The organism is Sphingobacterium sp. Ag1 (genome assembly GCF_000988325.1).
Taxonomy (GTDB): Bacteria; Bacteroidota; Bacteroidia; order Sphingobacteriales; family Sphingobacteriaceae; genus Sphingobacterium.
In genome coordinates this window covers 1-115,343 of the sequence record NZ_LBGU01000044.1, presented here as the reverse complement: position 1 = coordinate 115,343, position 115,343 = coordinate 1, and the positions used below count along the sequence as shown (strand labels likewise).

At 38.9% G+C, this 115,343-nt stretch carries 95 protein-coding genes, 1 tRNA gene, 1 other RNA gene and 1 pseudogene (1 of these 98 running past the window's edge); 43 read left to right on the top strand and 55 right to left on the bottom strand.

All coding sequences use genetic code 11. The features are described 5' to 3' along the window. The 3 genes from AAW12_RS21370 to AAW12_RS21360 form a co-directional block, all read right to left on the bottom strand. On the bottom strand, positions 1 to 1,007 hold the 5' portion of the coding sequence (locus AAW12_RS21370; protein ID WP_084823277.1) for a DUF1080 domain-containing protein. Its footprint begins 385 nt before the window's first position; only the first 1,007 of its 1,392 coding nucleotides appear in the window; it begins with the start codon at positions 1,005 to 1,007; the stop codon falls past the left edge of the window. A gap of 248 nt (positions 1,008 to 1,255) precedes the next feature. After that, positions 1,256 to 3,133, bottom strand: coding sequence for a RagB/SusD family nutrient uptake outer membrane protein (locus tag AAW12_RS21365; RefSeq protein WP_046675716.1), 1,878 nt, complete (start codon positions 3,131 to 3,133; stop codon positions 1,256 to 1,258). A 10-nt stretch (positions 3,134 to 3,143) separates the two neighbouring features. Beyond that, positions 3,144 to 6,284 (bottom strand): SusC/RagA family TonB-linked outer membrane protein, encoded by a 3,141-nt coding sequence (locus AAW12_RS21360; protein ID WP_046675715.1) that lies wholly within the window; start codon positions 6,282 to 6,284, stop codon positions 3,144 to 3,146. Positions 6,285 to 7,155: 871 nt separating this feature from the next. Between AAW12_RS21360 and AAW12_RS25805 the strand changes: the two genes are divergently transcribed. Continuing rightward, positions 7,156 to 7,641: a hypothetical protein gene (locus AAW12_RS25805; protein ID WP_053003912.1), complete on the top strand. Its 486-nt coding sequence runs from the start codon at positions 7,156 to 7,158 to the stop codon at positions 7,639 to 7,641. Between the two features lie 32 nt (positions 7,642 to 7,673). Here the strand turns inward: AAW12_RS25805 and AAW12_RS21350 are convergent, their stop codons facing one another. The 6 genes from AAW12_RS21350 to AAW12_RS21320 form a co-directional block, all read right to left on the bottom strand. Beyond that, entirely contained in the window at positions 7,674 to 8,246 is a 573-nt protein-coding gene (locus AAW12_RS21350) for a Crp/Fnr family transcriptional regulator (RefSeq protein ID WP_231585328.1), read from the bottom strand. A 397-nt stretch (positions 8,247 to 8,643) separates the two neighbouring features. Continuing rightward, on the bottom strand, positions 8,644 to 9,753 hold the full coding sequence (locus AAW12_RS21340; protein WP_046675712.1) for an AAA family ATPase: 1,110 nt from the start codon (positions 9,751 to 9,753) through the stop codon (positions 8,644 to 8,646). Next, positions 9,753 to 10,451, bottom strand: coding sequence for an RNA ligase family protein (locus tag AAW12_RS21335; RefSeq protein WP_046675711.1), 699 nt, complete (start codon positions 10,449 to 10,451; stop codon positions 9,753 to 9,755). The genes AAW12_RS21340 and AAW12_RS21335 overlap by 1 nt, the downstream gene beginning before the upstream one ends. Before the next feature lie 263 nt (positions 10,452 to 10,714). After that, positions 10,715 to 11,389: a LytR/AlgR family response regulator transcription factor gene (locus AAW12_RS21330; protein ID WP_046675710.1), complete on the bottom strand. Its 675-nt coding sequence runs from the start codon at positions 11,387 to 11,389 to the stop codon at positions 10,715 to 10,717. A 5-nt stretch (positions 11,390 to 11,394) separates the two neighbouring features. After that, a complete protein-coding gene (locus tag AAW12_RS21325) occupies positions 11,395 to 12,891 on the bottom strand; it encodes a TlpA family protein disulfide reductase (RefSeq protein WP_046675709.1) in 1,497 nt (498 codons plus the stop codon). Between the two features lie 87 nt (positions 12,892 to 12,978). Continuing rightward, complete coding sequence (locus AAW12_RS21320; protein WP_046675708.1) at positions 12,979 to 14,484, bottom strand: sensor histidine kinase; 1,506 nt, start codon at positions 14,482 to 14,484, stop codon at positions 12,979 to 12,981. Positions 14,485 to 14,830: 346 nt separating this feature from the next. On the opposite strand from AAW12_RS21320, the gene AAW12_RS21310 reads away from it, so the two are divergent. The 4 genes from AAW12_RS21310 (at position 14,831) to AAW12_RS21290 (ending at position 17,856) form a co-directional block, all read left to right on the top strand. Next, positions 14,831 to 15,481: a hypothetical protein gene (locus tag AAW12_RS21310; protein WP_046675706.1), complete on the top strand. Its 651-nt coding sequence runs from the start codon at positions 14,831 to 14,833 to the stop codon at positions 15,479 to 15,481. A 195-nt stretch (positions 15,482 to 15,676) separates the two neighbouring features. Further along, positions 15,677 to 16,075 carry a hypothetical protein gene (locus AAW12_RS21305; protein WP_046675705.1) on the top strand — a complete coding sequence of 133 codons (399 nt, stop codon included), beginning with the start codon at positions 15,677 to 15,679 and terminating at the stop codon, positions 16,073 to 16,075. Between the two features lie 155 nt (positions 16,076 to 16,230). Beyond that, a complete protein-coding gene (locus AAW12_RS21300; RefSeq protein WP_046675704.1) occupies positions 16,231 to 16,764 on the top strand; it encodes a GNAT family N-acetyltransferase in 534 nt (177 codons plus the stop codon). Positions 16,765 to 17,322: 558 nt separating this feature from the next. Further along, positions 17,323 to 17,856: an NADPH-dependent FMN reductase gene (locus tag AAW12_RS21290; protein WP_046675702.1), complete on the top strand. Its 534-nt coding sequence runs from the start codon at positions 17,323 to 17,325 to the stop codon at positions 17,854 to 17,856. A 111-nt stretch (positions 17,857 to 17,967) separates the two neighbouring features. Here the strand turns inward: AAW12_RS21290 and AAW12_RS21285 are convergent, their stop codons facing one another. The 7 genes from AAW12_RS21285 to AAW12_RS21255 form a co-directional block, all read right to left on the bottom strand. Then, positions 17,968 to 19,116, bottom strand: coding sequence for a peroxiredoxin family protein (locus AAW12_RS21285; RefSeq protein ID WP_046675701.1), 1,149 nt, complete (start codon positions 19,114 to 19,116; stop codon positions 17,968 to 17,970). Positions 19,117 to 19,124: 8 nt separating this feature from the next. Then, positions 19,125 to 20,315 (bottom strand): thioredoxin family protein, encoded by a 1,191-nt coding sequence (locus AAW12_RS25800; RefSeq protein WP_053003911.1) that lies wholly within the window; start codon positions 20,313 to 20,315, stop codon positions 19,125 to 19,127. A gap of 76 nt (positions 20,316 to 20,391) precedes the next feature. Next, a complete protein-coding gene (locus tag AAW12_RS21275; RefSeq protein ID WP_046675700.1) occupies positions 20,392 to 21,840 on the bottom strand; it encodes a RagB/SusD family nutrient uptake outer membrane protein in 1,449 nt (482 codons plus the stop codon). A 12-nt stretch (positions 21,841 to 21,852) separates the two neighbouring features. Continuing rightward, positions 21,853 to 25,461 carry a SusC/RagA family TonB-linked outer membrane protein gene (locus tag AAW12_RS21270; RefSeq protein WP_046675699.1) on the bottom strand — a complete coding sequence of 1,203 codons (3,609 nt, stop codon included), beginning with the start codon at positions 25,459 to 25,461 and terminating at the stop codon, positions 21,853 to 21,855. A 94-nt stretch (positions 25,462 to 25,555) separates the two neighbouring features. Further along, positions 25,556 to 26,695 (bottom strand): FecR family protein, encoded by a 1,140-nt coding sequence (locus tag AAW12_RS21265; protein ID WP_046675698.1) that lies wholly within the window; start codon positions 26,693 to 26,695, stop codon positions 25,556 to 25,558. Between the two features lie 96 nt (positions 26,696 to 26,791). Then, the gene (locus tag AAW12_RS25795) at positions 26,792 to 27,385 is read right to left on the bottom strand and encodes an RNA polymerase sigma factor (protein WP_053003909.1); all 594 of its coding nucleotides are present in this window, start codon (positions 27,383 to 27,385) and stop codon (positions 26,792 to 26,794) included. Positions 27,386 to 27,560: 175 nt separating this feature from the next. Continuing rightward, on the bottom strand, positions 27,561 to 27,908 hold the full coding sequence (locus AAW12_RS21255; protein WP_046675697.1) for a winged helix-turn-helix transcriptional regulator: 348 nt from the start codon (positions 27,906 to 27,908) through the stop codon (positions 27,561 to 27,563). Between the two features lie 112 nt (positions 27,909 to 28,020). On the opposite strand from AAW12_RS21255, the gene AAW12_RS21250 reads away from it, so the two are divergent. The 6 genes from AAW12_RS21250 (at position 28,021) to AAW12_RS21225 (ending at position 32,622) form a co-directional block, all read left to right on the top strand. Then, complete coding sequence (locus AAW12_RS21250; protein ID WP_046675696.1) at positions 28,021 to 29,085, top strand: NADH:flavin oxidoreductase; 1,065 nt, start codon at positions 28,021 to 28,023, stop codon at positions 29,083 to 29,085. 163 nt (positions 29,086 to 29,248) lie between these two features. Then, positions 29,249 to 29,902, top strand: coding sequence for an alpha/beta fold hydrolase (locus AAW12_RS21245; RefSeq protein ID WP_046675695.1), 654 nt, complete (start codon positions 29,249 to 29,251; stop codon positions 29,900 to 29,902). A 318-nt stretch (positions 29,903 to 30,220) separates the two neighbouring features. Then, positions 30,221 to 31,279, top strand: a complete 1,059-nt coding sequence (locus AAW12_RS21240; protein ID WP_046675694.1) for an L-dopachrome tautomerase-related protein — start codon at positions 30,221 to 30,223, stop codon at positions 31,277 to 31,279. Positions 31,280 to 31,610: 331 nt separating this feature from the next. After that, the gene (locus tag AAW12_RS21235; RefSeq protein ID WP_046675693.1) at positions 31,611 to 31,925 is read left to right on the top strand and encodes a hypothetical protein; all 315 of its coding nucleotides are present in this window, start codon (positions 31,611 to 31,613) and stop codon (positions 31,923 to 31,925) included. Positions 31,926 to 31,957: 32 nt separating this feature from the next. After that, positions 31,958 to 32,278 (top strand): hypothetical protein, encoded by a 321-nt coding sequence (locus AAW12_RS21230; RefSeq protein WP_046675692.1) that lies wholly within the window; start codon positions 31,958 to 31,960, stop codon positions 32,276 to 32,278. Between the two features lie 11 nt (positions 32,279 to 32,289). Next, positions 32,290 to 32,622: a hypothetical protein gene (locus tag AAW12_RS21225; RefSeq protein WP_046675691.1), complete on the top strand. Its 333-nt coding sequence runs from the start codon at positions 32,290 to 32,292 to the stop codon at positions 32,620 to 32,622. Between the two features lie 13 nt (positions 32,623 to 32,635). Here the strand turns inward: AAW12_RS21225 and AAW12_RS21220 are convergent, their stop codons facing one another. Next, complete coding sequence (locus tag AAW12_RS21220; protein ID WP_046676344.1) at positions 32,636 to 33,400, bottom strand: DUF72 domain-containing protein; 765 nt, start codon at positions 33,398 to 33,400, stop codon at positions 32,636 to 32,638. A 201-nt stretch (positions 33,401 to 33,601) separates the two neighbouring features. Here AAW12_RS21220 and AAW12_RS21215 point away from each other — a divergent pair, with 201 nt between their 5' ends. Further along, entirely contained in the window at positions 33,602 to 34,711 is a 1,110-nt protein-coding gene (locus AAW12_RS21215; protein ID WP_046675690.1) for a glutaminyl-peptide cyclotransferase, read from the top strand. A gap of 64 nt (positions 34,712 to 34,775) precedes the next feature. Here the strand turns inward: AAW12_RS21215 and AAW12_RS21210 are convergent, their stop codons facing one another. Together AAW12_RS21210 and AAW12_RS21205 are read right to left on the bottom strand one after the other, a co-directional pair. Then, positions 34,776 to 35,651, bottom strand: a complete 876-nt coding sequence (locus AAW12_RS21210) for a hypothetical protein (RefSeq protein ID WP_156167725.1) — start codon at positions 35,649 to 35,651, stop codon at positions 34,776 to 34,778. A 26-nt stretch (positions 35,652 to 35,677) separates the two neighbouring features. Continuing rightward, a complete protein-coding gene (locus AAW12_RS21205) occupies positions 35,678 to 36,178 on the bottom strand; it encodes a hypothetical protein (RefSeq protein WP_046675689.1) in 501 nt (166 codons plus the stop codon). 385 nt (positions 36,179 to 36,563) lie between these two features. Here AAW12_RS21205 and AAW12_RS21200 point away from each other — a divergent pair, with 385 nt between their 5' ends. The 3 genes from AAW12_RS21200 (at position 36,564) to AAW12_RS21195 (ending at position 37,725) form a co-directional block, all read left to right on the top strand. After that, the gene (locus AAW12_RS21200; RefSeq protein WP_046675688.1) at positions 36,564 to 36,812 is read left to right on the top strand and encodes a hypothetical protein; all 249 of its coding nucleotides are present in this window, start codon (positions 36,564 to 36,566) and stop codon (positions 36,810 to 36,812) included. 7 nt (positions 36,813 to 36,819) lie between these two features. Further along, on the top strand, positions 36,820 to 37,050 hold the full coding sequence (locus AAW12_RS26105) for a hypothetical protein (protein WP_197084131.1): 231 nt from the start codon (positions 36,820 to 36,822) through the stop codon (positions 37,048 to 37,050). A gap of 114 nt (positions 37,051 to 37,164) precedes the next feature. Then, entirely contained in the window at positions 37,165 to 37,725 is a 561-nt protein-coding gene (locus AAW12_RS21195) for a GNAT family N-acetyltransferase (protein WP_046675687.1), read from the top strand. Between the two features lie 87 nt (positions 37,726 to 37,812). Here the strand turns inward: AAW12_RS21195 and AAW12_RS21190 are convergent, their stop codons facing one another. From AAW12_RS21190 to AAW12_RS21180, 3 genes are all read right to left on the bottom strand, one after another. Then, positions 37,813 to 40,059, bottom strand: a complete 2,247-nt coding sequence (locus tag AAW12_RS21190) for a GH92 family glycosyl hydrolase (protein ID WP_084823275.1) — start codon at positions 40,057 to 40,059, stop codon at positions 37,813 to 37,815. A gap of 34 nt (positions 40,060 to 40,093) precedes the next feature. Continuing rightward, positions 40,094 to 42,343: a GH92 family glycosyl hydrolase gene (locus tag AAW12_RS21185; RefSeq protein WP_046675686.1), complete on the bottom strand. Its 2,250-nt coding sequence runs from the start codon at positions 42,341 to 42,343 to the stop codon at positions 40,094 to 40,096. Positions 42,344 to 42,736: 393 nt separating this feature from the next. Next, a complete protein-coding gene (locus tag AAW12_RS21180) occupies positions 42,737 to 45,874 on the bottom strand; it encodes a GH92 family glycosyl hydrolase (RefSeq protein ID WP_046675685.1) in 3,138 nt (1,045 codons plus the stop codon). A 940-nt stretch (positions 45,875 to 46,814) separates the two neighbouring features. On the opposite strand from AAW12_RS21180, the gene AAW12_RS21175 reads away from it, so the two are divergent. Then, a complete protein-coding gene (locus tag AAW12_RS21175) occupies positions 46,815 to 47,369 on the top strand; it encodes a response regulator transcription factor (protein ID WP_053003901.1) in 555 nt (184 codons plus the stop codon). On the opposite strand, the gene AAW12_RS21170 is transcribed toward AAW12_RS21175, so the two are convergent. After that, a complete protein-coding gene (locus AAW12_RS21170) occupies positions 47,366 to 48,076 on the bottom strand; it encodes a hypothetical protein (RefSeq protein ID WP_046675684.1) in 711 nt (236 codons plus the stop codon). The genes AAW12_RS21175 and AAW12_RS21170 overlap by 4 nt on opposite strands. A gap of 113 nt (positions 48,077 to 48,189) precedes the next feature. Beyond that, positions 48,190 to 48,939: a HesA/MoeB/ThiF family protein gene (locus AAW12_RS21165; RefSeq protein ID WP_046675683.1), complete on the bottom strand. Its 750-nt coding sequence runs from the start codon at positions 48,937 to 48,939 to the stop codon at positions 48,190 to 48,192. A 575-nt stretch (positions 48,940 to 49,514) separates the two neighbouring features. On the opposite strand from AAW12_RS21165, the gene AAW12_RS21155 reads away from it, so the two are divergent. Continuing rightward, on the top strand, positions 49,515 to 49,865 hold the full coding sequence (locus tag AAW12_RS21155) for a DUF2200 domain-containing protein (protein WP_046675681.1): 351 nt from the start codon (positions 49,515 to 49,517) through the stop codon (positions 49,863 to 49,865). A 32-nt stretch (positions 49,866 to 49,897) separates the two neighbouring features. Here AAW12_RS21155 and AAW12_RS21150 read toward each other — a convergent pair whose 3' ends face one another. After that, positions 49,898 to 51,151 (bottom strand): PQQ-binding-like beta-propeller repeat protein, encoded by a 1,254-nt coding sequence (locus AAW12_RS21150; protein ID WP_046675680.1) that lies wholly within the window; start codon positions 51,149 to 51,151, stop codon positions 49,898 to 49,900. Between the two features lie 94 nt (positions 51,152 to 51,245). Next, positions 51,246 to 52,454: an exo-beta-N-acetylmuramidase NamZ domain-containing protein gene (locus AAW12_RS21145; protein WP_046675679.1), complete on the bottom strand. Its 1,209-nt coding sequence runs from the start codon at positions 52,452 to 52,454 to the stop codon at positions 51,246 to 51,248. Between the two features lie 233 nt (positions 52,455 to 52,687). Here AAW12_RS21145 and AAW12_RS21140 point away from each other — a divergent pair, with 233 nt between their 5' ends. Both AAW12_RS21140 and AAW12_RS21135 read left to right on the top strand, forming a co-directional pair. Next, entirely contained in the window at positions 52,688 to 53,554 is an 867-nt protein-coding gene (locus tag AAW12_RS21140; RefSeq protein WP_197084130.1) for a helix-turn-helix domain-containing protein, read from the top strand. Positions 53,555 to 53,725: 171 nt separating this feature from the next. Beyond that, positions 53,726 to 55,246 carry an acyl-CoA dehydrogenase family protein gene (locus tag AAW12_RS21135; RefSeq protein ID WP_046675678.1) on the top strand — a complete coding sequence of 507 codons (1,521 nt, stop codon included), beginning with the start codon at positions 53,726 to 53,728 and terminating at the stop codon, positions 55,244 to 55,246. 84 nt (positions 55,247 to 55,330) lie between these two features. On the opposite strand, the gene AAW12_RS21130 is transcribed toward AAW12_RS21135, so the two are convergent. Beyond that, positions 55,331 to 57,244 carry an AAA domain-containing protein gene (locus AAW12_RS21130; RefSeq protein WP_046675677.1) on the bottom strand — a complete coding sequence of 638 codons (1,914 nt, stop codon included), beginning with the start codon at positions 57,242 to 57,244 and terminating at the stop codon, positions 55,331 to 55,333. Positions 57,245 to 57,459: 215 nt separating this feature from the next. On the opposite strand from AAW12_RS21130, the gene AAW12_RS21125 reads away from it, so the two are divergent. The 3 genes from AAW12_RS21125 to AAW12_RS21115 all read left to right on the top strand — a co-directional run bounded on the left by AAW12_RS21125 (position 57,460) and on the right by AAW12_RS21115 (position 58,918). Continuing rightward, positions 57,460 to 57,798, top strand: a complete 339-nt coding sequence (locus tag AAW12_RS21125) for a cupin domain-containing protein (RefSeq protein WP_046675676.1) — start codon at positions 57,460 to 57,462, stop codon at positions 57,796 to 57,798. Positions 57,799 to 57,895: 97 nt separating this feature from the next. Next, positions 57,896 to 58,624: a BlaB/IND/MUS family subclass B1 metallo-beta-lactamase gene (gene bla, locus AAW12_RS21120; protein ID WP_046675675.1), complete on the top strand. Its 729-nt coding sequence runs from the start codon at positions 57,896 to 57,898 to the stop codon at positions 58,622 to 58,624. A 220-nt stretch (positions 58,625 to 58,844) separates the two neighbouring features. Further along, positions 58,845 to 58,918: transfer RNA gene (locus tag AAW12_RS21115), tRNA-Ala, on the top strand. 63 nt (positions 58,919 to 58,981) lie between these two features. Here AAW12_RS21115 and AAW12_RS21110 read toward each other — a convergent pair. Then, positions 58,982 to 59,410, bottom strand: a complete 429-nt coding sequence (locus tag AAW12_RS21110) for a nuclear transport factor 2 family protein (RefSeq protein WP_083663549.1) — start codon at positions 59,408 to 59,410, stop codon at positions 58,982 to 58,984. Positions 59,411 to 59,753: 343 nt separating this feature from the next. Between AAW12_RS21110 and AAW12_RS21105 the strand changes: the two genes are divergently transcribed. Further along, positions 59,754 to 60,956 (top strand): hypothetical protein, encoded by a 1,203-nt coding sequence (locus AAW12_RS21105; protein ID WP_231585325.1) that lies wholly within the window; start codon positions 59,754 to 59,756, stop codon positions 60,954 to 60,956. Between the two features lie 3 nt (positions 60,957 to 60,959). Here the strand turns inward: AAW12_RS21105 and AAW12_RS21100 are convergent, their stop codons facing one another. Beyond that, the gene (locus AAW12_RS21100; protein ID WP_046675672.1) at positions 60,960 to 62,084 is read right to left on the bottom strand and encodes a lipid II:glycine glycyltransferase FemX; all 1,125 of its coding nucleotides are present in this window, start codon (positions 62,082 to 62,084) and stop codon (positions 60,960 to 60,962) included. A gap of 260 nt (positions 62,085 to 62,344) precedes the next feature. Here AAW12_RS21100 and AAW12_RS21095 point away from each other — a divergent pair, with 260 nt between their 5' ends. Together AAW12_RS21095 and ybaK are read left to right on the top strand one after the other, a co-directional pair. Then, the gene (locus AAW12_RS21095) at positions 62,345 to 64,021 is read left to right on the top strand and encodes a DNA polymerase/3'-5' exonuclease PolX (RefSeq protein WP_046675671.1); all 1,677 of its coding nucleotides are present in this window, start codon (positions 62,345 to 62,347) and stop codon (positions 64,019 to 64,021) included. Then, entirely contained in the window at positions 64,011 to 64,487 is a 477-nt protein-coding gene (gene ybaK, locus AAW12_RS21090) for a Cys-tRNA(Pro) deacylase (RefSeq protein WP_046675670.1), read from the top strand. The genes AAW12_RS21095 and ybaK overlap by 11 nt, the downstream gene beginning before the upstream one ends. 1 nt (position 64,488) lies before the next feature. Here the strand turns inward: ybaK and AAW12_RS21085 are convergent, their stop codons facing one another. The 9 genes from AAW12_RS21085 to AAW12_RS26340 form a co-directional block, all read right to left on the bottom strand. Beyond that, positions 64,489 to 65,256: a methyltransferase domain-containing protein gene (locus AAW12_RS21085; protein WP_046675669.1), complete on the bottom strand. Its 768-nt coding sequence runs from the start codon at positions 65,254 to 65,256 to the stop codon at positions 64,489 to 64,491. Between the two features lie 40 nt (positions 65,257 to 65,296). Beyond that, a complete protein-coding gene (locus tag AAW12_RS21080; RefSeq protein WP_046675668.1) occupies positions 65,297 to 66,280 on the bottom strand; it encodes a lipoate--protein ligase in 984 nt (327 codons plus the stop codon). Positions 66,281 to 66,409: 129 nt separating this feature from the next. After that, positions 66,410 to 67,414 (bottom strand): glutathione synthetase, encoded by a 1,005-nt coding sequence (locus AAW12_RS21075; protein ID WP_046675667.1) that lies wholly within the window; start codon positions 67,412 to 67,414, stop codon positions 66,410 to 66,412. A gap of 13 nt (positions 67,415 to 67,427) precedes the next feature. Continuing rightward, on the bottom strand, positions 67,428 to 69,260 hold the full coding sequence (locus AAW12_RS21070; RefSeq protein WP_053003900.1) for a flavohemoglobin expression-modulating QEGLA motif protein: 1,833 nt from the start codon (positions 69,258 to 69,260) through the stop codon (positions 67,428 to 67,430). Further along, positions 69,250 to 70,029 (bottom strand): N-formylglutamate amidohydrolase, encoded by a 780-nt coding sequence (locus tag AAW12_RS21065; RefSeq protein ID WP_046675666.1) that lies wholly within the window; start codon positions 70,027 to 70,029, stop codon positions 69,250 to 69,252. The genes AAW12_RS21070 and AAW12_RS21065 overlap by 11 nt, the downstream gene beginning before the upstream one ends. An 826-nt stretch (positions 70,030 to 70,855) precedes the next feature. Then, positions 70,856 to 72,136, bottom strand: coding sequence for a Glu/Leu/Phe/Val dehydrogenase dimerization domain-containing protein (locus AAW12_RS21060; RefSeq protein WP_231585324.1), 1,281 nt, complete (start codon positions 72,134 to 72,136; stop codon positions 70,856 to 70,858). Beyond that, positions 72,108 to 73,235 carry a 4-hydroxyphenylpyruvate dioxygenase gene (gene hppD / locus AAW12_RS21055; RefSeq protein ID WP_046675665.1) on the bottom strand — a complete coding sequence of 376 codons (1,128 nt, stop codon included), beginning with the start codon at positions 73,233 to 73,235 and terminating at the stop codon, positions 72,108 to 72,110. The genes AAW12_RS21060 and hppD overlap by 29 nt, the downstream gene beginning before the upstream one ends. A gap of 31 nt (positions 73,236 to 73,266) precedes the next feature. After that, positions 73,267 to 74,424 (bottom strand): homogentisate 1,2-dioxygenase, encoded by a 1,158-nt coding sequence (locus AAW12_RS21050; RefSeq protein ID WP_046675664.1) that lies wholly within the window; start codon positions 74,422 to 74,424, stop codon positions 73,267 to 73,269. Positions 74,425 to 74,506: 82 nt separating this feature from the next. Next, the gene (locus AAW12_RS26340) at positions 74,507 to 74,656 is read right to left on the bottom strand and encodes a hypothetical protein (RefSeq protein WP_156167724.1); all 150 of its coding nucleotides are present in this window, start codon (positions 74,654 to 74,656) and stop codon (positions 74,507 to 74,509) included. A gap of 86 nt (positions 74,657 to 74,742) precedes the next feature. Here AAW12_RS26340 and AAW12_RS21045 point away from each other — a divergent pair, with 86 nt between their 5' ends. Beyond that, positions 74,743 to 75,717, top strand: coding sequence for a fumarylacetoacetate hydrolase family protein (locus AAW12_RS21045; RefSeq protein WP_046675663.1), 975 nt, complete (start codon positions 74,743 to 74,745; stop codon positions 75,715 to 75,717). 10 nt (positions 75,718 to 75,727) lie between these two features. Further along, the gene (locus AAW12_RS21040; protein ID WP_046675662.1) at positions 75,728 to 76,627 is read left to right on the top strand and encodes a flavin reductase family protein; all 900 of its coding nucleotides are present in this window, start codon (positions 75,728 to 75,730) and stop codon (positions 76,625 to 76,627) included. Positions 76,628 to 76,732: 105 nt separating this feature from the next. Here AAW12_RS21040 and AAW12_RS21035 read toward each other — a convergent pair whose 3' ends face one another. From AAW12_RS21035 to AAW12_RS21015, 5 genes are all read right to left on the bottom strand, one after another. Then, on the bottom strand, positions 76,733 to 78,490 hold the full coding sequence (locus AAW12_RS21035) for an aromatic amino acid hydroxylase (protein WP_046675661.1): 1,758 nt from the start codon (positions 78,488 to 78,490) through the stop codon (positions 76,733 to 76,735). A 133-nt stretch (positions 78,491 to 78,623) separates the two neighbouring features. Then, positions 78,624 to 79,823, bottom strand: coding sequence for a tyrosine--tRNA ligase (gene tyrS, locus AAW12_RS21030; protein WP_046675660.1), 1,200 nt, complete (start codon positions 79,821 to 79,823; stop codon positions 78,624 to 78,626). A 238-nt stretch (positions 79,824 to 80,061) separates the two neighbouring features. After that, positions 80,062 to 80,901, bottom strand: a complete 840-nt coding sequence (locus tag AAW12_RS21025) for a hypothetical protein (protein WP_156167723.1) — start codon at positions 80,899 to 80,901, stop codon at positions 80,062 to 80,064. Positions 80,902 to 81,129: 228 nt separating this feature from the next. Beyond that, entirely contained in the window at positions 81,130 to 81,549 is a 420-nt protein-coding gene (locus AAW12_RS21020) for an SH3 domain-containing protein (RefSeq protein ID WP_046675658.1), read from the bottom strand. Between the two features lie 12 nt (positions 81,550 to 81,561). Continuing rightward, the gene (locus tag AAW12_RS21015) at positions 81,562 to 82,068 is read right to left on the bottom strand and encodes a BON domain-containing protein (RefSeq protein WP_046675657.1); all 507 of its coding nucleotides are present in this window, start codon (positions 82,066 to 82,068) and stop codon (positions 81,562 to 81,564) included. Positions 82,069 to 82,303: 235 nt separating this feature from the next. Between AAW12_RS21015 and AAW12_RS21010 the strand changes: the two genes are divergently transcribed. Beyond that, the gene (locus AAW12_RS21010; RefSeq protein WP_046675656.1) at positions 82,304 to 83,407 is read left to right on the top strand and encodes a DUF695 domain-containing protein; all 1,104 of its coding nucleotides are present in this window, start codon (positions 82,304 to 82,306) and stop codon (positions 83,405 to 83,407) included. 61 nt (positions 83,408 to 83,468) lie between these two features. Next, positions 83,469 to 84,092 carry a murein L,D-transpeptidase catalytic domain-containing protein gene (locus AAW12_RS21005; RefSeq protein ID WP_046675655.1) on the top strand — a complete coding sequence of 208 codons (624 nt, stop codon included), beginning with the start codon at positions 83,469 to 83,471 and terminating at the stop codon, positions 84,090 to 84,092. On the opposite strand, the gene AAW12_RS21000 is transcribed toward AAW12_RS21005, so the two are convergent. Continuing rightward, positions 84,089 to 85,597 (bottom strand): hypothetical protein, encoded by a 1,509-nt coding sequence (locus tag AAW12_RS21000; RefSeq protein ID WP_046675654.1) that lies wholly within the window; start codon positions 85,595 to 85,597, stop codon positions 84,089 to 84,091. The two genes, AAW12_RS21005 and AAW12_RS21000, sit on opposite strands and share 4 nt — an antisense overlap. A 138-nt stretch (positions 85,598 to 85,735) precedes the next feature. On the opposite strand from AAW12_RS21000, the gene yiaA reads away from it, so the two are divergent. Then, a complete protein-coding gene (yiaA, locus tag AAW12_RS20995; RefSeq protein WP_046675653.1) occupies positions 85,736 to 86,203 on the top strand; it encodes an inner membrane protein YiaA in 468 nt (155 codons plus the stop codon). Positions 86,204 to 86,300: 97 nt separating this feature from the next. Here yiaA and AAW12_RS20990 read toward each other — a convergent pair whose 3' ends face one another. Both AAW12_RS20990 and AAW12_RS20985 read right to left on the bottom strand, forming a co-directional pair. Next, positions 86,301 to 88,046 carry a sensor histidine kinase gene (locus AAW12_RS20990; RefSeq protein WP_046675652.1) on the bottom strand — a complete coding sequence of 582 codons (1,746 nt, stop codon included), beginning with the start codon at positions 88,044 to 88,046 and terminating at the stop codon, positions 86,301 to 86,303. Next, a complete protein-coding gene (locus tag AAW12_RS20985; protein WP_046676338.1) occupies positions 88,043 to 89,380 on the bottom strand; it encodes a sigma-54-dependent transcriptional regulator in 1,338 nt (445 codons plus the stop codon). The genes AAW12_RS20990 and AAW12_RS20985 overlap by 4 nt, the downstream gene beginning before the upstream one ends. Before the next feature lie 228 nt (positions 89,381 to 89,608). Between AAW12_RS20985 and AAW12_RS20980 the strand changes: the two genes are divergently transcribed. From AAW12_RS20980 to AAW12_RS20970, 3 genes are all read left to right on the top strand, one after another. Next, positions 89,609 to 91,204, top strand: a complete 1,596-nt coding sequence (locus AAW12_RS20980; RefSeq protein WP_046675651.1) for an ABC-F family ATP-binding cassette domain-containing protein — start codon at positions 89,609 to 89,611, stop codon at positions 91,202 to 91,204. 287 nt (positions 91,205 to 91,491) lie between these two features. Continuing rightward, on the top strand, positions 91,492 to 93,228 hold the full coding sequence (locus tag AAW12_RS20975; RefSeq protein WP_046675650.1) for a GMC family oxidoreductase: 1,737 nt from the start codon (positions 91,492 to 91,494) through the stop codon (positions 93,226 to 93,228). A gap of 4 nt (positions 93,229 to 93,232) precedes the next feature. Continuing rightward, entirely contained in the window at positions 93,233 to 93,865 is a 633-nt protein-coding gene (locus tag AAW12_RS20970) for a gluconate 2-dehydrogenase subunit 3 family protein (protein ID WP_046675649.1), read from the top strand. Positions 93,866 to 93,918: 53 nt separating this feature from the next. Here AAW12_RS20970 and AAW12_RS20965 read toward each other — a convergent pair whose 3' ends face one another. After that, positions 93,919 to 94,818, bottom strand: coding sequence for a flagellar motor protein MotB (locus AAW12_RS20965; RefSeq protein ID WP_046675648.1), 900 nt, complete (start codon positions 94,816 to 94,818; stop codon positions 93,919 to 93,921). Between the two features lie 103 nt (positions 94,819 to 94,921). Further along, positions 94,922 to 95,446: a hypothetical protein gene (locus tag AAW12_RS20960; RefSeq protein WP_053003898.1), complete on the bottom strand. Its 525-nt coding sequence runs from the start codon at positions 95,444 to 95,446 to the stop codon at positions 94,922 to 94,924. A gap of 477 nt (positions 95,447 to 95,923) precedes the next feature. Here AAW12_RS20960 and AAW12_RS20950 point away from each other — a divergent pair, with 477 nt between their 5' ends. From AAW12_RS20950 to AAW12_RS20935, 4 genes are all read left to right on the top strand, one after another. Beyond that, complete coding sequence (locus AAW12_RS20950) at positions 95,924 to 96,298, top strand: hypothetical protein (RefSeq protein WP_046675646.1); 375 nt, start codon at positions 95,924 to 95,926, stop codon at positions 96,296 to 96,298. Positions 96,299 to 96,363: 65 nt separating this feature from the next. After that, complete coding sequence (locus tag AAW12_RS20945; RefSeq protein WP_046675645.1) at positions 96,364 to 98,337, top strand: transglutaminase domain-containing protein; 1,974 nt, start codon at positions 96,364 to 96,366, stop codon at positions 98,335 to 98,337. Beyond that, positions 98,334 to 100,235, top strand: a complete 1,902-nt coding sequence (locus AAW12_RS20940) for a DUF3857 domain-containing protein (protein WP_046675644.1) — start codon at positions 98,334 to 98,336, stop codon at positions 100,233 to 100,235. Before AAW12_RS20945 ends, AAW12_RS20940 begins: the two co-directional genes overlap by 4 nt. A gap of 73 nt (positions 100,236 to 100,308) precedes the next feature. Continuing rightward, positions 100,309 to 100,980 (top strand): HAD family hydrolase, encoded by a 672-nt coding sequence (locus AAW12_RS20935; protein WP_046675643.1) that lies wholly within the window; start codon positions 100,309 to 100,311, stop codon positions 100,978 to 100,980. 154 nt (positions 100,981 to 101,134) lie between these two features. Here the strand turns inward: AAW12_RS20935 and AAW12_RS20930 are convergent, their stop codons facing one another. Both AAW12_RS20930 and rnpB read right to left on the bottom strand, forming a co-directional pair. Then, on the bottom strand, positions 101,135 to 102,526 hold the full coding sequence (locus AAW12_RS20930; protein WP_046675642.1) for a sigma-54-dependent transcriptional regulator: 1,392 nt from the start codon (positions 102,524 to 102,526) through the stop codon (positions 101,135 to 101,137). Positions 102,527 to 102,593: 67 nt separating this feature from the next. Then, an RNA gene (gene rnpB, locus AAW12_RS25965) (RNase P RNA component class A) lies at positions 102,594 to 102,973 on the bottom strand. 150 nt (positions 102,974 to 103,123) lie between these two features. On the opposite strand from rnpB, the gene AAW12_RS20925 reads away from it, so the two are divergent. Further along, entirely contained in the window at positions 103,124 to 104,176 is a 1,053-nt protein-coding gene (locus AAW12_RS20925; RefSeq protein ID WP_046675641.1) for a helix-turn-helix transcriptional regulator, read from the top strand. Between the two features lie 10 nt (positions 104,177 to 104,186). Here the strand turns inward: AAW12_RS20925 and AAW12_RS20920 are convergent, their stop codons facing one another. From AAW12_RS20920 to argS, 3 genes are read right to left on the bottom strand one after another with little or no spacing between them, the layout of a single operon-like run. After that, complete coding sequence (locus AAW12_RS20920) at positions 104,187 to 105,377, bottom strand: NAD(P)/FAD-dependent oxidoreductase (protein WP_046676336.1); 1,191 nt, start codon at positions 105,375 to 105,377, stop codon at positions 104,187 to 104,189. 15 nt (positions 105,378 to 105,392) lie between these two features. Continuing rightward, positions 105,393 to 106,472, bottom strand: a complete 1,080-nt coding sequence (locus tag AAW12_RS20915) for an oxidoreductase (protein ID WP_046675640.1) — start codon at positions 106,470 to 106,472, stop codon at positions 105,393 to 105,395. A 1-nt stretch (position 106,473) separates the two neighbouring features. Further along, a complete protein-coding gene (gene argS / locus AAW12_RS20910; RefSeq protein ID WP_046675639.1) occupies positions 106,474 to 108,258 on the bottom strand; it encodes an arginine--tRNA ligase in 1,785 nt (594 codons plus the stop codon). A gap of 108 nt (positions 108,259 to 108,366) precedes the next feature. On the opposite strand from argS, the gene AAW12_RS20905 reads away from it, so the two are divergent. After that, the gene (locus tag AAW12_RS20905) at positions 108,367 to 109,758 is read left to right on the top strand and encodes an arginine decarboxylase (RefSeq protein WP_046675638.1); all 1,392 of its coding nucleotides are present in this window, start codon (positions 108,367 to 108,369) and stop codon (positions 109,756 to 109,758) included. A 506-nt stretch (positions 109,759 to 110,264) separates the two neighbouring features. Here AAW12_RS20905 and AAW12_RS20900 read toward each other — a convergent pair. Next, the gene (locus AAW12_RS20900; RefSeq protein ID WP_231585321.1) at positions 110,265 to 110,771 is read right to left on the bottom strand and encodes a thioredoxin family protein; all 507 of its coding nucleotides are present in this window, start codon (positions 110,769 to 110,771) and stop codon (positions 110,265 to 110,267) included. 95 nt (positions 110,772 to 110,866) lie between these two features. Between AAW12_RS20900 and AAW12_RS26750 the strand changes: the two genes are divergently transcribed. The 4 genes from AAW12_RS26750 (at position 110,867) to AAW12_RS20885 (ending at position 115,083) form a co-directional block, all read left to right on the top strand. Then, positions 110,867 to 111,001 carry a hypothetical protein gene (locus tag AAW12_RS26750; RefSeq protein WP_262506886.1) on the top strand — a complete coding sequence of 45 codons (135 nt, stop codon included), beginning with the start codon at positions 110,867 to 110,869 and terminating at the stop codon, positions 110,999 to 111,001. A gap of 219 nt (positions 111,002 to 111,220) precedes the next feature. After that, positions 111,221 to 112,798 (top strand): glycerol-3-phosphate dehydrogenase/oxidase, encoded by a 1,578-nt coding sequence (locus tag AAW12_RS20895; protein ID WP_046675636.1) that lies wholly within the window; start codon positions 111,221 to 111,223, stop codon positions 112,796 to 112,798. A 35-nt stretch (positions 112,799 to 112,833) separates the two neighbouring features. Beyond that, the gene (gene glpK / locus AAW12_RS20890) at positions 112,834 to 114,333 is read left to right on the top strand and encodes a glycerol kinase GlpK (RefSeq protein ID WP_046675635.1); all 1,500 of its coding nucleotides are present in this window, start codon (positions 112,834 to 112,836) and stop codon (positions 114,331 to 114,333) included. A 9-nt stretch (positions 114,334 to 114,342) separates the two neighbouring features. After that, positions 114,343 to 115,083, top strand: coding sequence for an MIP/aquaporin family protein (locus tag AAW12_RS20885; protein ID WP_046675634.1), 741 nt, complete (start codon positions 114,343 to 114,345; stop codon positions 115,081 to 115,083). Positions 115,084 to 115,146: 63 nt separating this feature from the next. Here AAW12_RS20885 and AAW12_RS20880 read toward each other — a convergent pair. Beyond that, positions 115,147 to 115,343 (bottom strand): annotated as a pseudogene (locus tag AAW12_RS20880) (hemolysin); the annotation flags it as partial.

Genomic DNA, 115,343 nt, shown 5'->3' with positions numbered 1-115,343 from the left:
GATTTTTCTTTTAAAGTCACAAAATACTTAACACCACTATTGGCTCCCGGACTAAGCTTAAATTCAAATGACAGATCAAACACCGCGTATTTATCTTTTGTGACGATATCGCCACCATTGGTCGATTCACCACCGTCAGATTTTAGCACAGTCATTTGGCCATCCTTAACTTCCCAACCGCGTTCCGGAAATTTATCGCCATGTATACTCCGCCACCCCTTATTGGTTTTACCGTCAAACAAAAGCTTAACACCCTTCTTCTTTTCAGCGTCAGCCAAGTCGTTTGGCTTCAAGTTCACGATATAAAGATCTTTTGGAAAACCTTTTGATTTGAGGTCAGTTGTTTTTATTTTAATATTCTTAAAGTACACTTTCTTTCCATCCAGTTTAGGTGGAATACCATGCACCTGCAACCCGATAAAGCCAGATCTATCGATCGTATCAACGACATAAGCAACAGGAATATCATTGATCCAAGTGCGCAGCTCATCACCAATGGCTTCAATTCGAATATGATTGAATTCCTCTACTTTATAGGCTTTTTTAGCATTTTCATTTAAATCGAGTGGATAAATCCATCCACGACGCGCCTCATCATAGATTCCACCTGTCCATGCACGGGCAGAGGGGTCTATTTCTACTTGCCTTCCATATACACGTCCCCGTCCATCATTAGCCTTTGGATCAAGATGGCTCCGTGTCTGAATACCTGAGTTTGTTTCATTGCCTTCAAGTTTAACATCCAGCTCCAATATGAAATCACCATATTCTTTTTCAGTGATCAAAAAAGAATTGGGTGTACCTTTTGTCATTCGACCCACGATAGCATCCCCCTCTATAGAATAAGGAGCTTTTCCGCCGACAGATTTCCAGCCATTTAGCGTTTTTCCATCAAAAAGGTTCGTCCAACCTTTCTCATTACTCTTATCTGTCTGGGCATACGACATAACAGCATTGCCGACCATAGCAGCCATTAAAACAGATTTAAATAGTGTATTTCTTTTCATTTTAAAATTTAATCTTGGGTCTATCAACCCGGTTTATTTATCCATCATTGGTTTGTCAATCATAACAAGTTAGAGACTATACTAGCGAAAGCCAGGAGACGATGCTACACTTCACTTTCAAGCCAAACAGGCCCTCATTTAGTTATTGGCTATTGATTCAATTGACTTAATAAAACAAGATATTAATTAATATAAGTGAAATGAATCAAATGATCTGATTTATTTACGAAAACGTTTGAAAACACTTGTTACTTATCTTCAACCAATAACGGGGTTTTATTTTTCTCTGCACCTGGGTAACCTATATTTTGATTGATAACACCTTTAATATTGGTATTAATCGCATTAGCGGGCACAGGCCATAAGATATGGTGCACACTAATTTTATATTCGGCCCACTTGTGTTTTACCCCTTTATTATAGAAATTACTTTTAGCAACCACTCTATCGTACCAGAAATTAACTCCAGTTTGTTTAATGTTCGCATTCGTTCCGCCTGGGCCACTAATCTGTTTTAAATCATAGACACGACCACCAAAAATTTCGCATGGTTTTCTGGTCTTTGCATAGGTATAGGCAATCCTTACGAGCTCAATATGTCTGTTTTCTTCATAATACAACTCACGTGCACGCTCATCTAATATCTCACCGATATTGATTTCGTCTGCTGTTAGCTGTGCTGCACCTGCGCGTTGACGGACTTCATTAATAGCCATGGCGGCCTGACCAAGATCATTTTTCCAATAGTAACTTTCGGCCAACAATAAATAGACTTCCGCAGAACGATAAATATACCATGGGGTTTCCCCGCCCTCCCATTGTGTTTGCAATGGATCCGGCACAAATAATTTGTAATGCGGCCAAGAGAACCATAGGCGAATGGAATCCTCGACACTCATCCCCGCCGGTTTAACTAGATTTTTTCCATACCATGGATTGCCGGTCTTTTTTAAGTTGGGCTCATTATATTTCAAATCTTCCATCTTTCGCCAACTATCCCGGTTAAAGATCCCCCGAAAATCATTATCTTCTTTGCCAGGCCTCCAAATCTGATTTGTAAAATACCAGGTTGGACGCAATCGTCCTATACCACGACCATAGTTCTTATTTAAATCCAATGAAAGATCAGTTTCATCCGTTGCTAATGATAGGCCCGTCCCTGTTTTTCCATCTGGTGTTTTTATACCGCCGTTATTCCAGAAAGGAACACCATTACGCATTGTTCTGATACGATCAGAGCCATCAACTCCAGGATAAGAAACCACATACATCAAACCTTCGGTATTGGCCCCATCTAATTTTGCTTCAACACTATGAAGGTCAAACATCAGATTGGTGTTTGGTCTTGTCTTATTCACCGTAAATCGACTTTTCATAAGTGGATGAATGGCAACAATTTCCTTCCCGATAGCGATTGCCCGATCAAAATCTGCCAAAGCCATACAAACCTTCATCAACAATACACCGCAGGCAGATTTGGACGTACGTCCACGGTCTACTCTTTCGGGCACCCATTGATAGGCAAATTCCAGGTCTTTTCGTAATTTCTCGAGAATACTCCAACGATCATAGCTATAGAAATCATACTTCGGTTCGTTTATTTCTTTATCAATAAAAGGAACATCGCCAAACTGGTGCACCAATTTAAAATAACGATAGGCACGTTGAAAATAAGCCGCTCCTAAAATCGCGTTTTTTTCATTTTCGTCTTTAAAAGTTCCCGCATCTATTCTTGAAATAATAAGATTGGCATATTTTATTCCCTTAAATCCTTCGTACCAATACCACCCCACTTTAGTTCTATCGTTGTGATTGAGATCTGCATCGGGGAGCAGTGCAATATCCATATCCATTTGTGGACCAGCTTTATCTGTCGTACCTTCTACGGCCACTTCAGATTGAATGATCTCGGTCAAAATTGGGGCGGCATCGCCAAAAAATTCATGCCGCATATTTCTCTCACAGGCCGTTAAAGCGGAGTACATACCTTGCGCATCGGCAAGTGCAACATCAGGTTCATAGAAAGACAAGGGTTTCGGTTTAAGCCAATCCTTACTACACGAAAATGTAAAAACAGCCATTGAACCAATACATAAACTACATAGTATATTTTTTTTCAATTTCATGATTTAAAAATTAAAGGGTAAGGTTTAAACTTAGGTTATATGTGCGGGGGGTTGGGTCACCTGAAGCTTCAGGATCACCGAATCTCCAATCTTTTGTCCAATAGGCTACATTTCTCACAGATGCAGCAACACGTAACTGCTGTATTTTCAACGAATTCAAGAGTATTTTGGGAATGGAATACGATAATACAATATTTTCCAATCTAATATAAGACTTGTTGATGTAGTTGGTCCCGTTATTTTTTGAACCAATTCGGGCATAATCATTGATCGGATTTTCGGGGGTCCAGCGAGGTAACGCGTAATCCGTACTTCGATCGGCAAAATTACTATTGTTTGCGGCCCTATTGAATTCTGCGAAATGCCCCCAATTGGAGTACATAAAGAAAGAGAAGCTCAAATCTTTATAGCGCAATTCATTTCGTAGCGACCATCTAAAACGTGGCGTAGTATACCCTTGAAAGATGCGATCAGCATCCGTTAAGACCCCGTCTCCGTTTTGATCTATGTATTTAAAATCGCCGGGTTGGTTACCATATTTTGCAGCCATTTCTTCTTCCCCTAATTGCCAGATTCCATTTCGTTTGTAAGCCCATATCCGGTCGGGATCCTGTCCAATAAACCATCTATTTTTAACATCATCGGCTTCCTTTTGGCCGACGATATTTCCTTCACTATCTTTTACATCCACCATATCTCCATACAACTTCACAATTTTTCTCCGATTCAACATAAAGATCGCCGTCGCATTCCAACTAAAATCGCCCTTATTCATGATGTTACTATTCAAGGTAATATCAAAACCTTTATTGGAGAGCTCACCAAGATTGGCCGCAACACTGTTAAATCCTATAATTTCCGGCAACGCGCGATCCACCAGTAAATCCTGCGTCGTCGCCGTATAAAAATCCAGCGCGCCACTCAGACGACCCTTGAAGATCGAAAAGTCCAAACCGGCATTATACGAACTTTTATTCTCCCATTTCAAGCCCAAATTGGCCATTCTATTTACGTATAGCTGAGAAGAAAGATAAACTTTTCCACTCGCATCAATATAGGGATGTAACCCAGAGGTCATGTCGGAAAGAGCTTCATACATTCCAATATCGCGGTTTCCGTTTCTTCCCCAGGAAAGCCGCAGCTTACCATAGTCTAACCAGGATTTGGTCTTTTTCATAAAGTCTTCCGCCGTAAAATCCCAGGCAAAAGCCAGGGCTGGAAAGGTTGCTCTTGGATTTTGAGCGCCAAAGGCTGAATACCCATCACGTCGTACCGAAGCTGTCAACATATACCTATCTTTAAAGGAATAGAACAGGCGGGCCATCAAGGCGTCTCCTGTCCGGTAGGTATCATTACTTTCATTCAATGGAATAGTGCCTGCCTGCAGACGATGCCAACCCAGGACATCAGAAGGTACAAACTGAGAAGCTGTGGCCTTGGTCTGCCAATACTGCCCTTTCTCTGCATTTTGAAGCAATGTTACTTCAAAATTATGTTCATCAAAACGCTGCTTCCAACGCAACACGTTATCTAACTGCCAATTATAGGTTTTTTCAAATGATCGTTCGCTACTTCCCCCTTTTGCCTTCCACTCTGGATTTTTAGAAGAATCGTGGTTATAATACTCATGCCAAATAAACGAAGGCGTAAAATTGGATTGTAATTCTATTCCAAAAGGCAAAGTAATGACACCATACAAACTGGAATTCAGTGTATTATAATGATCTTTTCGGTCTCTAAATTGATTATCAAAAAAAGGATTTACAGGTGTAACGTCTCCAGTAGGAAGTCTTTGATAAATACTTGTAGGATCATCGATATTATTTGATCCATAGGGAGATATCACAGCGGACTGTTTCCAATCCGCCTGTAAAAAACCTTCATTTCGAACCGCAAAATTAGTATTAGCACCAACTTTTAAATAGGGTGTAATCTTTGTTTCTAAATTTAATCTAGTACGAAAATTCCTAAATCTATTCCCAGATATAATACCCTCTCTATCAACATGATTCAAGGACAAGTAATAATTTGACACCTCATTACTATTCGATACTGCAACAGCATAATCCTGCTGGATCCCCTTTTGAAAAACCAAATCCTGCCAATCCGTAATCTTATTGTTCATGTAATTTTCGATTTCCGGTGTCTTAAGCTCCAATCGAGAAAGCCAAGACCTGATCAGCTGATCCTCTGTTACATTTGTAACGGGGGTCTTTTGATCGTAATTATACCAGTCCAATTGATTCGTTCCATTGAGCAGTCTTGGGTCCACAAACATTTCGGGATGTGCTTTAAGATAGTCGGCTGTCCTACGACCTACTTCAAAGTCATAGCGATATTTTAAAAACTCATCAGCATTCATCACTGCAGGCATCCCTGCATTTTCCACCATTCCAAAATTACCATTGAAAGTAATAGACGGTTTTCCTTTTTTACCTCTTTTTGTTGTAATTAAGATAACGCCATTGGCTGCTTTTGCACCGTACACTGCAGTCGCACTAGCATCTTTTAAAATATCGATTGACTGAATATCATTGGGATTAATATCAGCAAATGTTCCGTCAAAAATAACGCCATCCACGACATTTAGCGGACTGCTGCCAGCTTTCAATGTTCCCTTTCCCCTTACGAGCAAATCCGCATCACCTTTAGCCGAATTACCCTGGCCAATCACCAATCCAGCTGCATTTCCCCGCAGGAGATCCTGAACCGACCTGGGCGCCTCCTTCTCAAGCTTTTCGGTCTGCACAGAAACGATTGCACCGGTCACATCTTTACGCTTGGCTGTTCCGTACCCAATAACGACAACTTCATCTAGATTCTCTGTAGATTCAGAAAGGGTAATCTCTATTTCCTTACCCACTTCTACTTCAAGTTCTTTGGACGAGTATCCTGTATGGGTAAAAGTTAAAATAACTTTAGCAGTATTATGCTGCAATTTTAAACTAAAGCGACCGTAACTATCGGTTACTGTACCCGTGGATGTTCCCTTCATCAAAACGGTGACTTTCTCCAAAAAACGCCCATCATTTGCTTTGACGATACCCTTTAGTTCTTTTCCAGTTCCTTGTGAATGAACAATTCCTGTAGACAGCAATAGCATACACAAAAAAGAAAAGCTAACGGAAATTAAACGATTAAATTTTCTCATAGATTAAGATTTATTGGTTATTAATAAATAGAACTATAAAAATCCCAAAAACAAGACCTTTTAGTCCATTAATATCAATTGGTTATTATTTAATCAACACAAAACAATAGTATTAATTAAGAAAACACAATCAAACCTTTTTAATCCATTTATTTACGAAAACGTTTGAATGACCATAAAAAACAAGTCACGACATCCTAACAAAATAGAGAGAATAGATTATACCTTAGGCTAAAAAACAACATACAGCAAACAAAAAAGTCCTTCATAGGCTTTAAATCGAATAAAATTAAAAAACAAATTGAGACAAAAAAGCATAGTTTTGACATAAAATGGCACCCTTTTCGATTTGTAATTTAATTATCTTTTAAGTTAAAATAAATATAAAGTTTTATAAAAGAAACCACCCACACTTTACTAAATACAAAACCGACATGATCAAGATTTTTTTTATGGCCAGGGAAGCAAAAGTCACATGCATTATTTTACGTCGGGTCAAATGAAAGGATCCGAGTTTGGGACAAAACCATATCGTTGATGAGTTAGTCTCAACGTAGACTCACGTTATCTGTAGGAGGAACTTGGCGATACGATGGTCATAAAAAGGGCTCAACGACAGGGTCGCATACGCAATTCGTATTATTTTAGAAAAGTAAATAAAAACAATCAGTAAAAAATTTGGAGAATACGAAAATTATATACAACTTTAAAGCACAAACACCTGCTCTAAACAGGCTACAAGTTAACAAAGGAAATTTTTTATTTTAAAACGAGGATTTTATCTTAGAATCGCTCATAGATAACAGTCTAAATTAGTTTTTTTGCAGAAAAACTTACTTTTACTTAATGTACAAACAGTAGCATATAAAATATGACAACCAACCCCATTAAGGTATATACAGTAGTTTCAAAAGAAGTAAAAGAAGATCCAGATTTATTCACCAATCTAGAAGGTGTCTTCTCAACATATGAAAAAGCACAGGAGTATATTGATCACTTTTTTGGTAATGCTAAATATGGTTATCGATCTATTGTTACGACCTATTTAGATCCTTTTCAGGAAGAAATCCAAAATGAGGATTCTTATTATAGCATTTCATCTCAATTAATAGGGCCGCATTTAGAAGTTGAGATCTGTAAAACTTCTTTTGCTGTTGTCCTCTCCGAAGTTGAACAATTGCGTATCGATCCGGCCACCTCAGAGAAACCCTTGGAATTAAACCTGCACTGTTTTGCTTCTTCTGAGGAAAAGGCAATGGAAAAATTCGAAAAATTAGTGCAAGATTATGCCAGAGAACACAAGCTTCAATTTCAAATTAACCCCTTTCGCATTGCAGATTCAGATCAATGCTACTAGTATTTAATCACACCGAGATCGAAGCAGCAGATTCAGGGAAGATTTTTTTTTCGGATTTCACTTAAATATTCCGGGGTAAATCCCAGATAGGAAGCAATGAGGTATTGCGGAACACGTTGTACAAACTGCGGATATTTACGGAGCATATCATGGTAAAATTCCTCTTTAGATAAAGAGAATAGATATTTAATCCGCATTTGCGCGGCAGCATAGGCCCTTTGATAGACAAAGCGAAAATAACGCTCCATGATTGGATATTCGGCGACCAATTTTTCTCGATTTTCTTGACTGATATAAACTAAATCGGATGCTTCTACTGCTTGAATATAAAATGAAGTAACAAGCTTATGTTCGAAAGCCATATTGTCCGTAATCCACCAATTTTCTATAGCGAATTCGGTCGTTTGTTCGACTCCTTTTTCATTAACAAAGAATTTACGGAGAATACCTCCCAATACAAAAAAATGGTATCTACAAACCTGCCCTTCCTCCAGTATATTTTCTTTTTTCGCGACCGTTTTCGTCCTAAAGTAACGCAGTATTTCTTCCAATTCGATTGGATCAATAGCGATAAATTTCTTTAAATGTTCTTTCAGTTTTTCCAACAGTCCGTCAATTTATTGTACAAACCAAAGCTACTCATTCATTTATTAAAAAAAATACACGCGGCACCATTTCAAATAAGCTCGAAGGGCAAAGGCTGGGAAGATAAATTCAAGTAATGGATGTCATCGATATCAAAGAAAAGGAGCTTATGTCCATCTTGATGTCAAAATTGAAGACATAACTGAAAATTGTGGGTAGTGTTCCTAAAAAAGGATGCTGAAAGAAAATCAGCCCGCTATTAAAATAGGCGGGCTGATTTGCATTTATGGTATCCAATACGGTTATATCAGAAAACATCCTTACTATACTAACGTAAAATTCGAACTTTTCGTACTTTATTTACTTAATCTGTAAAACCAATCTACAAAGCCGCAATCTCCTGCTCAAAAGCGCCATCTATTCCGTAATGTAGTGAACCTCATGCGCCTCTGTCAACTGCGGAACTTCCAAATTATGGAGCATTTTATCCAAGACAGCATCTGGCAGTGGGTACTCCCGTTCGTTATTTTGCGTGCGCCAAATCTTGTAGGGTTTTTCAACGTACAACAATTTCACATAGGCTTGATAGCTGACGAAGAGATCGATCAATTGTTTTCGCATCAGTGAAGTTATATTGGTGGCATTCCAGATAAAATCCTGTCCGCAGCGCAAGTATTTTTTTGCCTGCTCTTTTGCTTCCTGCACAACCCATCCGTTTCTCTTTTTATCGGTCGGATCAATGCGGTACTTGCGTCTGATGTCGTCCAGACTAATAATGGGGAGGTCGGTATTCATTGCTAAAATCTGATAATCTTTACCCATTCCCGGCAAACCTGAAAGTACAGTCACCGTGGATTTGAATGTATCAAAAGGCACATAATCAACATAACTATCGTTTCCATTAAAATATGTAAATCGTGCATTTTCAGACAAAAAAGAACGCGTGGCATCCCAGCAGCCAATCTCTTTGCTATACAGTTCGAACATATCCAATGCATAGAGCAAAGCATCCAAATCGCCACAACACCTTCCTTTAGCATCGGCTTCAGCCAACAACTTGAGTTGGCTCATATTGACACATAGTGACGCTTCCAAGGCGCTCTTCATCGGATCGGCTTTTTCCATCAACCATAATGGCAAGCCATGATAGCGTACCAATGCGACAATTTCCTCCCGTAATGCAAAAGGGGTCTCCACATCACGGAATAAAATCTCCCGTGCGGTCTGTGCTCCTTTTTTGGCATGATTCGGTGAACTGATGCGACCATCTGCAGCGACAATTGTCGTCGATCTCTTTTCGACATCATGCAATAAAGCCGAAGCCCAGAGGAGCTCCTGCTTTTGGTAATCCAGATTCCGATATTCAGGCAACGCTTCAAGTTGCTGTAAGACCATTTGGGTATGAATCGCGACATTCCCTTCTGCATGATGCAAAGGATCTTGCTGCACCTGTTCCATATCCCTGACCCAAGAAAATTGCTTCGCTAAAGCCGACCAATCCTTATTTATTGCTATTGTCCATTCCATTAATAATCCCTCCTTTCCCAAATCATTTTTGCTCTATGCCATGATTTTGTCCAATGTTCGTCGGTCTGCACATGTCCTTTTCTAACATATTTAAAAACATTATGCTGAAATTCGCTGACAGCATACGTGTCGGCATTCCTGCAGACTATCCCTTCCATCGTACATGCTTTGCCAGTTTTAGGATCAACCGATGCAAATATAGAAGACTGCTTGGCCAAATTTTCGACCGAACACCGAAGGTCGAACTCGGTCAAATCCTTTACCTTTGCGAGTTTCAAAACAGGTACGGTCGGCAAATCAAATAAACTGGCATAAAAAGTAACTTCTTCCCATGAAAGCCACTGATCTTTAATTCGAGCAGCAAAAACATAATAATAGTGTTCAAGTTGCAGATACTCGATCGAATGCACAGCATAAAGATTTTCACCAAAAAACTCCAAATCATCCAGATCGTTTTTTAATCTGGACCAATGCTCCCGAAGCTGAGCCGTCCATGGCGACGTGGTTGGAGCTGCATGGGATCGTGCAAATACTCCACGCCGTGAAAGGCAATTATTTTCACCATCTAATTTTTCTGTAAATAACAGTTTATGGAAAGATTGTATATCCGTCCAATAATGTTGATTAAAACGATCGTCGCTGCTTGTCCCTGGCGAAAATGGGAAATGATAGGTACGACCATATTTTGTTGATTCCATTTTTAAAATTTAAATCCATACTAAAAAATTGAAGACATAGGTATAGGGTAAACAAATCGGGTAAATCCCATTGTTTACTTTTTTCCTAAATATCGACAATGCATTACATGACTTTAAATTTTAAAAATTGACAACACTAATGATCTATTGCTACAAAAGTATTAAATTTATCTTAAAAACATAAACACGCTCCCTTAACCTTTTGACGGCGCAGCTCCTTCCCTACTTTCTAATCAGCTTTGATTTATCAAAAAACGCGTCAATTAATATAATTTCAATTCAGTGTATGTTTTTCCAATGGGAATAACCCGGTCTGCTACCCAAATTTGGGTTTTATCGAACTTAATCAGTTTACTTCGTGCGACGATAAATGCTCTATGGCAACGAACAAATTCACTCTTCGGGAGTAATTCCAGCAGCTCGGTAATGGTAATTCTGGAGCTAATGCACTTATCGCTCAAATGTATTTGGGTGTAATTGCCTGATGCTTCAATATACAGGATACGGTCGAACTCAACTTTAACATGTTCATAACCATCTTTGACGAACAGGTAGTCTTTGATAGGCTCCAGCTTTTTTGCCCGAAGACCATACAATTCGCTGGCTTTGTTGCAGGCTTTCAAAAACCTGCTCATAGAAAATGGTTTAAGCAAGTAATCAATTGCATCGAGTTCGAAGCTCAATAACGCATGCTCAGAATAAGCCGTTGTAAAAATCACCATTGGCGATGTATTCAAACTCCGCAGAAACTCTATCCCTGAGATATCGGGCATTTTTATATCTAAGAAAATAAGGTCCACCTGCTCCTTCTGGAGATAATCAATCGCCATAAATGCATCCGTAAATGTACTTTTTAAATCAATAAAAGGGACTCTAGCTATAAGGTGTTCAATGACCTGCAGTGCTACAGGTTCATCATCTATCGCGATGGCAATCATAGCAATTATTGGTTTAAAATCTGATCTAGTTGGTCATACAGTTGTTTTCCATTACTTGGTCGAAGTGCCTTTTCCACAACTAATTTTCCTGTTTTATCAAATATAAAATATTGCGGATAATATTCAGCTTTGTCTTTTGCATTTAGCAGCAATTCTTTCCAAAGGGGCTCAATCTGTTTCCTATTTTTACGTAAATGGATTCCGGTTAAATTGTTGACTCGAATAAAGTCTTTCCAGTCCTGATCGCGATGGTCTTCATCCATATCCAAATAAACGAAGGCAATATCTTTATCCATATATCTTTTCTTCAGTTCGGGTGTATATTTCAATTCAAACTTACAAGGACCACACCAGGTTCCCCAAACATCCAAATAGACCACTTTTCCCTTCAATTCGGCAATCAGGTCGTAGATCGACGAAATAGGTTGATCATCTTCAATCAACCGGATCTGTTTGTTCTGCTTATTCGCTACCAAAAGAGCGTCAAGATTGGCAATATAGCTTTCAATCAGCGGTTTATGTTTATCTGCTGGAAATATCTTCCAATGTGCCCGTGCCAATGCTTTTAAATGTGGTAAGTCTCTGTCATGATATAGATTGACCAATTGCTGAAAATTGTATTTTTCTACGATAGGCTTGGAAAAATTATTTAAAGCACCAATAAACCGCCAGTAATCTTTACTGTAGATAGTCATTAATCTATTTGCACTGTCTAGGCTTATTCCGAAATAAGGAATAGGCTCACTTGACGGAATTTTCTCGGCCCGAATCTTAACAAATGCTTTCGTTTCCAGATAACGTATGTAATTGTCAAGGAAAGAATAAAAAGAGGGGCCTCCAAAGTCATCCTGTAAATTAATAGATGCTTTTCCAAACAGCGCTAGAACTAAACTATCTGCAGTAGACTTTGGCAATTCAGCGACACGGGCAAAATCGTTCAGATGGTTCATTCGTTGCGCGTAAAACTCAGTACGAATATAGTTTTTTAGTTGGGTAGACAATGGGCTAGTTTGGATCACTTTATTTATTTGATTGCAATCCGCTAAACAGGGAATTAACACTTGCTGTCTCAACTGAGCCAAAGAGCATTTAGCAAGATTATTTAAGTTCGGGGCCTTCATAAAAAAAGGCACTTCATCGTGTTTTATTTGCTGTATAATTTTATTTTCTGTCAAAGCACTACCGTATGTAAATACGATAGTACTATCGGTTAAATTCAGGATAAGATCTTTACCGGGGCTTAATAACAAGGTTTGAAATACACCGCTGTAATTTAGAGTCGCGGATTTTCGGGTCGTTATTGGCAGTGCGACCTCAAATGTGCCATCGCTGGCAACGGGTATTCGTTTCGAATTTTCTTTATAAAAACCGAAAATAAGAGGAATATTGATTTCCAAGGCCTTGTTTGGATCATAATTCCGAATCTTACCGCTCAATTTAAACTGAGCATAGCTGCTTAGACAAAACAAGGTCATAAGCAAAAAAATAACTGTTTTTTTCATTGCTGTTAATTAAGGAACCAATAAATCAGGTGAATTATGGAATAAAAAATAATGGAACTAGCTAGATGTAAATGACACGAGTTAGATCTAAAGATGTAATGTTAAATGTACAAAAAACTCATTGGCATTTTCATGTATTATCAATTCATGCCGATCTCGATATAGTAATAACAGGCGTTGTCTTACATTTCCCAAGCCTACGCCGCTTTTTAGTTTTTCGGGGTCATTATCACTTTTTGGATTAATGCTATTGCTCACATCGAAAAACAGAACTTGATCCCGCACTTGCAAGGAGATTTTAATATAAGACGATTTCTGAAGGCTTATACCATGCTTAAACGCATTCTCAACGAAGGGTATAAGCAACATCGGTGTAATTTGATAATTTTCAAACTGCTCTTCAATTTCCGTTGTAATAGTAATCTTGTCTGACATCGAAGTCCGCAAGGTCTGCAAGGCGATATAATTATTCAGGTATTCTATTTCACGCATCAACAAGATTTTATCTTGCGTATTTTCATGGAGCATAAACCGCATCATATCGCCCAATCGCTGAATTCCCTCCCCTGTCCGTTCGGCTTTTTCCTGTAATGCCGTGCCATACAATGTGTTTAAGGCATTAAATAAAAAGTGTGGATTTATTTGGGATTTCAGAAAAGTCAGATTGGCGTCCGACTGACCGAGCTCTGTACGCAAGGAGGCAATTTCGTTGTTACGCATTAGACGTTTTTTAAAGAGAAACCAGGAAAGCGGAACGCTAACCAATAACTGCGTGGGTAAATGAAACATGGCAACGATAAAGATCACTTCACTGGTCCGGTTAAAGAAGAATAGGGCCAATATGCTTAATGGTATGACTAAAACCAAACTCACCGCAGCGATAATCCAAAAGAAGTCGCGGAATTTCTTTTGTTTTTCATGTAATTTTGGCAACAAATAGTATAAGGAATAGATTACGATACCAACCGCAGACAACACGACCAAAGTCCATAACACCGAAAGTTGGTAATGCGAGTGCGATATGATCAAAAAAAACAATCCGATAAACCAAAAGCCAATTCCAAAGGCCAAATCCATTTTTAGCTGCTTTTGTATAGCCGGGTTTTCAACCCTGTTTTTAAGCAGATAGCTGATCAAAAATTGCATGCAGGTGTATAGAGAAATTACGATTGTCCATAGAACTGCTTGTGTTAAGGACTTAAAAAACATGCTATTGTAGCCTCTTTGAATACTATCAAAATCTATAAGCTCATAGGTATGGCTATAGGTCCGGCATACACCTAAAATCAGTCCGGATATCAAGATCAGAGCAGCTAGTAATGAATAATTCAACAACTCCCTTTTTTTATTGATGAGCGCAGGAATAAGAACAAAATTTAATGCGAGAAACATCAAATATAGAAGCAGATAATAGCTAAACTTAGGAACAAAAAAATTAAAAAAATAGGAGTAGTTTATTTTCTGACCAATGAAATAGTTATGCATACCACTATCATCCCGATTGTTTGTATCAACAAGCAAAGCATAAACAACAGCGACAAATACAATAGTTGCCATCCAAAATTCTATTTTTCTTACGTCTTTCAATTTCATGTTATTGATTTTGATAAGACAATATTAACTGAAATGAAAACATAATACAGAAAAATGTGATGAATCCCACCAAAAATGTGACGAATCAAACTTTATTCATCTTATATAGATAGGATTCTTTTGTTGTTCATATAAAATCGGATATGATTTTACTATCTTTAAGCTGAAAAGTATCAAACTGGCTTTATTAACTTTATTCAAAAAAACACTACATAAATTAATCCGCTGTTTCACACATTCACGTCCGATTTTTGCAGCAACTGTTACGGCAAATAGCCAAGATTGCACAAAGGCATTGGGCTGTCGAATGGTCATAAATACAGGTATTAAAAAAATAATCGATCATATGGATAACTATATCGTATTAAAAAGGTTTACTAGCTTAGAGGAAGCTCAGGAATGTCATCAGCTACTTTCGGATAGAGATGTAAAAACGCGGTTGGCTGATAATCTACCCCCTGTGGATATTACATTTTCTGGAAATACGGTAGGACACCAATATGAGATTCAAATAGACCCCGCCAATTTCGCAAATGCAGAATCTATTTTAGAAGAGCAGGAAATGCAGTCTCTCCCACTGGTTGAAGATGACCACTACCTGTACCAATTTTCCGACGAAGAGCTTTTCGAAATCCTGCAAAAACCCGATGAATGGAACAAATTGGACTATGCGCTTGCCAGAGAAATTTTATTAAAAAGAGGGAAAGAGATTGATCAGGAAAAACTTGATCTTTTGAAACATGAGCGGCTCATGCAACTACGGGAACCGGAACCACAACAGAAGTATTGGATTATTTTTGGCTATATTTCAGCCCTTCTAGGTGGACTTTTAGGCATTGCAATCGGGTATATGTTGTTTAGTTCTAAAAAGAGTCTTCCGACTGGTGAACGGATATTTTCTTACTCTGATCATGACAGAAAACATGGGACAAACATATTCTATATCGGATTATTTGTATTCACAATATCCGTTCTCATCAGAATTCTCTGGGGCTAATAGTATAATATTAAATCCATGTATTCTTTTAGCAGAATAGATCGGTGGAGCTTCGTTATTGTGTCCATTCTGTATCATATTACATCCAATTAGTTTTAACACTAGTAAATTTTTAATACTAAAAAAATACCGATATTTAAGATGATATCTTTATTCTTGAATTATTTTTTGTAAACCTACAGACAAATTAGCTTTATGAATAGTTTAAAGACCACAGCCACTCATTTCCGTTATAAGAAGCATCCGGGAGATCTATTTAGAAATACGTCGGTTCAATTATTACCTCATCCCTATAAAAATCAAGAAGACTTTTGGGTGTGGTTTCACGCTTTCTACCATCGCAGTGAAGACATTTCAGATTTAGGCGACCTGTACAAACAGCTTCACGATACGCCCTGCCAAGAAACGATAACAGCATCAAAAAATGAGATATGTTACGCTGCTGTGGCGAAAGAACGTCTCTTTGAGGAAATAAAATCATTGGAGCAAAAGATCTATCAGGATTGTTTCGAAAACTTTTATTTGCTGATTATTGAAGGGCGTATCGAGCTGTTAGAAAGTCATCCAATTGAAAGTAAAGAATCTAGCTCTTAATATCTATTCTTTAAACCGTTATGCATTATTTGACTTGTGCGATTATAAGGGAGGACGATAAAAATATAAGGAAAAGAATCTCATAAAACTTCCCTACATTTATAAAAACTAAGTAACCCGTAATTTCATTTTAGCCATATTGAAGACTTAATCAAATGAAAAATTTCCCACAATTAGAGACAGAACGACTCATTCTCAACGCCATTGAAACGACTGATATTCCACAGATTGTAGACTATCTGCAAGACAAGGTTTATTCGGACTTTACCTCAAATATTCCCTATCCATACCGAAAAGAAGATGCTGAATATTGGCTTAAATTAGCCGAAGAAGCGTTTGCCAATCGTAAAGGATTCACTTTTGCTATTCGAAATAAAGATAAAAAACTGATCGGAGCTATTGGTCTGCATGATGAAGGCTCGGACAAGGCTGAGTTGGGATACTGGATTGCTATTCCTTATTGGAATAATGGTTATGTCACGGAAGCTGCAAAAGCAATCATTGAGTTTGGATTTAAAGAGTTAAACTTTAACAAAATCTTTGCGACCTACTTCCCCCATAACCCGGCTTCGGGGAAAGTCATGGAAAAAATAGGCATGAAAAAAGAAGCGCTGTTAAAACAACATTTAAAGAAAGATGGCCGGTATTATGATATTCCGTTATACTCCATTTTTAAGACGGAAAAATAAAACAGCAATTCCTCATGGATAAAAAGAATATCAAGTTGCGCTGTGATTATACATTTCCTATACTTATTCTTCTTTTTGGTTGTATTGCTATATTCCCAATAATAATTTCTAAGTATTCCATTTCTCTGTTAGGGATAATATGGGAGACTTGCTGTGGGCTCATCATATTTACAGGCGTTTGGAGATTTGAGCACTTCGAAATCAATGGAGATACACTTACCAAAGTAAACTTAGGTGGATTATATCGAAAGGATTTAAATATGTGTCATATAACCAGATATACAAAAAAAGTAATTGATATGAATCACTTTCGGAATCCGCTTAATATCATAAAGTTATTCAGTAAGGAGGAAAAATATTTTAAATTCAGAATCATAGAACTTCAGGCAACAGATAATTTAATCATGATAATAAATGAACGAAATATGCATAGCGACGATTTCAAACATTTATACCATATCATCAAAACCTATCAGAAACGACAAGTCAAGTCTAAATCTCCAATTGTTTCGGGAAATTAACTAAATTTAAACAACCGATAATCATAAAGAATAAAACATGAAAATATTCGCTTTCGCAGGGAGTAATTCTTCCACATCGATTAACAAACAATTGGTCAAATTTGTACTTAAAAGCTTCGAGGGGCATGAGATTAATTTGATCGACCTGAATGACTATAACATGCCTGTCTTTTCTGTAGACCTTGAAAAGAATGGGTTCCCACAGGAAGCACAGCTTTTCCTTGATCATATTGCCTCCTGTGACGTGATCATTTGTTCCCTCGCAGAGAATAATCGCTCCTATAGCGTAGCATTTAAAAACGTATTCGACTGGGCATCTAGAATAAATGTTAAAGTTTTCCAAGACAAACCCATGTTGCTTATGACAACGTCACCCGGAGGTTATGGTGGTGGAAATGTAATGGCCGAAGCGCAGAAATTCTTCCCGCAGTTTGGCGCTATCATAAAAGAAACATTTTCGCTTCCCAAATTTTACGAAAATTTTGATCAGGATAATGGTGTAATCAATCCGGAACACCTCAATAGTTTGAGGGAAAAAATAGCGGGCTTCAAGGAACAGATTTCTTTCTAACGTCAAAATCCAGTGTCATTTTTCTGGCTTTGTGATTGTCTTTTTGCAAAAAAATAACAAAGAATGGCAGGAAAAATTAAGAAGGGGCAAATTGCAATGCCCCTTCTTATGTTATTTAAGTAACTCTTCGAGTTTCTCCATCAACTTTACTCCTTTTAAGTTAATTCCTACGATCTTACCTTCGGGAGAGATGAGGTAATTTTGCGGGATAGCTTGAATACCGTACAATTGAGCCGCTTGGTTTTGCCAACCATTCAGATCAGACACCTGAGGCCAGGTTAATCCATCTTGTTCAATCGCTTTCAGCCAGTTATCTTTCTTTCCTGGTTTATCGAGTGAAACACCCAGTATCTCAAATTTTGATCCTTTAAATTTTTGATAGGCTTTCACCAGATTAGGGTTCTCTGCACGACAGGGACCGCACCATGACGCCCAAAAATCCAAAAGCACGTATTTACCTTTAAAATCTGAAAGTTTTAACTCTTTACCTTCAGGAGTTATCTGTGCAAAATCTAAAGCCGGCTGTCCTATTCCTAGTTTTTTTGCCAGTTGAATAGCTGCATCCAATTTTTTCCCAATAGCTGTTTGCCTTAATCTCGATGACAAATTGAAAAACAAAGGTTCGGTGGTAACTACATTATCATCGTAGCTGGCAACTTCCTGCAAGGCCAACAAACTGAAGTAATTGTCTGGATTATTGACGATAAAATTTCGCTGCGCCTTCTTACGCTCTGTTTCGATCTTGTCTATTTCTTGCGCAATTTGGTTGAGCGCATTCTCGTCACGATTTTTTGCCTGATACAAATCAGCTCTTTTAGACTGCTGAACCATAAGCTTTTTCTCATAGGAGTTTAAATAATCTTGATACTGCTTATAGGCTACCTGCAGTTTACCACCTTTCACCAGGGAAGACTCAAAAGGACTTTGAACAGTGATTTGCGTATTGGGTTCCATAGGATCTACATAAAATGTAAGACGCTCCATCGGGCCACCTTTGCGGCTAAAGAAGGAAGCACCATCTTTGGAATAAAATAACATGACTTGTGTTGGTTCCATAATTTCCCCTTTATAGATCACATCATTGGGTCCAAAATTAATAGAGTCAATTGTCAGTTTTCTGTCCACGATGTAGCGAACAAATGCTTTAGATTTTGCGGGAAATTGTTTTCCCTTTATTGTTAATTGAAAGGGCTGTCCTTGAGCAAATACTGTCCCAAGACAACTTAAAACCAAGAATATGGATGTAGCTATTTTTTTCATATTGACTATTACAGTGCTTTAGCACGTGCCACAAGTGCATCGGCCAGTTTAATAATTTTTGAAGTTTCGAGTTCAGCCAAGCCACGTGCAGCTTCTGCAGCTTGAATAGCTTCTTTCTTTTTTTTCAATGCGATACAAATATCGGCCAATGTCCCTTGATTGGAATAACTTGAGGGATTCAATCCGACTGCCTGTTTGGCCAGCACATAGCATTGTTTTAGTATGATTGGATTTGCAATATTTCCTTTTGCATTGGCATTGCGACGGGCAATAAAACTCAATCTCTCGTCCTCATTTTTGAGCAGGCCTTTTCTTAAGACATTCGTGAGGGTAACAAAATCCTTATCGTTACCATGTGCAGCTGTCCATTCTACTTTATACAGTGCAGCTTCTATTTTTTGTTCTGGATCTTTTAACCCTTCAAAATAAGCTACACCAGCATTAAACTCATCTACTTTATGATCTCTGATATAGCCATACATAGCATAACGTAGCAGCTGTGCCTCTTTTTTTGCAAAATCTGCCGGCACGGCTATGCTTTTAAAATAAGATTTGTTCGACTCAAAAAATTTTCCGTAGCGATCATCCAGACTTTGTGCCATCATTTTTATGGTCTCCCATCCATTTGAGCTCCTCAAAAATTCATCGGTAGCCATGCTGTCCAATGCCTTTTTCGCTGCATTCGCTGCTTGACTATCGGTTTGTTCCATCACTTTAATATAGCGAATCAGGAAGTTCGACTCCCGCATACCCAAATCATATGATTTACGCAAATTGGGGATCTGAAAATTGGGATCATTAGCTTGCTCTGCCTGCTTCAAGAAAAGATCGGCTTCCATGCGAGACTGGGTTCTATAGATCAATGTCCCCTGCCCATCTAAAAATAAATACGTGGGAAAACTTCTGATTTGGTATAATTTAGCAATATCTACGCCCTCTCCTATCTCACAGTCAAATTTAGTATTGATAAACCTGCTATTAAAATAACGAGCGACTTCAGGCTGTGAAAACACATTACTTTCCATCCATTTACAAGGAGCGCACCAGGAGGTAAATCCATCTAAGAAAATCAGCTTATTTTCCTGTTTGGCCAATTCCTTTGCCTGACCAAAAGTGAGCTTCTGAAACTGTATATGTTCTTGTGCAAACAATAGCATCGACTGTGTAAAAGCTAATGCTGTCATTAGTATCTTTTTCATTTTTTTTTATTAAGATCCTAATCAATCTCTATGCTGATAGAAATTGATTAGGATGAGCGGTCTATATGTAGTTTTGTTATCGTTCGTATTGGGGAATTCCCGGATTCAACGAAAGTACCTTGGGCGGAACTGGAAGGATCATCCGGGCATCCGTTGATTCCATTTCGAAAATTTTCCCGCCCAATGGATGTTGAATTGACTTCTTAAAATTATCTGCTATAGCGAGTCGCTTCAAATCGATCAACCTATCGGATGCCATAAAGGGCATTTCACGACGCCTTTCGTCAAGTACCGTCTGTAAAACGACTTTTGGATCCGTTGAGGTTAACACCTTATTATTTTCTATTCGGCTATTTCTTAATGTATTCAAGAAACTTAGTGCCTCTGCCGTGTTACCTGTGCGGACAGCGGCTTCTGCAGCAATCAAAAACAATTCAGGCGTATTAAATCCTGTACTAAATTCGACGTAAGGTGCAAATAAAACCCGACCGGGAAACTTCACGATATTGGGTCCAAATGAGGCCTGATCGCGACAGAAAAATAATTCATAACGTTTGTCCTTTGCACCTGCAGGCAAATCTTTGGCGTAAGTATCAATCAGCTCTTTAGAGGCATAAAACTCGGCATTGGGGCTACCTAGGGAACTTGTTCCTAACCGAGACCATACGGCCTCCATATTCGTTCTAGAATCGGGAAATTGAACCGAATTATCTGTTTTAAGACAAACTCGTCCCCAAGTCGTCTTGTCCTTATTGGTATATAAACTATAATCAATGAGCGTTTTATTCACAGCAAGTGCTTGTTTTGCATTCTCAAGGGCCTCTTTGTATTTTCCCTGATAGAGATAAACGCGACTTAGAAAAGAGAAACCGACGGAACGTACTGCTTGAAATCTATTTGACTGCACTGTACTCAAATTTGGCAACGCGTCATTAAGATCGCTAATTACCTGATCATAGATCGCCTGAACAGATACACGTTCGTATTTTTGATTGATATCCTCTTTCAGCACCAAAGGTACCCCTAGATCTTTTGTGGCACTTGCAGGATTATAATGAGCGGCATAGATATTCACTAGACTAAGGTATTCAAATGCACGACCGACCTTAGCCTCAGCCCAAACCCTTTTCTTTTCGGCTTCCGATCCCTCTGTTGCTGCCAATACATTGTTAATAACAACATTGTAAGTGAATATGTGGCTATAAGCCGATTCCCAGTATGGATCATACTGGCCATCTTCAAATATCGCACCGTGAGCAAAGCTATAGAGTTGTTTTTTCACATAGTCATAATAGTCATAGCTTGCTGCCGATTGTACATCCTGAGGATCTCCGGACTGTAAATTATCTACTAAATAGTTCGGATAAACAGCGGAAGCCCTTACTAAAGATTGATCGTTTAGAAGCAATTTGTAATCATTCAGATTTTCTGGAATTGTAAAACCTTTTGGTTTAATATCCAAGTATTTGTTACAGCTATTCAATGTCAATAAACCGAATAGCAATCCTATATATATTTTTCTCATGATATTTTCTTATTAAAATCCTACAGATACGCCTAAATTGTAAATTGTAGGTGCTTGTATACCTCTACTTGGACTGGTTACTGTACTAAACCCGGCCCAAACCTCAGGATCAAGATTATCCTTGTTAGCCACCCAACGCCATGCATTCAATACCTGTCCTGTCAGACGCACATAAGAAAGTTTTGTCGGGGCAATCCATTGTGCTGGAAGGCTGTAGGATAATGAAATATCGCGCAATTTAATATAGTCAGCCTTCTGAACAAATTTATGTGCAGCATTGAAAATATCGGAAATATTACCTGAAGCAGCAGAAACAAATGCAGGAGCAATATCAGGGTTACTTTCATCACCTGGGTTCTTCCAATAATTCAACCATAATTTGTCGAAGTTACTATTGTAGTTCAGCTCCGCGTATTTACTCAAGAACTCTGGATGAACTCCGCGCATCACATGACCGCCATTGAAAATAAACATAAAGGAAAGCGTCAAATCTTTATACTTAAATCCATTTCTGAAAGAAACGGTATAGGGAGGTACTGTTGTACCTTCGTAGATTAAATCATCGACGGTCAATTTTTGCGTGGTCTCTACCAGACTGCCATCAGCCTTTCGTGCCAAAGGTCTCCCCTTCTCATTTAATCCTGCATAATCTATACTATACAAACTACCCATTGGGATTCCAACACGATTTTGAGGAGCATAATAGTAGTAATACGGCGTATTCTGCTCAACGTAGAGATTTGTGATCTTATTTTTGTTGTAGCTAAAATTCAGTGTACTGTTCCAGCTGAAGTTTTTACCTTGAATCACCTTACCATTCAGCCCCAACTCGATCCCGCTATTCTGCATATCACCATAATTAAGTAACACGATATCCCATCCCAACGTCGGATCCAAAGGTGTATTCCCCAATAAATCAGCGGTTTTTTTATTGTAGATATCAAGGGTAGTTGTAAGTCTATCTTTAAATAGTGAAAAATCAAAGCCTAAATTGAATACTTTTGTTCGCTCCCATCGCAACAATGGATTTGGGGGAGAATCAATGTAGGCTTGCATTTCACCGTTGAAGTAGTTCAGGTTGTTATTCACCCTTGAAATCAAATATGGTCCATTATCCTTTGGCACATTTCCATTTACGCCATAAGTGGCACGTACCGACCAACGATCTAATGGTTCCCAATCAATTTTTGGTAGATGATATAAGGCGCCTATGGACCAAAGAGGTTTGTATTGATTTTTAATATTTGTCCCAAACAAATTAGATTGATCCATCCGGATGCTTCCACTTAAAGTCAACTTACGATCATAGGTATAAGATCCATTGGCATAGAAGGAAACAAATCTATCGACTAAATCCTTAAACCCAGTCTCTCTTTTTGAAATGGAATAGCTATTAAAAAGTGCCTGTGTATTTTGGATTTGAATCCCAAAAAGCTCTTCATTAATCCCTTTATAAACTAAGCTGCTTTCATCGTAGCCGTATTTATAAATATTTGTATAACGATTGTTAATCTGCCTACGTTCGGCGCCTGCAATAGCCACAATTTCATGTTTATCCCGACTGTTATATTGATAGTTGAATTGACCACGTAAGGTATAGCTATTGACATCGTTACGCTGTTCGGCAAATTGTCCCCCTTGTGGAATATTACGTTTGATTAATCCGTCTTTTCCAATTTGGGTGGCGTCATTCACCATACCTACAACCGATTGGGCATTTTTCCTATTCAATGTGCCATTATACCCTTCCGTTCGTTCACTTTGATAGGATAGGTCAAAATCCAATCCTTTGATAATTTTAAAATTGGCCGCAAAATTTAGGTTAATGTATTTATTATAAAATTTTTCGTGAATCGCGGCAACATGATTTAATGGAATATAGGTCTCATCTTCCAGTCCTAAGGCTTTTAACCGGTCTATTTCAAATTGAGATTTTGAATTATACCATTGCGCCGGAGAACCGTCTTCATTTTCAAGCAGATAATAGGACGCTTTGCCCCCCATATAGTTATCGTAGAAATTGAAGCCAATATCGCCCTCCCTATTTTGATTTTTTCCCAATACATTTGCGCGTAAACTAAACCAATCGGTAAACTTAAAATTATTTTTCAGACTGAATCCCAGCTCTTTATTTGTCGCACGACCTTTGTTGTAATCTCCAGGCTGTGTATAATTGAGGGAATAATGATAGGTATAACGATCGGATCCGCCCGAAATAGCGAGGTTATGCTGCTGATCAAATCGAGTGGTATTCAGAAATTTATCCATTTGACTGAAGCGGTCACGATTTCGGTATACATCCAGACGTTTTTCCATCTCTTCTTCCGAAATCACGCCACCTTTGCGATCGTACAAAATTCGATACACATCATTCATTGATTTTCTCGGATCAATGGCAGCATAATCTCCCGAACGATAATTAAACATTTCCTTTTGAAAGTTAACCAATTCAGCACTACTCATCTGATTGAGGTAGCTGCGGCTTGGAAGTCCTCTAAAAGAAAGCGTATTACTATAATCGATTTTTGTTTTACCGGCGTTACCTATTTTTGTTGTGATCACAATGACACCATTGGAGGAGCGTACCCCGTAGATAGAAGCTGCCGATGCGTCTTTTAGAACCGTTATAGCAGCAATATCATTGGGATTAATTGCTGTTAAGTCGCCTTCAAAAGGCATTCCGTCAACAACGATTAGCGGAGCAGCCTGAGCGTTGATGGTGGAACGACCACGCACCTCGATCCCCAGATTATTTTTAGAATTCTGCGGACTTGATGTATTTCGCACCAAATTTAGTCCGGGCAACAATCCATCGATCCGGTCCAATAAATTAGGTTGAAGCCGTCCTTCCATGTCTTTGGCAGTGACCTGTGCAATTGATCCTGCGGCTCTTTCTTTGCTTATTTTTTGGTATCCTGTATTGACCGTAATGTTCACTTCCTCCAATTGCTCGTCCAATGCCCTTAAGTTGATTGTACCTAAATCCGACTTAGCTGCAATCGTAAATGGAGCAAATCCGACCATTGTAATGTCCAAAAAGCTATTCGAACTAACGCCATTAATTTCAAAATAACCATGCTGATCTGTAACGGTTCCTTTTGGAACACCTTTTACACGAATCGTTGCGCCTTGAAGCGGTCTGTTGTTATAATCGACAATAAAACCTTTTACCGTCATTAACTGATTAGTGATCGATCGTTGAGTCTGTTGAGATTTTTCGTGTACGACAATAATCTTCCCCTTGATCTCAAAATCGAGATCCAAATCGCCCAATAACTTCCAAAGTGCATTTCCCAACGACTCCTTTTTAACAGTTAAGTTAACCTTTGTATCGGGATCAATAGTTGTGGCCGCCCATACATAAGAATAGCCAGTCTGCTTATTGATCTCCGAAAAAACCTTTCTCAACGACACTGATTTCTCATGTATCGATATGTTCTGTCCGTATGTTTTAGCTCCAACATGAAGCAGACAACAAGACATCATGATGCTTGTAAGCGATATGCGCATAATGTTTCCCCTCCATTGCGGCCTACCCCAAATATCTGGGCGATCGCTGTTTTTCATTTGTTGCGTTTGATCGTGTAGGGCACGACCAAGTTGTGCATAATTTTTATACATTTGTTTTAGGTTAAGAATTAAAATTCTGTTACAGTTAGAATTACTTGATCAGAAGCCCTAAATGTTGCAAGCGTTTAGGGTTTCGTCTTTTCATTTAGGTTGTTTTTTCTACATAAATGGTCTTTCCTTTAAATTTAAATTTAATTTTTCCGGTACTCTCCAGTACGTTGATGATATCTTTCAGACTGCTGTTACGAGACAACATCGCTTCAAATTTTTCCGATTTTATTTGGTTATCGAGATAGACGACATCCACATTATACCAGGACGCTAACTCATCCATAATAACCCGTAAAGTCTCCGAATTGAATACGAAATATCCTTCTTTCAATGCATTGCGCGCGTCAAGATCAATTATTCGTCGTTCGATCTGACCGAGCTTGATATACGATTCTTCCCCAGGTAACAGTATAATCTGCCTCTCGTCCTGTCGAACCCTAACTTTACCTTCGTATAATGTCGTTCTAAAGTCTTCTATATTCTTGGTTGATTTCACATAAAAATGTGTCCCCAATACGGAGATATTGATCTTCCCCGCTTTTACCACGAAAGGTTTCAGTTTTGGAACCTCACCTTCCCATGGTAAATATTTCTTGGCAACTTCGAAGTAGGCCTCTCCCACTAGACGAACTTCCCGCATACTATCTACTTCATAGTAATCCAACTGTGTTTTCGCATTCATCCACACTTTGGTTCCATCAGGTAATAGCATGGTCATTTTCCCTCCCTTGGGTGTCGCAGCGAATAAATTATTCACCCGTGGTGCTTTATTTTTACCGGGCGATGCAAACGATAATAGCGTATCTCCCGGAACCATCGAAATTGAATTTCCATCTCCCAGACGAACTACGCCCGTCATTTGAGCGGGTTGAATATCTTTATTCGGAGTCTCCTGATATACCGTATCCGAAAGATTATGGATAAAAAATAACACCAATAATCCAATCAATACTGCTGCAATACCGTAAGACCACATGCGTTTATAAAAAGGTTTAGGATATGAGGTAATGAGATAATCTTGTTCAAAGAGAGTAAATGACGTCTCCCAATCATAACGAGATATCCCGTCTAAATCCGCTTGCATTTGATTTTTGTTGTCAATCAGATCACAGAGCCCCTTATTGGCTTCCGTTTCGGATCTCCATGCGTCCAACTGTAATTTTTCGTCCTCACGCAATCCTTCTAGTTTGGATTTGCTCAGTAAATAAATGATATGCTGGGGTACTTGCTCCATATTGCTCTATATACTTAAAACAATATTTTGATTTCGTTTCTCTAAAGAGGTGGTAGATATTTTTACAAAAACCTATATATCAGAAGTATAAATTTTCTAAAAATATAGCAAAAGCAAAAGTAGGCAAAAAAACTGGTCAGGCTTGAGTCTTAATCTCAAAAGTTCAATTCCCCTTTTCTTTTGATTGTAAACCGTACTAGTGGTTAGTCCTAAGGAGATCGCTGCTTCCTGTGGGCTTAAATCTTCAACAATCAACTTGCGCATCACTTGTTTACACTGCTCAGGCAGCGTATCAATGGCTTCATGGATCGTTCGAAGCGTTTCCATATAGATCATTTGATGGCTGATCGGTAAATCGACCAGTTCAACTTGTGCTATATAAAAACTGGTCTTTTGTTGAATCCTATTCTCTTGTTGGATCCTGTTTAAAGCAGCATTTCTACAACTTGTGTAGAGAAAACCTCGGATTGATTCAACATGATCAAAATCAACCCGTCGTTCCCAAAGCTTTAAGAATACATCCTGTACGATTTCTTCGATGGTTCCTTTATCAAGGTTCATCTTTTCTAAAAAATAGCACATTGGACTATAGAACGTTTTGTACAGAAACTGTAAACCATCCCTTCTGCCCTCTCGAAAAGATTTTAAAAAATCTTGCTTGCTAAATTCTTGGTTTACCTTGTTTTTCACAATTCAATATTACTTAAATTTTAAATAAATATGAAAATTTCATTTATTGTGATCAACAATCCCGCGCTGGCAAGCGATAGAAAACGTACCGGCCAAACCGGTTGACACGATACTATTCCATTCGGCAGCGATAGCCTAAAAGCGAAGCAAGACCGATGTATTGAGATGCTAATTTCTACGCGATCAATTCTGGTGACACAGGCTCTTCATAGTAGGCTTCATTCCATTTGGCCAATTGGCACATAATAGGTATTAAAGCCTTGCCCTTTTCTGTCAAAGAGTACTCTACGCGTGGTGGGAGCTCCTTGTACTCTTCTCTCAAAATAATACCATCCTCTTCCAATTCTTTTAATGAACTGGTCAAGACCTTTCGAGAAATATGTTCGATGAGCGCATCCAGTTGACCAAATCTGGCTTTTCGATCGCGCAAAGTATAGATAATCACCGGCTTCCACCGAGTACCTAAAATTGCCATGGAACGCTGCATAGCGCAGGAACAACTTTTAAATTCAGTCCTTTTCATTTGAATATATTCAAAATAGTTACACGAAGGTAACTAGTTTACACTAATAATAGTTACAAATATATACTATTTAAAATATATTTGTAAAGATTTACGATTTAAAACGAGAAAAATGAGCATACAAACACTTTTTAATCCATTTGAGTACAAAAATTTAACACTCAAAAACCGCTTTGTAATGGCACCAATGACGAGAGCATTTTCGACGGATGGAATTCCCGACAGCGCTGTAGCGGGTTATTACGAGCGTCGTGCCGCGGGGGATGTCGGTTTAATTTTGACAGAAGGTACCGTTATCGAAAGACCTTCATCAAAGAATTTAAAGGATATCCCAAACTTTTACGGTGACCAAGCATTGGCCGGCTGGAAAAATATTGTCGATGCCGTGCACGAAAAAGGAGGAAAAATAGCCCCTCAACTATGGCATGTTGGTTATACTCCTATGCAATGGACTCCGCCGGCAGCTTTTGAAAGTCCGGATACGATGACATTAGCGGATATAGAGGCCACGATACAAGCTTACGCTGACGCTGCAAAATCTGCAAAAGACCTCGGTTTTGATGCTTTTGAAATCCATGGCGCCCACGGCTATCTGATCGACCAATTTTTCTGGGATGGAATGAACCACAGAACAGACGAATTTGGTGGAAAAACAATTAAGGAGCGTTCTAAATTTGCGGTTGAGGTCGTCAAAGCAATGCGAAAAGCGGTCGGACCTGATTTTGTAATCATTCTACGTTTATCACAATGGAAACAGCAAGACTACACGGCCAAGCTTGCTCCCACCCCCGCGGCTATGGAAGATTGGATCCTACCATTGACAGATGCCGGTGTCGACATTTTTCATGGAAGCCAACGTCGTTATTGGGAGCCGGAATTTGAAGGTAGCGACTTAAATTTTGCGGGATGGCTCAAGAAAATTTCAGGACAACCCACAATCACGGTTGGATCCGTAGGTCTTGACAAAGATTTTGGCGATGTATTTACAAATTCCGAGTTCAAGTCCTCTCCCGCTTCACTGGATGAACTGGTTCGTCGTTACGAACGTGGCGATTTTGATCTTGTAGCTGTTGGCAGGGCGATCTTGCAAGATCCGAATTGGGTGAAGAAAGTGCAAGCCGAAAAATACAACGAATTATCGACTTTTGAAGCGAAGAGTTTGGCGAGCTTATCTTAGTAAGCTCGAGCGATTAGGTGGATTAAAATTACGTTATTTAATATTTACGTTATTCAATAGTATAAACAGGGGCAAAATTTGATTTTCGAATCAATTTTTGCCCCTGTTTTGTAACGATAATTCAGTACCTTGTCTCCGCAAATGGATACAGACACTTGATTAAATGAAAATCACCGCAACCAAAATATATGTCATCAGCGGATTGGGTGTAGATCAACGTGTATTCAGCAAAATAGACTTTGGCTCGCTTGATCTAACCTATCTAGATTGGATTACACCAAGCCCCAATGAACCACTGTCTATTTATGCAAAAAGAATATCGACTAAAATTACTGCAAAGAACCCCATCCTCGTTGGGCTTTCCTTTGGAGGAATGCTTGCAATAGAAATTGCCAAGATTATCGAAACAAAACAAATTATTCTGCTTGCTTCAGCCAAAGGACGGCATGAATTAACCAAACTGTATCGCTTAGCAGGCAGACTCAAAATCAACAAACTGGTTCCTAGTCCGTTACTAAAGTTCCATTGTTTTCTATCAGATTACTTTTTTGGCATACGTAACAAAGAAGATTCCCGCTTGCTAAAACAGATTTTATACGATACAGACCCCATCTTTATGAACTGGGCAATACATCAAATTCTGCAATGGAAAAACAATTCGGTTCCGGACAATTTAATTCATATACATGGTAGTAAAGATCATATTATCCCCATCAAAAATGTAAAGCCCAACTTTATCATTAAAGGTGCGGGACATTTTATGACAGTCACTCATGCCCAGGAGGTTGAAAAGCTCTTGCAAGAAATCTGCTTGTAAATCACCTCCTTTTAATCACCGAGACCAATCCCAACTTTTCTAATCGCTCAGAAAATTAAATCCAAGTGAATTCGTATCGACATGAGACACACGATATGCTGAGCAGTGTAAAAAAGTATTATTTGAAGAAAAGGACAAACAATAATTGAGAATAGAAGGTTCCTCTATGAGAGCGCGGTCTCTTTACGTAACTAAAAAACCGCCGTTTATTGCTTAATGGGACCAGTCAAAAGTAATATAGCAAGGTTAAATTATAACAAGAATATGCGAACACGGCTCATATTAAGTTTTTTATTCTGTCACATCTTTTTTCTCACTATGCTGGCACAAGTTAATGATACTACAGCCCCAAAATTGGAGATCGCAGCAGCTTTAGGCCCGTACCGTCCGATCGGTGTGAGCGCTACCTCCAACAATCGATTATTTGTCTCCTTCCCAAAACAAACTAAAAATTATCAGTATGCACTTACTGAAATCATCAATGGAAAACCTGTTCCTTATCCAAATGAAGAATGGAATTTAGAAGGAAAAGAGAATTCCCACTTTGTAAATGTTCAGGATATATTTGTCGATACCGAGGACAATCTCTGGGTATTGGATTCTAAACCATCTGCTGCTGGATCAATTTTTGGCAAAGATGAAAAATCAAATCAAGGCCAGTTTAAATTATTAAAAATCAATACAAATACAAATCAAATTGAACATATTTATCGTTTCGACGACCTTGATAAAACCAAATCAGGTCTAAATGATATGCGTATTGATCACAAGCGAAATTTAGCCTATCTCTCCGATCCCGGTCAAGCGGCCATCATTATTTTAGACCTTAAAACTGGACAGACTAGAAAGGCTTTAACTGGAAGCCGTTTTACGCTGGCTGATCCTGATGTATTATTAAGCTATAATGGTATTGAAATGCGTAGTGAAAATGGAAAGCCTTTTTCTTCCAACGTGAATGGCATAGCATTGAGTCACGACTTTAAATATTTATATTTCAAACCGATCAATCAAACCCATTTGTACTGTATTGCAACAGAATTTTTAGCCGACGCAGGGCTGACGGATCAAGAATTGGAGGCAAAAGTGGAAGACAAAGGAGAAGTCGGAATCACGCATGGCTTACTAGCAGACATTGATGGAAATATTTATCTCACATCGTCAATAGATTATAGTATTAAATATTTAAATCCTGAGGGAAATGTGAATACCCTGGTAAGGGACTCCCGAATACTATGGCCCGATTCTATGGGTATCAGCGGAGATGGATACCTTTATTTCTCTTGTGCACAGCTCTTTAAAGACCCGCAATGGAATAAGGGAGCTGATAAGGTAGAGTTGCCATATTATGTCTTTAAGGTCAAATTACCGAAATTTTGAAAAAAATGTTACAACAAGTGAAATTCTTAAGCATAAAACTCGCGCTGACACATCTACTTTTCACCTAGATATTAATCTATGCGCAGCCTTCACAAAATTCCCTTCGACTAGTTCCCCTTTATATTTGTCCATCTTTTCTACCCACAAGAAATAGGAACTGAAATTCAGATTCATAAAAACAATAAAATCGAAGTAAAAGCACAAATCACTAAGACATGCCTCCAACTATAAAAAACAACAGCCTCTTAGATGAAGTATAAAATTTTTAGCAAAAACTTTTTTATACTAATATTTTTAGTATATTTGAATATCAGTTTTAGACAATGCTTTTATGGAACACAGCGCAGCATATGACAATAAGGATTTACACGTAGGTGACATCGTTCGCTTTCATACCCCCTATTCCGATGAGGATCCAAATACAATTTTCATTGTACTGTGGTCATACTACGATCCGGCTGGAAAATCATCACGGGCTGAAGTGGTTAAATTTGACCAACGTTCCAAACAAACACCTGTCATTCAGAAGTGGTTTATACGAGATTTAGAAAGAGTCCCCGAAGTAAGTCCAGAATTGCTGAAACAAATTGAGTTATTTATGAAAAGTAAACTTGGCAATGCTATTATCAGTAAGCTAGTCATCTAACAAATTTTAGATCTTCAAATTCGACTTAAAATATGGAAAATAAATTCAAAGAGAAGCGAGGGATGGTGTCAGGTCCGATCTGGTCTGACTGGCGCGAACAACTCCGGGAAAGTGAATTAATCGGCTTACATCAGAGACTCGAGAATCTAGAAAGAGAAATACTCCTTGATTGGCTACAATGGCATGATCCAAAAGGAAACTATACCGATCGTAAATGTATTGAAAATGGCGTGCAGCAGCTTTCCAAATTAAGGGCTGTCGCGTATATCCATAAAGAAATCCTGCGCATCCACATGAAAAGAAGATACAAAGCCTTTTCGCATACACACGCACAACTCATCTTTAACAACTAAAATTTCAGATTATGGAGTCTCTTATTAAACAGATCATAGCGCATCAGCTTCCAAGAATTCTAGCTATGGAATCGCATCGCACAGATTGGCGTTATCAGCTCATGAACTTAAAAGATAAGACGTTATTCGATAGATTAACGCTTATGAAAAGACAAGAATTACTCGAGTGGCTACAATGGTACGATAGTGCTGGAACTTACGCCGATCACGACTGTATCCGGAGAGGTATTCCCTTATTTACGAAGGTTCGGGCATTGACCGCAGCTTATCAGCGGATTATGCGTGAACATGAAGGCTGGGATGGCTATATGGGAAATCAATATATCCGTGGCAGTGTACTTTAAAAAAAGACACTTTTTAAACCGGAAATATTTTGTTCGCTGTGATATACATGGCTAATGTATTTAGATTAGGAAGTGCCGCTCCGATGGTATTATTAAAATAAGTATAGACTTCTTTTCCCGCTGCAATCCAGTCGTTAATATAGGTGCTGTATTCCAGCAATAGGCTGTCCGAATAGCTTCCCTTATAATCGCCATTTGGGCCATGGAAGCGCATATAGATTATTTTTGTATCTGTATATTGAAGACGCATACCTTGCCTATCCTTATCATGAATAACCAAATGCATTTCATAGGATTTTAAAAGTAAAGAAGTTTCTTCCCTATACCAGGAGGAATCCCTAAATTCTACACATACTTTCCATTCATCACTTCTCTTGTCCTGAGCAATACAATCCAGCAGTTCAACAAGCATTCCAATAGAAGCAAATTTAAAAGATGGTGGTAATTGGATAAGCAAGCACCCTTTCTTTTGACCGATAGCGTCAATAACAGATAGAAATCTGGCGACATCCCGTGGATCAAACTTGAGTTCTTTTTGGTGCGTAATTCCCTTCCATAGTTTAAAAGTAAAACGAAAATCATCGGTCGTTTCTTCAGACCATCTTCTAACTGTTTCTTCTCTGGGAATTTTATAAAAAGAACTGTTTACTTCCAATGAGTTAAATAGTAAACTGTATACAGCCAATCGACTTTTATCCTGTAATTCCTCCGGATAGTAACCTTTATTCTTGTAAGGCAAAAGGATACCGCTCGTTCCGGTAAAATATGATTTTTCCATACCTTTATAACAATCGAGCAGCATGTAATGGTTCATTTTTTTCTTCCACAAACGAATTATTTTTTTGTATTGATCAGCAACTGAATTGCATATAAAAAACAATTTATCTATGTTTGAGAACCGAGGAGTACCGCAACAGCTATTTTTAAACAACTCATTTTCTAGTTTATTGTCGGATAATTAATCAAGCACACTATATCAATGCAAAAAAAATCGCACCTCATTTGTTTTATTATTGGCGCCATTTTGGGCAGTTGTACCGGAAATAAAAGCAACAATACCAATACGACTTTAAGTTCTCAGCCCGAACATGCTGATAAAAATCCAACATTTACCTTTGACAATATTAAACAGCGCTATACGCGGGGCGAGAGTCTGATTTTAAAGATGAATAGCAAAAACACATCCAAAATAGACTCTGTTATTTACGCTATAAACGAGAAAAAGATTGGCCAGGTCGTCGGAAATGAGCCTTTCAATTATTCATTAAAACAGGAGAAATTTGGCAAGCAAATTATTAAAGCTGTCGTATTTAGTGATGGAAAGCGAGAAGAAAATTCCGTCAACATCGATCTATTCGCCTCTAACCCTCCGCTTTTGCTAAGTTATAGCATTGTAAATATTTACCCACATGATGCCAAAGCTTTCACACAAGGCCTGGAGTTTTACGGTGATAATTTGATCGAAAGTACTGGGAACGGGGTTGGTCCAAGTGGAAATAAGGGTAAATCGAGTATCCGTATTGTTAATCCTAAAACGGGTCAGCCAATCAAAAAAAATGAATTGGATGATTCAATTTTTGGCGAAGGTGCTACCGTCCTAAATGGAAAATTATATCAATTAACCTATAAAAACAATCTAGCCTACCTCTACGATATAAACAGTCTTTCTGTTATTAAGACACTTCCTTACTTTCAGCCAATGGAAGGTTGGGGCTTAACTTCTGACGGTAAAAACTTATTCATGTCCAATGGTTCTGATTATATCTATACACTTCATCCAAATGATTTCTCAAAAGTGGATTATATCCGTGCTGCAACGAATACGGCCATGGTGGATCAAATCAATGAAATGGAATGGGTAAAAGGGAAAATCTATGCAAATTTCTTTATGGAGGATGTCATTGGACGAATAGACCCTAAAACAGGTACAGTGGAGGCTTTAGTCGATCTATCCAAATTACGTGAGCATGTAACACAGCATGTGGATTTAGATGTACTAAATGGTATCGCTTACAATAAAAGATCAAACACCTTCTTTGTTACCGGTAAAAACTGGGATAAAATGTTCGAGATAAAGCTAACAGAATAGCTTTATCTCCATCAAAAAAAACAACATACTGTTCCGAAAGAACCAAATCGCACTATTTTTAACTTTATGGTAATTCTTTCATTTTGTTAAAGCCCTCGGTTACCATCGGTATAATTTGTGGTGCAAATAACTGTGGTATAATCGTCCTTGTTCCCGTACCCTTATTGGCAATCCATTGCGCATATTTATTTGCTAAAAATTCCAATCGCTGTGCTGAAGATAATCCCGGTAAGGTATAATAGATACTTTTTTCGCCTTCTTTACCTTCCATCTGCACATACCGCCCTTTAGTTACTTTCAGGTGACTGCGGTGTTCAAAATCACGTAGGAAAAGCTCATCCTTGTCTGCATTATCCCATTTCGGGTCACGCGGACAACAAACCGATCCGTAACTGTCTCTTCGATAAATTGTAAGCATGCCTTTGGGTGAAGTTGGTTTAACAAAATCTAATCTAGGGTTATCAAGACCAGAAAGCCGGAGACTGTCGACTTTAACCATACCATCCTCTCTTTTTATGGAATAATAAAAATTGGTTGTCGCAGGTTCGATACACATCCCATTTTTCGAAGCTTCTTCGGCGACTTCACTATAAAACTTCCAATCGGGAACAATCAGTACAAAATGTTGAAGATCGGGATAGAATTCATTGGATTTTTTTAGTAATTCCACTGGAATTTTAGTACTCAAAAAGAAAACGTAAGTGGAATCTGGAACGATCTGCAAAGGAAGATCTACTAAATAATTGCCATCTTTCTGCGTTACAAAATCATTGTCGATCATTACAACCCGACCATAGTATTCGCGATACCAATCTGGCTTCGCTGTATCAGCTAATGAATACGGAGGTATTGACTGACGCGCAGCTATTTTGCTCTTACAGGACAATGCCATCATAGGTAAAATGATAAGCAAATACCACATATTTTTTCGTATTAACATCGTTATAAAATTAAAATATATTTCAACTACTTTCCTATTTCACTATCTACTTTTATTCCAGCTTGATTCATGAAGGCTATTTGATGTCCTAAACACGACTCAGCTAAGGCTGCAATTTTCTCCTTTTCATCAGTAATCTCCCGCATCAGACTTTTCCGGGCTCCCTTTTTCTGTTCATTAATATATTTAATTAATAAAACACCATATCCATCAACGATCTCTGTCATATAATCAACTGTAGCGATGTGGAAACTTTCAGCAGTTTTACTGTGTTTCAATTGAGAGGCCTCGCATTTTAGTCCTTTGATGTAACTACTCAAACCACGTGCCTCATTCAATTTCATGTGATATGAATAATCTGATTGATCGACATCATATTCCCCTTCCAGCAATTTCCCATAGCTCTCATCTAATTTTTCCCGACAACTATGAAAGAGCTTAGCCATTTTCTCGTTGTACCCCAATTCCAAATTACCCCTACAGGAACACATGGTAAATAGCATAAAGATTAAAGCTAGCATTCTCATTTCTTATTTTTTTTACAAATAACAGCTTTTTAAATCAGTGTATCCGTCTCGTTTAATATTCGTGGTTGTTGTTTTAAGATTCGTTATTTTCTGTACAACCTGATCGCTAAAAAGCAATACGCTTATCCTTACTTTGCACAAACTATTTATTTCTCTGAAAGATGAAAAAGCTATTCTTTTAAAAAGGAGTCTACAAAAATCATCTTATGCTGTAATATTTAAGAAAAAAGCACCGTGAAGCCTATTATTTTTATCATTTAATCAATCTTTATTAACAAAAAACAATAAAAACGCTATATTTAACAAGATTTACACATCATTTAAGTCAAAATTCTTTGTTTCTTAAAAAGAATTGCGGAACTTAGAGACTATAAACCACCGAAATATGAATAACAGACCTTTAAACGGAATGACTGACGAAGAGCTTCAAACCAACAAAAAAAATGCGCTGGTAATTACATGGATGCTCACCACCATGCTCTTTATCCTATTAGGCATGGGGATATATACGTCAATTAACAAAGGATTCAGCGCACTAATGGCGATTCCCTTCGCCTTATCTCCTATTGTTATTCTCAATTTTAAAAGAATAAAAGAAATCAATGAAGAACTCAAAATAAGAGGAGCTCAATAAACCCATCATGAAACACCTCGCATTATTCATATTCTTTCTTTTCATCTCGGATATTGTATTTGGCCAAGAGATAAGTAAATCAACGACACAGACGATCACCCAATCGGGTATTGGGCTCGGTTCTGTCATTGCCGTTGTCACCTCATGGGATCGCAATAAATCCATACTATGGGCTTTAATTCATGGGATACTCGGTTGGTTATACGTCATCTATTATGCATTCACCCGCAACGAGTAACGATTCTTAACTATAATTCTCACCAGAAGAGCCAAGCCGATCATTAGCAGAATGTCTTTTCTTACATAACATAGCGATCAATTCCTTTTCTATATCTCATCCGCAATCAAACACATGAGTTCCTCACCTATTTCCAATACAGATTTTGTCGTTGAAGAAGTCAACGAATCTAGCATTGCCTTACTTGCTGAACTAGTAGACCTGACTTTTAATATTGTCCAAGGAGGTGCCTCTGTAGGCTTTATGGAAGATCTAACAGTTGAGCAGGCAAAAAGATTTTGGACTGAAGTACTGAACAAGGTCAAGCAGCAAAAAACAATATTGATTATTGCAAGAGATGCTTTTACGCATCGAATCGCTGGAACTGTTCAACTGCAAATCGACCTCCCCTCAAATCAAATACATCGTGCAGATGTCGCCAAAATGTTAGTCCATACTGATTTTCGAAGAATGGGCATTGCACAAAATTTACTTCAACACATTGAAAACATAGCCATTGATCTAAATAAAACACTATTGGTACTAGATACTGTAACCGATAGCCCGGCTTATATTATGTATCAAAAATGTGGCTGGACAAAAGTCGGCGATATCCCAAATTATGCGCTCTTCCCGAATGGAACATTGTGTAGCACGACATACTTCTACAAAAACTTGATTCTGCCAACAAAATAAAAGCCCCCAAATCGATTAATATTCATTTGGAGGCTTCTCTTAATTATTTGGGAGCTTCACATTTGAATCTCCATATACTTATAGATCCTATTTATTTTTGTACCATATCGGTCCCGGTTTTTCGCCCATTTCTAACACCAATGTCGCTCCGGACATAATTTGTTCGTGTGTGATATAACTTGTTTCAAGAGGCTTACCATCAATCGTAATGGCTTGGATATAAATATTGGCTTTACTGACATGGTTAGCTTTCACGGTAAATTTCTTTCCATTGGACAACTTCAATTCAGCTTTTTCAAATAAAGGTGTACCGATTTCGTATTTTCCACTTATGGGATCTACAGGATAAAATCCCAATGAGCTGAATACATACCAAGCCGACATCTGTCCGCAGTCATCATTTCCACTTAATCCCGAAGGTGTATTCAAGTAAAGTTTGTTCATTACCTCGGCTGCATATTGCTGCGTTTTCCAAGGTTGTCCAACCGCATTAAACAAATAGAGTGCATGATGGCTCGGCTCGTTACCATGTGCATACTGCCCAATCATTCCTGTACTAAAAATTGGCAGCTTGCTGGTGTCGGAAGGATGAAATGTAAACATGCTATCTAGCTTCTGTCCGAAGCGCTCTTGCCCACCAACAAGTTTAATCAATCCAGGGATATCATGTTGTACAGACCAAAAATATTGCCATGCATTACTTTCACAGATATGTGCACTATATTCCTCCGCATCAAACGGGGTAATAAATTTACCATGGCTATCGCGAGGTTGCATAAATGAAGTAGCCGGATTATACACATTTTTATAATTTTGAGCTCTCGCAAAAAACGCTCCTGCAATATCTTTCCTTCCCATCTTATCGGCCATCATTGCGATACAATGATCGTCATAGGCATATTCAAGTGTTCGTGATAAGGACCAGTTTTCGGCATTGTATTCATCTTTGACATCATAGGGCACATAGCCCAATTTTTTATAAAGACCTATACCCCGGTAATTATCAATATTAGCTGTGGCAACACAGGCTTCTAACGCTTTTGATGCATCAAAATCACCGATTCCTTTTAAATAGGCATCTACAATGACGGGAATGGCATGATTGCCAATCATCATATCCGTTTCACTCCCATAGATATTCCATACCGGTAATCGGCCATGCTGTTCATAAAAGGCAATGAATGACTTAATCATATCATTTACTCGACTAGGGTCTATATAGGTAAATAATGGATGCGAAGCCCTATAGGTATCCCAAAGTGAGAACGTACTATAATTGGTCCAACCTTCGGCCTGATGCACCTTCCTGTCAGCCCCCATATAAGCACCATCAACATCACTGAAAATTGTCGGTGCCAGCATCGAATGATATAGTGCTGTATAGAACTTAACTTCCTCCTCTTTGTCTTTGGTTTCGATAGCTATCCTTCCCAGTTCATGATTCCAATTGTGCTCTGCCTCCTTCAAATAATAATCAAAGTCATCTTTTGGAGCCTCTGCTTTTAAGTTCTTGGAAGCGCCTTCCATACTCACACCCGAAAGGGCCGTACTTAAAGTCAATTGTTCGCCAGCTGCTGTCTTGAAATCAAAACGTGCTTTAAATGCTGTACCGATTCGTTTTGCATTCTTCGCCGTTGTATCTGCGCTGGATAAAATTGCTGAACTATCAATATGAACAGCTGTAAAAGGCTTGGAAAACCGAGTTTCAAAATAAACGCGTTGGCCTCTTGCCCAGCCCTCCGAAAAACGATAACCACGGATAGTGACAGAATCAACCACTTCGATGTATGAATCTGTTGTAGCATCCCAATTCATTGCTTTCTTTAAGTCTAAAAATACTGCAGACTCGGCTTTTGGAAACGTATAGCGTTGAATACCGCAGCGTGCCGTCGCTGTCAGCTCCACATTTATATCGTAATCAGCAAGTTTTACCTGATAGTATCCGGCGTGAGCCTTTTCGTCTTTATGCGAAAATTTGGAATGTATACCTAAGGGAGCCGGGGCTTCATGATAAGGTAAGGTAACCGGCATAAAAGATATGTCGTACAAGTCGCCGGCCCCCGTTCCACTTAAATGTGTATGGCTAAAGCCAGAAATCGTACTGTCAGGATAAAAGTATCCGGAAATACGGTCCCAGCCTGGTAGTCCATTATCTGGACTGAGCTGTACCATTCCAAAAGGCGACTGTGCTCCCGGATATGTATTGCCCGTAAAATCCGTTCCGATAAAAGGATTTACATATCCTACATAAGAAGTCTCATCGGAGTTTTTTAGCGAAGCGCAACCAATTAAGGACAAAAGGCCTGCACAGACCGCATAATTAATATATTTCATCGTGTAGATCAGTTTTTCAATTTAGTTTGCCTAATTATCTATTTCCAGTTACGATTAGGATATCCTTGCTATTGACCAAAGTCTGATGGTTGATTTTAAATCCATTGAATGGTTTTCCATCGATAACGATCTTTTTGATATAATCACCGACACCCGCTTTTTGACGCCTTATCGTCACTTTGTCTCCGTTTGGATAATATTTCTTATCGAGTTGGATGGTCACTTTGTCGAATACAGGTGTCACAATAGTATAATCTGGTCTACCTGGACAAAAAGGATAGATTCCAATCATGTTCATTAAAGCCCATGTGGACATTGTACCTGTATCATCATTTCCTGGTATACCTCCGGGACTATTGGTAAAATGCTTTTCTAAAATTTCTTTGACTAGCTTTTGGGTACGCCATTCTTCTCCTTTTATTTCAGAAAACACATGTGGATACAGCATATCTGGTTCGTTGGTAACATCAAAATACCCTTTATCAAAAGTTGCCTGTAGTCTATCTACAAATTTTTGCTTTCCGCCCGACAATTTCACCAAACCGGGGATATCAAATGGTATGGCAAAACTGTAGTTCCAAGCATTACCTTCATGGAAACCATGGTTGGGTTCAAAATTGGCGCCCATCAATGGGTTAAATGGGCTTAAAAACTTGCCGTTAGGAAGGATGGGCCTGAAGGTCCCGTACTCCGAAGAATAATAGTGTTTATATCCCTGCGCTCGCTTAGCAAAAAGCTGAGCATCTTTAGTTTTCCCCAATGAAGCGGCCAGTTGGGCGAGGTTCCAATCGGCAACATAATATTCAATGGCATGAGATACCGAATTATCAAATGAATCGCGCAGTGGAACATACCCATACTTCACATAGTCCGCATTGTCTGGTCTAATTTTATTTGTCGAATCCGTAGTCGTAGCCGATTTCAGAAAAGCTTTGTAAGCTGTATTAACGTCAAAATCTCGAATACCTTTCATCCATGCGTCAACAATCACAGGTACCGCGGGATCACCATCCATGGTATAACTTTCTCGGCTATACAACTCCCATTTAGGCATCCAGCCGTTTTCCTTATACATATCGATCATGGAACGTATCATCCCCACCTGTTTATCTGGATAAACCAAGGACATCAATGGCTGAACATTTCGGTACGTATCCCATAGCGAAAACACGGTGTAACGATTGTGATCTCCAACGAGCGTCTTCCGGGTTTCCATTGCCGGATACTCTCCGTTTACATCCTGCAAGATATTTGGATGAATCATAGCATGATATAATGCCGTATAGAACACCGTTTTTTGATCCGCCGTCCCACCTTCGACCTGTATTTTTGACAATGCATTATTCCAACGTGAGGCAGCCTGATTTTGCGTTTTTTCAAAGTTAAAGCCCTCTTGCTCAGCATCTAGATTCTTACGCGCATTTTCAACACTCACAAATGATACGGCAAGCTGTACTTCTAAGCTTTCATTTTCTTTGACATCAAAACTAAAAAAGGCACCAAGATCATCGCCTGAAAGCTGATCGGTATAGTCCGTAAAAATTTTATATTTTCCGGCGTCTTTATTCCAATCGTTTTCCCATTTTTCTCCGGCACGCTGGAATTTCCAATATCCTCTTTTTGACGGTTTTTTATTGACACGCATAACAAAGAAGATTGGATAAACAGCCTGATTGTTCGTGTAACAGAAAGAGCCCAGCAACTTAGATCCCTCAATTTCAGTATCACTTACATAACGAACTGTTGCGCCAGTTTCATTTGTTAAACCTTCGCCCAAATTAAGCAGGATATTTGCCTGTCCTTTTGGAAAAGTAAATTTCGACACACCTACACGGGTTGTCGCTGAGACTTCTGTCTTGATACCGTATTTCTTTAATATATTGCTATAATATCCCGGATGGGCAACCTCTTGTGTATAGGTACTCCCATATTGATGATAATCAACCTCCAATTTCCCCGAAGTTGGCATCAACAACAGACTTCCCATATCTGGACATCCTACCCCACTTAAATTAACATGAGAAAAACCTGTAAAATAACTATTGCTATGTTCATAGGGAGTAGACCACCATCTTGCATCCTTATCAAATGCATTAAGTGATGATCCCATTACATTAAAAGGAGAAACATTCATCAAGCCGTTGGGAACCTGGGCACCCGGATTAGTTGTTCCATAATTGCTGGTACCGATAAACGGGTTGACATAATCTGTAGGAAGCTTTTGGGCAGAAACGTTCTCCCAAAGAAATAATCCTAAAAGTAAAAAACGAGTAAATTTGATCATATAATCTTGATAGACGACATTGTTAATTGCTTTGATTCAAGCAAACACCATAGGCCGCGCATTTTAGCGTGTACCTACAATACTACAGATAATCGTAAAGATTTACAAATCTTACAAGTCGTTATATCGATGATTTTACGTTTGTTAATAGGATTTAGCAAAACTATACATGTTAAGCAACCGAATTTATGATGACCAATAATAACAAAAGCCTGAAGTGGGGAACTTCAGGCTTTTACTAACTAACCAATTATTAACCTAAATTATGAAACTACACCTATAACGTCATCATAAACAAGTTTCTTATATCAGTCCTAATTGTTTAACCAAATTTTAACAAATCATTGTTATAGTTCAACACAGTCTATTGTGATCTAGCAGTAAATATATTTTTTATTGATACAGTCCCCATTGCTTATTCGGGGTAGCGCCCATTTCTAAAACAAGCTCACCTCCTTTCAGAAGTTCCGAAGCATCAAAATAAAAGGTATTGAGCGGTTTTCCATTTAATGTTGCGCGTTGCACATACATATTTTTCTTATTTGCATTTTTCGCTTTGATAATAAATTGTTCACCTCTTCCATATTTACCATCCAATCTAATCTTAACTTCCTCAAAGAGTGGGCTTCCTATTTCATAAATTGGCTTGACCCTTGTTCCACCATCTATTTGAAATAAACCAATAGCATTCATGATATACCAAGCACTCATTTGCCCCTGGTCTTCATCGCCGAGATAAGCATTCGAAACCCCTTGGCCATAATAACGCTCACCTATGGAGCGGCTCCATTTTTGTGTCAACCAGGGCTTATTCAACCAATTAAAAATATAGGCAAAATGCATTGATTGCTGATTTCCCTGAACAACAGGATAATCCCAATATTGATCATTAGGACCATTGTAGCGCCATTTTTCACTTTCTGGAAATCCCCATTCCAATCGTTTTAAGAACACATCCTGTCCGATCATTTTTGCTAGCCCAGGAATATCCTGTGGCACAAAAAAGGTCAATTGCCATGCATTTCCTTCTACATAATGATGGTTAGCTCCCGATTTAAAAGGATCAAAATCTTTGTACCATTCACCTTTGGCATCTTTCATTCTTGCATATCCACTATTGACATCTATCGCATTCTTCCACCAGGTTCCCCGATCATTGAAATAATTATACTCTTTCTCCTTTCCTAACGATTTCGCAAACTGCCCAACTGTCCAATCGTCAAAACTATATTCCATTGAATTAGAAAACCGGCCCAAATCATAAGGAACGTACTTATATTTTAAATAGACATCCAAATCCCTATTACCGGCAAAACCACCTTCAAATTTCAATGGACTTGTTGTCTGCATCTTTTTAACAGCTTCAAATGCCTTTTCAGTATCATAGTCTCTAATCCCCATCTGATATGCTCCAACAATTAACGGTATTTCATGTTCTGCAACCATGACGGGAATATACTCCATCCCAGCCGGCCCTTTCGCAAGCCAGCCATTTGCGTCATACATCGCAAGTTGCGATCTAACCCATTTATTGGACCATTCCGGTGTCACCAGATTCCAAAATTGATTTAAATTCCAAAAGGTATTCCAGAAAGCATCACAGCCTAAAGCGATATCTCCTTTATGGGCTAAAGTCCGTATCACTTCATCCGAAGACCTCCATTGACCATTTACATCACTAAATGTATTTCGGCTTGCCAAAGTGCGATACATATTGGAGTAGAATTTCTCTTTTTCAAAATAGTCTGAAGACTTTATCTCCAATCTACTTAAAAGTTCATCCCAAACTTTATGTTGATTTTCCACGACCCGATCAATGGACCATCCGAATGGCTCCGTCAGTTCCGTTTTTAAATTCTCCTCTGCATTGGCTAAGCTCACATAAGAAATCCCTGTGCGCAGTTGTACAGCCTTATCTTTGTGCACATCAAATTCCACGTACATTCCCGCAAATTGAGCGCTATCGGCAACCAAATCAGCCCGTTCAGTCAACCGATCATTATGCCATGTGCCGTAGTTTATGATAGGTTTGTCAAACTCCATAACAAAGTATACGACATAATCCTGTTTTGCATCCGTGGACCAAACGTTTTCAGATAATTGATTACTATATCCTACGACCTTATAGTCAGAAACCTTTTTTAGCGAGAAGTCTTTAATTTTATAATCATATTCTCCGTTAACCTTAAGATCAATCATAATACGTCCTGTGTCCGACTTATGGTAGGTATATTGTTGAAAACTGGAACGTGTACCAGCCGTCAATTTCACATCGATATCGTGATCAAGCAGATGAACAGCATAATATCCCAATGGTGCCTTTTCACTGGTTTTATCTATCGCTGATCGATATCCCGTGTTTGTGCTGTACTGATCGCCGACCTTGGTTTTCAACGGGCCTGCTGTCGGAAATGTTCCCAATCCAGCCATTGTCCATTCATGGATATGGCTGAAAGTACCAATAGACTCGACAGAAGGTTCATAACCTGCCTGCCACCCAATATTTTGGTTATCTGGACTTATCTTTACCATGCCAAAAGGCATCCATGGTCCTGGGGCTATCATCCATCTGGAATGTGCTGCGCCCATCATCGTGTTCACATAATCGGAAACTCCGCCTCGCTTTTTTGGGGAGCGCTTGATCGTTGATGACTGTATTAATTGCCCATTACTATAAATTTCATACTTACTCCATACGTCCTTAGTGACATAAGGCATTGGTATTTCAAGTTTAGCGGCACCTTTTTCAAGTGTTTTCTCATAAATTTTCTTTCCATCTAAGACTACTTTCAACTGCTCATTATCGTTCAATTTCAAGAGATCAACCAGCATATTTTGGACGGGTTTTCCTCCGTTTAGGATCTCAAAATCAGCTTGCTGTACATTTCTAACAATTACAGAACGATCGGTTACTAACTTTATATCTGGTGGTCCAAGCAATTTGAAGGAATCAAATTCAACCCAACCTCCCTTTATGACAGTCATGGTAATCTGATTTCCTCCCTTTCTAATGAGATCTGCTGTTAAAGGAATGCTTATTGTAGAATTCCCAGACTTTGAGGCATTACCAATGGGTTCTCCCGCTCCTATTCCCGCTTTTACATCAAAATTATAGGGCTTACCATTAATAGAGATTTGTAACGTAGCGCTATTTTTAGGGTCACTATTTGCTAACTTGACCTGGAGTGTGCACTGATCATTTTTTACGCTATCGTTTAACACATAGTATAAATTCAAAAAATGTGTTCTCAGCCCAGAGGTTCCTCCAGTTCCCCCCCATTCATTGGCCGGACCGGGCAATACATAGGGTAAATCTCTTTTTAAAGATGATTGACCGATGATAAACGCATTGTCTTCATAACCAAAATCATGTTCCAAGAATTTCTTATACCCATTCGGTGACAAGGCAAATTCGCTGCTTGAACCGTCTGAATTCCCCAGTTGCCAAATTGTGTACTCCTGAGCAATAACAGACTGAGCACACATGAACAACAGCCCGGTGGCAAAAGAAAGTGAGAAACGTAGTTTCATAAGTATCAGATTTTATAATTTTTTTGCATTAGTTGCTTTCCCAATAAACTGCACGAAACAATTCACAAAACACATTACATTGTATATACATTTAAAATCTACAAAAGCGTTTAAAAGCAAAACTTTAAATACAATATTACTACAAAAAAAACAAATAACAAATGAATAACAGCAAAATGTATATACATACAAAAAGAAAGAACCTAACTAAATTTAGTTGAGATAATCATAGAGACATGATAGATTTCAGTTCATGGACGATAAAGTCAGCCCATATTCTACAAAAGAAAAAAACAATAGAGTTAAGGTAATAACATTTTAACGAAGAGGGTTACAGAAAATTAGCAGAAATTGTTATTATATTTGCGCCAAACATTGTCAAATATCTTAATTATATAAAAATTATTATTGGGAAATTGATTGTAATGAATTATATTTATATAATTTAATTGCTATATCGAGCAAAGATAAGTAGTAAAACTATTAAATTTATAATATCAGAAATTTTCTACACATTTGTGTAGAAATTTATGACACTACAAAATAAGGCAAAAGGTGCTAAAATTTAAAGGTTATTTTAAGCTGTCAGAGAAACTAAAGTTCTAAAAGATGCCATTAGGAGTATTTTATATATTTAATTTGGGTTGATACAATATTTTGCCTTACAAATTAGCATGAAAGTTATCCTAATTATATTGAGATACGAGGTAAATCCTATTTGTAATTTACATTATGAAAGTTGAAATTGAAGATTTTTTTAAGCCGGTACATGTTAAAGATAATTTTACAAAGGATGATTATGAGATTGTAGACGCCTACATTAATTTCGCTAAATCGTTAAGTAAATTAACTTATCAAAGTATCTATTTAATTGATTATTCGAAAAAGAGCTTTTTATTCGTATCTGATAATCCCATATTTTTATGTGGAAATTCGCCTCTTGAAGTTCAAAAAAAAAGGATATCAACATTACTTCGACAATGTACCTGAAGGAGATTTGCATCTGTTAAAGAAGATAAACGATGTCGGATTCGAATTTTTTGAAAATCTCACACATGAAGACAAATTAACACATTCAATATCTTATGATTTTCATTTGAAGCAATCAAATGGGAAACCACTTCTGATAAATCATAAACTGAAGCCTATTCTCTTGGACAAGTCTTCAAACCCTTGGATAGCATTATGTGTAGTTTCTATTTCTTCACATGCCAATGCAGGGAATATTAAATTTAAATCTGACGATGCCGGGAAGCAATTCGAGTATGACTTAGCGACTGATCTTTGGGTAGAGTCCCCACATGTCAAATTAAAACCACGCGAGAAAGATATCTTGCTTTTTTCTGCCCAGGGATTCACAATGGAACAAATTGCTGATAAATTATACGTTTCAATTGACACGATTAAGTTTCACAAAAAGCAAATATTCTCGAAACTAAAAGTCAAGAGTATTACTGAAGCCACCGCACTTGCCATTGAACTGTCTTTATTCTAATTAGATAGCATATTTTCGCTACCATTATTATTCTGAAAGCCCATATCTTTTGCCTTGAGTGTGAAGCTGTCCGAATCGCTACTATTGGCTAAACAATATTGTGCAATCGTATTTTTTTGGATGAAAAAATCAAGCCATTCGGTTTTAATATATATAGGCAAGGTTTCAGAATACAAATAGATAATTGGACTTCCAAGCTCATATGAAGGTATCCCAAGTTTAAGCAAGGTATTGACCAGTTTTTTATCACATTCGGCAATAATTAAACCCTTGTCAAGAAAATAGGGTGGAAAGAATGCGTCAAATAACATTTTTTTCAATATACTGATCCGTTTCTCCTCAATCCTTTTCGAAATAATAAACCGGCCTATATGCCAATAGTGATTTACGTTTTGCGACAAAAGCTCTTCTTTCGTTACTGAAAACAATTTTTGAATAGGTAATACCGTTTCCCGATCCCAATAGGTAATACGTATTGATGCATGGATATTATGCATTTCTCGATCACGTAATACATAATAAATTGACGTGTCAAAAAAACTTAGGTCTTCGCCTAATAAATTTTTATAATGATAAGTATATTCCTCATTAAGGGAATCATCTAAATTATAATAATCAGCTGTAGTCCTTAAATAAAAGTGGATAAGCTCAAAAAGCTCGTCCTTTTTAAGTTTAGTGAAATAATAATTATCAGATGCCCAATTCATGTAGATGTATTCAAGAGCAATAAAAGTAAGGACTTTCCCTTTAAATTCTCGCAGCTATAGGATTACTACACAAAAGTGTAATAAAATATTACTTTTTTTACGTTATATTATATTTAGCTAATCATCGATAAATAGTATGAATCGGGAAAGAAGTTTACAGGTTTTGCTGTTGCCAAATTGAACACGATGTGACTTACCATTCCCGATAGCAGATATAAACCAACTGATAGCTGCGGCGGCGGAGACGTCAACGCTATTTTACCATATTCTACTAAAAATTCCTCAAACCATCTCGTTTCAATACCCTTTGTTTGTAGACTATCTACAATAAATTTACCAACATTTAATTCGAATGTCTGATAAGTCTTTTCCAATGATTGCAGATTAAGCCCCCCTGGGGGAAGAATAGTTAAAAATCCCGCCCAGCCCAAATTATAAGGATGCACTACAGGTATATTTTTTTGGGCCATATATTGGTCAAATACAAAGGGAATATCGGAAGAAAAATCCAATGCATTGATGGCAACCTTATGATTCAGATCAATATCATATAGATTATCCTTGCTAATAAACTCGGGAAATACCGTTATTTTAGCTTCTGGGTTAATTGCGTACAAGCGATCCTGCAAGGTAAGCACTTTCTTTGCACCAATATCCTTATTGGTATAATTTTGTCGGTTTAAGTTCGTTAATTCAATTATATCTCCATCAACAATTGTTAAATTTTCGAACCCCATGCGCAATAAGCACTCAGCGATATAACTACCTATCCCACACCCCCCTATCAACACCGGAAAGTCCTTGATTTGTTGTTGTTCCTCTTCTTTTATATATATGCTATTTCGAATATACCTCAAATCCATTTCTCCTATTTTATAATCGTAAAGATAGAATTATAGGTTATAAAATTAACATATAAACCTTCACATGATTTTAAAAAGTAACGAGAAGACCATCTTTGTATTGACTACCTAAGCCTATTTCCTCTGTTATTTTCCTTATTTTCAAATAAAAATCACCAAGAATGAAAAGTAAATTACTTAAGAAATAAAACACTACCACACTAACTTTACTTTTGGATTCGTTGCCCAATTGTAGTCCGTGCTCAAATCGTTGGATATAGCGTATTAGAACATCCTTGGTTAGCAATAACGGAGAAAAAAGGGTTCCTTGAAAAACGGATCATCGTCTGTTTAGAAAATGAAATAAATGGTGAAAACTCAGGTTTTCGAATAGGCAATGCAAAAGATATTCTTTTAACCAAGAATCCGACAAAACATTCGCGCTAATTCTTTTTTATGGAGAATCAAATCGATTGATCACTTTTGACAAAACAACGGGAAGAATTATAAAGAACCCCATCTACAGTATTAGCCAACCATCCTTTGTTTTTATTTTCATTCAAAATGAATACCTTTAATAAAATCAACGCATAAAAATGGATAATACAAGAATATATCGCATGTCATTTGCTGGGGTATACCCACTTTATATACAAAAGGCCGAAAGAAAAGGACGCACAAAAGAAGAGGTTGACGAAATCATTTTCTGGCTAACCGGCTACAGCCCAATATCACTACAGCAAGCGGTTGACAATAAAATTGACTTTGAACATTTCTTTAAAGAAGCACCAAGTTTAAACCCAAATGTTTCGAAGATCACAGGTGTAATCTGCGGCTATCGCATCGAGGATATTGAAGATCCGCTGGTTCAGAAGGTTCGCTATCTCGATAAATTAATTGATGAACTGGCCAAAGGTAAATCCATGGAAAAAATACTGAGAAAGTAAGCCCTGCTACGATTTGTAAAAGTGCGTACTTGCTATTCCAATGCATAGATGGCACCATCTGCGGAGCTAAAATAAAGCCGATTTTCATCAATCCATATTGTCGAAAAGATACTTCCCATCTGTAGGTAGTCTGCAAACAGCCGTGTAATATCATCCTTATATTTTTGTTGCAGATCGGCGCGGAGCACATTTTCATCATTTATAAACAATTGCCTTTTCTTTTTACTTGACTCCGTTTGAAAAAGAGGTACAACTTCTCCGTTTTTAATGTTCAACCGATAAATTACACCATCCATTGTCCCAAAAAAGGCCTCATTACCAACGATAGAGGCGCTACTAAATGTATTTAAAGGCACTTTAGGTTCAACTATTTTCACACCGTCCATTCTATTTAAAACAAGTATACTATAGGAATCCGACATGGTTACGACAAGCTTTTCGTCAAAAATGCTAGGAACACTTGTCCAGCTTCCCGGTTGATGATATACCCAAAAACCACTTCCATTCGTGGTATTAAGCGCATATACATTAAAGTCGCGAGCACCGAAATAGACTGTATTGTCGGCAACTACGGCATGAAACTGAATCTCGCCTTTTGGAAAATAACGTTCGCCTACTGTTTTAAACTTCCAATGTAGGGTACCATCTTTTTTCAAACAATAGAAAAAACCATCAAAACTACCAATGAAAACATGCTCTCGTGTCAACGTCGGGGCTGCGTGCACAATTCCTCCAGTCAGGAATTTCCAAACAAGTTTTCCAGATTTAGCATCTAAGGCATAGATATGGTGATCTCCAGATCCAAAATAGACGACGCCATCTGCAACTGCCGGAGATGAGAGAAAATAGTCCCATACATCATAGCTCTTTTCACCATTGGTTGAAAACTGCCATAATTTACGTCCTGTCTGGGCCTCCAAGGCATAAAAGTAGCCATCAGCGCTTAAAAAATACACTACTCCAGCATCGACAGCGACAGTTGATCGAATTTCACCAGCGGTTTTATACTTCCAAAGTATATTACCGCTAGTTTTATTCAATGCGTAAAGATTACTGTCGCAAGACCCGACAAAAACGATGTCTTCCCAAATGATGGGCGAAGAAAACAGCCTTCCATTTGTTTTGAATTTCCATTTCAATGCGGGATTTAAACTGATGTTGGATTGTGCGATATAATTTTGACGATCTAGGCTCCTAGCCAGCTGCTGTGCCCGTAATTGATAAAAACCTCCTATGGTAAAAAATAGGATAATAATCGGGCGCCAATCGTATTTTAATCCAAACATCACTACATTTAATTTAAGATTATGGGTTATTCCACTTCGTTATAAAATTAATGAGCTATCCACATTTCTTTATAAGAACCAGAGAGCCTTTTTATTAGGGATAGATTAGATATTTCTTCCTGATCTTTTTGTAGTTGCTTAGGCCCGGCTCCCAACTTTTTCGGATTTCATCCTCCGCAACACCAGCTTCGACTTGCTTACGAAATAAACCTACACCTACAAGCTTTTCAATACTGCCAATTTGCTTGGAAAATGATTGATCAAAAAAATTCTCTTTCTCTGGGGAATTTCGATAAAGTGCTATCATCCACGACAGGTTTATTTTTTTACTAGCGACAAGCTGTTGGAGATCATACTTACGCAGGTCTATTCCATAGCATTCTTCATTCATAAACAGCGGTGATTCGCTCATTCCTTTTTTGCTGACAGGGACAAATGAAAAGTCATATACACCTTTATAAATCGGGCTACCAATTACAACAAAAGGATAATCGGTGCCTCTGCCATGATTTACTTTTACACCTTCAAAAAGGCAAGTACTTGGATATAAGAGTATACTTTGTTCCGTATTTAGGTTGGGCGAAGGATTGACTGGCAGTCTATAAAGCATACTATGATCATAATCTGCGACAGGAATAATCTTCAATTTACATTTCTTTTGAGTTGCCATCCAGCCTTCTCCATTAATCATCAGAGCAAATTCAGCTGTGGTCATCCCATGTGCAATAGGAACAGGGAATTGTCCGATACCCGACTTATATTCCATTTCCAAAATAGGTCCATCAATTAGATAGGCATTGGGATTTGGGCGATCTAAAATAAAGAGTTCCTTATCATTTTCGGCGCAGGCTTCCATAATATCTCGAAGTGTGTTAATATTGGTATAAAATCTTACACCCATATCCTGCACATCATAAATAAACAGATCAATATCTTTTAAATCTTTCGCTGTCGGCTTTTTCTTAGTTCCATACAAAGACACAATAGGAATTTTAGTTGTGGGATCGACTTCATCTCCCACTTCAGTCCCATTACTTGCATTTCCACGAAATCCATGCTCGGGTCCAAATATTCTGACAATTTGCACACCTCGCGCAATTAGGCTATCAACAAGATGTTTCCCTTTAATAACCGTAGACGGATTGGCCAATATCGCAACGCGTTTATTCATTAAATAGGGAATATATCGCTCGGTCTGTTCGGCGCCGGTTTGTATACGATCATTACAATAATCCAACGCAATTTGTGCAGCTACATTTGTGAAAGGGAAAAGCGTCAACATTAAAATGAGCAATGGTTTCATATTCATTTGGTTTATACTATTAAAATATAGCCCCCGAGCAGCAAGCTATTTATCCGATTGCGAAAAACTAAACTAAGGATAAAGCTTTATTTTAGCAAATCATTTATTAAAATTGATAAACAAGTTTTATCCAGCTAACTTTGGAATATTATTGGGTAGCATGATTCACCCATGAAACAATAGATGACATTCAGAGACTGTGGCTTACTAAATTTTTACACTAATAATTGATCATGGAAAAGCAGGTAAATGCGGGTGAATTTGTAGATCGTTTTATGACAGGTAGTTTGGAGCATCTTCGCTACCAGCAATCGCCGATCAAAATATTTCAGCTAAGTGAAATCGCTCCTTACATTAAATTCCCTACTCCGCCGATTTTCTTGGGCTACAACCTCCTCGTCCATATAACAGAAGGTTATTTTAAACATCAGATCGGTGCCAAAGAATATGTCGTTCGGGCTCCGGCAATCCTTATCAGCAATTATGGTAATATCTCAACAATAAAGTCTGTCGATAAATCTGCGAAAGGGCATTGCGTTTTGATCAACGACAATGCAATGACTTCTATATTCAGGGAACAGGAGATTTTGAATATCTTTAATATCTCCCCCTTACTTAACTTAACTGCACAAGACAGCGGTGATCTCCAGGAACTTTTTAGATTACTTTATAATGAATTGCTTTCGGAATTACCTTATCGAGAACTGTTTGAAAATTTATTAAAATCGGCAATTTTAAAAATCATCAAACTTTCTTCCTCCAATCAGGCCCTCAATCGGAGGCAAGAAATTGCGATGATGTTCAAACAACTCGTGCACAAAAACTTCAAAAAGCAAAAAAACATTTCATTCTACGCCGACAAACTTGCAGTATCTACAAACTACCTTAATCGCTGTGTATTTTCAGTATTTAAAAAATCTTCCAAAGAACTCATCCTAGAAGTATTGATTATGCACAGTCAATTTCTGTTGTTTGAATCCACTAAAAGTATTGCAGACATCTGTTATGAATTGGATTTTTCTGATCCTTCTTACTTCTCACGGCTTTTCAAAAAAATAGTTGGCGTTTCTCCTACTTCTTATCGAAACAGAGCAACTTAGATTTTTAATATGCACGATTTGTCCTATCTTTTATACCAAAGTACACAAGAGAATCAAGTTGATTGCAGTTATTTTTGTGTAAGTCATTGAAGCAAAAGAGAATTTCAATTCGGTAGTACTCTATTATTCTCAATGTTCACATTGTTCCATCATTTAATTACATATTTAAAGATGCTTAAGGTTTCAGAACACAACAATATAACCCAAGATTTCGATTTGTATATTGCAGATTTTAAAACTAGGCTATCAAGCTTATTTAATAAAGAGTATGATTACAACTCGCTCAGTCTAACACGCGGGCTACCGCCTGAGTTTTTAGCAGAGATCATGAAAATGCAACCCTTGTCGGTTGCTATCCCCGAACATCACGGTGGTCGTGGTCTTCATGTAAAAGAATGTTTGGGCGTACTGGCAGCAGCTTCTTATGAATCACTATCTTTATCGCTAATCTTCGGGATTAATATTGCACTATTTTTGGAACCTTTTGCCAAATACGGCAACACCTTACTTCAAGAAAGGGTATTCCAGCAATTTTTGGAAAATCAGGCCATGGGGGGACTAATGATTACGGAACAGGCATACGGCAGTGACGCACTCAATATGCGAACATCTTACGAACAAAGGGACGATAAGTACTATATAAAAGGTGAAAAACATTGGCAAGGTCTTACTGGAGCTGCAGACTTTTGGCTCGTAACAGCGCGCAAGAAAAACGAAAATGGAGAACTGGTGCGGGATATAGATTTCTTTGTCACAGAGAACGCCGTCGAAGAACAAAAGATTGTTGTCACAAAGAAATACAATAGCCTTGGTCTCTATGCAATTCCTTATGGTGTCAACAACATTGATATCAATGTTCCCGCGGATCATAAACTAAATCCGGAAAGTACAGGAATTAAATTGATGTTAGATACCCTCCACCGCAGCAGATTGCAGTTCCCTGGAATGGGCATGGGTTTTATAAAACGGATGTTGGATGAGGCCATGACCCATTGTTCTGAACGCCGTGTAGCGGGTATTAGTTTAAATGAATTAGACGCTGTTAAATTTCAGTTGTCGCGCATACAGGCTGCATTTACATTGTGTTCTGCAATGTGTTCATACAGTGTCTCGATCAGCTCTATCCATAACGACCTTTCAGCCTATGGTGTGGATGCCAATAGTGTGAAAGCATTTGTGACAGACTTGATGCATGAAGCCGCGCAAATATGTGTGCAACTATCCGGTGCAAATGGCTACAGGTTAGACCATGTTGCAGGTCGTGGCCTCATAGACAGTAGACCCTTTCAAATCTTTGAGGGGTCAAATGAAATGCTTTATTCTCAGGTGGCTGAAGCGATCGGTAAACTTATGCGCAAAACCAAAGAAAGCAACTTATTGTCGTTCTTAAAAAAATATAGCTCAACTGAATTTGCAGCACCATTTTTCTCATCAATCTTGAATTTTGACTTTCCGCTACAGCCGAAGCAGCGCGAACTGCTTACACTTGGAAAGATAATCGCCCGCGTCATTTGTTTTCAGTATGTTTTACAAATTAACAATGCCGGGTTCAATGATAAGATGACTGAAATAACACGTCAACACGTGAGTATGGATATTTATATGTTGGTAGGTCAATTATCGAATAATAATAATGCAGAACCTCTTAAGAACTATGACGAGAACACGGATTGGATGAAGTTCACTTCTTAATACGGAGCGGTCAACAGGGGTAAATCGTTATTAGCAAAACGAACTAAAAGCAAGATGCCACTTCATATGAAGTGGCATCTTGCTTTATATCGCCGAAATATCCCATTCCCACACACTGTGATAGTGACCTATAGCTTCTGTATAAGCTATAAATTCACGATAAAACGGATGTGAACCTATTGTAGCACTATCTCCAATAACAACCAATTTCTTCTTAGCCCTAGTCATTGCCACATTCATCCGGCGGACATCAGACAAAAAACCAATCTGCTGTTCGGCGTTACTTCTGGTCAAACTGATATAAATAACATCCTTCTCCTGTCCTTGAAAACTGTCTATTGTCTGTATTTTAATCAAGTCATTAAAAGGTCGTAGCTCGTCTTCCTCATCCAATACCTCCTTCAATAAAGTTGCCTGTTTCCGATACGGTGCAATCACCCCGATGCTCAGGCTATCATCAATGCTCAACGAAGCTTTCCAAGCCCCAATATGGTCGTTCAGATGAGCTTTAATAAAATGAGCTTCGCCTAGATTGAAGATTGCGCCGTCACTTTCCGTTTCTTCAAATCCCGCTCCTGCTGTATCAATAAATAACACCGGCTCAGTATCCACTGCTAAGCTCCACTGTGCCACGGTACTATCTGCTCTTAACGAACCATTATATAAGGCTACAGATGGGTAATGCATAATTTGTTCATTCATGCGATACTGCACATCTAGCAAAGAAACTAATTGTGGATTACGGTCTACCAATTTTTCAAATAATGTATGACTCAGGCCATGGTTAGCTACCTTACTCGATTTTACTGTTGGCGGTAATTGATTATGATCACCGGCCAAAATAAGCCGATGTGCCTTTAATATGGGGATCCAGCAAGCAGGCTCTAATGCTTGTGCGGCCTCATCAATAATGACTGTTTCATAGCTACGATTGCGGATAACCTCATGATTTGATCCAACCAAAGTTGCAGTGATTACCTGCGATTTATCCAAAACATCTGCACTGATAAAATCTTGAATTTTATCGACATCTTTTCTGATTCGATGGGCCTCATCAAACAATGCTTTTCTTTGCTCCCGCTCAGCCTTTCCAAAATTACGCTTATATTTTTGAGCCATCTCTGTATACGTCCGCACTTGTTTTTGAAGTGTTTTAATATCCTTATTTGCGGGATGTCGATCAATCTTTGCATCAAGAGTCAATTCTTGAAGATGTTCCGAAACCTTAACAGGATTACCTATTCTTGTTACTGTAATGCCAGCAGCGTCTAAACGTTCGGTTAGCAGATCAACGGCCGTATTGCTCGGGGCAACAACCAATACTTGCTTGTTGTATTGTTTTAGGAGTGCCTTCACGGCCTGAACCAATGTTGTTGTTTTCCCTGTCCCCGGCGGCCCATGCAAAAGAGCCACGGTACTTGCTTCCAATATCTGCTGGATTGCTTTATTTTGCCCCGTATTTAAGCCATGATGATGAAAGAAATCTCCAATAGAAGCAATCGGAATGACCTCTTGACCGATTAATCTTCTTACTAAACTACCTTGCTTTACATCACGGCTCAATTCCTTTCCTTTCTCCAATGCATTGAACATCTCCCGATAGGAATACTCATCAAATAACAAATCAACACCAAGCTTCCCTCTTCTGCTCCATTCTGGAAGTTCATCTACACGAAAAGAAATTCGCATTCCATCCCTATTGATCGAAGATATGATGCCCTCTATTCGATCTTGGTCTGGATCGTGATTTGAGAACAGGCATACTGGCATACCAAAGCGAAACTTATGCTCGACCTCATAATGATTTGTTCGATTTAAGTTAACAGACAAATAATCTCCTCTTCCAAGCTCCGTATCCGTTATCTGAATCGGAAACCAGGTGACGCCTTGCATTCTTCGTTCATTCAAACTACTTTTCAACAACAAATTTTCATGTTGTAATTTATCAAATTGCTGCTCTTCATGTAATAAAGTAATAAGCTTGTCGAAATAATTCATAGTGGAATATACATATTGCTCGGGCACAAAATAACTGTTTTTTCGTTTATTTGGACTATCTGGTTTTTATTTCATCCTCATCCTTTGCCAAATTTTGTAAAGCAAATCGATATCCTTCTAAGGGAGCAATGGATCTAGCCGTAAATTCGTTTTTTTTTGCTATAATTGAAAAACAGAGCGTTTTCCAATCGAAACATTCATAAATCAACATTTAGATGAGCGAAATATTCTTACACGACAGCGAACAGCAATGGACAGACTTGGGCGAAGGTGTAATGCGAAAAATACTCGTTTTTAATGATGAACTCATGCTCATGAAAGTTCGTTTTAAAAAAGGGGCCACCGGTGCACTTCATCAACACCCCCACACGCAGATTTCTTATGTTAGTGCTGGAACATTCAGATACCATATTGACGGTGTTGATCGCATCCTAACTGCAGGAGACTCTTGTATCATCTATTCACAATTGGTTCATGGATGTGAATGTCTTGAGGAGGGTGAATTGATCGATTCGTTCACTCCTTATCGCGAAGACTTTGTTCAGTCTACCTAAAAAATGTATTGATAAGGTCTTGAAAAAATAATAATCATGTTGTTCTAACGTTAATGCAATAACATTCAAAAATATGATCTCACTTCTTTCTCCTCATATGCGCACAACATTTGCTGCTGTATGCCTGAGCATTGGTTTACTCGGTCTTTCCCCATCTCTACAAGCACAAGAAAAACCTCTTTTAATAGAGAAGAGAAATTCGCAACTATACCTCTATACCACCTTTAATAATTTTGAAGGCACCAAATATGCTGCTAATGCGGTCTATTTAATAACAAAAAAAGGCGTTATTCTATTTGATACGCCATGGGATTCTACACAATATCAACCACTAGTGGACAGTATCAAACAAAAACATAATTTACCGGTCATTGCCGTTTACGCAACGCATTGGCACGAAGACCGTGCAGGTGGTTTTGCCTATTACAATCGCATTGGAATTCCAACCTACGCAACGAAAATGACGAACGACCTGCTAAAGGCAAATCACAAAGCCCAAGCCACTCACCTTGTTGCAACCGATAAAACATATAAAATTGGGGGACAATCTTTTGTTCTGAACTTTTTTGGTGCCGGACACTCCATGGACAATGTTGTTGTCTGGTTTCCTCAATATAAGATTCTAGACGGTGGTTGTTTTATAAAAAGCTCCGAAGCCCAGGATCTAGGATTTACGGCAGATGGGGATATAAAATCCTGGAAGCCATCCCTAGCGAGGTTATTGACAAAATATCCCGAAATTAATATGGTTATTCCTGGACATGATGCATGGAAAGATAAAGGTCAGATAAAGCGAACCGAAGCTCTGCTTAAAGGAGAACACTAATACATTTCTTTTATCCCCAAGGATACCGGTAAACTCTCTTGTTTTTCAATAGGATAAAAATATCTGTAAGGAACCAAATAGATAAAACCATTGATTATGTTGCATTTAGGTCGTCAAAAAAAAAGAAACTAAATAACAGACCTACAAAAAACAGTAGAAAAATAAAAAAGGGGCTTTGTTTATCCAAAAAAGTACTATCTTAGCGACACCAAATAACGCAGGGGCATTAGCTCATTTGGCTAGAGCGCTTCGCTGGCAGTGAAGAGGTGATCAGTTCGAATCTGATATGCTCCACAAAAAAAGGGTACTTAAGTACCCTTTTCTTATTTTTAATCGACCAATTTTGACAGTAAATTCTTATTTATAAGAGTTTACAGATTTAGAAATTTTCCAGGTTCCGTTTTCTTTAACCAGTGTGATAAGATCTGTTTTAGCAAAACCATCAAATTGCATCGTAACTTTCGCAATGGCATAATCAGGTAATTCTTCAACGATCTGTGTTGTTGTTCTGCAGTTCATCTTGATTCCTTTTTGTTTTTTCAAAAATTCAATCATCTCATGACGGCTATGTTTCAAATCTTGTTTACCACAAATCTTTTGATCAAAATCAGCGGTAAAAAGCTTGTCTAAATTAGCTACTTGACCTTCGGTCATTGCACCAACGTATTCATCGATGGCCAAATCAGCAGTAATTAGATTGCGTTCTTCTGGTTTAACTGAAGCCATTGAGCAAGTAGAGATTGCAATCATTGCCGCTGCTACAAATGTTTTTACTAAAGTTTTCATATCTTTTTCAATTTTATAATGTATTAGTATATTTTCTTATTTTATTGTCGCTTACGCTATAAATTTGTTGCGCACTTTTTTTTATTTATTTTCTGATTCAAAGTTAAGACAACTCATATATTGATTTCATTACATTTAGATTAACATTACATTAAAATCGGTAAATGATATTTTTTTCTAGGTGAATGAAATTTCCAATCGATTCTCTTTATAGCCAAAACGTGACAGAATGAATAAAATATTGGTTTGAATATTGTTATTCTGTCTATTTCCTATTAGATTGCAATCTTTAATGACACACTACGATAGCGTATATTTTTTTTATATTAAATGTTCTATTTTGATGGTTCTACTTGTACTTGGCGCCCCTGTATATGCACAACGTCCCGTCAATGAAATAGAAACCACCAAACATCTCGCCGATACAAGTAAACAACGGGACCTGATTGATATTGGTAAAGAAATATTAAATATCAAGCCCCCCCAAACTGTCGATAGTACAGGAAAGAAAATCTATTTTTCCTTTTTACCGTTTTCGACAAATGTTCCTGGAGGAGGGCATGCCTTAATTACAAGTACCACAGCAGGATTTTATTTAGGAGATCGTTCCGATACCTATATGTCCAAAATGACATTCACACCCTATACAAATTTTGGCAAACGATTTGGTTTGCCAATCCGGTCTTACATCTGGTTAAAAGATAATACATGGGTTATCGATGGAGATATCCGACTACTAAAATACCCGCACGAAACTTGGGGAATAGGTAAAGAACATCATGGCGATCAACAGATTAATTTAGACTACACCTATTTTCGTCTATACCAACACGCATTAAAAAGAATTCATGGGGGGCTTTTTATGGGGATTGGTTATGATTTGGATTATAGAATGAATATCAAGTCTACGAGCACTACCAAGCTTGAAGACTACACCTCCTACCCTTATGGAACAGATTTAAAAGACAATACCATGTCTTCAGGAGTCAGCTTCAATTTAATTTACGATACACGGGCCAATTCGATCAATACTTGGTCGGGTAACTATGCCAATTTACAGGTCCGTATAAATCCGACATTTTTAGGAAGTGATCAGAATTGGAAATCGTTATTTCTTGAAGTTAGACGATACCATAGGCTCACCCAAGACCGAAACCGACAAAATATGATTGCCATAAGGAGTTTCTTCTGGACCGTATTTAATAGTAAAGCACCCTATCTCGATCTTCCTAATTTAGGGTGGGATCCATACAATAGTTCGGGAAGAGGCTTTCCAGTTAGCCGTTTTCGTGGCAAATCACTTTACTATTTAGAAACGGAATATCGTCGTGATATCACTCAAAACGGCTTATTTGGATTCGTAGCCTTTATGAATTTTACGACATTAAATGGACCAAAGAACTCCATGTTCGAGGACTGGAACGTCGGCACTGGTGCAGGTGCGCGAATTAAGTTTAATAAAAACTCTGGCACCAACATCGGCATAGACTATGGTATCAGTAAAAATCACCGCGGCGTTAGACTCACCTTGGGTGAGGTATTCTAATTTCTAACTCAAATGATAGCGCTGGTTTTTAAACTCCATTGAAGCATAGTACTGATATTTCCTCTTGTCCAAGGGATAATCCCAACAACCCATACGGTGGTAGATTTCACCTCCAAATCCTGTTTTGAAACGATAAAGCCCATATAAAGGGTGTGAAGGATCTGCCTGTGGTGATACCCCAAAGAAATCATATTCTGTACAACCTTTTTCTTTCGCAAGCTGCATCGCACGCCATTGCAAAGCATACGTCGCCATATAATTACGATTTTCGGAAGCAGAAGCTCCATATAGATAAGTTCCCCGATTTGCCGCAATCACCAAAAACATAGCGGCCAAAGGCTGGTTATCCACTTCAGCCACTAAAAGATAGACATCTGCGGGAGATAATGTATCACTTGCCCTTGCAGAAAGAACGATCTTAAAATAACTGATATCATGTAAGAAAAAGTTATTTCGAACAGCTGTCTGCCTATAAAGCTCATACCAAATCTCCAAACTTTCAAGTCCAAGTGAACGCACACGTACCCCTTTTCGCTCTGCCAAATTAATATTATATCTTGTCTTAGATTTCATATTTCCAAGCAACATATCCTCCCCCTTTCTAAGATCCATAAAAATCGTATTTGAAGGGAGTATGTCTGTATTGGCTTTATGAAAATTCCAGTTGTCTGTGTTAAAATTAAAGCGCATTTCTTGAATACGTTTCTCCGGTACTCCTAGCCAATTACCATGAAGATCATAACAATCGTCCTCTTTAGCCCAATGTGATTCCCAAGATAGGTCATAGCGGATCATTATGCAATTTGGTGGTAGATAAGAACGTAAACTCTCCGATAACTGTTCCAAAAAATAACCCTGATTTTCGTCTGAAGGCTCAATCTCAGGTCCATAAGGAACATAAGCTATGCTATGTTCCTGATCTATGGCTTGTATGATAATTAATAGATCACCGATAAAATAGGTATCGTCTTCGACTCCGATATAGAGATCGGATTGTTTGGTTTTAAAATTAAACGCCTTCGATTGTATACCTTGCATTTTTTTTACTGCAGACCAATAAGCCGTTTGTTGAATAATACCTGTTTTATAAAGCCCACTGATTTCTTTGTCATTAATGTCTGCTATCATGCTATTCTATTATTAACAGGGTCATTTTTTATAATAAATTCACGAAGTAACCCCAATTTTAACACCCAAAAACGGCAAACATAGCCAAAATGTTTGGTTAAGCGGACATGCATTTGTCACTTTGTTGTTAATTTCAATAAATAGCGGAAAACACTCGCTCAAAGCAGCATTTTCACATTATTTAACGCTATAATATCCATATTTGAATTGTTATTTTGACCTAAAATTTAAGATATTTGTAGCTTAACAATTCGATTACGATGGACAATAAAGCGATCTCAAAAATTTTCAAATTATGTAGCCAATTGATGGAGCTTCACAACGAAAATCCTTTTCGAACAAAATCCATCGCAAGTGCCTCTTTTAAGTTGGACAAGCTACCTTTCCGTATTGAAGAGGCCAGTCTCGAAGACTTGAGTGCACAGCCTGGAATAGGAAAAAGCACAGCTGAAAAAGCCAAAGAGGTCGCAGCCACGGGAACTTTTAAAGAGCTTAAGGAGCTTGTTGAACAAACACCATTGGGTATTGTTGAAATGTTAAATATTAAAGGCCTGGGCCCCAAAAAGATTCAAATAATTTGGAAAGAACTCGAGATTGAAAGTGTAGGCGAATTACTTTACGCCTGTAACGAAAATCGTCTCGTAGAGGCAAAAGGATTTGGCCTTAAAACGCAGGAAGACATCAAAAAATCCATTGAGTTTTCAATCTCCAACAAAGGATGGTTTTTATATGCGAAAGTACTTCCGCTGGCAGAAAAATTTTTCAACGAATTGAAATTGCATTTTCCTTCTTCCCTCCTATCATTTACAGGGGATTTCAGAAGAAAATGCGAAGTTTTGAGTACCGTAGATCTTTTAATATCCGAAAGTATAGACAACGTAGAGAAATTCCTTGCTGGATTTACTTTAGTGGAAAAAACAGAAAACTCCATAGAACTGACCGATGAATTGGGCTTTACGTTCAAAGTCTTCAGCAGTAATATTAATGATTTTTATCGGGACCTGATTCTTAGTACAGGATCCACTGCACACCTCGACCTCCTGTTTAATATTCTACCAGATCTCCCTTCACTTTCCAGTGAGGAAGCAATTTACCGCAACTTAGGTTTAGATTATATTGAACCCGAATTGCGGGAGGGATTGAATGAAATCGTGCAGGCTCAAAACCATACGTTGCCAAAGCTGATTCAATACAAAGATCTCAGGGGGACACTCCACAATCACTCGACATATAGTGATGGTGTTCATAGCCTTCAGCAAATGGCAGTACATTGTAAAGAAGTCCTGGGTCTTGAATACTTAGGTATATGTGATCACTCGAGAACAGCAGTCTATGCCAACGGTCTCTCCATTGAACGATTGGAACAACAATGGGATGAAATTGCCACATTAAACGAAAAACTAGCCCCGTTCAAGATTTTCAGAGGAATTGAATCTGATATTCTAGGTGACGGTTCACTAGACTATCCAGATGAGGTATTGGCTAAGTTTGACTTCGTTGTTGCCTCTGTCCACTCCAATCTGAAAATGGACGAAGATAAAGCTACAACACGACTAATCAAAGCAATCGAAAATCCGTATATGACAATCTTAGGCCACCCAACAGGAAGATTGTTATTAAGCCGGGCCGGATATCCCTTAGATTTTAAAAGAGTCATCGATGCTTGTGCAGCAAATGGCGTTGTCATCGAGATAAATGCAAATCCTCTACGATTAGATCTTGATTGGAGATGGCACCGTTACGCCGTGGAGAAAGGAGTTTTACTTTCTATTAATCCCGATGCCCATCGTACAGAGGGCTTGCACGATATGCAATATGGTGTGTTAGTGGCTCAAAAGGGCGGTCTGCAAGCAAGCAACTGCTTGAATACATATTCGCTAGATGCCATAACGACCTATTTTAACACAAAAAAAGCCAGGCTAGGGTATGTCGAGTAAAACAAATGCCGTTCGGCTGTTGGACACAGCAAAGATAAAATACGAACTCAGAGCATATGAGATTGACGAACAGGACGTCAGTGCCGAGCATGTCGCCCAAACTCTAGGCCTATCACCAGAGACGCTGTATAAAACCTTAGTCTTAAAAGGGAACAAAGATCCTTATATTGTCGCCGTAATTCCCGGAAACGCACAGCTCGATCTAAAAAAAATAGCGAAGGCCTCTGGAAATAAAAACTGTGAAATGCTCCCCATGAAAGACCTTTTAACGGTGACCGGTTATATTCGTGGTGGTTGTTCACCAATTGGTATGAAAAAGCTATTTCCAACCTTTATGGAAGAGGCCGCACAATTGGAGACAGCGATTTCGGTGAGCGCGGGGAAAAGGGGGCTTCAAATTATTTTAAACCCGGCAGACTTGATCAAAATTACACAAGCCCAATGGGCCGATTTAATCGGCGTATAAATTACCTTTTACGCCCATATAATAAAATACGCTTGAAAGAGTATATCGCTGGAAATTTGACGAAATGTTTTTTGATCCGCGTTTTAAACGCTGCCACAAACAGCGGTTTCTTCTCTTCCTCCAAGTGTTCAATATAGGGAATCAACGCAGACCCCGCGATAAAATTGTAAAGCGTTTCAGCATCAGGGGCAATGAGTGGATATACACGAAGTGATAGGTTTAATTGATCTAAGCCATTGTCAAATAACAACTGTGCATAAGAATCGATATCCAATACCGAAGAAGCCCTATTCCAGCCCTTTAAATAGGATCGATAGGGCTCTTCCATACTAAGCTCGAATAAAATCTTATTGAGTATATTTTCTTGTTGATAGGGCATCTGTATAGCCAATTGCCCGCCAGCATTCAATTTGGAAATAATTTTCGGAAAAAGAACCTGATGATCTTCCAACCATTGTAAAGCAGCATTACTGAATATAAGATCCCAGGTTTTCGGCTCTGCAAGGAAGTTCTCTACGGAACTTTGCCTAAATTTTAGACGTTCAGTTTCCAACTGATGACTTTTAGACAGCATTTCCGCAGAAGAATCTACCCCAAGAAAGGTCGCTTGAGAAAATTGTTCGCTTAAGATAGCTGTTTGTTCACCTGTACCGCAACCCAAATCAACTGCATGTTCAATTTTATCGGCAGTAACTAGTTCAGATAAATCGTAAAACGGTTTAAAACGAATATCTTTAAATTGATTATATACTGTTGGGTTCCAAGGCATAGATCTCTGAATTAACACCCGTAGAGGGCTATTACATTTTCTATTTAAATAAGGTAAGAATTTCAGCGGAATCAACCTTACCAAAATACGTCTTCAAATCAATTGATTTCAGTAAGGTATCAATCTCTCCTAGGTCATGCTTTTCACCAATCAATAAATTTTCCAGTTCATGAATTGATCGGGATGCAAAAAAATCACCAAAAATTTTAGCCTTTTCGATATATCCTTTATGCACATCCAGGTGTAACTCGATAAATCCTGCAGGGATCTTAATTGCTTTTTTAAAGTTATAATTTGGTGAAAAACCGAAGTTCCAGTCCCATGTTTCATACTTTTCTTCAACCAATTTTTTTATATTTTCCCTATCCGAAGCGGTAAACTCAATCATTTTAGCTGCCGGATTCTCAAGTTTTATCTCTTCTATCAGTAATTCTTTAAAATTTCCGGCCGTAAAACCAGCAGGTAAATATTCAATTAAATTGGTGACACGTGTGCGATTCGATTTTACCGCCTTATCTACAAACTTCAATGGATTGACCTTTAAAGCATCGCTTAATACCTGCATCTGCGAATCTATCAATATCGTACCATGTTGGATCATCTTCCCATTTTTTGCAAGCTTGGCATTTCCACTAAACTTCTTCCCATCTACCAGAAGGTCATTTCTACCTTCTAATTTTGCGAGGATATCCAATTTGTTCAAAACATGTACAATTGGCTGTGTAAAGGTCGAAAAATCCATAAAATCATGATTCCCCAATAAGGTATGAAAAGAAAAATTTAAGTTCCCAGCATCATGATAAACGGCACCACCCCCAGACATTCGTCGCACGACCTTAATCTGATGCTCGTTTACATAATCAAGATTGATTTCGGCCAAGGTATTCTGAAATTTACCCACTATAATTGAAGGGTCATTTACATAGAGTAAAAAAATATCCTCTTTCGGAAATTTACCCAATAAATATTCCTCTGAAGCGATGTTAAAATAGGCGTTGTGAGATGGAGAATCGATAATCAGCATATTTTTCTTTTTTCAAAAATAATAAGAATTTAATCCATGTAATTCATTTCAAATTCATAATTACCAGAAATCGCCATTACACTACTCCATCGGATTTCTACAACACAGATTTTCTCAAGCCAACTTTTATCAACCTCGTTCCCTGAAAGCAACCTTCTCCGCTAATTTTTTTATAATAAGCGCCGAAAAATCCTCTTTTACAATTTCTTCCGCCTGGCATAATGCACCCGGACTAAATACATTGATTTCCATAATACGATCTCCTACCACATCCAAACCGACAAAATACATTCCGTCTTGAACTAATTTATCTCGGATCTTATCGACCATAGCCAATAACTCCGGTGAAATAATGGCTGCTTGGGTCTTTGCACCTTGATGCACATTGCTCCGAATCTCGTCCCCTTGTTGTACACGATGAACAGCAGCATATTTACCATTGATCGAAATAGGTTCTCCATTCAATAAAAAGAATCTGATATCACCGCGGGAAGCTTCCGGAAGATATTCCTGGCCAATCACATAACCATCCCGGGCAATAGCCTCTACCGTTTGCTTGAGGTTTTGCTGATTATCTTTATTGATTAAAAACACGTTTTTACCGCCGGAGCCCTTCAAGGGCTTTAAAATAATAAGTTTATTCTGTTGTTCAAAAAATTCAATGACATCGGTATAGTTTCGGGTTACAATTGTTTTCGGTCGAATAGATTCATCAAATCCCTCAAGATACAACTTATTGCTAGCCCGACTAAGGCTATCTGGATCATTGATAACCCATACACCTTTTTCTTTTAGGAGAGCGGCAAATTGTAGAGCCGAAGCTGCAGCCCAAGGTCGGTTAACCATATCCAGGACTGGGTCAAATCGTAGCCAGACCACATCCATATCTTCCAAAATCATTTTAGTTTTTTCCGTTGTGCGCAATACCTCCATGAGTTGATTAGCAGAAGTAAGCATCTGATCAGGAAGTACTTTTCGTACATGGGCGGCAATATAGGCTGACTCATAGTAGAAATCGGCCAAGCCAATATAATAAATTTCATGCCCCATCTGATGGGCCTTCAACGCCAAAAGGGTCGTCGTGAAACGAGCAGTTTCTTTATGGGTTTGGTTGATCACGAATGCTATCTTCATATAAAATATCTGATTACTGAATCATTTGAAATATTCCATTACTTTTTTTGAGGTGTAACAAGGCATCCTTGTATGGATCCATTAGATACCTTGGGATTAAGGTCGGGGCTTTCAATACCCCCTTTAACATAAGTTCTTCTACGATTGGTATATAATCTTCGCGGATTTTACCCATCGTCAACAGGGATAGATCTCGTCCACTCTTGATATAATTGGTCAATTCGATTAAACCACTCAAGTATAATGCATCTTTGGTAAGCCCACCACTTCGATAGACCCGCATCGTCATTTGAAAAGCTGTTTCGGGCAAAAATTGATACTTGTCTACCAAGACGGAAAATGTATCAATAAATGAACCGCCTTGCTGCATCTGATGGACAGCGATAACTCGGCCTGCCAGAATACGTAGTCTATTATTTGTCAGGCCCCCTACCAAATATTCAGCAAGTACGGCGAGGCCTTCCTGAAGTTTTTCATAACCAGGAACGCCCAGTCTAAAGAGGCTGAACGGCTGTTGCTTGCCGTTATAGTACGTAACAATATGTGTACCGACCTCATGTTGAATCAGTGCTTTTACTCTATTCCGTGGCAAACTATACTGTTTACTTATATTGAGCACGCCTTGATTGACCATCACACCATAAATATCATCCCGAAGTCTCACTGTGGTACCAAAACTTGGATCTTGGTTTTTCAGATAATCGAATTCTTCCTGGGCAAGCTTGGCAAATTCCTCGGCATAGACAATGTCCTCTTCTTTCGTTCTCACTTCTCGATCCGTTGTTGTAATTGTCAAAATTGCTTGTGCCTTTTCCAGTAATTTTTCATTGACAGTACCAAAGACCTGCATGCTGCCCAACAAAAATCCTTCTTTTCCCCGCTCACTCAGCATGGTCATCATCTGATCAAGCTCCTTGCGTTTATCACGAAACAAATAAGCAATGGAAGGATCAAATAAATCTTCGATATGCAAGTTATAGAGGTTTCTCTTGATAATATCTGGATCAATGGGCATGGGCCTATAGCGAAAAACAGGAGTTTTTCGGTAATTTCCTTTCTTGAATTGCTGCCAGGCATCATACGAATTTGTTGGCGTAACCAATAATAAAAAATCAAATCGTTGGCTTTCCCGTGCTAATTTCTGATCAATCTCCCAAGCTAAAGGAAGCATCTTTTTAGGCTGGCTTATTTTAAATGCCGTAGGTTTGGATAAGGTATGTATGCGAATGAATTCAAAGAATGTTTTCGACAGACTCCTGGATATGGCCTCACGGAAATGACGCAGATCAATCGGTAAAATTTGCTGATTTATCCCTAAAAGGTATTTCGGTTTTATCTCCAGCCCCATATAAAATATATTGGTGTTCAGGTTATCCAACTGTACGCTCGAAGGAGATAAACTTTGCGTTGCATTTGTTTTGGAATCTGTCAGTATTTCCACATTGGAAATCGATTCTTCTGTGAGCAGTTGCTTACCTAGATACTGAGCGATAGCCTGTACATTTTTCCGCGCAATATGAATTTGGATATCTTCTTCCTGTGCCGGATCTGCTGCCCAAGCTTCAATAATCAAACAAGCACCAAACTCTTCGACAAGTTGATTAAGGATTGGAGCGATCCATTCAGAAACATTCATCTGCGGATCTCTTACCCTAAAATAAGCTGGTTCTGATTTAACCAACTCTGCCAGCATAGGATCTTGACTGAAAAACTGTCTGTATAAAAACAGATAAGGAACAACTTGATTAAAGACCAGTTTGTTTTTTGGGGGAATCTGTACGTGGAAAACCTCCTTATTTTTGATCATTTTTAAAATGCCAGCAAGTTGTTTCGCATTATCTTTCATAGGCAAAATAATTTTCCAGTGTTCCAATGCTGTGCAAGAGAAGTTGCTTATACTCCTGAAGCTTTTGCGGAAATACTTCTCCGGTCCATTCGTTCATGAAGTCTTTCCGAAATTCGATGGAAAAAACACAGCCTTTATCGCCAAACTTATCGTTCAAATACGCAGAAAGGAATCCGCCTTTAAATTTCACATTCTCACGTACGTCGTAAACTTGTCCATCTTTTCCAGTCTGTAGTACTTCCAGTACCTGATCAGTCAGCATTCGCCATTTTTCGTGATTATGTTGTGTCCCAATGTTGATTTGAGGGTCGGCGGCATTATTCACACTAGTTTGAGGTCCCCCGCGACGCATATTATAACTATGAATATCATACACGATAAAATAGCCATAACGATCAATCGTACGCTGAATAGCTTGGCTTATTTCCTCATACATGCTATCATAGGCAGCATACAGCTGATCTTTTAGTTCATTGGGTAGATCTGTTCGCCATACCTGTATCCCCCAAGATTGCTCAGGCAAAAGATAAATAGCATCTTCTCGTTTTCGATTAAGATCCAATTGAAACCTGGAAGTTCCAGATACAAATCGATTACAAGGTAATTCCGCCAAAATAGCTGTATAAGGATCCTCTTCGCGTAATCGTTCCTCGTCTGCAATATTCATGTAGGGCATTAAATGCGCATCGACCTGATGGCCATCATGAATGGCAAAAGCCCAAAATGGGCTATCTTCATTTTCAAATTGATAGCGATATGTTAAAGACATGTACCTTTTTTTAAACAGTTTGCGTCAAACAGACAGCATTGATCGCTGCCCTTTTTGCTTAGATAAACGCTTATGAGCAATAAAAGGTTTGAAAATTAAATGGATTGTCTTGCAGAATTATGGGCTCCCCTTCTTGTCCGTAAAAGAGCTGTTAAAAATCGTTAAACAGCCAACGGTTTCAGCACATTGGCATCTTTCTTGAATATTGTTTAATAGTTTCATAAATTTAGGTTAATAATTTAGTTAGTTTATAAAAAACCTGTTAGTCCCCGCTAGCAGGTTTTTTATTTCCCTAAAAGGAAAACAAAATAAATAGTAGTACATTTTATTGAGAATCAACAGTAAATAGTCAAAAAATGTTAAAAAGTAAAAAAAACCACAATCAGTTGAAACATTTTTTGAACTTACTACGTTATATAGGTACTTTTCATAAATTTAGGTTAATAATTGGTTAGGAAGACTCCTGTTGCTCCCCGCTTCAGGAGTTTTTGTTTATCAACACGTTAAAACAAATACAAAACAGAAAAAATCACCGATGAGCATCAGTTTTTCAAAACTGTACAACGATTTTTCTTTGGGTCTACGCTGTTTTGATCTCTCAACAAAATTTCAAAAAAAATCGAACTTCAGGCAGAAATTTTAATAACAAAAAAATGACAATATGTTCATGCTAAGAAAATAAGTTTTGGCATAGGTATTGCACTGTTTTAAGCATTCATAAATTTAGGTTAATAATTGGTTAGTTAAAAACACTTGAAGTTCTCCGCTTCAAGTGTTTTTTTTATAGCGTTACGGTAAAAGCAAATTAGAATTTAGCCTCTTACGGTTAATTTCCGGTTTCTACCAACTGTTTTAATGCAATTTCATATGCTCTCGATGAAATATGAGTCTTTTCAGAAGAAACCGACCTAATTTTCTTTAGTGCTTCAAAAATTACGCTGGAAACATCCGAAAAAATTGCATCATCACTGATTTCGATATTACGTTGCATTAAATAAGCAAATACTCTCGCCATGCCACAATTGGCAATAAAGTCTGGTATAACCGCAACATGCTGATCTGCGAATTCCATCACAGGACCATAAAATATCTCCTGATCTGCAAATGGTACATTGGCACCTGACGCGATCACCTCAAGCCCATGATTTATCAGCTGTTGGATCTGATCTTTTGACACTAAACGGGAGGCCGCAGCAGGCACAAAAATATCCGTTTCCAGACTCCATATTTCTTTCTGTATCTGATCAAAAGAAATCAAATCCGGAGAACAAAGCTCATTACCTTTGCGTTCTAAAAGCAAACGGGTAATATCTTCCTCTCCAAATCCTTCCGGATTGATCAGTCCGCCGACGCGATCAATTATACCAACTATTTTTACACCAAGTTTAGACAGATAAAATGCCGCTGCGGCAGCAACATTACCCCAACCTTGAATTATCGCTCGCTTCCCAAAGCAATTTTCACCAAAAAGTTGATAATAATGACGAATTGACTCTGACACCCCATAACCCGTGATCATATCTGCCACTTTGTACTTACGTTTCAGATCCGGACTGTAGGAACTATCCTCCAATACTTTGGAGACCCCATAACGCAATTGCCCAATTTGATGAATACGATTGCTTTCATTCACCTTAAAGTGACCATTCAAAATTCCCTCTTGAGGGTGCCATAGTCCATATTCTTCCGTTAACGGAATGACATCATGAATTTCATCGATATTCAGATCTCCACCGGTTCCATAATAGTTTTTCAATAACGGCGTGACAACTTTAAACCAACGTTCCAACACTTCATTTTTCCTTGGGTCGTGTGGATCGAAATCAATTCCAGATTTCGCGCCCCCTATTGCAGGTCCAGATACCGTAAATTTGACCTCCATTGTTTTTGCCAAAGATTCTACCTCATGCCTGTCCAATCCAGCCCGCATTCGGGTACCTCCGCCGGCCGCACCTCCACGTAAGGAATTAATAACAATCCATCCCCTGGCATCAGTTTCACTATCTTTCCATTCGAAAACAATTTCAGGGCTTTTATGCTCAAAAGCGCCCAATAGTTCCTTCATCCCTTCCATACTGCTATAAGTTTCCTCGGCGTTCTTGTTCACGTTCGATTGCTTCAAAAAGAGCCTTAAAATTTCCTGCGCCAAAACTTTGTGCCCCCTTACGTTGGATGATTTCATAAAATAAAGTGGGTCTATCCTCTACCGGTTTTGTAAAAATTTGTAGCAAATAACCTTCTTCATCACGATCAACTAGAATGCCCAGTTCTTGGATGATCCGTATCTCTTCATCAATTTTTCCAACTCGCTCGGGCAACATATCGTAGTATGCTTCGGGAGGAGCACCCAAAAATTCCACTCCCCTTGCTTTAAGTTCCCGCACGGTTGCCACAATATCTTTGGTTGCCAGAGCCGCATGTTGTACACCTTCACCCTCATAAAACTCAAGGTATTCTTCTATCTGCGATTTTTTCTTTCCTTCGGCAGGCTCATTGATCGGAAACTTCACAAAGCCATTTCCGTTGCTCATTACTTTACTCATCAAAGCCGAATATTCGGTGTTAATTTGCTTGTCATCAAAAGATAAAATATTGACAAAGCCCATCACATCCTGATACCATTTTACAGTTTCATTCATCTTATTCCAACCGACATTACCGACACAATGATCAACGTAGAGTAACCCAGTTTCCGTTGGGTTATAATCGCTTTCCCATTTTTCATATCCCGGCATAAATGGGCCAGAATAATTGCGGCGTTCAACAAACATATGGACCGTTTCGCCATAGGTATAAATGCCCGCGGTCCAAACTTCTCCATTTTCATCCTGCAGCAGCTGTGGCTCCTGATAGACTTTAGCCCCTCTATTTGTTGTTTCTGCAAATGATTTTCGTGCATCATCGACCCAAAGAGCCAATATTTTGACACCATCACCATGTTTTTTAACATGTTCAGCTACAGGATGTTCTGATTTCAACGCCGTGGTAAGCACTAAACGTATTTTATTCTGTCTTAACACGTAGGATACCCGGTCCCGAACGCCCGTCTCCGGCCCGGCATAGGCATCCGACTGGAATCCAAAAGCTGTTTTGTAATAATGTGCGGCCTGTTTGGCATTGCCAACATAAAATTCAATATAATCTGTTCCATTAATCGGTAGAAAATCTTGCGCTTGGGCAATCTTTTCCGCAAATGTATTTGCCATAATTTATATAAAGGTTATTCTTTTATTTTCCCTAACTCATCCAAGATTTATAATAATCTGGATCTTCAATAGCGAGTGCTTCTTGGGTCAACATCAATGGTCGAAAAGGATCGATCATCACAGCCAACTCTTCGGTTTTAACTTGCCCAATGCTTTTTTCCACCGTCCCCGGATGAGGTCCATGGGGTATGCCACCTGGATGTAACGTTATCTGTCCCTTTTCCACGGATTTTCGGCTCATAAAATCGCCATCCACATAATATAGGACTTCATCCGAATCTACATTACTATGGTTATATGGTGCAGGAATCGAATGCGGATGGTAATCATACATACGCGGACAAAAACTGCATAATACAAAATTATCCGTTTCAAAGGTTTGGTGAACGGGTGGCGGTTGATGCAATTTGCCTGTTATCGGCATGAAATCATGAATTGAAAATGCCCATGGAAAATGATAGCCATCCCAACCAACAAAATCAAATGGATGGCTCCCATAAACATACGGATAAATCATCCCCTGCTTCTTGATCTTCACTTCAAAGTCACCCAGTTCATCAAATGTTTCCAAATTTTGAGGTACCCGAATATCACGCTCAAAAAAGGGCGCATGTTCCATCAATTGACCAAATTCATTGCGATAACGTTTGGGCGTACGTACAGGAGAGAATGATTCAACAATAAACAACCGATTATCTTCCTGTTCAAATTCCATTTGATAAATCGTTCCTCGGGGGATTACCAAATAATCGCCATACTTAAAGGAGATACTCCCATAGCCAGTCTTTAGTTTTCCCATCCCCTGATGGATGAAGACAATCTCATCTGCCTGGCTATTTTTATAAAAATAGTCATCCATCGACCGACGGGGAGCTGCTAAGGATATATGTAAGTCCTGATTAACCAACACAGGGGTCCTGCTTTCGAGATAGTCATCTTTTGCCTGCACCTGAAATCCCTTTAGGCTGGTATGCTTAAGATGTTTGTCGCGGGCAATTCGGGGCGACACATCATAAGGTTCCCTGATTTGTTTAACGAGTGTGGGTGGATGACAATGGTATACTAAGGAATAAAGGCTGGAAAAACCATGTGTGGATACTAATTCCTCGGCATAAAGTGTGTTATCGGGCTTTCTAAAAACAGTATGTCGCTGCATTGGAATTTGCCCTTGTTTAACATAAAATGGCATAATTCTACGATTTAAACGGTTATAAAATTAAATGAATATCCAAATTGCCAATAGAATGATCGGCAAGTAGTAAAAGAGAAGATTAGTATTGTGCAAAAACGATATCAGCTATGATTGCTTTATTAAAAGCAACATAGGGCATGGAGAACGCAAAGCGATGTACACCACGATTGATCATTTTTGTATAGTTTATAATGCTATAATAAAGGTAAGAATATTTTTCTGTTTTCAAGAGAAGAAATATTTTTTTCAAATCTTATACAATATATTTGTGTTGAATGCTAACAACATTGAATAACCAAATAGAACACTTCATATATGAGAATTGCCACTAGCAGTAAAAATGGTCAACAAGAATTGGGCATTGTTATAGACGACCGCTTTTATAGTTGCTCAGCCATCGATCAAAACCTTCCCACAACGATGTCGGACTTCCTCAAAGGTAGCAAAGAGGCCATGAATCAGCTAAAAATCCTTGAAAGTGCTTTACGTCGAGGGGATATGAACAGGCCCTATCATCTACTAGATGACATCCAACTCATCGCACCGGTGCCACAGCCAGCATCTTTTCGTGATGCTTACGCATTTCGGCAACATGTCGCAACTTCGAGAAGAAACCGCGGATTAGATATGATCCCTGAATTTGATGAATTTCCTGTTTTCTATTTCTCCAACCATCAGTCCATACAAGGACCTGGGCCCGTTCAATGCATGCCCCTGCATTTAAATCAACTGGATTTCGAACTAGAAATTGCAATAGCCATCAATAAACCAGGAATCAACATTCCCGCTGCTCAGGCGGATGAGTATATTGCAGGCTATATGATCATGAATGATTTTAGTGCCAGAAAACTTCAAATGGACGAAATGAAATTGAGCTTGGGTCCTGCCAAGGGCAAAGATTTTGCAACCGCAATTGGCCCTTACTTGGTGACAAAGGATGAATTGGAACCTTATAAAGTTCAACCTGCAGCAGGACATATTGGTGACTGTTATGCGCTCGATATGACTTGTAAAGTGAACGGCACGCAAGTCTCAGCGGGCAATTTTGCGAGCATGCATTGGACTTTTGCAGAAATTATTGAGCGGGTTTCCTATGGTGTACAACTTTACCCAGGTGATATAATCGGTTCTGGGACAGTCGGAACAGGTTGCTTTCTTGAGCTCAATGGTACCGCACGCATAGCGGATCCTAATCATAAAGACCAGTGGCTCAACCTTGGCGATGAGATTGAACTCGAAATCACGGCGCTCGGACAACTTTCCAATTCTATTGTATTATACCACTCATAAATATACGGATATGACCTCTTCCTTTGAAACCATCACCTTTGAATCTGTTAAAGACAAAGCGATTATAGATAATTTAATTAAATACGCTGTTGCACCGCGGCCAATTTGTTTTGCAAGCACGATCGATAGCAAGGGAAACATAAATTTAAGCCCCTTCAGCTATTTCAACCTGATGTCCCATCAGCCGCCCATCTGTGTTTTCTCTCCATTGCGAAGGATGCGTGATGGTAGTACCAAACATACATTGGATAATATCCAGGAGGTTAATGAAGTTGTCATCAATATCGTTAACTACGATATGGTCCAGCAACAATCCCTTGCCAGCACCGAATATGCCAAGGAAATAAATGAATTTGATAAGTCGGGTTTTACGCCTATTCCCTCTATTCAGGTGGCACCACCGCGTGTAGCCGAATCGCCAGTCCAGCTGGAATGCAGGGTCAGAGAGGTTGTCTCATTAAGCAATGAGCCAGGAGCTGGCAATCTCGTTATCGCCGAGATCCTCTATATGCATGTTCATAAACACTTATTGGGCGAGAACAATACCATTCAACAAAAAGATTTGGATTTGGTAGCAAGGCTCGGTGGTGATTGGTATTGTCGTGTAACCGACGAAAACTTATTTATTGTCCCGAAGCCCCTCCGTAGCTTGGGAATTGGCATAGATCAACTTCCAGAAAAAATTAGATTTTCGAATGTACTAACTGGAAATCACCTGGGCTTGCTGGCTAATGTTGAAACACCACCAACATTAAAAGACCCACAGCAAGAAGATAAATACTTCAACTATCTGAAGCTAAACTTCGAAGATAGCCCATCAAAATTCACGCAAAAAGTTCACGAATATGCCGCCCAACTATTAGATGCGGGCAAACTTCATGAAGCCTGGCAAATTTTATTAAGGGGATAGTATAATTAAGTTCCAGAAAATAGTACGTTCAAACTCTTAGACCGTCCTATTTTCTAGAACTCAATGCTAAAGGCCAATTAGTTTTCCTATTGCTCAGCTGATATTTTAGTGGTTATTTAAAGCCTCCTCTTTAGCAACACGCAGTCCATCGCAAATCAGTTTTTTCAAATTTGGATATAGGGTAATAAATTCCAAGAGCCTCTGTTCGGCCTGAGTAGATAATTGCTCTTCATCATTAGCCCAGGCAATTTCAAATAATTCAACCAAACCTAACCAATGATCTGCATTTTCCAGCCCCAATTGACTGAAAATTTCCAGCCAGATCTTTTGATTAAATCCGTTGTCCCGCAAATTCCGTATCGCAGCATGACACTTCACTAGTTTAACATCTTCCGTTTCGGTGGGTACTGAAGATAGAGCCTGATCCAAATGCTCCTCAACCAAATCATAGGCATCTTTATCTGCAGCGCCCGCAAATACAGATACAATTTCTGCTCCGACAGCCATATCATATGTTCCCCATTCAGGTTTAAAATAAACCTCTTCCCCATTGCCACGGTATACCTCACAGCCTGTAAATGAAATCAAAACAATCTTGCCCAATTGACGTACAATCTGTTGAACAATTCCTGACACAATAATCCCTGAAGCAAAGTTTAACGAACACTGCTGCCCTTCCGCTATACCATATTGAGCCAATGTTGTTTCATCAAAATCGGCTAAGTTACGATCGGCACCGCGCAAGTGTCCCACCGGAGAGCCAAACCCTTCGCTATGATAATTTATGCCGTGGCCTTCAAGCTGTTTACCCGCTACAGCCAAAGCTGTAGGTCCCTGTGTTTGGATATAAGAGAGATTGCCATCCGCGTTAGCCAACTTAAAAACACCCGACACCTGCAAACCGGAACTGTATTCAGCCGTGCAAACAGCTTTACAGTCTATTGCCTTATCAAGACTCTGTTTGCCCCCCACGCGAAAAGCCATCGTATCAGCAAATTTATCCAATACGAGCTTTAGATGTTCAAAATCCGGTGTGACAAATAGCTGTGGCTGTGGTTTGGTAATATCATAAGGATATTCGATTGCATTTAAACCATACGCCAACTTAGGCACATCTTCTTGCATGCAGCTTGCGCTTTCTCCAATGGAAGACAGTAAACCGGCTCCGTAAATTTTGGGGTTATGAAGATCCCCAATAAGTCCGTACTCCACAGTCCACCAATGCAACCTGCTCAACAATGCCATCTCCGAAGGCTCGCCCATATTATCTTGAATCATCTGCAAATTTTTCTCTGCTTCCGCCAACTCAACCGCAGTGGTTGTTGCATGTTCTTTTAAAATAGATAGGTGACGAATAGCTTCGTAGAGTTCAAAATCTTTGCCCGAAGAAAGTGCTTTCGTGCCAACCTCCCCAAAATACTGCAAATATGTTGCATAATCTGGCTCACCGATTATAGGTGCGTGTCCCGAAGATTCGTGAATAATGTCTGGTGCCGGTGTATATTCAATATGTTCCAATTGACGTATGTCTGCAGCAATAACAAGTACGCGATGTGCCTGAAATTCCATAAAAGCAGCCGGCGGAATAAACCCATCCACTGTCACTGCCCCCCAGCCAATTAATTTTAGACTATCGTTCATGTCCTGTAGGTTCGGGATGGTCGCAATGGATAATCCCGCTTTCTTCAATCCAGGAATATAGGGGTAATAGGCTACGTCTTTCAAAAAAGAATAATTCTGACGCATGACATAACGCCACAATGCTTGATCCAGTGCGGTGTAACGTTCATATCGTTGGGCTACTACATAGCGTTTCAAATGTTTGGGCAACCGCTCCAAAACAATGTTATTATATGTTTCCATCTATAATTGGTATGAAAATAAAGTATGAGACTCCTATATGAAGGTAGAAATTATTTATGGTTTAAGAAAGAACCTTTACGTTAATTTACGGCTTTTAGCAAAATATTACAAAAGCATACCCTCGCAAACCTTACTAAATAACTTTAAAATAAGTTCTTTTTCCTAATTTAATTTTAAAACACACATTCAAATCAACCATTAGCTCCGGATTCAGCTGTTTTATGGAGCCGATCTGCACCGCACCACCTATAATCAATCTTCGCATAGCTGACTTTGTTCCCCCCTTTAGGAAATGACATAGATCGACCAGCTTAACCTGTTCACCAAACTGGTCGCGCAATAGTTGACCCGATACCTCCTCAAAGACCTTTTCTTCCAATTTCTTGCGCTGAAATTGCTTAACAAAATAATCAACCGCGCTGGTCGCAAACTCGTCGCTATGGTATTGGGCGACTAGATTATGTGCAATAAGTTTCTTAATTTCCATTGGATTTTCGCCCATTTCAATACGGGTTTTCATACTAAGTTTGGTTTCCTGATTGAAATCAGTAGTCAAGTCAATATATTCCGGAATTAAATGATCAGGAATAGACATGGTTTTACCAAACATTTCATTCGGTTCATCCAAAAGACCGATTGTATTGTTTAATGATTTACTCATTTTTTCTTTTCCATCCAGCCCGCGCAATAACGGCATACACAATACGATTTGTGGATCCTGTCCAAATGATTGCTGCAGCTGTCGGCCCATCGCGCAATTGAATAGCTGGTCCGTTCCCCCCATTTCGATATCGCTATTGACATGTACTGAGTCAAAACCCTGCAATATCGGGTAAAGCAATTCATGCATGGCTATTGATTGATTTTCGTTAAAACGCTTGTTAAAATCATGTCGTTGCATCAACTGTGCAACAGTGACTTTCGATACCAGTTGGATAATTTCTGCAAAATTTAGTTGATCCAACCAGTCTCCATTAAAAACAATTTTCGCTTTTGAAACATCAATGATTTTAGACAGTTGCGCAATGTAGGTTGCCGCATTGTGGGCGATCGCATCCTGGCACAAAGGCTTACGCGCTTTATTTTTTCCTGTAGGATCGCCGATACGGGCTGTAAAACTACCAACGAGGATCACGATTTTGTGCCCCAGTTCCTGAAACTGCCGTAGTTTCTTTAACACTACAGCATGCCCTAAATGAAGATCCGGTGCTGTTGGATCAAAACCAAGTTTGATAATCAATGGTCGGTTCTTTTCTTCAGCCTCCTTTAACTTCGATGCAAGTCCCTCCTTTGGTAAAATAATCTCGATATTTTCTGCTAACTCTTTTAACATGTGTGATATAAAATAAAAAAAGCCCGAACGTAACGTTCGGGCTTAGCTATAAATAATAATTGAATTTCTTAATTTAATAGGCATAGGGGTCCCGAACGATTATCGGGCGATAATAATTAAAGAAAAATGGAAGACGTAATATGTTGTTCATTTTCTTCATTGCTTGACAAAGGTAGCGCTATATTTTTAAAATGCAAAAATATTCGCATCCACACTTGCTTGGCTATACATTTTTAAATTATCCGCCAGTATTTTTGTTTATCAGTTTTCCTGCTCCATTGTAAACATACTTTTCTGTATTCCCTTTATCCTTTTTCTCTACAACCTTTTGCACTAGTAATGAATTCTTAAAATACTCCTGGTAAAAGCAATTATTAAGGTTATATGTCCGCTCCACGAGATCATTATTCTGATACAGATCCGTGTAATCAATTTTAGCTTTTCGGTAGGTATGTTTTAGTAATTGACCGTTAGCATCAAATGACTTTGATTCCTGTACCTGCCCTCCACAATTCAATTTGGCGTGGTACATTAACGTATTGTCTAAACGATAGGCAGCTCTGGTATGGTCAAAATCATTTTCCACTGTATAATAATTATCAAAGAAGACTTTTGTTACTTTTTTACCACTATTTGCACCTCGATAGAATACTGTTTTTTCCTGACTGATTTTCCCGTTCTTAAAATTACGCTGCACACTCGAACTATCCGTTATGTTGTATTGAAAGTCTGGCAAGGCAGCAGATTTAACATTCATTTGCTCCAGCACACCATGCCGTACAATAACATCACCTTGCCGCCCATCTCTTTCAATTTTAAAATCACCGTCGACAATGCCATCCTGATTAATGGTAATAAATGCATTGGAAAGTCCCAAAAATTGATTCCTTTGCAGAATATATTTACCAGGTTTCAATTTCGTTTCTTTACCTTTTTCAAGTATCCTTATCGTATCCTTTGGATGTTCTGATAGATGAAGCTCATAACTATCTTTATCTAATCGAACATACTCTTGTGCAACTCCCAACTGAACAGCTAAACACAAGCATAATAATAGGATAAAACGTGATTTCGACATAATGTAATAAAATTGTTGCAATAATAGTAATACAATTATTACACCAAAAATTAAAGTACAGTTGATTTTCCAAACAATTCCCCAATACGATAGATGCTGTAGTACCTTCATATTGCAGAACAGACAAGCTTAATCGTGAAATAAAAAAAGGGGAGTTATTTATCAATAACTCCCCTTTTTTCAAAGCCAATTGGTACTTGTACCCATCGTATGAATAACATTCGAGAACTAAACAGACTCTAAATACTGTGCATAACAATAGCCTTCTTCATTATCTTTGGTTCTGACCAACCACCATTGATCATTAGCCTTACTAATCAATGTGATGATTTCTCCTTTAGCTGCTTTTCCCACGATAGGCTGGTCTGTACCAGGACCTTTTCGAATGTTCAAATTGCTATTTTCTGTTATAACTTTCACCTGGCTTCCGGGCACTTCTGTAGCCACATCTACATTTAAGACCACATCTCCGGTTTGGAAATTAGGATCTATATTACCGTAGATTTCCCAGAGCTTATTTTTCACATCTGCTGTTGGTGCGGTACCACGAATTTGTAATACGCCATCCATTTCGGCATAGTTCAAGTCATTTACACCTGAAGACTGTGCCGTATCTAAAAGAACCTTATATTTTTCCTGCAATGACATAATTTCACTAGTTTATTTTTTGACAACAATACCGCTTAAATCTACTTTTTTGGGATTTAAGTTATCCAAACCTTGTTTTAAAGTAATTATCTTAGCTTGCTCCAAAGTACCTGTAACTGCGATCACACCGTCCTTTACACTGGCCTGTACTGTAGGAAAATCCTTCATAAACGTATTCACTGCTGCGCCAAGTACCGCATCATTATTGGACACCTCAATAGGAGCTGGCGTTGAAGACACTGGTGCGCTAACGATAATATTGTTTTGAATAGACTTGACGTCTTTATCACCTGCTGTTTTAGCAATCGATTCCACTTGTTGCTTTTCTTCTTCGGAAGCAACTGTACCACTTAAGATAACTTTACCTTTTTCAACTTCAACATCGACTGTTTTACGTCCGGTAAGTGCATTTTCGATCTTTTCTTCCAACTTATCATCAGACAAACCCGATTTGCAGGCCGTGAAGGAAAGTGCAACTGTAGTTGCCAATAGACAAAATGTTAATTTGCTCAATTTCATAAGACCAATTTTAATTTATTAATTCCAACAATAATCCTAACAAACTCCCTACACAATTGTTTGTTCATTTTTTTTTAAACTTAAATTCCCTTGCCGGATCGTAATTATATAATTAAATTTAGGAGCAGAGGTATTCATGATGGTTTCATTCGGATCATTTTCTCCGCTACGGTTATAAAAAACGCTTTGAGTAACAGATACGCACGTTGATTATTCAATCAAACAGCTATTAATTATGGGATTTTTGAATAATATTTTTGGTAAAAAAGAAAATAAAAAGGACAGTATAACGGAGTTTTGGGATTGGTTTAAAAAAAACGAACAGGCATTTTTTCAAATCGTCAAGGCTGGAGAACAAATTGATCAGCATTTTTTCAGCAAACTTTCGCCGAAGATCGATGCTCTTCGCAAGGAGCTATATTTCCTAACGGGAATGTACGACAATAACACTGCGGAACTTGTGATCACCCCAGACGGTGCCATTAAAAATATTGCATTCGTAGAACATCTGATCGCTTCTGCTCCAGTATTAGCGCATTGGAAATTTACAGCATTAAAACCCGCTATTGCGGATATGGAAAAATTCAAAATCACGATGTATGGCTTCACTTTCGACATCAAGGATATGTATTTTTATCCCATTCAACATAAATATCATCCGGATGAAGTCGATATTGTTATTGTTCACCCCGATTTTACGGAAGATAACAAAGCCAATATTTCCCATGGTATAGAAATATTTCTCGACAATTACATCGGTGAATTGAACTCGATCATAGCCATAGACAACCTGAATGTAACCTCAAAAGAGCTTGCAACAGAAGAGCTGATTCCCCTATTTAAATTAAAAGACTATTTGATCTGGCGGGAAAAAGAATTTGTGGAAAAATATACCGACGTTAGACACCGGGCATCGGATGACACATATACTGCTTTTGAGGGCATCCTGGAGAATGACTTACCCATATTTGCCATCATAAATACGACCTTATTAGACTGGGATGGAAAAGCTTCTCACCCCTGGATAGTTACATTAAAGATTAGCTATGACGGAACGGCAACCAGTGGTATGCCCGATCAGGAAATCTACGATTTAATGGATAAATTTGAAGAAGAATTAATGAACAGTCTTCCAAATGATATTGGATTTCTTAACATCGGTAGAGAAACCGCCGATAGTCTAAGGGAAATTTACTTAGCTTGTACAGAATTCCGAAAAGCCTCACGAACGATTGATCGATTAATCGAACAATACAGGGAAATTCTTCAAATTGATTATAGCATCTACAAAGATAAATACTGGAAAACCTTCGAACGATTTTATAAACAAATAGAATAGGCTTCTTGCACAACTGACATAAGTTCTAACAAAAGTACTTGATGAATTATGCTTTATTTATATGAATAAAATCATTCTTTTGATTATTATCCTTGGCATTGGCCTTATCACATACAAAACCATTCAAAGGAACACGCTTTTGGCCGTTGTTGATAAGGAAGAAAATGCCCCTTCAGACTCTTTCCGCTATACGATGGCAATAAAGGAAGTAAAAAAACGCATCACAAACAACAAAAAGTACAATAGTGACATATCCTTTCTCTTGGATATGAAAAGACCCTCGGGAAGAAATCGTTTTTTTGTCGTCGATCTAAAAACAGATCGGATTCTTGATCAGGGCCTGGTGGCCCATGGATCCGGTTCTGAAACCGGAAAAAAGAACCATTTGCAATTCAGCAACACGGATAACTCTCATGCAACGTCGCTAGGTAGCTATGCTATCGGCAGCTCGTATAGTGGGAAATTTGGAAAGGCCTATAAATTATACGGCTTAGATAGCTCCAATAGCAATGCATATGCTAGAGACATCGTTCTACACAAATATGACCGCATGCCCTACGATGAACAAGTTGATCCAGTATGCCTCAGCGAAGGCTGCCCTATGGTAAACGTCGAATTCTACAAAAGACTACAGGACCTAATTGATTCCTCAAAGAAACAGATCATCTTACATATCTATTACTAATTATCGTATATATCTTCTTTGATCAAACCCAATAAAACCTGATACGGATTTTGAGACATAACGAGAGCCTTTAGCCAAGCAAGAAAGCCCATAACAAACAAATCCTTATTTTCCTCATTTTTTACCAGAGCTTCAACAGCTTCCCGAAAGGACTTCACTTGAATAGCGCTAGGATTTAAAAGATATTTCTCCACCAATTTAACAAAATCAATCACTCTATTTTCTTTTACACGCAGCAAGTACTTTTTATATCTACTCATAAAGCTTTTTAATTTCAAGGCTGCCAAATCGATGTGATCGAATTGTATATGGATTAGAATTTCGAGCAGACTCTTCCGAATTGTCCACAACATGCCCATTTTCTTCTCGTACCAAGAATCTCTTCGAATCAATTTTCGAAGCTCAACCAATGCTGTTTTATCTTCAAATTGTGTTAAGAACATCACCAAACACAACTGTAGATCTGCAAGATCAACCTCGTTTGATTTTGCTGCGGCTTGTTTAATCCCCGCCCTTAATATGGAAAGACCTCTTATTCCATCGCCAAGGTAATGGAAATTCAATGCCATCAACAGATGGTACCGCAGCTGGAATTGGGCACGAAAAACTGCGTTTCCTTGAGATAAAACGCTATCCAAGCGCTCTAAATATGCTATACTTTCGTTAAAGAGTCCGTTTCTTAAATTAAAGTTAGCCAGATAATATAAAATATGGAGATAGTAAAACAGGTGGTGCGCCGATTGCTCCTCATATTTCATCAAAAAATTGTCCGCTGTTTTTAAAAAAGAACGAACCAGTGCATAGTTTTGATGTATTGCGGCATACTCATTCGCAATATGCAAAAGTTGATAGAGTGATTTAAACGATAAAAGATCATCCAAAGAAATCCTATATTTGCTCAGCGTGCTCAAAATCAACTTATTGAGATCAACTATTTTTGCTTTCAAATGAATAGCCTGCAGTTCAGAACGTAATAGTGCATAGGCTATCTGAAATTTCGCTTCCCGCTGCAACTTTTGCTGATTTTCGGTAAAACGATCGATAAGCAATTCCAAATTGACACTCAAATCTAAATGGGCATATTGTAGTCTGATTTGCAAGATTTCATTCAACAAGCTAAACTGTTCAAGAACAAGAGCCTTTTCCTCAGCCCGTTGAAGGCATTTAAATCCAATCTTGATGAACTGACTTTCCAACAGAAAACGCCCCACAACAAATAATCGCAACGCCTCGTGAGCCTCACTGTTGTCTCGCTCAAAAACCTTATTTGAAAGAAAAAACAATAGACTATCATGAAGCCTCTTTCTCAATGCGTGATAAGCATCCCGATTTTTAATGGGGTCATATAACTTTTTCAGCTTATTTATATCATCAGTTTCTATAATCTCAAGTAGCTTGATATTTTTCACATCATTACGCTTGTTCTTTCGTTTCAAAAAGGCCTTAAAATCTTTAATATCATCTTTATTTAGTAGTAATATTAAATCTGATATCGCGTCTGCCATAGCTTAAATTTAGAAAACAAATATATTAAACAAAATTATATCGTCAGTATCCCTATAAAATCAAGTTTTAAAATAATTAGTTCCTATGGATATTTGAATCATAAAACAACAACAAATTAAAACTAAAACAAGAAAATTATGGAACCGCTAAAAAACATGATTGAAGAAAAAAAAGCTGAAAGAAATCTAGACAAAAGAAACCCCTTTAAACCAACAGGCGCCTTTATCGGAGCTTCATGGACCGCACTATTGGTTGGTACCGTTGGCTATTGTGTAGGCTTATGGAATGCAACAATGGCATTAAATGAAAAAGGGTATTATTTTACAATTTTACTATTTGCGCTATTTGCCGTTATCTCCGTTCAAAAAAGTGTAAGAGATAAAGCAGAAGGACTAGCAGTTACCGAGTTATATTATGGTTTAAGTTGGTTTGCAACAATTGCCGCCGTCGTGCTATTAACTGTAGGCTTATGGAATGCGGATCTGCTCCTAAGTGAAAAAGGATTCTATGCCATGTCCTTCTCATTGAGTATTTTTTCAGCTATCGCCGTCCAAAAAAACACACGTGATGCAAAACTGATCGATGACAATGAAATAAAACTTTAGCGGGTGCCTATCCTGCAGCCTCTGCCTAGCAAGCTGCAGGATCTTTCAATCCCTCTTAAGCAAAAAAGGAAGAGCGTTTCATTGACTCTTCCTTTTTCTAAGTGGATTGTTTAAGCGACGCAATAGGAAGGTAAACGAAAAATATACTTCCAGTTCCAAAAACACTTTGCACATCAATCTCTCCCCCCATGCTTTCGATAAATTCTTTGCTTATGCTCAATCCCAAACCTGTCCCCCCCTTTGTACTCCCTGGAACTCGGAAATAGCGATCAAAAATCTTAGCTAAATATTGTACGGGAATTCCCTGTCCTTGATCTTCAACACGCAAAAGCACCCGGGCTCCTATTCTTTTGACAGCAAGAGAAATTGTCCCTCCCTCATCGGAATAACGAATTGCATTGGACAATAAATTCGTCAATACCCATGCCGTCTTTTCATTATCAATAAAAACCATCGGAAGATCCTCCTCCAGTTCAAGCGCTATGTGAATTTGCTTTTGGTCAAGCATTGACCGGTTGGCTAACAGCGCATAATCTATAATCGGTCCGATAGCTGCAGGATTCAGCTTCATCTGAATGGTACCGCTCTCCACCTGCCCAATATCCAAAAGTTCCCCTGTAATTTTCAGGAGCCGCTCTGTATCGTCAGCAATTCCTTCAAGCAAGTCTCTCTGTTCTTCATTCAGCTCTCCAATCCGCTTATTTTCGAGCAATTGGATCCCCATACGTATTGATGCGATAGGTGTCTTCAATTCATGAGATACCGTTCCAATGAAATTTGTTTTCGCTACATCACGTTCCTTAAAACTTGTCACATTCTTCAACAAAATAAATTGTCCAATAAACTGCGTACTCTCCTCTCCTGTTGGTAAGACATTGATATCAATGACCTCCAATTCAAAGTAGTTTTCTTTTCCATAGGCAAAGATCTGCACCAAATCCAGACGCTCAGTTTTCTGATTTAAAGAGTTAATCATTTCGAGGAGCTTAAGAAGTAAATCATTGGAAGATGCTATTTCCGCTAATTTTCGTCCCTCAAATGCGGCGTGCTTTAACCCCAAAAGCAAACAAGCGGGTTCATTTGCAAAAAGCACTCTTTTTTCTTCATCTACCCCTATAACTGCATCATGCATATTATCGATAAGCGCTTCAATTCTCTTTTTATGCTGCAAGATCTTACCCAATTTACTTTCTGCATATTCCTCGAGCTTTTGAGCCATTGTATTGAACGAATGCGCCACTTCTCCAAATTCATCTTTTCGCTTAAAGTGAAGTCTCCTTTTATAGTTCCCAGCAGCAATCTGTTTAATACTATCGGTTAATTGTACAATTGGAGCAGCAATGGCTAGAGGGAGATTGACAAGCAATACAAACGCAATCATAAAAGAAAGCGCACCTACAATGGAGATGGCCAAAATAGCTTTTTCAGCAGTTTCATTGGCGATATTATTTTTGTGTTCAATAGCCTGCATATTAAGATACATTAACTGGAATATATCTTTGTGCAGGTCAGCAGCAATTGTGGCATCTTTCACCTTTTTCTTTAAACTCAAAAAGTGATGATCTACAAGTTCGGTCACCGCCCGTTCTCCAGGCTCGGTTACATTTCGCTTCTGGAGTCTTAAATTATCTTCAAATAGCGCCATGCTCTTCCCATTCGAATGAAGGTCCTCCAAGGCTAACAGCATATTTCTGGAATAATGCAATGTATTATAATTGTCGACCAAAATATGGTTAGTATCTTTTTTTAATCGATAAACATAATACCCGCTCACTATCGCAAGCAGCAAGATCATAAAAAATAAAAATCCTACCCCGAATGTCAGCTTTGCTTTAAGTTTCATTGGATTCGATATTCTTCAATTTTTCGATACAAGGTAGCTACACCGATTTCTAACAATCGAGCAGCTTCAGCTTTATTTCCATTCGTATGTTTTAATACACGTTGTATATGCTGCTTCTCCATGTTGGACATTGCAAAGTTTGACAAGACGCTCGCCCCTTCTCTATTCTCGCGTTCACCGAAAGGAAGGCTCTCCACACCTAATAGGCCACCCTCACTCAAAATTACGCTGCGTTCAATCACATTTTTCAGTTCACGGATATTTCCCCGCCATAGGTTGCCTTCCAAAGCCTGCACAAACTCAGGGGTCATCTGCAACGGTTTCAAGTTGGATTTTAAAGCAAAGATATCAGCGTAGTATTGCGCCAATGTCGCTATATCTTCAATACGCTCGCGCAATGGCGGTAATTCGATCGTGAAAACGGAAAGTCTATAAAATAGATCACTCCTGAAATGGTCTGATGCAATTTCGGTTTCGAGATTTCTGTTGGTTGCTGCTATGATGCGCACATCGACTTTCGTTGGTTTGGAGTCCCCAACTTTTAAAAACTCGCCAGTTTCCAAAACACGAAGAATTTTAGCCTGAAGCTCCAAAGCCATCTCCCCGACTTCATCCAGAAAGATCGTACCCAAATGCGCTTCTTCAAACAAACCACGTTGATCTTTAGTAGCACCAGTGAAAGCACCGGATTTATGGCCAAACAACTCATTTTCCAGCAAATCTTTTGTAAATGCGGCACAGTTAATCGCCACAAAACTACGATCTCTTCTTGAACTCGCCTGATGGATTGCCTGTGCAAAAACCTCCTTACCTGTGCCGGTCTCGCCCGTTAGCAAGACCGTTGTATTTGTAACAGCAACTTTTTGTGCCATGCCGATGGCCGCTTTTATTGCACTGGATTTCCCAATAATCTTATCAAAAGAAAGTCGGTCGCCTAATCGCTTTTCTAACTGCTCCACCCTTCTAGCCAATGCAACCTTTTCACAGGCTTTATAAAGCAACGGTATAATGCGATTATTGTCATCTCCTTTCGTAATGTATTCAAAAGCACCATTTTTTATCGCCCGAACGCCATCCGGAATATTCCCGTATGCCGTCAATAAGATAATCTCTACAATTGGATACCGCTCTTTAATTAATTTAGCCGTTTCAACTCCATTACCATCAGGTAGCTTCACATCACAAAGTACAACATCTACATCACTGACTTCAAGCTTTTTTAACCCCGATTTAATGTCAGCAGCCTCGATCACATCAAAACCTTCCAGGCTAATAATTTTGGCCAGCAATTTCCGAAGCTTCTCTTCGTCATCTATAAGGAGAACTCTATTCACAATATTCGTTTTTTCAAAAGTACAATTTGTCCGAAGCAAATAGTAGAAAAATAAACAATTTGACTATTCCTCAAAAATTTTCCCGACATCAAAATAAAAACGCTATATTTGTAGCGCTCAACATCGTTAAAACTGCATGTAAGATTAAAATTCTTTAGAACGAAATAAATACCATCCATTGACGATACCCGTCCAAATGGTCTTTTCTAACATTTAAAGAATTTCAACATGCTTTCATTACAACAACTTTCCTATAGACATCCAAATAAAGATTTATTGTTTGAGAACATAAATCTGCACATAAACGCGCAAGAGAAAATCGCACTGATCGGTCACAACGGCGTTGGAAAATCAACGGTATTGCAACTGATTGCCAAAGAATTATCGCCGACCAGCGGGAGCATACATAATAGCGCTAGCACCTATTATGTCCCTCAGGTTGTTGGACAATTCGAGCATAAGACGGTGGCTGAAGCACTTAGAATCGATAAAAAATTGAATGCTCTTTATGCCATATTGGCCGGTGATGCGTCTGAGGAAAATTTCAATAGACTTCAAGATGACTGGGCTTTGGAAGAACGTTGCCAAGAGGCTTTCAAACAATGGGATCTGCCCAACATAGATTTGGCTCAGCAAATGTCTTCCCTCAGTGGTGGACAAAAAACGAAAGTTTTATTGGCCGGAATCCAGATTCATCGATCCGAGCTTATTCTTCTTGATGAACCGAGCAACCATTTGGATATGGACAGCAGAACACGACTATACGATTGGATTCAATCAAGCAAAAACACTATAGTCGTTGTCAGCCACGATAGAACCCTGCTTAATTTACTGGATGACATGGCTGAAATGGTCCCAAATGGTATCAAGCGATATGGGGGTAATTATACCTTTTACGAGGCTCAAAAGGAGATCGAACGCCATGCGTTGCAACACGATATCCACCACAAGGAAAAAGCGATCAAAATCGCAAAAGAGAAAGAAAGAGAAACAATCGAGCGCCAAAACAGACTAAACAACCGTGGTCAAAAAAAGCAGGAGAAGGCAGGTGTAGCACGTATAATGATGAATACCTTACGTAATAATGCTGAAAAGAGTACTGCCAAAATAAAAACTGTACACCAGGACAAAATTGGAGATATCAGATCGGATCTTCAGGAACTTCGTGGTTCGCAATCCGCATTGGATGAGATTAAAATAGATTTGGGAAACAGTACTTTTCCTATAGGAAAAAGCATGATCAAGGCCGAAAACATCAATTTCAGCTATGGCGCAGCGCAGCTTTGGAAAGATAACATGAACGTTCAACTATTCAGTGGAGACCGTATCGCACTCCAAGGCCCGAACGGATCTGGCAAAACAACATTGGTCAAACTCCTTCTCAACCAACTAACCCCTGAGCAAGGAAAAATTGAGCGCCAATCATTTCATGCCATCTATTTAGATCAGACGTATTCCATCTTATCTTCACATTTAAGTATTTATGAGCAAGCGCAGCAATTCAATACCGCCGCACTACCTGAACATGAAATCAAAATTAGACTCCATCGCTTCCTATTCGGAAGAAACGATTGGGACAAAATGTGCCTGCTATTGAGTGGCGGTGAAAAAATGCGTCTGATATTATGCTGTCTCACCATTCAGCGACAGTCCCCCGATTTGATTATCCTTGATGAGCCAACAAACAATCTGGATCTTCAAAATATCCTCATTCTGACCAGAGCAATTCAACTTTATAAAGGTACCCTGCTCGTCATTTCACATGATGAAGTGTTTCTACAAGAAATCCATATTAACAAAGTCATCAAATTAAAAAACTTCTAAGAGATAACGCCGTGTATTTCGTCGTAACGAAATACACGGAATATTTAGTATCGCTCGCCATAAAATTTTAATAAAACAGGGTATTTTTTGTAACAATCCCATATTCTTTATTTAAAATCTGCTAAATCGATAAATTAAATTAAAAAAAACAAATTTTTATCGATATATTCACGATGATTTTAAACATGAAACAATAACCATTAAATTAATTGAACCTTCTCATTTACATAGTAAGCCTTCAGGCAAATGTATCGTACGGGCCATTCAATTAATTACTTCATTTAATTATGTCAGATTATCAAATTAAAGAAAATCCCGAATTATTTGACGCCATCGTAGTTGGTTCTGGCGCAGGTGGTGGTATGGCAGGTTATATACTTGCACATGCGGGGCTTAAAGTATTGATGCTGGAAGCAGGTCCTTTTTATGACCCAGCAAAAGATTCGTTACAATTACGCTGGCCTTGGGAATCTCCAAGAAGAGGTGCTGGTACCACAAGACCATTCGGAGATTTTGATGCAGCCTTCGGTGGCTGGCAGATCGAGGGCGAACCCTACAGCAAAGTAGCGGGAACTGAATTTGAATGGTTTAGAGCACGTATGCTGGGCGGCAGAACCAACCACTGGGGTCGAATTTCGTTGCGTATGGGACCTGACGATTTCAAGCCAAAGGATGGAGTAACGGATGAATGGCCTATTACTTATGAAGAGGTTAAGCCATTTTATGACCGTGTAGATCGAATGATCGGAATATATGGCACGGCAGAAGGTATTCATAATGAACCCGATGGTATTTTTATGAAACCACCTAAGCCACGCTTAAACGAACTATATATTGCAAAAGGTGCAAAAAAAGCTGGAGTTCCAGTGATTCCCGGAAGAGGGGCCGTGCTAACCGAAGTATCAAAAGATATTAAAGATCGAGGTACCTGTTTCTACTGTGGGCAATGTGGTCGTGCATGTAAAGTTTATGGGGACTTTTCCTCTTCATCTTGTCTGGTTATTCCAGCGATGAAAACGGGTAACCTAAAGGTGATAGACAATGCAATGGTAAGAGAAGTCATTACAAATGATGAAGGAATTGCAGTTGGTGTTTCTTATGTAAACACCAAGGATTTACAAGAATATACCGTTAAGGGAAAAACCGTTATTTTGGGTGCTAGTGCCTGTGAAAGCGCGCGGATCATGTTAAATTCCAAATCAAAATCGCATCCTGGGGGTGTTGGTAATAGCAGCGGTTTAGTCGGAAAATATCTCCACGATTCTACGGGGGCCAGTTTATCAGGCTTTTTACCACAACTACTTGACCGGAAGCGTTATAATGAAGATGGCGTTGGAAGTGTCCATATTTATTCGCCATGGTGGGAAGATAATGCCAAATTGAACTTCCCTAGAGGTTACCACATCGAATACGGCGGTGGTTTACATATGCCCTCTTATGGATTTTTGAATTTGGTACCGAAAGTAAATGACCATGTTAAAAATTCAGCTGGAACGTCAAAGGCCAAAGGCGGTTATGGTACTGCATTAAAAGAAGATTTCCGCAGCTATTATGGTGCAAATGTTGGCATGGCAGGACGCGGAACGGCATTGGCAAGAAAAGACAATTACTGTGAAATTGACCCCGATAAAGTCGACAAATTCGGAATTCCTGTGCTACGTTTCAACTACAAATGGGCTAATGAAGAAATCGCACAAGCCAAACACATGCAAGAGACATTTCAGTCTATTATGCACGAAATGGGCGCTGTAATTACTTCTAAAATACCCGGAGCAGATACATTGTACGGCCTAGAAGCTCCTGGAAAAATTATTCATGAAGGCGGAACCACAAGAATGGGAAATGACCCGAAAACCTCCGTATTGAACAAATGGGGACAAGCCCACGATTGTAAAAATCTCTATGTCGTCGATGCGGGACCATTTGTACAACAAGGTGACAAAAACCTGACCTGGACAATACTCGCTTTATCGATGCGAACAGCAGAATATATACTTCAAGAAAAGAAAAAATTAAACGGTTAAAAGCATGAATAGAAGAGAATCTTTAAGAGCATTAGGATTAATTGCAGCTGGATCTGGTCTTTTAACCGCAGCCTGCAATTCAAAAGATGCTAAAAATGCAGCAGCAGACAATGGCAAAAAATTACCTGGAGTCCAGGATTTTGAATATGAACGCACAAAACAATTATACACCGAAAAGTTTTTCGACGAACATGAAATGGCGACAATCACTGTTTTGGCTGACATTATTATTCCTAAGGACAATATTTCAGGAAGCGCTTCGGAAGCGGGAGTACCCGATTTTATCGAATTTATTGTAAAAGATTTGCCTGATAATAAAATCCCGATGCGCGGCGGACTTCGTTGGCTCGACCTCCAGTCCAAAAAGCGTTACGGAACAGTATTTATCAAATGTAGCGCAAAAGATCAACTTGCGTTGGTAGATGATATCGCCTACCCTGATTTGGCAAGGCCAGAAATGAAACAAGGTGCCGCCTTCTTTTCATTGATGCGCAACCTGACTTCTTCAGGATTTTACACCAGTGAAATGGGTGTAAAAGATATTGGCTATGCCGGAAATAAACCTGGAGTCTGGAATGGTGTACCAGATGATGTATTAAAAGAACACGGCTTTGATCCAAGTAAATTCTTTGGATAATAAAAAAATCCTTTCCATTTTGGAAAGGATTTTTTTATTTACCTAATTAAAATCTATTGTGCCGATGGTACCTCGGTAGCCTCCGGGGCCTTATCAATCAACTCCATAAATTGATCCAATTTAGGGGTTATAATAATCTGCGTTCTTCGATTCCGTTGCTTACCTAGCGCGGTCGTATTATCTGCAATTGGATTATATTCTCCTCTACCACCTGCAGTTAAGCGCTTCGGATCCACACCGTATTTATTTTGTAAAGCCTGTACTACAGAAGAGGCTCTCAGCGTACTTAAATCCCAGTTATTCCGAATATTAGGTTTAGAAATTGGATCCGTATCAGTATTACCTTCAATCAAAACTTCATAATCTCTATAATCCTGGATAATTTTCGCAATTTTGCTTAACGTCTGATCGGCTCTATCATTAATTTCATAGCTACCGGATTTGTAAAGCATGTTATCAGCAAGTGAGATATAAACGACCCCTTTTAATACCTGTACATCAACTTCCTGCAGTTCCTCACGGCTAAGTGATCTTGTCAAATTATTTGTCAATACCAGATTCAAGGAATCGGATTTGTTTTTCGTCTCAACGAGATGCTTAATGTATTTATTTGAAGCGTTAATTTCATCAACCAGCTTAGAAATATTAATATTTCCCTGTGAATTCTGATTAATACTGTTGTCGAGCGATTTCTGCAAAGCAGCATAAGCCGATCGGAGGTCCGCATTATTTTGTCGTTCGGAAGCCAACTGATCTTCTAAACTCTTGATCCGTGTCCGGCCTTCAGCTAATTGAAGTTGTCCATCCTGATATTGCTTGGTCAATTGACTGTGCTCCGTTTGCAATTTACTATAGTCGGACTGTAAACCAGCATATTGCTTTTTGCTGACACCACATCCGACAACAAACAAACTGGCCGTTAATACAGTCATTGGAAAAACTAAATTCTTCATGATATACTCTTTTTGTAGATGTTGAACTAATTCATATAGCAAGATACGCAATATTCTAGCCAAAATACCCCACAGTCTTGTCAAATTAACAACCTTTAACGTCCTATTGGGCTAGCTCCTTCAACTCTGTAGCGCTAAATACTTGCCCACCTTTAAGATAAGGATTGGCGCCTTTGAGATAATTATAAATAATTGATTTAGCCTCTTCATTGGGTAATTTATAAAGGTTTTTAACCAGGAAATTTTTATCCTCAAGGATATTATTGTTGTAGCCCAAAAAAGAAGGCGCATGCACCTGTACGCTCCAACGTATAAAACGCGCTTCAATATGATTTGGATTTTCCTTAATCACTTCTTCCAAATGCTTTTTCCCCTCTTTGAATTGCCCAACTTTCTTAAATGGATTGCCGATATGTTTCGCTAACAGTATTTGATAGGCGGCTAGATAGGCTTTCTCTGTCGGCGATTTGGCACCTTCGGTCAACGTCTCCAAATTATGTTCACACAGATCCTCGTCCTTCACGGCCTCCGCATATTCTTTTCGAATTTTCTCCATATTCACCTGCTGGCCAAGCCCAACTTTTGTTAAAGTGAATAGAACAATTGTCAATACTATTCGTGTTATCATAATTATAAATCAGGCTATTTCAACAATTTCAATTTCCGACTTAAATTACTAAAAAAATCGAATCCAACTATTAATTTTCAATTATCATACCATAAAGGCCAAAATTCATGTCATTGTATCGCCACAGCTAGCCTTAAAAAAGAGAAAAGTCTTTTTTAAAGTATATTTTTAAAGCAATTTTGCTCCATGAAACTGATTTTAGAAACAAGCCCAGTCTGGTTAAAGGTGATTTTGTCAATTCTATTTGGTGTGATATTAGGCTGCTTTTTAGGGGAAATAGTTTACACCTTATTACAGGCATAAGCTCTTCATCATAATCGATATCCCGCCCTTTACCCGAGGATCTGCTGAATTTTATGCCTACAGATAGACCGCTTATTGCGGTCATTTGAATAGACCACTAAGTTTCATTATCCTTGCCAAAAATCAAATTATTTTTGCTATATTGCTTATACCAATATAAATTTAAAGCGAGCTATGGAGACTAAAGCAGAGTATCAGATTTGGGACACTATTGTGAATAGCGCAAAAACTAAATTCGATTATAAGCATATTCGTGCTATGTTCAAAAAGGAAGATGACGAAATAACCGATAAGTTTCTATTCCATATTATTGCAGGATTTGCCTGTGGTGAAAATCATCAGACCATCTCAACCAATCTTTTCAATGAATTACAAAGTATTCATTTTGAATGCAATGAAGAACAGATCGACCGGTTTATCGCCGATAAGCACGTAAAATTCAGTCCTGAAATCTACGCCACCTATCTTGCATTCTCTATGCTGGAAGATGGTGAAGATGTCGATAACATCACCGAAATCATTAATAATCTTTTGAAACTAGATAAATAATTATCCGGAAGTATCGTTTAATTTTGGCTAAAAACTTATATTCGTGAATTATTACACCTATAGTTATGCGCCAGTTTTTAACGCTATTTTTAATATTTTCTATTTATACAAATAGTATAGCCCAAACTTTTGACTTTGGTAAAGTTTCTATTTCAGATTTTTCACGAACAGACCTGGATAGCAATGCCAATGCAATCGTACTCAATGAGTTTGGACGGAGCTCTGTCTTTGTTGATGATTATGATAATCGCGTAAAACTTCAACATGAATACCATGTACTTATCCGGATCAATAACAAAGAAGGGTTTAAAAAAGCTAATTTTGAAATTCCCTCGTATAAACGCGGAAGTTACATACGTGACTATTTTGACGAACTAAAGGCTGTTACGTATAACTTAGAAAATGGTAGGATCGAGAAAACAGAGCTTGAAAATAAAAAAGTTTTCAAGGAAAATTACTCAGCCTATCTGGATCTTAATAAGTTCACCCTTCCGAATATTAAAGAAGGATCTATTATCGAAGTGTCCTATCGCACGCTGGAGCAGGATTTATTTAATTTCAAGACATGGGAATTTCAAGACGATATCCCCAAAATACAAAGCCAATATATCGCCATTATTCCTGCTTCTTTTTCCTACAATGTAGTTTTACGAGGTCCTTACAAGCTTACCGATCAAAAAGCCGAAGCACTGAAAGAATATATTTTCCTGGATGGACTGCGAATGGACTGTTCAAAATTGACCTATACCATGAAGAACATCCCCGCATTTATGGAAGAGGACTACATGACTTCGCCAACCAATTTCAAATCTGCAATCTATTATGAGCTTGAATCAATCTTTTATCCAAGTACTGGTAGCAAGAAGACATTTAGCAAAACCTGGAAAGACGTCGATACAGACCTCATGAATGAAAAGGCTTTTGGAGGTCAATTAAAAAAAACAGACTTATTCAAAGCCCATTTAGCAACAATTGTATCGCCTACTGACACCAAATTAGAAAAAGCAAAAAAGATATATAACTATATCAACAAACAAATAAAATGGAATAATTATTTAGGTAAATATGCTGAAACTGGTATTGAAAAAGCATTGGAAAAACGAACCGGCAATATCGGGGACATCAATTTAGCACTGGTAACCGCGCTATTAGCGGCAGATCTGGAGGCCTACCCTATAATTCTTTCAACACGCCGAAACGGTACACCTAACGCCTTATTTCCAGTATTATCCGACTTTGACTATGTCATCGCTTGCGTAGATATAGATGGCGTAAAATTTAAATTAGATGCCTCCAATTCATACCTACCTTTTGGACAGCTGCCTTTACAATGCTTAAATGAACGGGGAAGAATTATCTACTCCAGAAAAAGCTCAGACTGGTTTCCGCTTACGGTAGAAGAATCTTCCGATGTCAACCACATATTGGAGGGAGCTTTAGATGAACAATCTAAAATTAAGGGAAAACTGACCATAAGCAGCAGTGGCAACAAAGCCTTCTTAAAACGTCAGCATATCGCCAAATTCAATTCTTTGGAGGAATATTGGGAAAAACTAGACGAAGAAATGCCCAATATCACGTTAACTAAATCAAGTATCCAAAATCTAGCGAATATTGATCAACCATTGATAGAAGAATTTGACGTCGTCCTAGATGTCTCCAAACAAATGGAACAAGACGTATTGGTATTGGCGCCCAATATTATTGACAGGATTTCCTACAACCCCTTTAAAGCACAGGAAAGAACTTATCCAGTCGATATGGGCTTTAAATCAAAAACGCAATACACAATCAAATTGACAATCCCCGATCGCTATGAAATTGTTGAAAAACCTCAAAATGCATCGTTAGCACTACCCGAATCAACTGCAAAATATAGATACGTCACTCAAATCAATGGCAATCAACTTGAGATTCTGCAGAGCCTGGCGTTTAACAAACCCATCTTTTCAGTCGATGAGTATTTTTCGCTCAAAGAATTGTATTCACGTATTATTCAACAACAAAAACTAGACATAAAATTAATCGGTAAAAAATGAAAATCTTATTCGTCAACTTATTCTACTTCCTGCTTCCGATCGTCGCAACTGGGCAAGATAATTACGACGTCGCCAATATCCCAAGTACACTAAAGAGCAGAGCTGTAGCAACTGTGCGCAATGATAAAACTGTGGTAGAAATGAAATCTCCCGAACAAGTCATCACAACCATAACCTGTGCCATAACTGTGTATAATAAAAACGGGGACCATTACGCCACGCTCCCGGTATATTATAATAAATCCACGGAAATCAAGAGTCTGAAGGGGGCTATCTATAACGAAATGGGGATATTGCAAAAGAAAATTGCAACGAAAGATTTCAAGGATATTAGCGCTGTGGACAACAGCACGATGTTTGCCGATTCCCGTGTAAAATTATATACACCTGATTACCATAGCTATCCTTATACAGTCGAATACCAATACGAAGTTAGAAGTAAACAAAACTTGATCATTCCCTCTTGGACTCCTGAAGTGTCCAATAATGTATCTGTAGAAAAAAGTAGCTTTCAATTTATTGCACCAATTGGCACAGAATGTCGAATTGAAACAACGAATTATAAAGGAAGTATCAAAGAAGAGAAAAATGACAAAACGGAAAGTAAAACATGGAATGCTGAACAGATCGCTGCAAAAAAAGATGAATCTTATAGCCCCAACCCTAACCTGAAAAGAACAAACGTACTCATTGTTCCCAAAAACTTTATTTATTATGGTAAGACAGGGAATTTTGGGGATTGGAAAGAATTTGGCCAATGGGTATCCAATAGCCTATTGAACAAAAAAGAAGATTTGACGGAGGCGTCTAAACAAAAATTCATAGCATTAACCAAAGATGCTGGCTCAGATAAAGACAAAGCAAAGATCCTATATAATTACTTACAAAAAAACACACGTTACATCAGTATCCAAATCGGTATTGGGGGCCTGGAGCCATTTCCTGCCTCTGAGGTTGACCGCCTAGGGTATGGTGATTGTAAAGCACTGGCGAATTACATGCGAAGCATGTTGTCGGCCGTCAATATACCTTCTTATTACTGTATTGTCGAAGCAGGCAAACGCAAAGAAAGTTTTCACAAAACCTTTGCAAATGCCCAGGACGGGAATCACGTCATCTTATGCATTCCATTCAAAAATGATACGACCTGGCTGGAATGCACGAGCCAAAATCTTCCATTCGGTTTTCTTAGCGACTTTACCGACGATAGAGATGTCGTTGCCTGTACCGAAAATGGTGGAGTTATCATGCATACGCCGAAATACGTTAACTCAACCAACCTTCAATTGCGCTATGCCGACCTAAAACTTTCGGAAGATGGAAGCATCCAAGGTACCTTAAACACCAAGTTCTACGGAACCCAATATGAGAACCATATGGACGTGCTTTTAGCCAGCAATAATGATAAGAATAAACTTCTCACGGATTACTATAATATAGACAACATCAATTTTAATCAGGTAAACTATATTGAACATAAGGAGGAAAATCCATTTATCGAGGAGAACCTGAATATTTTTATTAAAAACTATGCGGTGAAAAATGGTAATAAACTTTTGATCCAGCCTAATTTATTCAATACACACTCCAGCATTGCAGAAAGTAGAAATAGAACGGAAGATATTTTCATTGAGAGAGGCTATGCCGATATCGACAGCATTAGTATTGCCCTCCCAGAAAATATGCTCAAAAACATAACTCCTGAGAAGAAAGTTATTGAGAAACCCTTTGGAAGGTATGAATTTAGGTCAGAAATGAAAGACAATAAACTATTCACCTACAGAAAATTGGAACTTTTTGAAGGCAGTTATCCTGCCAATACATATGAAGACTTTTTCCAATTTCATAATGAGGTAAGCAGCTGCGACAAGGGACGCTTTAATCTAAGCTTTCTCTAGTCGGAAGAAAATATTTACCAGAATATGAAGGAGTAAAATCGATCAAACAAGGCAATTATTGTATATTAGCTCAATGACAGAATACGCAGCGATATTTGACATGGACGGTGTTATCAGCCACACCAACCCTTTCCATGCGGAAGCTTTTAGAGCTTTTTTTAAAAACCACAATGTACAACAGGCGACAGAAGAGGAATTTGAGCAGCATATGTATGGTAAGCATAATAGTTACATTATGCAACATTTCTTTCAACGTCCGATATCCCCTGAGGAACTGCGGACCCTTGAATTTGAAAAAGAGCAGCTTTTTAGAGTGATTTATAAAGAACACGTTGCCCCTATAAAGGGCTTAATTGAGTTTCTAACGGAATTAAAAAATGACGGTTTTAAGCTTGCTGTGGCGACTTCTGCTCCCCAAGAGAATATGGATTTAATTCTGGACGAATTGAATATACGCCAACTCTTCTCTTCCACACTGAGCAGCGAAGATGTAAAACTACATAAGCCACATCCTGAGGTTTACCTAAAATCTGCAGAAAACCTGCAAATTCCTGTTGACCGCTGTATTGTTTTTGAAGACTCTTTTTCTGGTATTACCGCAGCGAAAAATGCCGAAATGAAAGTTGTTGCCGTACTTTCAACACATAAAAAAGAAGAATTGCCTGTAAGTGATGATTATATAAATAATTATACAGAAATATCAGTTGCCAATGTAAAGGCCATTTTAAAAACACAAGAATTATAATTTGGTTGTGGGTGCCGACACTTATTCCGATGATTCAGATGTCTTCGCTCAATACCGATAAAAAAAGAGATTCTTTGAAGAATCTCTTTTTTTATACCATGTGTTTAAGCTAAATCTGCGTTCACAGCTGCTAAACTAAATTTCCACGAAATGATTAATCTCTTTTTAGACCAAACTTCTCTATTTTACTATACAGGTGGCTACGTTGAATATCAAGATCATCGGCCGTCTTGGAGACGTTCCAATTATTTTTTTCCAATTTATATTTTATAAATTCTTTCTCCGCATGATCTTTATAATCTTGAAACGAATCAAAGGAGTCCATATCTAATCCATAATTCGTTGCGCCTTTTTCATGGGCTATACCGTTGACCGGTTCACGAGAAGGATTAGCAAATGCGACAACATCTTTATCTGTGATAGATCGATCACTCAAAATAATTAACCGTTCAATCATATTGCGCAATTCCCGAATATTACCTGTCCAAGGAAGATGGCTCAATTCCCGCATGGCAGCAGCCGTAATTTCCTTTACAGGTATCCCGTATTCCATACAGATTTCTTCACAAAAATTTGTTGAAAGCAGGGGAATATCATCCACACGGTCGATCAAAGCAGGCACATGAATCAAGATTACCGACAGGCGGTGATACAAGTCCATTCTAAAATTACCTTCTTCAATTTCCTTCAAGAGATCTTTATTGGTCGCAGCGACTACCCTGACATTGACGTCAATTTCTTTGTCGCCTCCCACTCTGGTGATTTTATGTTCCTGTAACGCCCTTAACACTTTAGCTTGAGCGGATAGACTCATGTCTCCGATCTCATCCAAGAACAATGTTCCGCCACTCGCTTGTTCAAATTTTCCGATACGCTGTTTAATCGCGGATGTAAAGGATCCTTTTTCATGTCCGAATAATTCAGATTCAATTAGTTCGGAAGGTATCGCAGCACAGTTCACTTCAATAAGGGGTCCCTGCGCGCGATTCGATTTCTCATGCAGCCAACGTGCCACAAGCTCCTTTCCAGAACCATTTGCTCCGGTAATCAATACACGGGCTTCCGTTGGAGCTACGCGATCAATTGTCTCTTTAATACGTTTGATTGCCCCAGACTCACCCAATATATCTTTTGTTTTCGAACTGCTAACTTTCCGTTTCAGTACCTTGGTTTCGGTGACAAGGGAGCTTTTATCCAGTGCATTCCGTACTGTGATCAATAATCTGTTCAGGTCTAGCGGTTTTTCTAAAAAGTCAAACGCTCCTTTTTTCGCTGCTTCAACAGCTGTTTCAATCGTACCATGTCCAGAAATCATAATAAAAGGGATGTCCGGGCTGCTTTGATGTGCTTCCGCCAAAACTTCCATCCCATCCATCGTATTCATCTTGATATCACAGAGCACAAGATCTATTTTTTCCTTTTTTAAAATATCTAATCCATCCCGGCCATTGTCGACATCTAAAATCGTATAATCTTCATATTCCAAGATATCACGCAACGAACTTCTGATGGCGCGCTCATCATCAATGATTAAAATTGTACTCATAAATCGAGAGTTATGCTATTTTTTCAATTATGGGAATCAATATAAGGTTTTTTTGGCAATTAGCGAAAAAGAAGCAAACCTTGTAAGCCGGGTTCTGTAGACCACCGAAGTGGAATTTCTATCATTTATCTAGATTTGCCATCGCTGACAAACTCAATCAACCTACCCATTACGAATTCCAATACATTGAAAGAAGACGAGCAGCCTTCGAATTTCGCAACCTATTTGGTCTTTCAACACACGAGGTTTACCGTAATGTATGTCGCCATACAAGACCGTAAGCTCTTACCTTACGTTTTCACCCTTACTCCGAAAAGCGGTATATTTTCTGTGGCACTTTCTGTCTGCTACTTTCATAACAGCCTTCCCGTTAGGAAGCGTGTTGCTCTATGTTGCCCGGACTTTCCTCTCCTCTCAAAAAAGAGCAGCGATAGAACCAGTTTGCTTCTGCGCAAAAGTAGCTATTTTACTCGGATAAACCCGAATTTCTTTTCAATTTCGAAAAGACGATCCTTTTTGCATGACAGGCACAAAAATCTACGCAATCACCTTGCGTAGATAAAGAAAGTTTTTGTATTTTCAATCTATCAAAAAAACATGGCACTCAATAAACTAGCTCTCATACGTTATAAAACGATTGACCATTGCCTTCGCTTGCGACATCGTAAATGGACCTTGGAAGATCTTATGGAAAAGGTTTCCGATGCACTCTATGAATTTGAAGGAATCAAAAATGGGATAAGTAAACGCACCATACAAGGTGATATTCAGCTCATGCGTAGCAATAAGCTCGGCTACAATGCGCCTATTGTCGTGTTGCACCGAAAATTCTACACCTATGAAGATCCCAACTATAGCATTAGCAATTCACCGATTTCCGTCGGTGACATGCAAAAAATGAAGGAGGCAGTAGAGGTACTTAAGCATGTGAGCGGTTTCTCCAGCTTTGATGAAATGAGCGATATTGTTGCACGGCTTGAAGATAGCATCCATACCAAAAAGGACAATTCACCCTCTATTATACAAATGGAAAGCAACAATCTGCTAAAAGGTCTTTCTTTTATCAGCATGCTCCATCAAGCCATTCGGGAAAAAACACCACTCCTGATCAGCTATCAATCGTTCAAAGCAACACAACAGCAGGATCTGGTCTTCTCCCCATATCTCTTAAAAGAATATCGGAATCGATGGTTTCTAATTGGTCAGCATAAAAAGAATGAAGGATTAATGACGCTGGCGCTTGATCGGATCAATGCCATCGAGGAAATGGGCAAAAATTCATACAAGGAGTATACAGGGGTCGATTTCGAACGTTACTTTTCGGATACCATAGGTGTAACGAAGACACAAAAAGACCGCGGCCACCGGGTGATATTGCAAGTCAATGCAAAAAATGCACCTTATGTAGCAACAAAACCCTTGCATTCTTCACAGCAGGTTTTAGACAAAAAGGAGGATGGCTCCATCTTAATTCGCATCGATGTCGTACTTAATTTTGAATTGGAAAGAGAAATTTTAGGATTCGGCGAAGCTATTAAAGTACTCTCGCCAAGAAATTTACAAACGAGAATAAAACTACGCTTGGCTGCTGCTGCACAACTCTATGCTGAGAAAGCTGTCGATAAGGCGTTAAATTCACGAAATGAATAATATTTCACGCCTAAATGTCTTGGGCGATGGCATAACCACTAGCCCAAGCCCATTGGAAATTATAGCCGCCAAGCCACCCCGTAATATCAACAGTTTCCCCTCCGAAATAAAGGCCTTTCACTTTTTTGGACATTAAGGTCTTGGGGTGAAGTTCTTCCGTTGATACTCCTCCACGCATGACCTCGGCTTTATCATACCCCTTATCTCCCGCAGGTTTTACCTTGAAGCGATGGATCGTATCGACAATCAATTTCGCGTCAGCTTTACTAAGGGAAGCAATTTTGGTATCCAAGGCCAAAAATTTTCCAAGGGCATCGACCAATTTCCTGCTGAAATAATCGTTTAGCAATTGTGAAACAAGTCGCTTTCCGCCATATTGTCGCTCCTGTTTAATCAGGTTATCTAAATTAAAATTAGGCAAGAGATCAATCGTAATCTCCTGTCCAGGCCGCCAATAACTTGATATTTGAAGAATTGCAGGTCCGCTTAACCCCCAGTGCGTAAAGAGAATATTCTCTTCAAAAGACATTCCGGCAACAGACACTTTCGAGAACACCGAATTTCCAGCCAAAGAACTATACCAATCTGCATCTTTTCCAGTTATCGTCAAAGGGACTAATGCAGGCGCTGTACCGACTACATTCAAGCCAAATTGTTTGGCTAGACGTAATCCAAAGTCTGAAGCACCAAGTTTTTGGACCGGAAGCCCACCGGAAGAAACAACAACTTTATGGGCATGGTATCGAGACTCACCTTTTGCATTTTCTACTGTTACCAAAAAGCCATTATCGTCTTTTTCTACAGATTTAACCAAGGTATTCAAGGCTATATCCTGCCCTGTCTCGTATAAAATTTTTGAAAATACAGCAACGATATCTTTTGCTTTATTGGTCTCTGGAAACAACTGTCCCAGTGTTTTTTCATGTCCCACGATACCATATTGTTCAAAAAATGTAATGGTATCGTCGACGGTCCATTGTTTGAATATACCATGTAAAAAATCTGGATTTTCGGAAATAAAATTAGCGGGACTGCTACCAATATTTGTATAATTACAGCGCCCACCTCCGGAAATCAAGATTTTCGCGCCGACCTTATCGTTTCGTTCAAGGACCAAGGTCTTCTTCCCAATTAGCCCTGCTTGGGCTGCACACATCAAACCACAGGCTCCACCCCCAATAATGATGGCATCGTATAGTATACTCACAGCAACACTCTAATAAGCAATCAATGTATTTTCAACAGAAACAACTCTTCGTTCCAATTGACTCTGATACCCCAATTCAATAATTTTAATGACATCCCGCGCCTGTTCCGCCGATACAATCAAGGTAGTTTTTCCCAATATGCTATCCGCAACGTTCTGATAAAAATCAGGATAAGAACCTATTTCAGAAGGAATCATTTCTTCAATATCATTCCCCTGTTCAACAATATTGAGCTTGCCGTATAGACTTGGATCTTCTTGTCCCCAGGTTGGATCTTCATCAGGAAATTTGCCATCGCGCAGTAAAGCTTCCTGCGGGTCGACACCATATTTTACAAAATTTCCGTTCATGCCAAAAACACGATAACGAGGTGTAGGTTCTTTTGCCAACATAGACCCTTTCAGCGATACCCGTAAGTTATCATAGTATAGTAGGCAGTCGAAATTATCAATGGTTTTCGCATGATCCCGTTGAATAGCCAAATCTGCAAAAACAGCATCTGGTCTTCCAAATAACTGTAAAGTTTGGTCGATAAGATGCGAGCCCAAATCGTAGAATATCCCCGAACCCGGTAAATGCTCTTCACGCCATGCATTTGGTCTCAAGTAATTGCGGAAACGATCAAACCTAGCTTCCAGATTTACAATCCTTCCCAATCGTCCACTTTGAATCACTTTCTTTAACGTTCGATAGTCTGAGTTGAATCTTAAATTGTGATAAGGCGCCAAAATCAGATTTTTCTCCTTAGCCAGCGCGATAAGCTCATCGGCCTGCTCCACATTGTTCGTAAATGGTTTCTCAACAACAACATGTTTCCCTGCTTCCAAAGCACGTTTTGCGAAAGGATAATGCATGTCATTGGAAGTCGCAACCACGACTAAATCAATGGTTGCGTCATTAAAAATATCATCTGCCGACAAAGCAATTTCTGCCTGTGGATAGCGTTTTTTTAGTAAAAGTTGCTGATCAGCTTTCCGGGCGGTTACTTTAACAAGATCCAGCTCCGTTATCGAACGCATGACAGGCGCGTGAAACACCTGCCCTGAAATTCCAAAGCCAATAAGCCCTACGCGAATTTTCTTCATCATATTACATTCTTTCAGGTACACGAATACCCAATAAGTTCATCCCTTTGGCAATAACCTTTGCAGCAGAAGCCGAAAGGTGCAATCTAAAGTTCTTTACATCAGCATCTTCCGCCTTCAATATCGTCTCTTCATGATAGAATTTATTGTAGAACTTGGCTACCTCATAAATATAATTTGCCAACTGCGCAGGGCTAAACTCTTGCGCAGAAGCCTCAATAGTCTCCGGAAACGCACCTAATTGCTGAATCAAGTCACGCTCGTAAGAAGAGATCGTCGCCGGTACAGAAACAGCACTGTCAAAATCGAATTCAGCTTTACTTAAAACAGACTTGATACGGGCATGTGTGTATTGAATAAATGGTCCTGTATGACCTTGGAAATCGACAGACTCATTTGGATCAAACAAAAGGCGCTTTTTGGGATCCACTTTCAATAGAAAATATTTCAGTGCCCCCATTCCTATTGTATCATAAAGCACGGCTTTTGATTCCTCGTCCAATCCTTCAGTTTTGCCAAGCTCCTCAGTACGTTCTTGTGCGGTTTTAAGCATTTCAGCCATTAAATCATCCGCATCAACAACGGTTCCCTCCCGTGATTTCATTTTACCCGAAGGAAGATCGACCATCCCGTACGATAAATGGAACAATCCGTCAGCCCAAGCTTTACCAAGTTTTTTTAAGATCAAAAACAGTACCTTGAAATGGTAATCCTGTTCGTTACCGACAACATAAATAGAATCATTCATTTTGAATTCATCATACTTCAATTGTGCTGTCCCCAAATCTTGTGTAATATAGACCGAAGTACCATCGCCACGAAGCACAAGCTTCTGATCCAATCCTTCTGCAGTTAGATCAATCCATACGGAGTTATCCTCTTTTTTGAAGAAAACCCCTTTATCTAAACCTTCCTGGATAATATCTTTCCCCAGCAAGTATGTATTGGATTCATAATAGTATTTATCAAAATCGACCCCTAATTGTTTATAGGTCTTTTCAAACCCGGCGTACACCCAGCTGTTCATGGTTTTCCAAAGGGAGATCACCTCTTCATTACCGGCCTCCCATTGCTGCAACATCGCTTGCGCTTCTCGCATCAAAGGTGCATTTTTCTTCGCTTCCTCTTCGGTTTGCCCCTCAGCTTTTAATGCCTCGATTTCCTTTTTATATTCTCTGTCAAAGACAACGTAATATTTTCCGACAAGGTGATCGCCTTTGAGTCCAGTGGATTCGGGTGTTTCACCGTTGCCAAATTTTTGCCAGGCCAACATGGACTTACAGATATGGATACCACGATCGTTCACCAAATTTGCTTTGATCACATCATAACCATAAGCTTTTAGGATTTCTGCAACAGAATATCCTAATAAATTATTACGGATATGCCCCAAGTGCAGCGGTTTATTGGTATTCGGAGAAGAGTATTCCACCATCAGTTTCTTCCCATTCGCAGGAAATACACCAAAGTCCTTCGCCGTTATGGTCTGATTCAGCAAAGTGATCCAGTAATCATCGGAAAGAACAATATTCAAAAAGCCTTTTATCACATTGAAATCCGATATTTCAGCGATATGCTGTTGCAAATAAGCACCAATTTCCTTTCCGGTTTGTTCCGGAGAAGATTTCGAAAAGCGCGTTACGGGAAAAGTTACGATTGTAATTTGTCCCTCAAACTCCTTTCGGGTAGCTTGTAAAGCAATTTGAGTTTCTAAAATATCTGCATTGTAAAGCTCTTTTACTGCCTGTACAGTGACTTCAACAAGTCGCTTTTGAATAGAATTTGCCATTTAATGATTTTGTAATTTTTACAACTTCCTGATAGTGAATTGGAAATAAATAACATTCCTTATTTAGGTATTCACCATTAAAGTATATCTTTGCAAAAATAATAAAAAATGCAGAGCTATCAGGAATTTCTTGACTTAAGTGTTGGTTTTCCGCAAGACGGATTCGAAATCATCGACGACGAATTGTATTTCCACGATTTGAATTTAATGGAAATGATAGAAACGTACGGTACGCCGTTACGTTTTACCTATTTGCCTATCGTCAGCAAAAAAATTCAGCAAGCGAAAATCCTCTTTCAGACCGCAATTCTGAAACACAACTATCGCGGATCTTACAAATATTGTTATTGTACCAAGTCATCCCATTTCAAGCACATCGTAGAGGAAGCTTTGAAAAATGATATCCACCTGGAAACTTCATCTGCATTTGATATGCCGATGATCGATTCATTGGAAAGACAGGGCACAGTAACAAAAGACATTACAGTGATCTGTAACGGGTTCAAAACCTACCAGTACAAACAATATATTGTTGATATGATCCACGACGGATATAAAAACATTATACCGGTACTGGATAACAAAGAGGAATTTAACCTTTATGATGATGAAATCGAATTGGATGAGCCTTGTGCTTTAGGTATCCGCGTTGCTTCCGAAGAGCAACCAGATTCTCAATTTTATACCTCTCGCCTAGGGATTCGCCAGGAAGACGTCGTTGAATTCTATAACAACAAGATTGCCGACAATCCAAACTTTAAAGTAAAGTTACTTCACTTTTTCATTAATTCAGGTATCTCGGACACTCCGTATTACTGGAACGAATTAGAGAAATACGTTACTTTATATTGTAAATTTAAGAAAGTAAACCCGGATTTAGATACCCTAGATATCGGTGGTGGCATGCCATTTAAGGATTCACTGGTACACGACTTTGACTACGAATATATGGTCAACGAGATTGTCAACCGTATCAAACAAATCTGTGCTCACCATGAGGTAATGGAACCAGATATTATTACCGAATTTGGCAAATACACCGTTGCTGAAGCATCAGGTATCCTCTATAAAGTTTTGGGCCGCAAGCAACAAAACGATCGCGAACGTTGGTTTATGATTGATGGTTCATTCATTACAAATTTGCCGGATGTATGGGCATTGAATCAAAAATACATTCTATTGCCGATCAATAACTGGGATTCAGAATACGAACGCGTCAATTTAGGTGGCATCACATGCGATGGACAGGATTATTACAATCAGGAGGCACACATGAACTCGGTATTTATGCCTAAGACCCGTAAGGTACAGTACTTGGGATTCTTTCATACCGGAGCATATCAAGATGTATTAAGCGGATATGGAGGCATCCACCACTGCTTACTTCCTTCACCCAAACATGTGCTTGTACGCCGCAATAGAGATGAAACATTCAACTACGAGGTTTTCGGTGAGGAGCAAAACTCCAAACAAGTAATGAAATTGTTAGGCTACCAATAAGATATTCTATCAAGAGTAAGCACGCTCGTCATTGGGGGATCAAAACAATATCCTCGTAAAAAAGAGCTATTTTAAGCCAAAATAAAAGGTCTCGTTTCTAGGAACGAGACCTTTTATTTTCAGCCTATCCGCCATTATTTACAATTGGGCGTAAATTAAAGGCAAAATCACAGACAAAGACAATAGCATAAAGGAGATTACCTAAACGATGCTGGACATGGCCGCGGCAGCTGGCTTTTATTCATATTGTGTTCGTACCTGCTTCGGACCACGTTCGGAGCTGCCCAATTCCGTTACGACTGTTGACCTAGTAGTGTACAGACTTTTCCTGTTTGGAGACTGGACAATATCTGTACAACATCTGTACAAGATCTATTGATGATCCGAAGCAGGTACGAAGCAAGTACGAAGAAAAGGTACTGATCTTTCAGACTGTATCGTTGTTTAGGAAAGGATTGCTGGGTAGTTTCCTTTAGCGCGACTAGAAATGCCAAAGTCGACAATTGCTATTTTGCAACCCAGGCTTTAAAGAAATTAAGCACTTTTTCTTCATCATAGCCCTTTCCTTTTTCCAGACTGCCACTCTCCTGTACATGCAATGTCTTTCCATTTCTATCCAAAATAATAAAAAATGGATAACCTAGTTTATTGCCTTCAGGGGCATACTTTTGAAACACAGCTTCATTTTTATTTTCTTTTGAATAATTGAGGTGATAATAGAGGAAATGACTCTTTAACAACTTGTCGACACTTGCTGTTTTATGGATATAGTCGTTAAACCTTAAACACCAGACACACCAATTCCCACCGGCTTGAATAACGATGTTTTTCTTTTCTTTCTTTGCTTGAACCAATAGTTGATCAATATCATTCTGTGCATTGGCATCTGGATTGTAAGGCTTCGAAAGATCCTGAGCTGTAGCAAGCTGCTGTGAGAACGCTTTGGACTGTACGAGTACCGTCCCCAAAAACACAATAGCTCCACACAGTAATAATCTTATATTTCTCATCATAAATAAATTAAATACTGATCTAAAATTACAAAATCATTTCCCCAAACCAAAACATAAGCAGCACATAATCGTTAAACATGATATAGCTATTGACCATGAAAAAAAACACCCAGGACTACAACGGACCGTATTTCAGCGGACTCCTAAAAATGCGATTAAGCCCGATATACATGACCTTAGGTGATCAGCATAGGGGTGTTATTCAACATATCACCATTGGGGAGAAGTAAAAAGGCAACCTATTGATACGCGGTTCAGGTCGCTGATAAAAACAAGAAAGACTTCCTTTTACTAAAATAAAAACAAAACAAAACAAAAACAAACACCTTATCTTAACATAAATATTATTTAATTTCCTTTAAAATTCAACAAATATAGCATAACTTAGTGTAAAGGAAGTAGTAAAAGAAGCACAGAAGATTCACTACAAAAATCCAAAACGAAACAAAATGAAACACCAAGAATTCAACAGGTCAAAACTGATAGAAAAAATAAGAGATACGAGTACGTGGGATGTTATCGTCATAGGCGGCGGTGCCAGCGGATTAGGTGTTGCATTAGATGCGTTAAGCCGAGGGTTCAAAACAATTTTATTGGAGCAGGTTGATTTTGCAAAAGGCACTTCAAGCAAAGCAACAAAGCTTGTTCACGGTGGTGTACGCTACTTGGCTCAGGGCGACATCTCCTTGGTTAAAGAAGCGCTTCACGAAAGAGGTTTACTTCAAAAAAATGCCCCACACCTTGTTAAAAATCAATCGTTTATCATTCCAAACTACAGCTGGTTCGATGGCCCATTCTATACCATTGGAATGAAAATATATGACCTGCTTGCAGGTAAATTAAGTTTGGGAAAGTCCATTCATATCAATAAAGAAGAAACGCTGAATCGCATAAGCACTGTACGACCCAAAGGGTTATATGGAGGCGTGGTTTATCAAGACGGACAATTTGACGACTCCAGGCTTGCGCTCAACGTTGCGCAGACCTGTATACAAATGGGCGGTGTCGCCTTAAATTACGTAAGGGTCAATAACCTCAGCAAAGACAGCGATGGACGAATAAACGGTGTCATCGCCAATGATACCGAAACTGGTGAAGTTTTCACCATACAAGGCAAAGCTGTTATCAATGCTACAGGAATATTTGTCGATGATATCTTAAAAATGGATAGACCGGAAGCCAAACAAATGGTACGCCCCAGCCAGGGGGTTCACCTGGTATTTGACAAATCGTTTCTCCCGGGCGACGATGCCATTATGATTCCAAAAACGGATGATGGACGGGTTCTTTTTCTGGTACCTTGGCATAATCGAGTCATTGTGGGAACAACGGACACACCGATAGACGAGCATAGCCTTGAACCGGTAGCTTTGGAGCAGGAGATCGATTTTATTCTGAAAACGGCGGGACGTTACTTGACAAAACAACCAACCAGAGCGGATGCATTGGCCGTATTCGCTGGCCTCCGACCACTGGCAGCCCCTACAGGTAACTCAAACAAGACCAAAGAGATCTCGCGAAGCCACAAGGTTATTGTTAGCGACTCCAAATTACTGACTTTAACTGGCGGAAAGTGGACAACATTCCGTCGAATGGGCCAAGATACCCTAGACAAAGCAATAAAAATTGGCTGTTTACCACAAAAAGAAAGCCGGTCTGCCGCACAAAAGATCTATAGCGCCATTCCAACGTCCGACAGAAGCAGCCATATGTATATTTATGGTGCGGACCAAGAAGCCATCAACGCGTTGGCTCAGGAAAATCCTCAATGGGACGAAAAATTAATCCCACATCTTGAGTTCAAAAAGGCCGAAGTTGTTTGGGCAGCACGCAATGAACTTGCCAGGACTGTGGAAGATGTGCTATCCCGTCGGGTACGGATGCTATTTCTCGACGCAAAAGCCGCAATTGAAGCTGCTCCCGAAGTGGCAAAAATACTCGCACAAGAGCTGAATAAGGATGAAGATTGGCAAAATGACCAAATAGTGCATTTTCAAAACGTTGCAAAAAATTATATCTTAAAGTAATACAAAAATAACCAGCAATACTCAATTACTCAATTATGGAACAACAATACATCTTGGCAATGGATCAAGGTACCACCAGCTCCAGAGCTATCATTTTTGATAAAGACAGAAATATAGTCTCCATTGCCCAGAAGGAATTTACGCAAATATTCCCACAACCGGGATGGGTCGAGCACGATCCACATGAAATCTGGTCAACCCAGGCAGGCGTCACAGCAGAAGCAACCACAAAAGCAGGGTTAAACGGCAAAAATATTGCCGCCATTGGCATTACCAATCAACGGGAAACTGTGGTCGTTTGGGACAAAGAAACAGGAAAACCCATCTACAATGCCATCGTTTGGCAAGATAAACGCACAGCAGATTACTGCGACGAGTTGCGTAGCTCCGGAAAGCATGAGATGATCCAGGAAAAAACAGGCCTAATATTAGATCCTTACTTTTCTGCAACCAAAATAAAATGGATTCTGGATAACGTGGAAGGTGCCCGGGAAAAAGCACAAAACGGGGAATTAATCTGTGGAACTATTGACACTTGGCTCGTCTGGAACCTCACCCGTGGCGATGCTCACATTACGGATGTAACAAACGCTTCCCGCACCTTACTCTTTAATATTCATAGCATGGAATGGGATAAGGAGCTACTCGAATTATTTGACATCCCCGCCGCCATGCTGCCCGAAGTAAAAGAAAGCAGTGAAATATATGGCGAATCACGGACAACCATTTTTGCACACAAAGTCAAGATAGCTGGAATTGCTGGCGACCAACAGGCGGCACTGTTCGGACAGCAATGTATTGAAAAGGGAATGGTCAAAAACACGTACGGCACAGGATGTTTTATGTTAATGAACATCGGCGATAAACCAATCCGTTCAAAGAACAACCTTTTAACGACTGTCGCCTGGAAAATCAACGGGAAAACAGAATATGCCTTGGAGGGAAGCATATTTATCGGCGGGGCATTGGTTCAATGGCTACGCGACAACCTCAACATTATCTACAAATCGGCAGACGTAGAGCAATTAGCGCTGACAGAAAAAGATAATGGCGGTGTCACATTTATCCCTACATTCGCCGGACTGGGGGCTCCATATTGGAACGCTCGTGCACAAGGCACACTATTTGGCCTTACGCGTGCAACAACCAATGGCCACATTGCACGCGCCTCGTTAGAGGCAATTTCCCTGCAGACACGCGATGTGCTGCAAGCCATGGAAGCCGATAGTGGCATACCGATCAAAGAATTGCGTGTAGACGGCGGTGCAACAGCAAATAATCTACTCATGCAGATTCAGGCCAATGTACTAAACAGCAAAGTTGTACGCCCCAAAATTACCGAAACTACAGCTTTGGGGGCAGCATACCTCGCAGGATTGGCTGTGGGATTCTGGAAAAATGAAGACGAGATATCAAAGTTTTGGGCACAGGATCGTATATTTGAACCTGAAGCAGAGCAAGAAGAGCAAACAAAAAAGATCATTAAACTCTGGACCAAGGGAGTCAAAGCATTACAGTACTGGACCGAAAACTAACCAACAAGCATGAACCATTATTTAGCAGAATTTATCGGCACAACCTTTCTCCTTCTTTTAGGCAATGGGGTTGTGGCCAACGTTATCTTAAAAGGAACAAAGGGAGAAAATGGAGGGTGGATTGTAATCACCACCGCATGGGCACTTGCAGTCTATGTAGGAGTTGTATTTGCCGGCCCCTACACCGGAGCCCACCTCAATCCTGCGGTAACCATTGCCGTCGCCCTCAATCATGGCCTCCCTTGGATGGAAGTACCCGGCTATATTCTCGCACAGATCGCCGGTGGTTTCTGCGGTGCAATGTTAACCTACATCATGCACAAAGACCATTTCGATGCAACAGCAGACCCAACGACCAAACTTGGTGTTTTCGCTACTATACCCAACATCCGAAATACATCAACAAATCTGGCAAGTGAAATTATCGGAACCTTTGTGTTGATTTTTGTAATTTTCTTCATAACAGGTCAAGATGTCACCATTGACGGAAAAACAGCTCCCATTGGCATGGGCTCCCTTGGTGCGATACCCGTTGCATTTCTGGTGTGGGCCATCGGTCTCTCACTCGGCGGGACTACGGGATATGCCATCAATCCTGCCCGGGATTTTGGCCCGCGCTTATTTCATGCGCTTTGGCCAATCAAAGGAAAAGGTAGCTCCGACTGGTCTTATGCCTGGATTCCAATCCTAGGACCGATCTTGGGCGCCATTTTAGCCTTTGCACTGTATACCTGTATAAAACCGGCCTAATCAAGGTCGCGCTGCACGAACAAAATAAAAGGGTATTCAAAAATTGAATTCCCTTTTATTTTGTTATCCACGCTTGGGTTTTCTATGACCGTATTCACGATCCCGATCAAATGTATTCATGTGACGTTCCTTTTTCACAGGATATACATCATCAATTACAATCAGTATACCTTTTTCCTCTACCGTACCAAACTCATCATTACGTGCAGTACCAAATGATTTCATCGTAGGCGAAAGGTTCATATAGGTATTGATCAGCG

Bases quoted from the DNA above. Each gene is read 5' to 3' on its own strand.
- AAW12_RS21365 (WP_046675716.1), bottom strand. From the start codon at position 3,133: ATGAAATTGAAAAAAAATATACTATGTAGTTTATGTATTGGTTCAATG.
- AAW12_RS21360 (WP_046675715.1), bottom strand. From the start codon at position 6,284: ATGAGAAAATTTAATCGTTTAATTTCCGTTAGCTTTTCTTTTTTGTGT.
- AAW12_RS25805 (WP_053003912.1), top strand. From the start codon at position 7,156: ATGACAACCAACCCCATTAAGGTATATACAGTAGTTTCAAAAGAAGTA.
- AAW12_RS21340 (WP_046675712.1), bottom strand. From the start codon at position 9,753: ATGGAATGGACAATAGCAATAAATAAGGATTGGTCGGCTTTAGCGAAG.
- AAW12_RS21335 (WP_046675711.1), bottom strand. From the start codon at position 10,451: ATGGAATCAACAAAATATGGTCGTACCTATCATTTCCCATTTTCGCCA.
- AAW12_RS21330 (WP_046675710.1), bottom strand. From the start codon at position 11,389: ATGATTGCCATCGCGATAGATGATGAACCTGTAGCACTGCAGGTCATT.
- AAW12_RS21325 (WP_046675709.1), bottom strand. From the start codon at position 12,891: ATGAAAAAAACAGTTATTTTTTTGCTTATGACCTTGTTTTGTCTAAGC.
- AAW12_RS21320 (WP_046675708.1), bottom strand. From the start codon at position 14,484: ATGAAATTGAAAGACGTAAGAAAAATAGAATTTTGGATGGCAACTATT.
- AAW12_RS21310 (WP_046675706.1), top strand. From the start codon at position 14,831: ATGGATAACTATATCGTATTAAAAAGGTTTACTAGCTTAGAGGAAGCT.
- AAW12_RS21305 (WP_046675705.1), top strand. From the start codon at position 15,677: ATGAATAGTTTAAAGACCACAGCCACTCATTTCCGTTATAAGAAGCAT.
- AAW12_RS21300 (WP_046675704.1), top strand. From the start codon at position 16,231: ATGAAAAATTTCCCACAATTAGAGACAGAACGACTCATTCTCAACGCC.
- AAW12_RS21290 (WP_046675702.1), top strand. From the start codon at position 17,323: ATGAAAATATTCGCTTTCGCAGGGAGTAATTCTTCCACATCGATTAAC.
- AAW12_RS21285 (WP_046675701.1), bottom strand. From the start codon at position 19,116: ATGAAAAAAATAGCTACATCCATATTCTTGGTTTTAAGTTGTCTTGGG.
- AAW12_RS25800 (WP_053003911.1), bottom strand. From the start codon at position 20,315: ATGAAAAAGATACTAATGACAGCATTAGCTTTTACACAGTCGATGCTA.
- AAW12_RS21275 (WP_046675700.1), bottom strand. From the start codon at position 21,840: ATGAGAAAAATATATATAGGATTGCTATTCGGTTTATTGACATTGAAT.
- AAW12_RS21270 (WP_046675699.1), bottom strand. From the start codon at position 25,461: ATGTATAAAAATTATGCACAACTTGGTCGTGCCCTACACGATCAAACG.
- AAW12_RS21265 (WP_046675698.1), bottom strand. From the start codon at position 26,695: ATGGAGCAAGTACCCCAGCATATCATTTATTTACTGAGCAAATCCAAA.
- AAW12_RS21255 (WP_046675697.1), bottom strand. From the start codon at position 27,908: ATGAAAAGGACTGAATTTAAAAGTTGTTCCTGCGCTATGCAGCGTTCC.
- AAW12_RS21250 (WP_046675696.1), top strand. From the start codon at position 28,021: ATGAGCATACAAACACTTTTTAATCCATTTGAGTACAAAAATTTAACA.
- AAW12_RS21245 (WP_046675695.1), top strand. From the start codon at position 29,249: ATGAAAATCACCGCAACCAAAATATATGTCATCAGCGGATTGGGTGTA.
- AAW12_RS21240 (WP_046675694.1), top strand. From the start codon at position 30,221: ATGCTGGCACAAGTTAATGATACTACAGCCCCAAAATTGGAGATCGCA.
- AAW12_RS21235 (WP_046675693.1), top strand. From the start codon at position 31,611: ATGGAACACAGCGCAGCATATGACAATAAGGATTTACACGTAGGTGAC.
- AAW12_RS21230 (WP_046675692.1), top strand. From the start codon at position 31,958: ATGGAAAATAAATTCAAAGAGAAGCGAGGGATGGTGTCAGGTCCGATC.
- AAW12_RS21225 (WP_046675691.1), top strand. From the start codon at position 32,290: ATGGAGTCTCTTATTAAACAGATCATAGCGCATCAGCTTCCAAGAATT.
- AAW12_RS21220 (WP_046676344.1), bottom strand. From the start codon at position 33,400: ATGGAAAAATCATATTTTACCGGAACGAGCGGTATCCTTTTGCCTTAC.
- AAW12_RS21215 (WP_046675690.1), top strand. From the start codon at position 33,602: ATGCAAAAAAAATCGCACCTCATTTGTTTTATTATTGGCGCCATTTTG.
- AAW12_RS21210 (WP_156167725.1), bottom strand. From the start codon at position 35,651: ATGTTAATACGAAAAAATATGTGGTATTTGCTTATCATTTTACCTATG.
- AAW12_RS21205 (WP_046675689.1), bottom strand. From the start codon at position 36,178: ATGAGAATGCTAGCTTTAATCTTTATGCTATTTACCATGTGTTCCTGT.
- AAW12_RS21200 (WP_046675688.1), top strand. From the start codon at position 36,564: ATGAATAACAGACCTTTAAACGGAATGACTGACGAAGAGCTTCAAACC.
- AAW12_RS26105 (WP_197084131.1), top strand. From the start codon at position 36,820: ATGAAACACCTCGCATTATTCATATTCTTTCTTTTCATCTCGGATATT.
- AAW12_RS21195 (WP_046675687.1), top strand. From the start codon at position 37,165: ATGAGTTCCTCACCTATTTCCAATACAGATTTTGTCGTTGAAGAAGTC.
- AAW12_RS21190 (WP_084823275.1), bottom strand. From the start codon at position 40,059: ATGAAATATATTAATTATGCGGTCTGTGCAGGCCTTTTGTCCTTAATT.
- AAW12_RS21185 (WP_046675686.1), bottom strand. From the start codon at position 42,343: ATGATCAAATTTACTCGTTTTTTACTTTTAGGATTATTTCTTTGGGAG.
- AAW12_RS21180 (WP_046675685.1), bottom strand. From the start codon at position 45,874: ATGAAACTACGTTTCTCACTTTCTTTTGCCACCGGGCTGTTGTTCATG.
- AAW12_RS21170 (WP_046675684.1), bottom strand. From the start codon at position 48,076: ATGAATTGGGCATCTGATAATTATTATTTCACTAAACTTAAAAAGGAC.
- AAW12_RS21165 (WP_046675683.1), bottom strand. From the start codon at position 48,939: ATGGATTTGAGGTATATTCGAAATAGCATATATATAAAAGAAGAGGAA.
- AAW12_RS21155 (WP_046675681.1), top strand. From the start codon at position 49,515: ATGGATAATACAAGAATATATCGCATGTCATTTGCTGGGGTATACCCA.
- AAW12_RS21150 (WP_046675680.1), bottom strand. From the start codon at position 51,151: ATGTTTGGATTAAAATACGATTGGCGCCCGATTATTATCCTATTTTTT.
- AAW12_RS21145 (WP_046675679.1), bottom strand. From the start codon at position 52,454: ATGAAACCATTGCTCATTTTAATGTTGACGCTTTTCCCTTTCACAAAT.
- AAW12_RS21140 (WP_197084130.1), top strand. From the start codon at position 52,688: ATGGAAAAGCAGGTAAATGCGGGTGAATTTGTAGATCGTTTTATGACA.
- AAW12_RS21135 (WP_046675678.1), top strand. From the start codon at position 53,726: ATGCTTAAGGTTTCAGAACACAACAATATAACCCAAGATTTCGATTTG.
- AAW12_RS21130 (WP_046675677.1), bottom strand. From the start codon at position 57,244: ATGAATTATTTCGACAAGCTTATTACTTTATTACATGAAGAGCAGCAA.
- AAW12_RS21125 (WP_046675676.1), top strand. From the start codon at position 57,460: ATGAGCGAAATATTCTTACACGACAGCGAACAGCAATGGACAGACTTG.
- bla (WP_046675675.1), top strand. From the start codon at position 57,896: ATGCGCACAACATTTGCTGCTGTATGCCTGAGCATTGGTTTACTCGGT.
- AAW12_RS21110 (WP_083663549.1), bottom strand. From the start codon at position 59,410: ATGAAAACTTTAGTAAAAACATTTGTAGCAGCGGCAATGATTGCAATC.
- AAW12_RS21105 (WP_231585325.1), top strand. From the start codon at position 59,754: ATGGTTCTACTTGTACTTGGCGCCCCTGTATATGCACAACGTCCCGTC.
- AAW12_RS21100 (WP_046675672.1), bottom strand. From the start codon at position 62,084: ATGATAGCAGACATTAATGACAAAGAAATCAGTGGGCTTTATAAAACA.
- AAW12_RS21095 (WP_046675671.1), top strand. From the start codon at position 62,345: ATGGACAATAAAGCGATCTCAAAAATTTTCAAATTATGTAGCCAATTG.
- ybaK (WP_046675670.1), top strand. From the start codon at position 64,011: ATGTCGAGTAAAACAAATGCCGTTCGGCTGTTGGACACAGCAAAGATA.
- AAW12_RS21085 (WP_046675669.1), bottom strand. From the start codon at position 65,256: ATGCCTTGGAACCCAACAGTATATAATCAATTTAAAGATATTCGTTTT.
- AAW12_RS21080 (WP_046675668.1), bottom strand. From the start codon at position 66,280: ATGCTGATTATCGATTCTCCATCTCACAACGCCTATTTTAACATCGCT.
- AAW12_RS21075 (WP_046675667.1), bottom strand. From the start codon at position 67,414: ATGAAGATAGCATTCGTGATCAACCAAACCCATAAAGAAACTGCTCGT.
- AAW12_RS21070 (WP_053003900.1), bottom strand. From the start codon at position 69,260: ATGAAAGATAATGCGAAACAACTTGCTGGCATTTTAAAAATGATCAAA.
- AAW12_RS21065 (WP_046675666.1), bottom strand. From the start codon at position 70,029: ATGTCTTTAACATATCGCTATCAATTTGAAAATGAAGATAGCCCATTT.
- hppD (WP_046675665.1), bottom strand. From the start codon at position 73,235: ATGGCAAATACATTTGCGGAAAAGATTGCCCAAGCGCAAGATTTTCTA.
- AAW12_RS21050 (WP_046675664.1), bottom strand. From the start codon at position 74,424: ATGCCATTTTATGTTAAACAAGGGCAAATTCCAATGCAGCGACATACT.
- AAW12_RS21045 (WP_046675663.1), top strand. From the start codon at position 74,743: ATGAGAATTGCCACTAGCAGTAAAAATGGTCAACAAGAATTGGGCATT.
- AAW12_RS21040 (WP_046675662.1), top strand. From the start codon at position 75,728: ATGACCTCTTCCTTTGAAACCATCACCTTTGAATCTGTTAAAGACAAA.
- AAW12_RS21035 (WP_046675661.1), bottom strand. From the start codon at position 78,490: ATGGAAACATATAATAACATTGTTTTGGAGCGGTTGCCCAAACATTTG.
- tyrS (WP_046675660.1), bottom strand. From the start codon at position 79,823: ATGTTAAAAGAGTTAGCAGAAAATATCGAGATTATTTTACCAAAGGAG.
- AAW12_RS21025 (WP_156167723.1), bottom strand. From the start codon at position 80,901: ATGTCGAAATCACGTTTTATCCTATTATTATGCTTGTGTTTAGCTGTT.
- AAW12_RS21020 (WP_046675658.1), bottom strand. From the start codon at position 81,549: ATGTCATTGCAGGAAAAATATAAGGTTCTTTTAGATACGGCACAGTCT.
- AAW12_RS21015 (WP_046675657.1), bottom strand. From the start codon at position 82,068: ATGAAATTGAGCAAATTAACATTTTGTCTATTGGCAACTACAGTTGCA.
- AAW12_RS21010 (WP_046675656.1), top strand. From the start codon at position 82,304: ATGGGATTTTTGAATAATATTTTTGGTAAAAAAGAAAATAAAAAGGAC.
- AAW12_RS21005 (WP_046675655.1), top strand. From the start codon at position 83,469: ATGAATAAAATCATTCTTTTGATTATTATCCTTGGCATTGGCCTTATC.
- AAW12_RS21000 (WP_046675654.1), bottom strand. From the start codon at position 85,597: ATGGCAGACGCGATATCAGATTTAATATTACTACTAAATAAAGATGAT.
- yiaA (WP_046675653.1), top strand. From the start codon at position 85,736: ATGGAACCGCTAAAAAACATGATTGAAGAAAAAAAAGCTGAAAGAAAT.
- AAW12_RS20990 (WP_046675652.1), bottom strand. From the start codon at position 88,046: ATGAAACTTAAAGCAAAGCTGACATTCGGGGTAGGATTTTTATTTTTT.
- AAW12_RS20980 (WP_046675651.1), top strand. From the start codon at position 89,609: ATGCTTTCATTACAACAACTTTCCTATAGACATCCAAATAAAGATTTA.
- AAW12_RS20975 (WP_046675650.1), top strand. From the start codon at position 91,492: ATGTCAGATTATCAAATTAAAGAAAATCCCGAATTATTTGACGCCATC.
- AAW12_RS20970 (WP_046675649.1), top strand. From the start codon at position 93,233: ATGAATAGAAGAGAATCTTTAAGAGCATTAGGATTAATTGCAGCTGGA.
- AAW12_RS20965 (WP_046675648.1), bottom strand. From the start codon at position 94,818: ATGAAGAATTTAGTTTTTCCAATGACTGTATTAACGGCCAGTTTGTTT.
- AAW12_RS20960 (WP_053003898.1), bottom strand. From the start codon at position 95,446: ATGATAACACGAATAGTATTGACAATTGTTCTATTCACTTTAACAAAA.
- AAW12_RS20950 (WP_046675646.1), top strand. From the start codon at position 95,924: ATGGAGACTAAAGCAGAGTATCAGATTTGGGACACTATTGTGAATAGC.
- AAW12_RS20945 (WP_046675645.1), top strand. From the start codon at position 96,364: ATGCGCCAGTTTTTAACGCTATTTTTAATATTTTCTATTTATACAAAT.
- AAW12_RS20940 (WP_046675644.1), top strand. From the start codon at position 98,334: ATGAAAATCTTATTCGTCAACTTATTCTACTTCCTGCTTCCGATCGTC.
- AAW12_RS20935 (WP_046675643.1), top strand. From the start codon at position 100,309: ATGACAGAATACGCAGCGATATTTGACATGGACGGTGTTATCAGCCAC.
- AAW12_RS20930 (WP_046675642.1), bottom strand. From the start codon at position 102,526: ATGAGTACAATTTTAATCATTGATGATGAGCGCGCCATCAGAAGTTCG.
- AAW12_RS20925 (WP_046675641.1), top strand. From the start codon at position 103,124: ATGGCACTCAATAAACTAGCTCTCATACGTTATAAAACGATTGACCAT.
- AAW12_RS20915 (WP_046675640.1), bottom strand. From the start codon at position 106,472: ATGATGAAGAAAATTCGCGTAGGGCTTATTGGCTTTGGAATTTCAGGG.
- argS (WP_046675639.1), bottom strand. From the start codon at position 108,258: ATGGCAAATTCTATTCAAAAGCGACTTGTTGAAGTCACTGTACAGGCA.
- AAW12_RS20905 (WP_046675638.1), top strand. From the start codon at position 108,367: ATGCAGAGCTATCAGGAATTTCTTGACTTAAGTGTTGGTTTTCCGCAA.
- AAW12_RS20900 (WP_231585321.1), bottom strand. From the start codon at position 110,771: ATGATGAGAAATATAAGATTATTACTGTGTGGAGCTATTGTGTTTTTG.
- AAW12_RS26750 (WP_262506886.1), top strand. From the start codon at position 110,867: ATGAAAAAAAACACCCAGGACTACAACGGACCGTATTTCAGCGGACTC.
- AAW12_RS20895 (WP_046675636.1), top strand. From the start codon at position 111,221: ATGAAACACCAAGAATTCAACAGGTCAAAACTGATAGAAAAAATAAGA.
- glpK (WP_046675635.1), top strand. From the start codon at position 112,834: ATGGAACAACAATACATCTTGGCAATGGATCAAGGTACCACCAGCTCC.
- AAW12_RS20885 (WP_046675634.1), top strand. From the start codon at position 114,343: ATGAACCATTATTTAGCAGAATTTATCGGCACAACCTTTCTCCTTCTT.